Source organism: Ruegeria sp. CH6, from assembly GCF_056537005.1.
In genome coordinates this window covers 1-110759 of the sequence record NZ_JBQFQS010000007.1, presented here as the reverse complement: position 1 = coordinate 110759, position 110759 = coordinate 1, and the positions used below count along the sequence as shown (strand labels likewise).

General features: G+C 56.7%; 118 protein-coding genes (1 of these 118 running past the window's edge). 50 read left to right on the top strand and 68 right to left on the bottom strand.

The genetic code is table 11. From position 1 onward, the window contains the following. A protein-coding gene (locus tag ACR0CW_RS15350; protein ID WP_480743067.1) for an outer membrane protein crosses the window boundary here: on the top strand, positions 1-47 show its 3' portion. 643 nt of this gene lie to the left of the window's left edge; the window shows 47 of its 690 coding nt (coding positions 644-690); its start codon lies beyond the left edge, outside the window; its stop codon occupies positions 45-47. A 97-nt stretch (positions 48-144) separates the two neighbouring features. Here ACR0CW_RS15350 and ACR0CW_RS15345 read toward each other — a convergent pair whose 3' ends face one another. Further along, on the bottom strand, positions 145-795 hold the full coding sequence (locus ACR0CW_RS15345) for a peroxiredoxin (protein ID WP_155146372.1): 651 nt from the start codon (positions 793-795) through the stop codon (positions 145-147). Between the two features lie 219 nt (positions 796-1014). On the opposite strand from ACR0CW_RS15345, the gene ACR0CW_RS15340 reads away from it, so the two are divergent. Further along, positions 1015-2454, top strand: a complete 1440-nt coding sequence (locus tag ACR0CW_RS15340; RefSeq protein WP_480788461.1) for an aldehyde dehydrogenase family protein — start codon at positions 1015-1017, stop codon at positions 2452-2454. A gap of 58 nt (positions 2455-2512) precedes the next feature. Here ACR0CW_RS15340 and ACR0CW_RS15335 read toward each other — a convergent pair whose 3' ends face one another. The 3 genes from ACR0CW_RS15335 to ACR0CW_RS15325 all read right to left on the bottom strand — a co-directional run bounded on the left by ACR0CW_RS15335 (position 2513) and on the right by ACR0CW_RS15325 (position 4924). Continuing rightward, positions 2513-2947: a glyoxalase superfamily protein gene (locus ACR0CW_RS15335; protein WP_480788460.1), complete on the bottom strand. Its 435-nt coding sequence runs from the start codon at positions 2945-2947 to the stop codon at positions 2513-2515. Positions 2948-3120: 173 nt separating this feature from the next. Next, positions 3121-3996 (bottom strand): cation diffusion facilitator family transporter, encoded by an 876-nt coding sequence (locus ACR0CW_RS15330; protein ID WP_480788459.1) that lies wholly within the window; start codon positions 3994-3996, stop codon positions 3121-3123. A 76-nt stretch (positions 3997-4072) separates the two neighbouring features. Further along, a complete protein-coding gene (locus ACR0CW_RS15325; RefSeq protein WP_170336401.1) occupies positions 4073-4924 on the bottom strand; it encodes a methylated-DNA--[protein]-cysteine S-methyltransferase in 852 nt (283 codons plus the stop codon). 120 nt (positions 4925-5044) lie between these two features. Here ACR0CW_RS15325 and ACR0CW_RS15320 point away from each other — a divergent pair, with 120 nt between their 5' ends. The 4 genes from ACR0CW_RS15320 (at position 5045) to ACR0CW_RS15305 (ending at position 7868) form a co-directional block, all read left to right on the top strand. Continuing rightward, complete coding sequence (locus tag ACR0CW_RS15320) at positions 5045-5494, top strand: MarR family winged helix-turn-helix transcriptional regulator (protein WP_480788458.1); 450 nt, start codon at positions 5045-5047, stop codon at positions 5492-5494. A gap of 1 nt (position 5495) precedes the next feature. Then, entirely contained in the window at positions 5496-6140 is a 645-nt protein-coding gene (locus ACR0CW_RS15315; protein ID WP_480788457.1) for a cysteine hydrolase family protein, read from the top strand. Between the two features lie 97 nt (positions 6141-6237). After that, positions 6238-6882, top strand: coding sequence for an endonuclease III (gene nth, locus ACR0CW_RS15310; protein WP_480788456.1), 645 nt, complete (start codon positions 6238-6240; stop codon positions 6880-6882). Further along, positions 6879-7868 (top strand): adenosine kinase, encoded by a 990-nt coding sequence (locus tag ACR0CW_RS15305; protein WP_480788455.1) that lies wholly within the window; start codon positions 6879-6881, stop codon positions 7866-7868. The genes nth and ACR0CW_RS15305 overlap by 4 nt, the downstream gene beginning before the upstream one ends. An 8-nt stretch (positions 7869-7876) precedes the next feature. Here the strand turns inward: ACR0CW_RS15305 and ACR0CW_RS15300 are convergent, their stop codons facing one another. The 5 genes from ACR0CW_RS15300 to ACR0CW_RS15280 form a co-directional block, all read right to left on the bottom strand. Further along, positions 7877-8716, bottom strand: coding sequence for a DUF547 domain-containing protein (locus tag ACR0CW_RS15300; RefSeq protein ID WP_480788454.1), 840 nt, complete (start codon positions 8714-8716; stop codon positions 7877-7879). Beyond that, positions 8713-10086 (bottom strand): radical SAM protein, encoded by a 1374-nt coding sequence (locus ACR0CW_RS15295; protein ID WP_480788453.1) that lies wholly within the window; start codon positions 10084-10086, stop codon positions 8713-8715. The genes ACR0CW_RS15300 and ACR0CW_RS15295 overlap by 4 nt, the downstream gene beginning before the upstream one ends. Positions 10087-10158: 72 nt before the next feature. Beyond that, on the bottom strand, positions 10159-10869 hold the full coding sequence (locus tag ACR0CW_RS15290; protein WP_480788452.1) for a glutathione S-transferase family protein: 711 nt from the start codon (positions 10867-10869) through the stop codon (positions 10159-10161). A gap of 64 nt (positions 10870-10933) precedes the next feature. Next, complete coding sequence (gene sigZ, locus ACR0CW_RS15285) at positions 10934-11473, bottom strand: RNA polymerase sigma factor SigZ (RefSeq protein ID WP_480788451.1); 540 nt, start codon at positions 11471-11473, stop codon at positions 10934-10936. Between the two features lie 30 nt (positions 11474-11503). Then, positions 11504-11989, bottom strand: coding sequence for an RNA pyrophosphohydrolase (locus ACR0CW_RS15280; protein WP_480788450.1), 486 nt, complete (start codon positions 11987-11989; stop codon positions 11504-11506). Positions 11990-12125: 136 nt separating this feature from the next. Between ACR0CW_RS15280 and ACR0CW_RS15275 the strand changes: the two genes are divergently transcribed. From ACR0CW_RS15275 to ACR0CW_RS15265, 3 genes are all read left to right on the top strand, one after another. Then, positions 12126-14153, top strand: a complete 2028-nt coding sequence (locus tag ACR0CW_RS15275; protein ID WP_480788449.1) for a 2,4-dienoyl-CoA reductase FMN-binding domain-containing protein — start codon at positions 12126-12128, stop codon at positions 14151-14153. Between the two features lie 128 nt (positions 14154-14281). Continuing rightward, the gene (locus ACR0CW_RS15270) at positions 14282-14533 is read left to right on the top strand and encodes a hypothetical protein (protein ID WP_155146402.1); all 252 of its coding nucleotides are present in this window, start codon (positions 14282-14284) and stop codon (positions 14531-14533) included. Further along, positions 14530-14922, top strand: coding sequence for a hypothetical protein (locus ACR0CW_RS15265; protein ID WP_480788448.1), 393 nt, complete (start codon positions 14530-14532; stop codon positions 14920-14922). The genes ACR0CW_RS15270 and ACR0CW_RS15265 overlap by 4 nt, the downstream gene beginning before the upstream one ends. Here the strand turns inward: ACR0CW_RS15265 and ACR0CW_RS15260 are convergent. Continuing rightward, entirely contained in the window at positions 14905-15243 is a 339-nt protein-coding gene (locus ACR0CW_RS15260) for an antibiotic biosynthesis monooxygenase family protein (RefSeq protein WP_480743024.1), read from the bottom strand. The genes ACR0CW_RS15265 and ACR0CW_RS15260 overlap by 18 nt on opposite strands. After that, a complete protein-coding gene (locus tag ACR0CW_RS15255) occupies positions 15240-15563 on the bottom strand; it encodes an NIPSNAP family protein (protein WP_155146408.1) in 324 nt (107 codons plus the stop codon). The genes ACR0CW_RS15260 and ACR0CW_RS15255 overlap by 4 nt, the downstream gene beginning before the upstream one ends. 71 nt (positions 15564-15634) lie before the next feature. Between ACR0CW_RS15255 and ACR0CW_RS15250 the strand changes: the two genes are divergently transcribed. Continuing rightward, positions 15635-16315 carry an ArsR/SmtB family transcription factor gene (locus tag ACR0CW_RS15250; protein WP_480788447.1) on the top strand — a complete coding sequence of 227 codons (681 nt, stop codon included), beginning with the start codon at positions 15635-15637 and terminating at the stop codon, positions 16313-16315. A gap of 3 nt (positions 16316-16318) precedes the next feature. On the opposite strand, the gene ACR0CW_RS15245 is transcribed toward ACR0CW_RS15250, so the two are convergent. Continuing rightward, a complete protein-coding gene (locus tag ACR0CW_RS15245) occupies positions 16319-16759 on the bottom strand; it encodes a DUF4399 domain-containing protein (protein ID WP_170336371.1) in 441 nt (146 codons plus the stop codon). Positions 16760-16986: 227 nt separating this feature from the next. Between ACR0CW_RS15245 and ACR0CW_RS15240 the strand changes: the two genes are divergently transcribed. Beyond that, positions 16987-17892, top strand: a complete 906-nt coding sequence (locus ACR0CW_RS15240) for a LysR family transcriptional regulator (protein ID WP_155146414.1) — start codon at positions 16987-16989, stop codon at positions 17890-17892. A gap of 80 nt (positions 17893-17972) precedes the next feature. Here the strand turns inward: ACR0CW_RS15240 and ACR0CW_RS15235 are convergent, their stop codons facing one another. The 6 genes from ACR0CW_RS15235 to ACR0CW_RS15210 all read right to left on the bottom strand — a co-directional run bounded on the left by ACR0CW_RS15235 (position 17973) and on the right by ACR0CW_RS15210 (position 22310). Beyond that, the gene (locus ACR0CW_RS15235; protein WP_480788446.1) at positions 17973-18692 is read right to left on the bottom strand and encodes an SDR family NAD(P)-dependent oxidoreductase; all 720 of its coding nucleotides are present in this window, start codon (positions 18690-18692) and stop codon (positions 17973-17975) included. A gap of 65 nt (positions 18693-18757) precedes the next feature. Further along, positions 18758-19660, bottom strand: a complete 903-nt coding sequence (locus ACR0CW_RS15230; protein WP_480788445.1) for an OmpA family protein — start codon at positions 19658-19660, stop codon at positions 18758-18760. Then, on the bottom strand, positions 19657-20229 hold the full coding sequence (locus ACR0CW_RS15225; protein ID WP_480788444.1) for a peroxidase-related enzyme: 573 nt from the start codon (positions 20227-20229) through the stop codon (positions 19657-19659). The genes ACR0CW_RS15230 and ACR0CW_RS15225 overlap by 4 nt, the downstream gene beginning before the upstream one ends. A gap of 16 nt (positions 20230-20245) precedes the next feature. Next, positions 20246-20956: a GNAT family N-acetyltransferase gene (locus ACR0CW_RS15220; RefSeq protein ID WP_480788443.1), complete on the bottom strand. Its 711-nt coding sequence runs from the start codon at positions 20954-20956 to the stop codon at positions 20246-20248. Beyond that, entirely contained in the window at positions 20953-21675 is a 723-nt protein-coding gene (locus ACR0CW_RS15215; protein ID WP_480788442.1) for a competence/damage-inducible protein A, read from the bottom strand. The genes ACR0CW_RS15220 and ACR0CW_RS15215 overlap by 4 nt, the downstream gene beginning before the upstream one ends. A gap of 71 nt (positions 21676-21746) precedes the next feature. Continuing rightward, the gene (locus tag ACR0CW_RS15210) at positions 21747-22310 is read right to left on the bottom strand and encodes a TetR/AcrR family transcriptional regulator (RefSeq protein ID WP_480788441.1); all 564 of its coding nucleotides are present in this window, start codon (positions 22308-22310) and stop codon (positions 21747-21749) included. Between the two features lie 100 nt (positions 22311-22410). On the opposite strand from ACR0CW_RS15210, the gene ACR0CW_RS15205 reads away from it, so the two are divergent. The 4 genes from ACR0CW_RS15205 (at position 22411) to map (ending at position 25858) form a co-directional block, all read left to right on the top strand. After that, positions 22411-23166: an SDR family NAD(P)-dependent oxidoreductase gene (locus ACR0CW_RS15205; protein ID WP_480788440.1), complete on the top strand. Its 756-nt coding sequence runs from the start codon at positions 22411-22413 to the stop codon at positions 23164-23166. Between the two features lie 39 nt (positions 23167-23205). Then, positions 23206-23907: a DNA/RNA nuclease SfsA gene (gene sfsA, locus ACR0CW_RS15200; RefSeq protein WP_480788439.1), complete on the top strand. Its 702-nt coding sequence runs from the start codon at positions 23206-23208 to the stop codon at positions 23905-23907. A gap of 127 nt (positions 23908-24034) precedes the next feature. Next, the gene (locus ACR0CW_RS15195; RefSeq protein ID WP_480788438.1) at positions 24035-24874 is read left to right on the top strand and encodes a hypothetical protein; all 840 of its coding nucleotides are present in this window, start codon (positions 24035-24037) and stop codon (positions 24872-24874) included. Between the two features lie 171 nt (positions 24875-25045). Next, a complete protein-coding gene (gene map / locus ACR0CW_RS15190) occupies positions 25046-25858 on the top strand; it encodes a type I methionyl aminopeptidase (RefSeq protein ID WP_170336354.1) in 813 nt (270 codons plus the stop codon). Here the strand turns inward: map and ACR0CW_RS15185 are convergent. The 4 genes from ACR0CW_RS15185 to ACR0CW_RS15170 all read right to left on the bottom strand — a co-directional run bounded on the left by ACR0CW_RS15185 (position 25846) and on the right by ACR0CW_RS15170 (position 28542). Further along, on the bottom strand, positions 25846-26025 hold the full coding sequence (locus tag ACR0CW_RS15185; RefSeq protein ID WP_480788437.1) for a hypothetical protein: 180 nt from the start codon (positions 26023-26025) through the stop codon (positions 25846-25848). The two genes, map and ACR0CW_RS15185, sit on opposite strands and share 13 nt — an antisense overlap. Before the next feature lie 24 nt (positions 26026-26049). Then, positions 26050-26685, bottom strand: a complete 636-nt coding sequence (locus ACR0CW_RS15180; RefSeq protein WP_480788436.1) for an HAD family hydrolase — start codon at positions 26683-26685, stop codon at positions 26050-26052. Positions 26686-26773: 88 nt separating this feature from the next. Beyond that, on the bottom strand, positions 26774-27334 hold the full coding sequence (gene rsmD / locus ACR0CW_RS15175) for a 16S rRNA (guanine(966)-N(2))-methyltransferase RsmD (protein ID WP_170336350.1): 561 nt from the start codon (positions 27332-27334) through the stop codon (positions 26774-26776). Then, complete coding sequence (locus tag ACR0CW_RS15170) at positions 27331-28542, bottom strand: NAD(P)/FAD-dependent oxidoreductase (protein ID WP_480788435.1); 1212 nt, start codon at positions 28540-28542, stop codon at positions 27331-27333. The genes rsmD and ACR0CW_RS15170 overlap by 4 nt, the downstream gene beginning before the upstream one ends. Positions 28543-28641: 99 nt before the next feature. On the opposite strand from ACR0CW_RS15170, the gene ACR0CW_RS15165 reads away from it, so the two are divergent. The 4 genes from ACR0CW_RS15165 to ACR0CW_RS15150 all read left to right on the top strand — a co-directional run bounded on the left by ACR0CW_RS15165 (position 28642) and on the right by ACR0CW_RS15150 (position 30211). After that, positions 28642-29127, top strand: a complete 486-nt coding sequence (locus tag ACR0CW_RS15165) for a peroxiredoxin (RefSeq protein WP_155146440.1) — start codon at positions 28642-28644, stop codon at positions 29125-29127. Positions 29128-29229: 102 nt separating this feature from the next. Continuing rightward, the gene (locus tag ACR0CW_RS15160) at positions 29230-29475 is read left to right on the top strand and encodes a glycine zipper 2TM domain-containing protein (protein ID WP_155146442.1); all 246 of its coding nucleotides are present in this window, start codon (positions 29230-29232) and stop codon (positions 29473-29475) included. A gap of 11 nt (positions 29476-29486) precedes the next feature. Beyond that, on the top strand, positions 29487-29834 hold the full coding sequence (locus ACR0CW_RS15155; RefSeq protein ID WP_170336346.1) for an EF-hand domain-containing protein: 348 nt from the start codon (positions 29487-29489) through the stop codon (positions 29832-29834). Positions 29835-29905: 71 nt separating this feature from the next. Continuing rightward, the gene (locus tag ACR0CW_RS15150) at positions 29906-30211 is read left to right on the top strand and encodes a hypothetical protein (protein WP_170336344.1); all 306 of its coding nucleotides are present in this window, start codon (positions 29906-29908) and stop codon (positions 30209-30211) included. Here the strand turns inward: ACR0CW_RS15150 and ACR0CW_RS15145 are convergent. The 4 genes from ACR0CW_RS15145 to ACR0CW_RS15130 are packed head-to-tail and all read right to left on the bottom strand — an operon-like array spanning position 30208 to position 32953. Continuing rightward, positions 30208-30501, bottom strand: a complete 294-nt coding sequence (locus tag ACR0CW_RS15145) for a 4a-hydroxytetrahydrobiopterin dehydratase (RefSeq protein WP_155146448.1) — start codon at positions 30499-30501, stop codon at positions 30208-30210. The genes ACR0CW_RS15150 and ACR0CW_RS15145 overlap by 4 nt on opposite strands. Then, positions 30498-31685, bottom strand: coding sequence for a GNAT family N-acetyltransferase (locus ACR0CW_RS15140; protein WP_480788434.1), 1188 nt, complete (start codon positions 31683-31685; stop codon positions 30498-30500). Before ACR0CW_RS15140 ends, ACR0CW_RS15145 begins: the two co-directional genes overlap by 4 nt. A gap of 45 nt (positions 31686-31730) precedes the next feature. Next, on the bottom strand, positions 31731-32501 hold the full coding sequence (locus ACR0CW_RS15135; protein WP_480788433.1) for a glycerophosphodiester phosphodiesterase family protein: 771 nt from the start codon (positions 32499-32501) through the stop codon (positions 31731-31733). After that, positions 32498-32953 (bottom strand): RidA family protein, encoded by a 456-nt coding sequence (locus tag ACR0CW_RS15130; protein WP_170336338.1) that lies wholly within the window; start codon positions 32951-32953, stop codon positions 32498-32500. The genes ACR0CW_RS15135 and ACR0CW_RS15130 overlap by 4 nt, the downstream gene beginning before the upstream one ends. A gap of 339 nt (positions 32954-33292) precedes the next feature. Between ACR0CW_RS15130 and ACR0CW_RS15125 the strand changes: the two genes are divergently transcribed. Beyond that, positions 33293-34063 (top strand): MlaA family lipoprotein, encoded by a 771-nt coding sequence (locus ACR0CW_RS15125; protein ID WP_155146569.1) that lies wholly within the window; start codon positions 33293-33295, stop codon positions 34061-34063. Then, entirely contained in the window at positions 34053-34661 is a 609-nt protein-coding gene (locus ACR0CW_RS15120) for an MlaC/ttg2D family ABC transporter substrate-binding protein (RefSeq protein WP_480788432.1), read from the top strand. Before ACR0CW_RS15125 ends, ACR0CW_RS15120 begins: the two co-directional genes overlap by 11 nt. A 58-nt stretch (positions 34662-34719) precedes the next feature. On the opposite strand, the gene ACR0CW_RS15115 is transcribed toward ACR0CW_RS15120, so the two are convergent. Genes ACR0CW_RS15115 through ACR0CW_RS15100 form a run of 4 tightly spaced genes read right to left on the bottom strand, consistent with a single transcriptional unit; the run spans position 34720 to position 38881 of the window. After that, positions 34720-35817, bottom strand: a complete 1098-nt coding sequence (locus ACR0CW_RS15115; RefSeq protein WP_155146456.1) for an ABC transporter ATP-binding protein — start codon at positions 35815-35817, stop codon at positions 34720-34722. Positions 35818-35820: 3 nt separating this feature from the next. Further along, positions 35821-36714 (bottom strand): carbohydrate ABC transporter permease, encoded by an 894-nt coding sequence (locus ACR0CW_RS15110; protein ID WP_480788431.1) that lies wholly within the window; start codon positions 36712-36714, stop codon positions 35821-35823. After that, positions 36707-37579 (bottom strand): carbohydrate ABC transporter permease, encoded by an 873-nt coding sequence (locus ACR0CW_RS15105; RefSeq protein ID WP_170336332.1) that lies wholly within the window; start codon positions 37577-37579, stop codon positions 36707-36709. The genes ACR0CW_RS15110 and ACR0CW_RS15105 overlap by 8 nt, the downstream gene beginning before the upstream one ends. 57 nt (positions 37580-37636) lie before the next feature. Beyond that, the gene (locus tag ACR0CW_RS15100; protein WP_480788430.1) at positions 37637-38881 is read right to left on the bottom strand and encodes an ABC transporter substrate-binding protein; all 1245 of its coding nucleotides are present in this window, start codon (positions 38879-38881) and stop codon (positions 37637-37639) included. 216 nt (positions 38882-39097) lie between these two features. On the opposite strand from ACR0CW_RS15100, the gene ACR0CW_RS15095 reads away from it, so the two are divergent. Then, positions 39098-39835 carry a response regulator transcription factor gene (locus ACR0CW_RS15095; protein WP_480788429.1) on the top strand — a complete coding sequence of 246 codons (738 nt, stop codon included), beginning with the start codon at positions 39098-39100 and terminating at the stop codon, positions 39833-39835. Continuing rightward, positions 39832-41274: a sensor histidine kinase gene (locus tag ACR0CW_RS15090; protein ID WP_480788428.1), complete on the top strand. Its 1443-nt coding sequence runs from the start codon at positions 39832-39834 to the stop codon at positions 41272-41274. The genes ACR0CW_RS15095 and ACR0CW_RS15090 overlap by 4 nt, the downstream gene beginning before the upstream one ends. Positions 41275-41289: 15 nt before the next feature. On the opposite strand, the gene fliP is transcribed toward ACR0CW_RS15090, so the two are convergent. Genes fliP through fliF form a run of 4 tightly spaced genes read right to left on the bottom strand, consistent with a single transcriptional unit; the run spans position 41290 to position 44492 of the window. Further along, entirely contained in the window at positions 41290-42021 is a 732-nt protein-coding gene (gene fliP / locus ACR0CW_RS15085; protein WP_480788427.1) for a flagellar type III secretion system pore protein FliP, read from the bottom strand. After that, on the bottom strand, positions 42021-42305 hold the full coding sequence (locus ACR0CW_RS15080) for a FliM/FliN family flagellar motor switch protein (RefSeq protein WP_155146467.1): 285 nt from the start codon (positions 42303-42305) through the stop codon (positions 42021-42023). The genes fliP and ACR0CW_RS15080 overlap by 1 nt, the downstream gene beginning before the upstream one ends. Then, positions 42298-42894 carry an ABC transporter ATP-binding protein gene (locus tag ACR0CW_RS15075; RefSeq protein ID WP_480788426.1) on the bottom strand — a complete coding sequence of 199 codons (597 nt, stop codon included), beginning with the start codon at positions 42892-42894 and terminating at the stop codon, positions 42298-42300. The genes ACR0CW_RS15080 and ACR0CW_RS15075 overlap by 8 nt, the downstream gene beginning before the upstream one ends. Next, positions 42894-44492 carry a flagellar basal-body MS-ring/collar protein FliF gene (fliF, locus tag ACR0CW_RS15070; RefSeq protein ID WP_480788425.1) on the bottom strand — a complete coding sequence of 533 codons (1599 nt, stop codon included), beginning with the start codon at positions 44490-44492 and terminating at the stop codon, positions 42894-42896. Before fliF ends, ACR0CW_RS15075 begins: the two co-directional genes overlap by 1 nt. Before the next feature lie 119 nt (positions 44493-44611). Here fliF and ACR0CW_RS15065 point away from each other — a divergent pair, with 119 nt between their 5' ends. From ACR0CW_RS15065 to ACR0CW_RS15045, 5 genes are read left to right on the top strand one after another with little or no spacing between them, the layout of a single operon-like run. Next, a complete protein-coding gene (locus ACR0CW_RS15065) occupies positions 44612-45109 on the top strand; it encodes a flagellar basal body-associated FliL family protein (protein WP_480788511.1) in 498 nt (165 codons plus the stop codon). Between the two features lie 9 nt (positions 45110-45118). After that, positions 45119-45607 carry a hypothetical protein gene (locus ACR0CW_RS15060; RefSeq protein WP_480788424.1) on the top strand — a complete coding sequence of 163 codons (489 nt, stop codon included), beginning with the start codon at positions 45119-45121 and terminating at the stop codon, positions 45605-45607. Beyond that, complete coding sequence (locus ACR0CW_RS15055) at positions 45604-46194, top strand: MotE family protein (RefSeq protein ID WP_480788423.1); 591 nt, start codon at positions 45604-45606, stop codon at positions 46192-46194. The genes ACR0CW_RS15060 and ACR0CW_RS15055 overlap by 4 nt, the downstream gene beginning before the upstream one ends. A gap of 46 nt (positions 46195-46240) precedes the next feature. Continuing rightward, a complete protein-coding gene (gene motA / locus ACR0CW_RS15050; protein WP_480788422.1) occupies positions 46241-47110 on the top strand; it encodes a flagellar motor stator protein MotA in 870 nt (289 codons plus the stop codon). Next, entirely contained in the window at positions 47107-49248 is a 2142-nt protein-coding gene (locus tag ACR0CW_RS15045; protein WP_480788421.1) for a hypothetical protein, read from the top strand. Before motA ends, ACR0CW_RS15045 begins: the two co-directional genes overlap by 4 nt. A gap of 54 nt (positions 49249-49302) precedes the next feature. Here ACR0CW_RS15045 and betB read toward each other — a convergent pair whose 3' ends face one another. Next, entirely contained in the window at positions 49303-50757 is a 1455-nt protein-coding gene (gene betB / locus ACR0CW_RS15040) for a betaine-aldehyde dehydrogenase (protein WP_480788420.1), read from the bottom strand. 194 nt (positions 50758-50951) lie between these two features. Between betB and ACR0CW_RS15035 the strand changes: the two genes are divergently transcribed. After that, positions 50952-51281, top strand: a complete 330-nt coding sequence (locus ACR0CW_RS15035; protein WP_480742927.1) for a hypothetical protein — start codon at positions 50952-50954, stop codon at positions 51279-51281. Positions 51282-51305: 24 nt separating this feature from the next. On the opposite strand, the gene ACR0CW_RS15030 is transcribed toward ACR0CW_RS15035, so the two are convergent. Together ACR0CW_RS15030 and trhO are read right to left on the bottom strand one after the other, a co-directional pair. Beyond that, complete coding sequence (locus tag ACR0CW_RS15030) at positions 51306-51815, bottom strand: potassium channel family protein (protein ID WP_155146485.1); 510 nt, start codon at positions 51813-51815, stop codon at positions 51306-51308. Between the two features lie 77 nt (positions 51816-51892). Beyond that, positions 51893-52798, bottom strand: coding sequence for an oxygen-dependent tRNA uridine(34) hydroxylase TrhO (gene trhO, locus ACR0CW_RS15025; protein WP_480788419.1), 906 nt, complete (start codon positions 52796-52798; stop codon positions 51893-51895). A 96-nt stretch (positions 52799-52894) separates the two neighbouring features. Between trhO and pncA the strand changes: the two genes are divergently transcribed. Then, positions 52895-53488: a bifunctional nicotinamidase/pyrazinamidase gene (gene pncA / locus ACR0CW_RS15020; RefSeq protein ID WP_480788418.1), complete on the top strand. Its 594-nt coding sequence runs from the start codon at positions 52895-52897 to the stop codon at positions 53486-53488. Positions 53489-53491: 3 nt separating this feature from the next. On the opposite strand, the gene ACR0CW_RS15015 is transcribed toward pncA, so the two are convergent. After that, on the bottom strand, positions 53492-54025 hold the full coding sequence (locus tag ACR0CW_RS15015; RefSeq protein WP_480788417.1) for a hypothetical protein: 534 nt from the start codon (positions 54023-54025) through the stop codon (positions 53492-53494). A 165-nt stretch (positions 54026-54190) separates the two neighbouring features. Here ACR0CW_RS15015 and pncB point away from each other — a divergent pair, with 165 nt between their 5' ends. Beyond that, on the top strand, positions 54191-55483 hold the full coding sequence (gene pncB / locus ACR0CW_RS15010; RefSeq protein WP_480788416.1) for a nicotinate phosphoribosyltransferase: 1293 nt from the start codon (positions 54191-54193) through the stop codon (positions 55481-55483). On the opposite strand, the gene ACR0CW_RS15005 is transcribed toward pncB, so the two are convergent. From ACR0CW_RS15005 to ACR0CW_RS14985, 5 genes are read right to left on the bottom strand one after another with little or no spacing between them, the layout of a single operon-like run. Continuing rightward, positions 55480-55995, bottom strand: a complete 516-nt coding sequence (locus ACR0CW_RS15005) for a hypothetical protein (protein WP_480788415.1) — start codon at positions 55993-55995, stop codon at positions 55480-55482. The two genes, pncB and ACR0CW_RS15005, sit on opposite strands and share 4 nt — an antisense overlap. Further along, positions 55988-57439 (bottom strand): aldehyde dehydrogenase family protein, encoded by a 1452-nt coding sequence (locus ACR0CW_RS15000; protein WP_480788414.1) that lies wholly within the window; start codon positions 57437-57439, stop codon positions 55988-55990. Before ACR0CW_RS15000 ends, ACR0CW_RS15005 begins: the two co-directional genes overlap by 8 nt. Positions 57440-57475: 36 nt before the next feature. Beyond that, positions 57476-59074 carry an ABC transporter ATP-binding protein gene (locus ACR0CW_RS14995; protein WP_480788413.1) on the bottom strand — a complete coding sequence of 533 codons (1599 nt, stop codon included), beginning with the start codon at positions 59072-59074 and terminating at the stop codon, positions 57476-57478. Further along, positions 59071-59886, bottom strand: coding sequence for an ABC transporter permease (locus ACR0CW_RS14990; protein WP_480788412.1), 816 nt, complete (start codon positions 59884-59886; stop codon positions 59071-59073). Before ACR0CW_RS14990 ends, ACR0CW_RS14995 begins: the two co-directional genes overlap by 4 nt. Next, positions 59883-60830, bottom strand: a complete 948-nt coding sequence (locus tag ACR0CW_RS14985) for an ABC transporter permease (protein WP_480788510.1) — start codon at positions 60828-60830, stop codon at positions 59883-59885. The genes ACR0CW_RS14990 and ACR0CW_RS14985 overlap by 4 nt, the downstream gene beginning before the upstream one ends. Before the next feature lie 132 nt (positions 60831-60962). Between ACR0CW_RS14985 and ACR0CW_RS14980 the strand changes: the two genes are divergently transcribed. Then, the gene (locus ACR0CW_RS14980) at positions 60963-61289 is read left to right on the top strand and encodes an SH3 domain-containing protein (RefSeq protein ID WP_155146494.1); all 327 of its coding nucleotides are present in this window, start codon (positions 60963-60965) and stop codon (positions 61287-61289) included. Positions 61290-61329: 40 nt separating this feature from the next. Here ACR0CW_RS14980 and ACR0CW_RS14975 read toward each other — a convergent pair whose 3' ends face one another. After that, positions 61330-62817 carry an ABC transporter substrate-binding protein gene (locus ACR0CW_RS14975; RefSeq protein ID WP_480788411.1) on the bottom strand — a complete coding sequence of 496 codons (1488 nt, stop codon included), beginning with the start codon at positions 62815-62817 and terminating at the stop codon, positions 61330-61332. Between the two features lie 171 nt (positions 62818-62988). Here ACR0CW_RS14975 and panB point away from each other — a divergent pair, with 171 nt between their 5' ends. The 3 genes from panB to glpK all read left to right on the top strand — a co-directional run bounded on the left by panB (position 62989) and on the right by glpK (position 66223). Further along, positions 62989-63828: a 3-methyl-2-oxobutanoate hydroxymethyltransferase gene (gene panB, locus ACR0CW_RS14970; protein WP_480788410.1), complete on the top strand. Its 840-nt coding sequence runs from the start codon at positions 62989-62991 to the stop codon at positions 63826-63828. Next, entirely contained in the window at positions 63825-64676 is an 852-nt protein-coding gene (panC, locus tag ACR0CW_RS14965) for a pantoate--beta-alanine ligase (RefSeq protein WP_480788409.1), read from the top strand. Before panB ends, panC begins: the two co-directional genes overlap by 4 nt. 68 nt (positions 64677-64744) lie before the next feature. Further along, entirely contained in the window at positions 64745-66223 is a 1479-nt protein-coding gene (gene glpK, locus ACR0CW_RS14960; protein ID WP_480788408.1) for a glycerol kinase GlpK, read from the top strand. A 16-nt stretch (positions 66224-66239) separates the two neighbouring features. Here glpK and smpB read toward each other — a convergent pair whose 3' ends face one another. From smpB to ACR0CW_RS14910, 10 genes are all read right to left on the bottom strand, one after another. After that, on the bottom strand, positions 66240-66716 hold the full coding sequence (smpB, locus tag ACR0CW_RS14955) for an SsrA-binding protein SmpB (protein ID WP_155146499.1): 477 nt from the start codon (positions 66714-66716) through the stop codon (positions 66240-66242). A 58-nt stretch (positions 66717-66774) separates the two neighbouring features. Then, positions 66775-67317, bottom strand: a complete 543-nt coding sequence (gene idi / locus ACR0CW_RS14950) for an isopentenyl-diphosphate Delta-isomerase (RefSeq protein WP_155146500.1) — start codon at positions 67315-67317, stop codon at positions 66775-66777. A 215-nt stretch (positions 67318-67532) separates the two neighbouring features. After that, on the bottom strand, positions 67533-67946 hold the full coding sequence (locus tag ACR0CW_RS14945; RefSeq protein WP_155146501.1) for a c-type cytochrome: 414 nt from the start codon (positions 67944-67946) through the stop codon (positions 67533-67535). Between the two features lie 112 nt (positions 67947-68058). Beyond that, positions 68059-69075 carry a P1 family peptidase gene (locus ACR0CW_RS14940; protein WP_480788407.1) on the bottom strand — a complete coding sequence of 339 codons (1017 nt, stop codon included), beginning with the start codon at positions 69073-69075 and terminating at the stop codon, positions 68059-68061. 28 nt (positions 69076-69103) lie between these two features. Beyond that, positions 69104-69850 carry an SDR family oxidoreductase gene (locus tag ACR0CW_RS14935; RefSeq protein WP_480788406.1) on the bottom strand — a complete coding sequence of 249 codons (747 nt, stop codon included), beginning with the start codon at positions 69848-69850 and terminating at the stop codon, positions 69104-69106. A gap of 60 nt (positions 69851-69910) precedes the next feature. Continuing rightward, positions 69911-70330, bottom strand: coding sequence for an alternative ribosome rescue aminoacyl-tRNA hydrolase ArfB (gene arfB, locus ACR0CW_RS14930; protein WP_480742883.1), 420 nt, complete (start codon positions 70328-70330; stop codon positions 69911-69913). Between the two features lie 264 nt (positions 70331-70594). Further along, complete coding sequence (locus tag ACR0CW_RS14925) at positions 70595-71239, bottom strand: queuosine precursor transporter (protein WP_155146509.1); 645 nt, start codon at positions 71237-71239, stop codon at positions 70595-70597. A 96-nt stretch (positions 71240-71335) separates the two neighbouring features. Then, on the bottom strand, positions 71336-72220 hold the full coding sequence (locus ACR0CW_RS14920; protein WP_480788405.1) for an esterase-like activity of phytase family protein: 885 nt from the start codon (positions 72218-72220) through the stop codon (positions 71336-71338). After that, complete coding sequence (gene mepA, locus ACR0CW_RS14915; protein ID WP_155146513.1) at positions 72193-73056, bottom strand: penicillin-insensitive murein endopeptidase; 864 nt, start codon at positions 73054-73056, stop codon at positions 72193-72195. The genes ACR0CW_RS14920 and mepA overlap by 28 nt, the downstream gene beginning before the upstream one ends. Continuing rightward, positions 73053-74420, bottom strand: coding sequence for an MFS transporter (locus ACR0CW_RS14910; RefSeq protein ID WP_480788404.1), 1368 nt, complete (start codon positions 74418-74420; stop codon positions 73053-73055). Before ACR0CW_RS14910 ends, mepA begins: the two co-directional genes overlap by 4 nt. Positions 74421-74549: 129 nt before the next feature. On the opposite strand from ACR0CW_RS14910, the gene ACR0CW_RS14905 reads away from it, so the two are divergent. The 3 genes from ACR0CW_RS14905 (at position 74550) to yaaA (ending at position 77759) form a co-directional block, all read left to right on the top strand. Next, entirely contained in the window at positions 74550-74837 is a 288-nt protein-coding gene (locus ACR0CW_RS14905; RefSeq protein WP_155146517.1) for a YggT family protein, read from the top strand. Between the two features lie 78 nt (positions 74838-74915). Next, positions 74916-76955 carry a DNA helicase RecQ gene (gene recQ, locus ACR0CW_RS14900; protein ID WP_480788403.1) on the top strand — a complete coding sequence of 680 codons (2040 nt, stop codon included), beginning with the start codon at positions 74916-74918 and terminating at the stop codon, positions 76953-76955. Positions 76956-76988: 33 nt separating this feature from the next. Beyond that, entirely contained in the window at positions 76989-77759 is a 771-nt protein-coding gene (gene yaaA / locus ACR0CW_RS14895; RefSeq protein WP_480788402.1) for a peroxide stress protein YaaA, read from the top strand. On the opposite strand, the gene ACR0CW_RS14890 is transcribed toward yaaA, so the two are convergent. Both ACR0CW_RS14890 and ACR0CW_RS14885 read right to left on the bottom strand, forming a co-directional pair. Next, the gene (locus ACR0CW_RS14890) at positions 77750-78211 is read right to left on the bottom strand and encodes a VOC family protein (RefSeq protein WP_480788401.1); all 462 of its coding nucleotides are present in this window, start codon (positions 78209-78211) and stop codon (positions 77750-77752) included. The two genes, yaaA and ACR0CW_RS14890, sit on opposite strands and share 10 nt — an antisense overlap. A gap of 9 nt (positions 78212-78220) precedes the next feature. Further along, a complete protein-coding gene (locus ACR0CW_RS14885; RefSeq protein WP_480788400.1) occupies positions 78221-80434 on the bottom strand; it encodes a response regulator in 2214 nt (737 codons plus the stop codon). 115 nt (positions 80435-80549) lie between these two features. On the opposite strand from ACR0CW_RS14885, the gene ACR0CW_RS14880 reads away from it, so the two are divergent. Genes ACR0CW_RS14880 through ACR0CW_RS14865 form a run of 4 tightly spaced genes read left to right on the top strand, consistent with a single transcriptional unit; the run spans position 80550 to position 89418 of the window. Beyond that, complete coding sequence (locus ACR0CW_RS14880) at positions 80550-85976, top strand: alpha-2-macroglobulin family protein (RefSeq protein ID WP_480788399.1); 5427 nt, start codon at positions 80550-80552, stop codon at positions 85974-85976. Further along, positions 85973-86536: a putative glycolipid-binding domain-containing protein gene (locus ACR0CW_RS14875; RefSeq protein WP_480788398.1), complete on the top strand. Its 564-nt coding sequence runs from the start codon at positions 85973-85975 to the stop codon at positions 86534-86536. Before ACR0CW_RS14880 ends, ACR0CW_RS14875 begins: the two co-directional genes overlap by 4 nt. Next, positions 86529-88565: a penicillin-binding protein 1C gene (pbpC, locus tag ACR0CW_RS14870; RefSeq protein ID WP_480788397.1), complete on the top strand. Its 2037-nt coding sequence runs from the start codon at positions 86529-86531 to the stop codon at positions 88563-88565. The genes ACR0CW_RS14875 and pbpC overlap by 8 nt, the downstream gene beginning before the upstream one ends. Positions 88566-88578: 13 nt before the next feature. Continuing rightward, positions 88579-89418 (top strand): 2-keto-4-pentenoate hydratase, encoded by an 840-nt coding sequence (locus tag ACR0CW_RS14865; protein WP_480788396.1) that lies wholly within the window; start codon positions 88579-88581, stop codon positions 89416-89418. A gap of 1 nt (position 89419) precedes the next feature. Here the strand turns inward: ACR0CW_RS14865 and ACR0CW_RS14860 are convergent, their stop codons facing one another. From ACR0CW_RS14860 to ACR0CW_RS14845, 4 genes are read right to left on the bottom strand one after another with little or no spacing between them, the layout of a single operon-like run. After that, complete coding sequence (locus ACR0CW_RS14860) at positions 89420-91462, bottom strand: hypothetical protein (RefSeq protein ID WP_480788395.1); 2043 nt, start codon at positions 91460-91462, stop codon at positions 89420-89422. Further along, positions 91459-94221, bottom strand: a complete 2763-nt coding sequence (locus tag ACR0CW_RS14855) for a DUF4159 domain-containing protein (RefSeq protein WP_480788394.1) — start codon at positions 94219-94221, stop codon at positions 91459-91461. The genes ACR0CW_RS14860 and ACR0CW_RS14855 overlap by 4 nt, the downstream gene beginning before the upstream one ends. Further along, positions 94218-95093 (bottom strand): DUF58 domain-containing protein, encoded by an 876-nt coding sequence (locus ACR0CW_RS14850; RefSeq protein WP_480788393.1) that lies wholly within the window; start codon positions 95091-95093, stop codon positions 94218-94220. Before ACR0CW_RS14850 ends, ACR0CW_RS14855 begins: the two co-directional genes overlap by 4 nt. Then, positions 95090-96097, bottom strand: coding sequence for an AAA family ATPase (locus ACR0CW_RS14845; protein WP_480788392.1), 1008 nt, complete (start codon positions 96095-96097; stop codon positions 95090-95092). Before ACR0CW_RS14845 ends, ACR0CW_RS14850 begins: the two co-directional genes overlap by 4 nt. Before the next feature lie 64 nt (positions 96098-96161). Between ACR0CW_RS14845 and ACR0CW_RS14840 the strand changes: the two genes are divergently transcribed. After that, positions 96162-96743, top strand: a complete 582-nt coding sequence (locus ACR0CW_RS14840; RefSeq protein ID WP_480788509.1) for a DUF1285 domain-containing protein — start codon at positions 96162-96164, stop codon at positions 96741-96743. On the opposite strand, the gene ACR0CW_RS14835 is transcribed toward ACR0CW_RS14840, so the two are convergent. After that, a complete protein-coding gene (locus tag ACR0CW_RS14835) occupies positions 96740-97678 on the bottom strand; it encodes a DMT family transporter (RefSeq protein WP_480788391.1) in 939 nt (312 codons plus the stop codon). The two genes, ACR0CW_RS14840 and ACR0CW_RS14835, sit on opposite strands and share 4 nt — an antisense overlap. 179 nt (positions 97679-97857) lie before the next feature. Here ACR0CW_RS14835 and ACR0CW_RS14830 point away from each other — a divergent pair, with 179 nt between their 5' ends. Next, a complete protein-coding gene (locus tag ACR0CW_RS14830) occupies positions 97858-98613 on the top strand; it encodes a hydroxypyruvate isomerase family protein (protein WP_480788390.1) in 756 nt (251 codons plus the stop codon). A gap of 73 nt (positions 98614-98686) precedes the next feature. Beyond that, positions 98687-98917, top strand: coding sequence for a DUF2798 domain-containing protein (locus ACR0CW_RS14825; protein WP_480788389.1), 231 nt, complete (start codon positions 98687-98689; stop codon positions 98915-98917). A gap of 50 nt (positions 98918-98967) precedes the next feature. Here the strand turns inward: ACR0CW_RS14825 and polA are convergent, their stop codons facing one another. Continuing rightward, positions 98968-101772 (bottom strand): DNA polymerase I, encoded by a 2805-nt coding sequence (polA, locus tag ACR0CW_RS14820; RefSeq protein ID WP_480788388.1) that lies wholly within the window; start codon positions 101770-101772, stop codon positions 98968-98970. Between the two features lie 27 nt (positions 101773-101799). Here polA and ACR0CW_RS14815 point away from each other — a divergent pair, with 27 nt between their 5' ends. After that, complete coding sequence (locus ACR0CW_RS14815; protein ID WP_480788387.1) at positions 101800-102291, top strand: hypothetical protein; 492 nt, start codon at positions 101800-101802, stop codon at positions 102289-102291. A gap of 7 nt (positions 102292-102298) precedes the next feature. Here ACR0CW_RS14815 and ACR0CW_RS14810 read toward each other — a convergent pair whose 3' ends face one another. Next, complete coding sequence (locus ACR0CW_RS14810) at positions 102299-102475, bottom strand: zinc-finger domain-containing protein (RefSeq protein ID WP_480788386.1); 177 nt, start codon at positions 102473-102475, stop codon at positions 102299-102301. An 89-nt stretch (positions 102476-102564) separates the two neighbouring features. Here ACR0CW_RS14810 and ACR0CW_RS14805 point away from each other — a divergent pair, with 89 nt between their 5' ends. Continuing rightward, positions 102565-103557: an ABC transporter ATP-binding protein gene (locus tag ACR0CW_RS14805; RefSeq protein ID WP_480788385.1), complete on the top strand. Its 993-nt coding sequence runs from the start codon at positions 102565-102567 to the stop codon at positions 103555-103557. 3 nt (positions 103558-103560) lie between these two features. On the opposite strand, the gene ACR0CW_RS14800 is transcribed toward ACR0CW_RS14805, so the two are convergent. Continuing rightward, positions 103561-104028: a DUF1203 domain-containing protein gene (locus ACR0CW_RS14800; RefSeq protein WP_480788384.1), complete on the bottom strand. Its 468-nt coding sequence runs from the start codon at positions 104026-104028 to the stop codon at positions 103561-103563. Positions 104029-104190: 162 nt separating this feature from the next. On the opposite strand from ACR0CW_RS14800, the gene ACR0CW_RS14795 reads away from it, so the two are divergent. Further along, complete coding sequence (locus ACR0CW_RS14795; RefSeq protein ID WP_480788383.1) at positions 104191-104604, top strand: group III truncated hemoglobin; 414 nt, start codon at positions 104191-104193, stop codon at positions 104602-104604. A gap of 150 nt (positions 104605-104754) precedes the next feature. After that, positions 104755-105690 (top strand): DMT family transporter, encoded by a 936-nt coding sequence (locus tag ACR0CW_RS14790; RefSeq protein WP_480788382.1) that lies wholly within the window; start codon positions 104755-104757, stop codon positions 105688-105690. Between the two features lie 248 nt (positions 105691-105938). On the opposite strand, the gene ACR0CW_RS14785 is transcribed toward ACR0CW_RS14790, so the two are convergent. Both ACR0CW_RS14785 and ACR0CW_RS14780 read right to left on the bottom strand, forming a co-directional pair. Continuing rightward, positions 105939-107054: an RNA ligase gene (locus ACR0CW_RS14785; protein WP_480788381.1), complete on the bottom strand. Its 1116-nt coding sequence runs from the start codon at positions 107052-107054 to the stop codon at positions 105939-105941. Positions 107055-107560: 506 nt separating this feature from the next. Beyond that, the gene (locus tag ACR0CW_RS14780) at positions 107561-108178 is read right to left on the bottom strand and encodes a DUF4238 domain-containing protein (RefSeq protein WP_480788508.1); all 618 of its coding nucleotides are present in this window, start codon (positions 108176-108178) and stop codon (positions 107561-107563) included. 578 nt (positions 108179-108756) lie between these two features. Here ACR0CW_RS14780 and ACR0CW_RS14775 point away from each other — a divergent pair. Next, positions 108757-109668, top strand: coding sequence for a hypothetical protein (locus ACR0CW_RS14775; RefSeq protein ID WP_480788380.1), 912 nt, complete (start codon positions 108757-108759; stop codon positions 109666-109668). 77 nt (positions 109669-109745) lie between these two features. Here the strand turns inward: ACR0CW_RS14775 and tnpB are convergent, their stop codons facing one another. Continuing rightward, entirely contained in the window at positions 109746-110096 is a 351-nt protein-coding gene (gene tnpB, locus ACR0CW_RS14770) for an IS66 family insertion sequence element accessory protein TnpB (protein WP_480788379.1), read from the bottom strand. Further along, a complete protein-coding gene (locus tag ACR0CW_RS14765; RefSeq protein ID WP_480788378.1) occupies positions 110093-110530 on the bottom strand; it encodes a hypothetical protein in 438 nt (145 codons plus the stop codon). The genes tnpB and ACR0CW_RS14765 overlap by 4 nt, the downstream gene beginning before the upstream one ends. Between the last annotated feature and the right edge of the window lie 229 nt (positions 110531-110759).

Sequence of the window (110759 nt, the reverse complement as noted above, 5' to 3'; positions counted from 1 at the left end):
ATCTGGATACGTTCAGCGTTAACTTCGGTCTGCGCTACAGCTTCTGAACGCAGCACAGGGGAAACGTCTCGGTTCCGTTTCCCCTACCCGCGTGCCCGGTATCTGAAGGATCAGGGCACGCGGAATTTCAAACGGGTCTAACCCTTACTCAGGCGCTTTGGTCTTGCGCAGATATGGGAAGATTGTCTCGAACTCGCCAAATTTCTCTTTGGCGTCTTCGTTCGAGACGGTCGGCGGGATGATTACATCCTCACCCGGAACCCAGTTCGCCGGCGTCGCGACACCTTTGGCGCTCATCTGCAGACCATCCAGCGCGCGCAGGATTTCGGCAAAGTTCCGACCAACAGTCATTGGATAGGTCATCGACAGTTTCAGTTGCTTGTCCGGGCCAATGATAAAGACCGAGCGCACAGTGGCGCTGTCGGCAGGCGTACGGCCATCGGGCAGATAGGCTTCGGCCGGCAGCATGTCGAAGGCTTTCGACACGGCCAGACCATCATCAGCGATAATCGGGAAACCGGGGTTGGCCTTGCCGTATTCCTCGATGTCCTTTTTCCACTTCTTGTGGTCCTCGACACCATCGACCGACACACCGATGACCTTGGTGTTCCGCGCCGCCCATTCGTCGTTCAACTGTGCAACGGCCGAAAACTCGGTGGTGCAGACAGGGGTGAAGTCCTTGGGGTGCGAGAACAGGATGGCCCAGCTGTCGCCAATCCAGTCGTGGAACTGAACGGTGCCCTGATCCGTTTCAGCGGTGAAATTCGGGACGGTATCGTTGATGCGCAAACCCATTGGGAATCTCCTTTCCTGTGAAAAACTCCGAGTCGGTTGATGCCAACCTAATCACTTTGCGCAGAGGTTAAACCATTCATGTTGCTCTGTCAGAAGATTTGGCAGATACATAATTTGATCAAATTATGATTTCCCACTTGCCCCGCATCGGGTCGGGTGACAGAGTGCCCTAGAAAACCGACCGATCGGTCGATTGATTTCTGCTCCGGAGGATGAGCCATGATCGAAAAACGCGATTTCTATATCAACGGCAAATGGGTCGCCCCCTCGGCGGCAAATGATTTCCAGGTAACCAACCCGTCGACCGAAGAGCCCTGTGCCGTGATTTCTCTGGGGGCCGAAGCTGATACGAATGCTGCGGTCGCCGCCGCCAAGGCAGCGCTGCCCGGCTGGATGGAAACGCCAGTGGAAGAGCGTATCGCGCTGGTGGAAAAGCTGATCGAAATCTACCAGACCCGCGCCGAAGATCTAGCGCAGGCCATGTCTCTGGAAATGGGCGCGCCGATCGACATGTCGCGTACACAGCAGGTTGGTGCCGGGACCTGGCATCTGAAAAACTTCATCCGCGCAGCCAAGGCGTTTCAGTTCGATCGCCCGCTGGGGGATCATGCCCCCAACGACCGCATTATTTATGAGGCCGTAGGTGTTGCCGCGCTGATCACGCCATGGAACTGGCCGATGAATCAGGTCACGCTCAAGGTCGGTGCAGCAGCCATCGCAGGCTGTACGATGGTGCTGAAACCATCCGAGCAGAGCCCGCTGAACGCGATGATCTTTGCCGAGATGATGGATGAGGCAGGCTTCCCCGCCGGTGTCTTCAATCTAGTGAACGGGGACGGTGTCGGCGTTGGTTCGCAGCTTTCGGGGCACCCGGATGTGGATATGGTCAGCTTCACCGGTTCGACCCGCGCCGGAACCGCGATTTCCAAGAATGCAGCCGATACGCTGAAGAAGGTGCATCTGGAATTGGGTGGCAAAGGTGCGAATGTCGTCTTTGCCGATGCCGATGAAAAGGCGATCAAGCGGGGTGTTCTGCACATGATGAACAACACCGGCCAGAGCTGTAATGCACCCAGCCGTATGCTGGTGCAGCGCCCGATCTACGATCATGCTGTTGAGACTGCGGCAGAGGTAGCAAACAAGGTTGCTGTTGGCCCCGCTCAGGACGAAGGTCGCCATATCGGTCCCGTCGTGAACGAGGTGCAGTGGGGCAAGATTCAGGACCTGATCCAAAAGGGCATCGATGAAGGTGCGCGTCTGGTTGCAGGTGGCACCGGACGCCCCGAAGGTCTCAACAAGGGCTACTATGTACGCCCGACCGTCTTTGCCGATGCGAACAACCAGATGACCATCGCGCGCGAAGAGATCTTTGGCCCGGTTCTGACCATGATCCCCTTCGACACCGAAGAGGAAGCCATCGAGATTGCCAATGACACCCCTTACGGCCTGACCAACTATGTCCAGACACAGGATGGCGCACGCGCCAATCGGATGGCACGGCATCTGCGCTCGGGCATGGTCGAGATGAATGGCCAGTCCCGTGCGGCTGGCTCACCCTTTGGTGGTATGAAACAGTCAGGCAACGGGCGCGAAGGCGGCCTCTGGGGTCTGGAAGACTTCCTTGAGGTCAAAGCGGTTGGCGGCTGGGCTGCAGAGTAAACATTCCGCTTGCTGATGATTTAAGGCGAGGCACGGTTTCGTGCCTCGCTTTTTTCTGTCAGGCAGGTCGCACGATCAACTGTGGCTCTCCGTTCGATGTATGCCGGGTGGATCGGCCGTCCCAGCCAATTTCGCCCGTAACACGCTGACGAAACGCCGAGAAACTGTCGAATTGAACCACGTCTACCGGCGTATCAAAATGCAGGGTTATGCGTCGATGAGAGCCGTCGCCCATCATGGTTAAACCCCGGATTTCTGCCGAGAAAGACTGCCCGAGATAGCGGCCCTCGACCCGGTCGCCGACCCGAAGCCGCATCCGGTTACCCGCCATTGCATGCAGCGTATTCCAATCCTTTACACCATGCTGATGCGCAACTGTTTCCAGCGCCTCGCTGTGGGACAGCTTAACACCAGCGCCGCGCAGTCGTTCACGCAGCCGCCTCGCCTGCGTCTTCAATTCTTCAATCGAAGCGATGTTTTCCGTATTTGCCATTCTTTGCCTCGTTTCCTTTAACGGGCGCGAAGTCTGGACGGTGTCCGCATTGCCATCCGCGCGCCAGAAATGGGGCATCAGATGTTGGTTCAATCGGGTTTCACCATGGCCAACGACCGCGAACGGCAGGGTTCCCGAACCTGCGCAATTCCTGACATCGGTCACACGAACTGTCAATTGGCCACCGCTGACTTCAGCTCAGAATCCGGCTCGAGATGGATTACAAATACCGACCCCGGGTACTTTTTTAGTAGCGCCTCTTCGATATCGTCGCAGATGTCATGAGCAGCAGCCACTGACATATCGCCGGCTACGACAAGGTGGAACTCGACGAAAATGACGCTTGCTGACCTGCGGCCCCTCAGATCGTGATACTCCAGCGCGGGTCCGAGATTGGCCTCGATCGCTGTGCGCACGGTTTGCAGATCCTGTTCGGACAAGGAGGCATCCATGAGCCCGTCAACAGAGGAACGAATGACTTTCCAGCCTTCCCAAAGGATGTTCAGAGCGACCAGAATGGCGATAATCGGATCAAGGATCAGCCAGCCCGTAGCCAGCGCAAACAGAAGACCCACAACAACCCCGACAGAGGTCATGACATCGGTGAAAATGTGCTTTGAGCTGGCCTCCAGTGCGGGCGATTTCTCGTTTCTTCCAACGCGCAGCAGAATGACAGCCCAAGCGCCGTTGATGCAGGTCGCGACGGCGTTGACAGCTATTCCGATCATCGGAGCATGATCCAAATGCGGAGATGGCAGCGCCGAGACAGCCTCGCGAATGATCAATAACGCCGCCAGAACGATCAACGTCCCTTCAGCAACGGCCGAGAGATACTCGGCTTTTTTGTGCCCAAAAGGGTGTTTCTCATCCGGTGGTCGGCCCGAAATCTGAACCGCAAAATAGGCCAGAAGTGCGGCCGCAACATTCACAATAGACTCGAGCGCATCCGAAAGCAGCGCGACCGAGCCTGTCAGCCACCAGGCCAACAGCTTCAGCAGCAACACGGCAAGGGACACCGGAATGGACCAGGCAGCAAACTTCTGAGACATCAGCCTAATTTCTTGCGTCATCCCCTATCGTCTACCACAAGGGTCAGGCTTGGGGGCGGCTTTTTTCAGCCGACGCCTATGCGTCGGCCTGCGCTGCCTCATAGGCCAGCATCGCACGCTTGACGGGCAGCCCCCAGTGATAGCCACCCAAGCCACCGGATTTGCGCAAGGCGCGATGGCAGGGGATCAGCCAGCTGACCGGATTGCGTCCGACCGCCGTTCCCACCGCGCGAACGGCTTGTGGCGATCCCACTCGCTGGGCGATCTCGGAATATGTCGTGACCTGGCCCGATGGTATTTGCATCAACGCCTCCCACACTTTGATCTGCAGCGGTGAGCCGATCAGAAAGAGCGGCGTAGGCTCTAACCTTTCACTTTCCGCCCCGAATGCACTAAGCACCCATGGTCGCAGAAGCATCGGGTCTTCGACAAATCTGGCCTTGGGCCAGCGAGAGAGCATGTCTTCCATCGCTTCTTCCTCGCCAGTTTCCGCACCAAAAGCCATGCCGCAGATACCCTTGTCGGTGCCCATGACCAACGCAGGGCCGAACGGGCTCTCGAACCAACCCCAATAGATGGTCAGGCCTTCGCCCTTACGGGCGTATTCGCCGGGACTCATTGCTTCCCACTTGAGGAACAGGTCGTGCAGACGTCCGCTACCGGAGAGACCCACATTGTGGGCGGTTTCCAAAGTCGTGAACCGTTCCCGCAACAGCGCCTTGGCATGCCCAAGGGTCAGGTATTGCTGATATCGCTTTGGCGAAACTCCGGTCCAGCGTGAGAACAGCCGCTGAAAATGCGCGGGGCTCATATCCATCTGACGTGCCAGTTCATCAAGGCTGAGCGTTTCACCGCCCTGATCGATCAACTCGATCGCGCGCCGCATGACGTTGTAGTGATAGCCGGTTTCTGGGTTCTGTACGTTCATGTTGCACCTCTTCGCTTACATAAACATTACATCGCCCTGACCAATGCCGCGACCCGGAACCTGCGCATATATTTGTCAACTGAGTTGACGAATCGCTTTGCACCTATCTAGATTGGGGGCATGGAACATTCATTGGATCAGCTCTATCAGGCAGTTCAGGCCACGCGGCCCCTGCTGCGCAACATTACCGCCGCGGTTGAACGCGGCAGCAATCGTGAAGGCGTAACTGTAGGACAACGTGCTATCCTAGAGGGGCTATCCCTTTTCCCCGGAGCGACAGCCCCACAATTATGCACCGAGTTGCAGCTGAAACGGCAATACGTCGCGCGCATCCTGCAGGAAGTGATGAAGGCCGGTCTGGTCGACAGTCGCGCCAATCCCAAGCGCGCGCGTTCTTACTGCTATCGGCTGACACCCACGGGCCAGGACATCATCACCGCGATCCGGACAGATGAGATGTCAAAACTGGCCAGTTTTTCCAAAGACTTCTCTCTCGAAGAGCTTGCGACTTACCATAAGGTACAACTGGCGCTCACACGGTTTTTTGCCGATCTGGCTGAGGAGGTATGAGATGTCGGTTCTTTGGATCATCCTCGCCGGAATTGTGATCGCGGTTCTCTATATTCTAAATGAAATTCGCAGGATTGGCACGCCAACAACCGGTCCGGCAATTGATCTGGCTACACGTCCGGCAACGGCGCTGGTGGTGATCGACATGCAGACTGATTTCACCTCGTCACCCGGATGGGATGCCGCTGAGTTGGATGCTGCCATTTCGAACATAAGAGACTCCGTCAAGCAGGCCCGCGAGGACAGGATGCCCGTGATCGCCATTCGGCATGTTTTCAAGGGCAAGCTGGCGAACCTGCTGAACGGCTGGTTCAATCAGGGGCGCGGCAATGAAGGGTCGGCCGGGATTGAGACCGATCCGCGCCTCGGGCTGAATGCGGATGCGGAGTTTGTAAAAACCGTAGGCGATGCCTTTTCCTCGACCGCGTTTGAGCAGTTTTTGGAAGACAACCAGATCGGAACCCTGATCCTGACCGGACTTGATGGATGCCATTGCGTCAACAAGACAGCGCAGGGGGCGCTAAACCGGGGCTATCGGGTACACATCGATCCGACAGCTGTTCTGGCAGCCAATCCAGAACATTGGGCGAAGGTTAGAGAGAAACTGGAGGTAGAGGGGGCGGAACTTCGAGGGCTATCGGCGTGATATTCCTATAGCAGCCACCCAACACTCAGCCATTCGTGTTGCCAATTCCCGGCCTTTTCAATTGCGAGCAGCGATCCGGCAGGGCATACCGTGCTGGATGGCTAAACAACTCGACTACCACACGATCCGCGAGATCTTTACACGCTTTCAACAGGCCGACCCGGAACCCAAGGGCGAGCTTGATCATGTGAACGTCTACACCCTGGTCGTGGCAGTGGCGCTGTCAGCGCAAGCGACCGATGCGGGTGTCAACAAGGCGACACGCGAACTGTTCAAAATCGCTGACACGCCGCAGAAGATGCTGGATCTGGGCGAAGAGGGTCTGATCGAGCATATCAAAACCATCGGCCTGTTCCGTCAGAAAGCCAAAAATGTCATCAAACTGAGTCGCATTCTGGTCGAAGACTACGGCGGCGAAATCCCCAATTCTCGTGCCGCCCTGCAGTCCTTGCCCGGCGTCGGGCGAAAAACCGCCAATGTGGTTCTGAATATGTGGTGGCATTATCCGGCGCAGGCAGTAGACACGCATATCTTTCGGGTCGGCAACCGCACAGGTATCTGTCCCGGTAAAAACGTCGACGTTGTTGAACGGGCTATCGAGGACAACATACCAACCGATTTTCAGCTGCATGCGCATCATTGGCTGATCCTGCATGGCCGCTATCACTGCAAGGCACGCAAACCGATGTGCCCCACCTGTATCATCCGCGATCTTTGCGAATTTGAGGATAAAAACCTATGAAAACTTACCAGCTGACGGGCATAGGGAATGCCGTTGTGGACGTGATTTCCCAAGCCGACGACAGTTTCCTGGAGCTGATGGGCATTGAAAAAGGCATCATGCAATTGATCGAGCAGGAACGCGGCGAAGTGCTGTATGCCTCGATGGAATCACGGGTGCAGACGCCCGGCGGCTCGGTTGCCAACACGATTGCGGGTGCCGGTGCTCTGGGACTGGATGCAGCCTTTATTGGCCGCGTGCATGACGATGCGCTGGGTCGGTTCTATGCGGATGCAATGAATGAAGACGGTGTTGATTTTGTGAACCCACCGGTGCCGGGCGGCGAGCTACCAACCTCACGTTCGATGATCTTTGTTTCGCCCGATGGTGAACGGTCGATGAACACCTACCTGGGGATTTCCTCGGAATTGTCATCCGAGGACGTGTCCGGGGATGTGGCTGGCAACAGCCAGATCATGTTCCTGGAAGGCTATCTGTTCGACAAGGAAAAAGGCAAAGCCGCGTTTCTTGAGGCAGCGCGCAACTGCCACAAGGGCGGAGGCAAGGCTGGCATCGCGATTTCCGATCCGTTCTGCGTCGAACGCCACCGGGTCGATTTCCTGCTGCTGATCGAGAACGAGCTGGATTTCGTCATCGGTAACGAAGCGGAAATCAAATCGTTGTTCGAAACCGATGATCTGGAGGACGCACTGGCCAAAACCGGAGAGATCTGCCCGCTGGTTGTTTGCACACGTTCCGGTGACGGGGTGACCGTTCTGAACGAAGGCAAGCGCATCGACGTGGCGGTAGAAAAGGTTGTACCGGTGGATGCAACCGGCGCAGGCGATCAGTTCGCTGCCGGCTTCCTGTTCGGAATGGCCACAGGCCGCGACTATGAAACCTGTGCCCGTATCGGCAATGTCTGTGCCCGTGAAGTGATCAGCCACATCGGCCCGCGGCCCGAAGCAAACATGCTGGAGCTGCTGCGCGAAGAAGGGCTGCTGTAAGCGGTCTTTCAGAATCCAGCGGCGGCATCATTCAGCGCCCAGTCATACTCATATCCGCTGATGCGGGAGGTTTGAGACAGACGGGCGCTGAGAGCCGGATCCGCCGCAGTTGCAAGATACGCAAGAACTGCCCGGTCGTTTGGTCCGAAATCCTCTCGGAACCAGATGTAGATCTTTGACAGGATCAGCCGCCCGCGTGTGTCAAACCTGACGCCACGCGGGTCGTTAACGTAGGCATTTTCGGCCGCCGAGAAGTCACGTTCGAGCGTCTCAGCCTGCCACGCCCGATCCATCAGGTTCGGGCACCCCACCGCAGCGCAGTTCAGTGCGTAATGAATTCGTGGTTCGTTGAATGTGGGTCGAATGATGCGGTGCTCAATATCATTCAGCGTCAGGACCTGACCCGCCACCTGCGCTAGGGGCCGGTCCCACGGCCCAAAGGAAAACGCACCATCTGTAATGTCGCGGATCGAAGCGACGGGATAGTTTTCAAGGATCAGGTCCACGGTCAGTGCGTTATAGAGATTGATCCAATAGGCCAGTTGCTGATCCCGGGTCAGACGGGCAGGATCAACCGATTGAAGATCACTCAGGTACTGCTCCAATCGAGCTTGATCAGCCTGCGTGACCTGCGCATAGGCGACTCTGTTCACTCCTTGTGTGTCGGTAGCGACGTAGCGCGCGAGAAAGCTGCTCCAATCGCGATGATCGACACGATCACCGGGCGGTTGCGCCGCGCGGGTCAGATTGGTGTCGGCAAACGGCACAGCACTGGGCAGCGCCAGACGTTCGACACTGGCGCAAGCCGCCAGAAGAGGCAGAAGCAGGATGAGCCACAAAGCTTTCATGATTTTCCCTTCCGGTTCTGACGCCGCGCACGCAGCTGACCTTTGAGCTTCTTGATCGGGGCCTGTTCAGGACTATCCAGACCCGGCAACTCAGGGTGACTAGACAGATCCCGCATGGCAGAGTTCCACCAATAGGTCCCCATTGGACCGTCAACTTTGTCAGGCATGGCAAGATGCAGGTCACGCTGGGCGTTGTGAACACACATGGACAACGGGCCGTTGCCCGTGGCGACCATGAAGACACAGGACGCACAGCGATCTTCCTCCAGCGCGTCAGCGGCCATGAAGTTATGGATGAATACCGCCTGTCGCCTGACCCGACCACGCAACAGACCCGTCCCTAATCGAAGGACACAACTCGCAAGATGCGCAGCGGCCCGCAAGGCAAGGCCCGGCCTCCGAAGAACCAACCGCCGAACGCTGTCGCGCGTGTCGAGATATGCATCCGCTGATCTGTCCATCTGCTCCAATGCGGCGATTACCTGTTGCACCAGACGCTGATGCGACAGGACGGAAATCGCCCGCCCACCGGCCGTCAGGACAGAAGCGTATCGATTACATCCGGCATGCCCGACCGCCGCCGCATCGAAATGCAGTGGGGTGCCATACCCCTGCTCCACCGCCCGCATGACACTGCTCTGTGTGATTGAATCCGGTCGCTCACGCAGAACACCCCTGCCGGTGTCGGCCTGCATCTGGAAGGAGACAAAAGCGATCTCGGGCTGGTCCCGCATGAACCGCGCCAATGCGGGGAGATCGGACAAATTGCCTTCAAACACAGTTGTGTTGAATAAAATGCGCAAACCAAGTCCGCGCGCTGCGACTATGTAGTTGCGACGTACGGTGTTCAGCTCAATCTCGTTGTCAAACCCTTTGCGCTCTTGGGTCATGTCCACGTGAAACGCCACATCGTCCAAACCTGCCGCTGCCAGTCGGGACAAGAACGCACGACTCGCGCGGATACCGTTGGTCATCAAACACGACCGCATTCCAAGGCGGCGAATTTCACGGCAAAGCGCTTCAAGATCCTCGACTTTGCGAAGGGTTGGGTCACCTCCGGTGAGTTGCACCGAAACACCCGGGCCATAATGGCTGTGGATCGTGGCCAGCCGCGCAAAGAGAACCGACAAAGGCGGATCATAGGTCATCTCCGCCCGATCCGAGAGGTAGCAGAGCGTACAATCAAGATTGCATCGCTGGGTCACCTCAAGCGCAACACAGGCGATCGGATAAAAGCGGCCCGCGGTTTGAGAATGTCCGTATTCGCCACATCCTTGCAAACCTTCCCGCAAAGTCGCACGACGGTCGGAGCCGCGAAATACTCGCCCTGCGGGAACGACATTGGAATGGCCTGGCGCGATATCTTTCATACGCGCCAAGCTAAAGCTGCAGTTTGCGACGGGCCACGCCCCCTCACGGCAACGTGCTGGGCGGTGATCATATCAGCCGCAGCAACCACCTGACGTTTTGGCAGCCGGTACGGTCTGTGCTTCATCCGTGTTCGCACCACGACCCAGCCATGTGCGTTCCGCCAGATAGAAGTCAGTAAACAGGCCGAGAAAATCCTCAGAGACTGATTTCTGCGGAAGTCCTGTGTCCAGCAATGACTGCTGCCATGCCTTCACCTTTGGATAGGCGGCAAGCATGTCATGGCCGCTGTGGTCTGACACAATCACTGCACGATGCAGAAGTGGCAACCAGGCCATATCCACATTGCCAAGCGTCGCCCCCGAGAAATAGGGGCCTTCACCAAGCTGGCTTTCGGCCTTCTCGAAGGACTTGCCCAGCTTTTCCATACGCTCATCAAAGATAGCTTTGTCCGCGCTTTGCATGGTGCTGCATTGTACGAGATAGTGTTTGCTGGCTTGATAGCTCCATGCCCGGTTGAGCGCACGCTGCTCGGGCGTCAGATCTGCCTGCAGAGGGGCGGTGATTTCATCGATATATTCGACAATCGCATCGGATTCGAACAGAGACACGCCACCCTCGGTGACCAGAACCGGAACCTGCCCTGTCGGGGACAGCTCAAGAAACCAATCCGGCTTGTCGCTGAGGCTGATATAGTCGATCTGATAGGGTACCTGCTTGGCTTCGAGCATGGCGGTCACACGCTGAACGAAGGGGCAGATTTTGAAGCTTATGATACGGATCATTTGTCTTTCCTTTTGGTGGTTTCATCTGTCAGACGAAGCCCACGCCAAAAAGACGACGTTCAGATCAACAATTTTTGCAACTGGCCGGTTTTTCCTGAACGTCCGAGATGTTTCCCCGCACGTCCATCGAGATATTGCAGCATGCCTCAAATGCCTTGCGCAATTCCACCCGCCCCTTTTGAACGCGTGATTTCAGGGTCGAGTAGGACAGACCGTGTTGCTCAGCATAATCTCGCTGCGACATGCCATGTATATCAATGGCCATCAGCATCTCTGCAGTTTCTTCAGGCAGGCCGAGAATGAAGGGTTCGACACAGCCCTCGAGATCCTGACGCGTTTCCGGATCGTCCCGGTGATACCAAAGATCATCCGGATGCGCGGCGGCCCGGCCGGATTTACGGTAGAAATCAATGATGGTTCGGTCGGCGGTCTGAAACAACCAAGGCTGCAGCCTAGCTGGATCCTGCAGACCGGGCAGACCGGTGAACACCTTGATCGAGATATCCTGCAACAAGTCATCCACATCCGCAGGGTTTGAGACCCGCGAATGAAGAAACGCCTTCAGGCGGGCGCGGTACTTGGGCCAGATATCATCAATACGCATGTCACGACTCTGCGGCTGTTTCAGCCCGGATTATGACAGGTGAGCATCGAAAGCAGCAACCACCTGCTCATACACTGCACGTTTAAAGGGAACGATTTCCTCAATCAGACGATTGGGCTCCTGCCATTTCCAGTGCGTGAATTCGGGATGTTCCGTCTGGATATCGATCTGGTCGTCACGACCGGTGAACCGCATCAGGAACCATTTCTGCTCCTGCCCGCGGTAGCGGCCTTTCCAGATTTTCGGCACGATGTCGTGGGGCAGGTCATAAGGCAGCCAACCGTCTGTCTCGGCGATAATCTCAACCAGATCAGCCGTCACACCGGTTTCTTCCCAAAGTTCGCGCAGGGCTGCATCGCGGGGGTTTTCACCCTTGTCTACGCCGCCCTGGGGCATTTGCCAGGCGTCCTTGTGGCGGTCATTGCGCTGGCCCACGAAAATCTTGCCGTCGGCATTCATCAGCATCAGGCCAACGCAGGGGCGATAGGGCAGTTTGGCAATGTCTTCAGGGGTCATGCGCGGCCTCATGGGTTTGTTCTGCCCACCTCTAACAAGCGTCGCCACGGCAGCAAAGGGGGTGACGTTAGGTTTCGCGTGACAAAGGTTACGTGCACGTCAATTTAGTTGTGCACTGCAGGCAGGGAGAGTTGCGATGACTGCGTACCCAAACATGCTGGCCCCGCTGGATCTGGGCTTTACCACGTTGAAGAACCGCGTCCTGATGGGTTCGATGCATACCGGGTTGGAAGAGACTGGTGACTGGAACCGTGTTGCCGAGTTTTATGCCGACCGGGCGCGTGGCGGTGTGGCGCTGATGGTGACCGGCGGAATCGGTCCCAATCTGGAAGGATCGGTGCTGCCCGGTGCTGCGATGATGACGACCGACAAAGACGTCGCCAATCATTCCATCGTGACAGATCGCGTACACGAGGCGGGTGGCAAGATCGCCATGCAAATCCTGCATGCCGGGCGTTATTCCTATGGGCCTAAATGTGTGGCGCCGAGCCCGGTGAAATCCCCGATCTCACCTTTCCCGCCGAACGAACTAGACGAAGACGGGATCGAGAAGCAGATCAGCGACATCGTCAACGCCGCCGTGCTTGCTCAGAAAGCCGGATATGACGGGGTCGAGATCATGGGGTCGGAAGGGTATTTCCTCAACCAGTTCCTTGTGACCCATACCAACAAGCGCGAAGACCGCTGGGGTGGTTCTTATGAGAACCGTATGCGCCTGCCCATCGAGGTAATGCGCCGCACACGCGAGGCGGTGGGAACAGATTTCATCATCATATACCGCCTGTCGATGATCGATCTGGTGCCCAATGGCTCGACCCATGATGAGGTCGTTCAATTGGCGCAAGAGATCGAGAAGGCCGGAGCCACCATCATCAACACCGGTATCGGCTGGCACGAGGCGCGCATTCCGACGATTGCAACCTCTGTACCCCGGGCAGCATTTGCCTGGGTGACCAAAAAGCTGATGGGCAAGGTATCGATCCCGATAATCACCTCGAACCGGATCAACACACCGGAAGTGGCCGAAGAGGTGCTGTCGACCGGTTGCGCCGATATGGTCTCACTGGCTCGTCCGATGCTGGCGGATGCGGATTTCGTCAACAAGGCGATTGCGGGAGATGGGGCAAAGATAGCCCCCTGCATCGCCTGCAATCAGGCCTGTCTGGATCACACCTTCGGCGGCAAACTGACATCATGTCTGGTGAACCCGCGTGCGTGCCATGAAACAGAGCTGGTGATCGGCAAAACCGATGCTACGAAAAAGGTCGCCATCGTAGGCGCAGGACCGGCGGGTTTGTCCACAGCGATGACCGCTGCCCAGCGCGGCCATGACGTCACCCTGTTTGACCGGGCCGACGAGATCGGCGGACAACTGAACATGGCCAAGCAGGTTCCCGGCAAAGAGGAATTCTGGGGGCTGGTCGACTGGTATCGGACCATGATTGCTGATCTGGGCGTCACAGTTGAACTGGGTCGCGAAGTTAGCGCAGACGATCTGAGTGGATTTGACGAAGTGATCATTGCCACTGGCGTCACCCCGCGCGACCCGCAGATACCCGGTCAGGATCGTGACAATGTCCTGAGTTACATCGACGTCCTGCGCGGCAAGGCTCCGGTCGGAGGGTCCGTCGCGGTGATCGGGGCCGGTGGCATCGGTTTTGATGTCTCGGAGTTCCTGCTGGAGGACGGCCACAGCCCAACCACCGATCTGCCGCTGTGGATGAAGGAATGGGGCGTGACCGACCCCGCCGAACATCGGTCTGGGTTAGCACCCGAAGGCCCGCAACCCGAAGCACCCGCACGTGAGATCACGCTATTGCAGCGCAAGAAACAGGCCCATGGCAAAGGGCTGGGTAAAACAACCGGATGGATTCACCGGGCGACGTTGAAGATGAAAAACGTTAGTTTTGTCGGCGGGGTGAATTACGAACGTATCGATGATGAAGGCCTGCATGTCAGCTTTGGAGAGGAGCGGGCGGACCCGACCGTAATCGCGGCAGATACCATTGTGTTGTGCGCTGGTCAGGTCTCAGACCGTAGTTTGGCGGATGATCTGATCGAACGCGGGATCACAACTCATGTGATCGGCGGCGCGGATGTGGCGGCTGAACTGGATGCCAAACGAGCGATTAATCAGGGTACGCGACTGGCGGCAGCACTCTGATTTTCAGAGTCGTGGCAACACGCATCCGCTGAATCACGTTGATTAGACACTAAAAGGCCGCTTCTGCAGAGGCGGCCTTTTTCTATTTAAGTGTTGACTCTTATGTTACCTTGGTACATTGGTAACTCATGAGTGAGAGAATTGAACGTACCCAGACCGGAATTCGAATCGAAAAGCGATTGCTGAAAGTCCTGAAGGGGCTGGCAGAATCGCTGGATATGTCCGTTGGCGACCTGATTGAGGGCATCGCCTTGCACAGTTTTGAAAACAAACCGCCATTCTCGCCTGAGACGCTCAAAAAGATCAGCCAGTTGAAAGAGGTTTACGAGCTGGACTGGACCGCCGAGCACAGCCACAAATTCAAGGAGACCGGAGAATGACCGAAGCAGTTCAGGTATCTGAGATCACCCGCGCGTTCGAAGCACATGCCATCGACAATACGACTTTCGCTCATGCCGAGCATGTACAGGTGGCCTTTGACCTGTTGAGGAAATATGACTTCATCGATGCGGCTGCGATCTATGCCAAGGGCATTCGCACACTGGCCACAAACGCCGGTGCGCCCGATAAGTTCAACCTGACAATCACCTATGCGTTCATGAGCCTGATTGCCGAGCGTATGGCTCGCAATTCAGATCAGAATTTCAGCGAGTTTGTCACCGAAAACCCTGATCTGATGTCGAAGAATGTCCTTGGCAAATGGTACGGGAATGACAGGTTAAACTCGGATCTTGCCCGCGGTGTTTTCCTGCTACCCGATGCGGCCTGAGGTCGGCGCCTGTTCACGATCGGTCAACCCATAGTCGCGCATGACCGCGGCTACACGCAGCCGATATCCCTTGAACAGACCCGATTTCCCCCGCGATTGTGCTGTGCGGTGCTCATTCATGCGACGCCACTCGGCAACCGCATCCTCATCGCGCCAGAATGAAAGCGACAGATATCTACCGGGCGTTACCAGACTTTCAAACCGCTCAACGGAAATGAACCCGTCGATATCATCCAGCAGGGGACGAAGATCGGCTGCAATGTCGAGATAGGTCTGCGTTTCACCCTCGGCAGGCTCCACTTCAAAGATGACAGCAATCATGATTGTCCTCCGTGCGGGGTCGAGGCGAGCTTGAGCCAGGTCCGGTCTTCGCGCAGAATGAATCGCTCTTTCTGGGCAAAGGCATAGTTCTCCTGCCCCAAAGGATCCGCAGCCAGGCGCGTGCGATAGGCTTCGTAGTCGGCGAGGCTTTCGACATTATAGATACCATAGGCCAGGGTCGATGACCCCTCATGCGGGGCGAAATAGCCAATCAGATCCGCCCCACAGCGCGGTATCGCCTGCCCCCAGTTTTGAGCATAGGTATTGAACTGTTGTTTTTTGGTCGGGTCGATCTGATAGCGGATGATACAGGTCAGCATTAAAGGCTCCTTTGTTTGCCACCATAGATTACACGCTCGACTGACGTGCATGTTTCGACTATGATCGAACTATGAAAGACGGACCGGATATCGCCCAGATCGCCGCGTTGATCGGAGACCCCGCGCGCGCAAACATGCTGACCGCACTCATGTCGGGAAAGGCCCTGACCGCCGGGGAACTGGCGCGAGAGGCCGGAATCAGCCCGCAAACCGCCAGCTCACACCTGAAAAAGCTGCTGGATGGCGGGTTGCTGCGGGTTAAGGGACAGGGTCGGCACAAGTATTACGGCCTGTCAGGCGAGGATGTGGCGCATACGCTGGAAAACCTGATGGGTCTGGCAGCCGGTCACGGTCATTTGCGGACACGTACCGGACCCAATGATCTGGAAATGCGCGAGGCGCGGGTTTGCTATAACCATCTCGCGGGCAGCAGGGGGGTTCAGTTGTTCACCTCAATGCGGACGCGGGGTTTCCTTGATGTTTCGGATGATCTGGTGTCGCTGACCGAAACCGGCGCGCGTTTCTGTACAGATTTCGGAATCGATCTGGATGATCTGAACAAAAGTCGCGCACCGCTCTGCCGTCCTTGTCTGGATTGGAGCGAACGCGAAACCCATTTGGCTGGCAAGCTGGGGCGCGCGATGTTGTCCCGAATGGAAGAGTTGGGGTGGCTGTCCCGGAAACCGGGCAGCCGTATCATTCAGTTTGCACGCAGCGGGTCCGCTAAGTTCTCAGAGCAGTTCGGGACCTGAGCGTTACTCGACAGTGATCGTTATGACTTCAGACACAATCGGGGTCGCATGCGGCACATGCCCGGCATCGCCCAGCACCAGTTGAAGGGTGTGGGGGCCCGGCGCCAGGTCCAGAGTCACCTCGGTCTGGCCACCACCGAAGTGCAGGTGGTTGTCGTCAGCGGGCAAGCCGTAGGCCAGTTCATCCGCGCCATCTTCGCCTTCGCCAATCGGCGGACGGTCAATCAGCAGATGGTGATGACCTGTGTTTTCCTTTTCAACACCTGATGGGGCGACACCCATACCACTCAGGCCAAAAACAACGGTCACAGGCGACTGAACTGTGTCGCCATCCGCGAGATTTACAAAATAGACTTTCGCATCCGGGTTCGACGGTGTTTCCCCTCCGGCCCATGCGATGGACGCTGAAAGGGTGAATAAAGTGGCTGCAATAATGGCTTTCATGATCTCCTCCCTCGTCACAAAAATGCCATTCTCAGGATAGCATGATTTAAGAAATTTCCAGAAAACCCGCCCAATAAGGGTCTGGAGCGATACTGGAAACCACTGTTTCCGCGTTTCCGAAGTGCAAACGATCCGATTCAAATCCCTGATATTATCCCATGTCTGCCGCGTTCTTGCCCAGATTTGACGCGAAGGTACCTCAACGAACAAAGACCTGGGGAACGAGAATGGATCGACTGACCGAAATGGAGGCCTTTGCCAATGTGGTGGACCAGGGTGGCTTCACCGATGCGGCCAAAAAGATGGGCATATCCAAATCGGCAGTGTCAAAGCACGTGTCGAGCCTTGAAGCACGACTCGGCGCTCGCCTGCTGAACCGGACCACACGCCGTGTATCTCCGACCGAGATCGGACTGGCCTATTATGACCGCGCGCGCCGCGTATTGAATGATGCAGGCGAGGCGGATGCGCTGGTAACCTCGATGCAGTCAGCGCCTTCGGGCCTGCTGCGCATCAGCGTCGCAACCGATTTCGGCGTTAATCACCTGTCACCTGTATTGTCCGGGTTCCTGTCTGCCTACCCCGACATCACTGTGAACATGGTGCTGAACAACCGCTATGTTGAGCTGATTTCCGAAGGATTCGATGTTGCGGTGCGCATCGGTGAACTGGAAGACAGCACTCTGCGTGCGCGTAAACTCACAGAAACTGTCAAACGCATGGTAGCTGCCCCCAGCTACATCGAAAAGTTCGGGCGGCCGCAGAAGATTGACGATCTGAACGAGCACAAGCTGCTGCATTACTCCAGCCAGTCATCCGGCAATGTCTGGAAGCTGACTGCGCCTTCGGGCGAAAAGAGGCAGGTTCGTACAGCTGGCTGGCTGAGCGTCAATGACGGCCAGTCGCTGCTGAATGCAGCGATTTCAGGTCTGGGGATCGCCTATCTGCCCAGCTACCTCTATGCGGAGGCTTTGAAAACAGGACAGGTGGTGGATGCAATGCCATCCCTGCCGGATGAGGTTCAGGGCGTTTACGCAGTGTACCCGCCCGGCCGCTTTACCCAGCCTAAAGTGCGGGCATTCATAGATTTTCTTGTCGAATCCTTTGCGGAAAAGGGTCCGATGGACTGGTAATTTCTCCCGGTGAAACTTGCACAGCCCGCGCGAACTTTGCGCGGGTTTTTTTTGTGTAATCCGGTGTAACCAGCAGAGGCTTAGAATGTTTCAACCCAAGGCCGAAGCGTCAGTTCATTGCTGCAGGCCGAGCGATCCTGCTGGATCAGGTGCATATATTCCTGCGCGATTGCATCCGGGTTCAGAAAGCTGTCGGGATTGTCGGCACTGTCACTGTATCCTGCATGTGCCGGGTTCCGTATGGCCCCGTCAATGTTGACCCAAGCGACATGTATGCCTTTGGGATGAAGCTCGCGCGCCATGGATTGCGCCAGCCCGCGTTGTGCAAACTTTCCCATCGCAAAGGGTGCAGACAGGGGAAACCCTTTTACCCCGGCCGAGGCACCGGTGAACAGGATTGTCCCGCGCCGATTGTCCCGTAGATCCTGCTCAAGCATTCGACGCGCCGCAGCCTGCCCCAACAGGAACGCCCCATAAGCCGTCACTTCGACAGCTTTGCGAACTGTTTCAGGATCAAGTTCAGTGATCGGACCACGCTGGCGGGCCGAAGGATTATAGCAGGCAACGCGCAGTTCGCCCGGCAAGCCTGCAACCAGCGATGCCATCCCGTCAGTGTCGGTTCCGTCAAGCTGGTGGAGCTCTGCACCTGTTTCTGCCGCTAAAGGCTCAAGATCGTCGATGTTGCGGGCAGTCAGATGCAGACCATACCCAGCCTTTGCCAAAGCGCGCGCAAATGATGCTGAAAGCCCCGCCCCTGCGCCGACAATCAACGCTTTTGGAAGTAGTTCATGATCTGACATGACAGCTCCTTTTGCCTCAGGTTAGAGACTGTTTGGGAATTATCAAATCAACTAAGCCTGATCGTTCAGTTGACCAGCAGCACCGCCTCAACCCGCCGGTTCAGATCGCGCCCTTCCGCTGTCGCGTTCGAAGTGATTGGGGCCAGATAGCCGACACCCTGCGCCTCGATCCGGTCTGCCGCTACGCCATGAGCATCGATCAGACGCTGACGCACGGCCTGTGCGCGCTTGGTGCTGACGGCAGTATTGGCCTGAAGGTTACCAGTGTCATCAGTGTGCCCGACCAGCGCGAGCCGGGTGTCCGGGTTGTCCTGCAAATAACCGGCCAGCAAAGACAAAGACGCGAAAGGCCCTGCGCCCAGCGCAACTTCGCCGGTCTGGAAATGTAGATCGTCCAGAATAACGTGGCCTTCCTGCTGCAACTCGGTCAGCAGGCCACCTGATCCCTGCACCGTTTCCTCAATCACCAGTGGTGGAGGCGTGGTTGCCCCGGCCGGTGTGACACGGATTAGCTGTACGTAACCATCAGGTGGATTGCGACTGATCAGCAAGCTCAGAACATCCCCGCCGCGCGAGGCCGAAAGGAATCGGTAGTCGTTGATCGCCACATACATATCCGGCGTTGGCACGACCTCGGTGTTGAACCGAAAGTCAAAACCTCCGCAGTTGCGGGCCTCACATTCGAACAGAATGTCATAGCCCTGCGCCACGATCTGTTCGCGTAGCGGGGCCAATATCTGCAACGTCGTGCTGGAGCCTGCCTGCAAACGCCAAGTATACCGTTCCACCCGCCCTTCGACATTGCGAGAGGGCACTTTGCCATCCGCAAAGGCCCCGATCGGCAATTCATAACTGTCCAGAGCGCTGATACGCTCACTGACCTGCCGCGCACTGGACGGAAAGGTCAGGTTCTGAGCCGCTACCGGTGCGGCCAGCAAACAAAGACAGAGGGCGAGAAATCGGTTCATCTGAATTGCGCGTGGTATTCGTCGTTCGGGACCATAGCCGTGGCGCTGGCCACGCGGTTGGACATGTTGAAGAAACCGGTGACGTTGGCGATGTCCCAGATATCACGATCCGAGAACCCCAAATCCCGCAGATGCTGGCGGTCCTGCTCTTCGATTTCGGCACTGGCCGTAGTCATCTTGGCCGCGAAATCCAGCATTGCGCGCTGACGACTATCCAGCGGAGCCACGCGATAGTTCATCACCAGCATTTCACCCAACTGAGGGTTACCCGACAATTGTCGCACCGCGGCCCCATGCGCGACGAGACAATAAAAGCACTTGTTGATCGATGAGACGACAACGGCAATCATCTCACGCTCGAGCTTGGACAAGCCACTGTCTGCCAGCATGAGGTCATTATACATGCCGGTGAACGCGTTCAGCTTGTTGATATCAAACGCATTCGCCTTGAGAACATTCGGCACCATGCCCAGCTTTTCGACGCATATATCAAAGTACTTTTGCGTCTCGGGCGGCAACGGATCCACCATCGGCAAATCCAGCGCATTGGGCATCTTTTGATCAGTCACGATTGTCTTTCTCCCCTCAGACAAGCTGGCGGTAATGATACTCTCCCACGATCTGCATCCCGAGAGAATGGTAGAGGCCATTCGCCCCTTCATTCGCCTTCGTGCAGATCACGCTAAGGGTATGGGCGCCGTTGTCCAGCGCCCAAAAGGCCGCGGCACGCATGGCCCACTGTCCCAGACCCTGACGACGGTGACTTGGCAGAATCTCAAGCGCATGCACCATGGCAATTCCATCATGGATCGCGACAAAACCCACGCCACCGGGCTGATCCTTTTGACGCATCAGCAGGCCAGTCTTCGGACCGTTGGCCCGATCCATGACTGCCAGACGTTCCGGCCCGATGCCGCTCTGCGCCCAGATTTCGCGCATGATGGCCAATGGCTCCCAGATGGTGAAAACCGTGACACGTGGAATTGGAACATCCGTCAGCTGCGTAACCGGGCAATCATAAATGTTGACCGGATCAAGAACCTCATAGCCGCGGGCAGCCAGTTGGGTGTCCAGCCCCTCATCCCCTGGTCGCAGGCAGAATATGCGTTTCTGTCCCATCGCCAGCATCGCCTGCTCGGCATTGTCCAGATCAGCGTCGGTCACATCCCCAATCCTGCTCGCAGCAGACACGCGCGAGCCACCGCCCTGCCCTTCACGCAGTTGGAATGGACCTTGCTTTTCATACCGCGCTGCAGGCCAGGTGCCGTCGACCACGTCAGCCCAGTTGACGCTCAAAGCTCCAGCTCCCTGGCCAGCCGGGTAATTGCCGCATCGATACGTCCGCCATCGGTGCCGCGCACCACCACATTCGCACCAAACACACCGTTGACCTGAAACCCGTAACTGCCGATTGCCAGATCACTGAAATCATCGGCCAACACAGACAGGGTTGCAGCGATGTCACCTTCACCCCGGTTTACACGCAAAGTCTGCGACAGCAACGGCTCACCCCCGGTCAGAGTGGGTAAAACGCTTGCCACCATTGCCTGAAACACCGAAGGCACCCCGGCCATCACATGCACATTCCCGATAGTAAAACCCGGTGCGGTAGAAACCGGATTTTCGATCAATGCGGCACCATCCGGAATGCGTGCCATGCGCAGCCGGGCCGTGTTCAGCTCAAGCCCGGATTTCTCGTAATGTGCCTCAAGCAAGGCTCGGGCATCATCCCGCACATCAATGTGTGCACCAAACGCGCGAGCGATACAGTCCGCGGTGATGTCGTCATGCGTGGGGCCGATACCACCGCTGGTAAAGACGTGTTCGAAACTGTCGGACAATGCCCTGACCGCGTTTTCGATTGCATCCGCATCATCACTGACGACGCGCACCTCTTTCAGATCGATGCCATGCTTGGTCAGTTCCTGTGCCAGAAAGTTCGTGTTGGTATCCTTGGTGCGACCGGACAGGATTTCATCCCCGATCACCAGCATCGCTGCGGTTGGGTTTGGCATGGCCTGTCCTTTCTTGCTGCGGGAGGTGTTTGCAAAATATCCGTCCTGACCCGCCCCGCAAGACCTGTTTGTCACGAGCGCAGGGATTCTGCCGGTAAGTCCCCCGTAACACGCTGGAACAGATCCATGTCGCCCATTGCACGGGCAAGGATCATCGCACCTTCCAGCCTAGCAATAACTTCGCCGGATCTTTTGCGTGGGTCTTGCACACCGGCGGCTTTGAAAACGGTATCAAGCCATTCGAGGTTACGTTCGAAGAAGGCTCGGGTGCGCTCTGAAACCGGCGCGGGCAATTTGGCTATTTCCGCGCCAAACATGCCACAGAGGCACATCAACTGCTGCTCAATCAGCGCTACCCGGTAGATCGACACATAGCGCGATAGCATTTCGATTGGTTCAGCATCGTCAGCTGCACCCAAAGCGTCCAGAAAACGGTTGGTGTATCGCTCGACCAGCGCCTCTCCCAAGTCCTCTTTGGTTGGGAAATGGTAGTGAATGCTGGCGGATTTGATGCCGATCTCACGTGCGATATCCCGGAAGCTGAACGCATTATAGCCGCCTTGCCGCGCCATACGCTCGGCCACATCCAGAATTTGGATCGCCGTGTCGGACAGTGCTTTGTCAGGTTTTTTCATCAATCATCCGCCCAGAAATTTTACCTATCGTTAGATAGGGGGTTGATTTTGAAATTGCCACTTCAATATATCTACCTATCAGTAGATAGGGAATCAGATCATGACTGACACAACAACACTCATCATCGGCGGATCCAGTGGAATGGGGCTGGCAGCAGCGCAACAAATCGTGGCCAAGGGGGGGCATGTAACGCTTGTCGGCTCTTCAGCTGACAAACTGAATGCCGCCAGGGCCGGGCTGGGTGCTTTGGCAGATATCCATCAGGTAGACTTGCGCGACGCGGGCCAAGTTGATGGCTTGATTGAACACATCAAGGAGAACAATCGCCATATTCAGGGTCTGATCAATGCTGCAGGTACATTCTCACCTAAACCATTTCTGGAACACACCTCCGAAGACTACGAAAGCTATATGGACCTCAATCGCGCAACGTTTTTTATCACGCAGGCAGTTGCCGAAAACATGAAAGCCAATGGTGATGGCAGCATCGTCAACATAGGCTCTATGTGGGCAAAACAGGCCGTTCGTGCGACACCGTCATCGGCTTATTCAATGGCCAAGGCCGGGCTTCATTCACTGACTCAGCATCTGGCGTTGGAGCTTGCACCGCATGGTATTCGGGTGAACGCTGTATCGCCCGCAGTTGTTGTCACTCCGATTTATGGGGCCTTCATTGAACCGGACAAGATCGAAGAAACACTGACTGGTGGGTTCGATGCGTTCCATCCGATCGGCCGCGTGGGCCGGCCCGAAGATGTGGCCAGCACGATTACGCATCTGCTGTCCGAGGACGCTTCGTGGGTTACCGGCGCGGTCTGGGATGTTGACGGGGGTGTCATGGCCGGTCTGGTCTGACACTTCCCTTGCAGGCAGGCGCGGGGTAAGTCGGTAGGCATGAAATTTGCCACACCGCTTGTCCCCGCCCGCCTTATCCGCCGCTACAAACGCTTTCTGGCCGATTGCCGGTTGGAGGACGGGCGCGAGATTACCGCGCATTGTGCCAATCCCGGTTCAATGATGGGGCTGGCCGAACCAGGTGAGAAAATCTGGCTGGAGCCAAATGACGATCCGAAAAAGAAGCTGAAATACGGCTGGCGGCTGGTTGATCACGAAAATGGGCACCTCACGGGTGTCGACACTTCGGTGCCAAACAAGGCTCTACGTAGGGCGTTGGAAGACCAACAGATCCCCGAATTTGCCTCCTATGAAACTGTCCGACCCGAGGTGAAATACGGGGAAAACAGCCGCATCGACTTTCTTCTGACCCAACCGGGGCTGCCGGACGCCTATGTCGAGGTCAAAAGCGTGACCCTGTCCCGTGAACCCGGTCTGGCAGAGTTTCCCGACAGCGTCACCGCGCGCGGCACCAAGCATCTGGGAGAACTGGCCACGATGGTGGCTCAGGGACATCGCGCGATCATGTTGTATCTGGTGCAGCGCACAGATTGTGACCGGTTTGCTTTGGCAGCGGATATCGACCCGGCCTATGCGGCTGCATTTGAAGAAGCGCAGGCAAAAGGCGTGGAGCGATTGATCTATGGGACACGGATATCACCGGAAGGGGTTTGGGTTAGCCAGCAGAAATTTTCGACTTAACTTCCTCCAAATCCAAGTGATTTTTATCTCCAAATCGGTGCGCAAGATCATGAAATCGCCTCAATGTCCCTGATAAAATTATACGGCGGCTGCGCGTGTAAGTGTTACCAATGGGTGAGGCAGAGAAATGAGAATACTAGCTGGGGTTGTCTTCACGCTTGGGGCCATATTGATGATTGGTGCCGCATTGATGGCATTCGACACATACATGACGGATGATCGCCGTACGGCAGCCCGCGACGCTCTGAACGCTCAGTTGGATGAGGGCGCAGCCGAATATGAGAAAAGTCGCGAGGATGGGTGCAGACGCCGGTGCGGAGGCCTTGGGTCCCTCTCGCATCTCATCGTCAATATACGAGATGGTATATTCCTGTCCCTGCCCTTTGATCCGTCAGAAGTTTTTCCGGCAACTCAACCAGGCTGGACGGTGACTGGATTCAGTATCGAAGCACTCGAACCAATGCTGGGCCAGCCGAAGACAAACGGTAGAATTGGAACAACGAGCGAACACGATCTGTGGTCAGATCTGAACCGGGTCACCAAACAGGCCAAGTCGGGTGCCGTCCGTGTCTATCGCCAAGGCGACAAGACCATTGCACTTGCTATCAAGATCTACCGAGAGGGGCTGCATGCCGCCAGAGATGGCGAAAAGTTCCGTCTGAGAAAGACAACTAAGCCCTTTGCTGAAATCGACGGGGTTCTTGTCCGCAAGCATCCGCAATTCTCATACAGTTTGGTGACACGAGACTATACGCCGACCGACTACCAACTCCTGTCAATTTACATGGATGGGCAGGTGGAGATTACGGTTGTATCTGACGCATCAAACGAAGAGCTTGAGACATTTTTTTCAGCATTTGATCTGACCCCAATCGTTGAAAACCTGCCCAAAGCCCCTTCCAACTATGCGCCCGGCAAGGGAGTGATCATCTATGAGAGCAGTGCAGAAGGTGAAAGCGATTCCTGACCAGTAGTTCGGTAGCTGCCGCCAACGTCTCTGACCACCTCTTGGAAATTCACTTGAACAATTGTGTTTCGACGCCATTTGTTCGATCTCAAGAACTCGCACACCCTCTGGTACTTTCTGCACAAGCAGCGTAAAAGAAGTGCTGCGCGCAACATTTGGAGCTTAGCGTCGATGAAAGAACATCGTGGCCGCCTGACCAAGGACGGCATCCGCATCTATGAACAGGGTGACTTTGCCGGCATGCACGCGGCAGGGGCCTTGGCCGCGCGGATACTCGACGATATCGCAGACCATGTCTTTCCCGGCCAGACCACGGGCGCGATTGACGGGCTCATCACGCAGATGGTTGAGGACGCAGGCGCGACCTCGGCGACCATTGGCTACAAGGGTTATCAGCACGCCAGCTGCATCAGTGTGAATCACGTGGTCTGCCACGGCATTCCCGGCGACAAGCGGCTGAAGGATGGCGATATCCTTAACATCGATGTCACCGTCATCGTTGATGGCTGGTTCGGCGACACCTCGCGCATGTATGTTGCCGGCAAACTGCCGCGCAAAGCCGAGCGCTTGATTCAGGTGACTCACGATGCACTGTTCAAAGGCATCGAAACGGTCAAGCCGGGCAACACGTTCGGTGATATCGGCCACGCCATTCAGGCTTATGTCGAAGCACACCGGATGAGTGTTGTCCGCGATTTCTGCGGTCACGGTCTGGGTCGCGTGTTCCACGCACCGCCGAATGTGCTGCATTATGGCCGCCCCGGTACTGGTGCGGTTCTGGAAGAAGGCATGTTCTTTACCATCGAACCAATGGTGAATCTGGGCCGCCCGGAAACCAAAACTCTGGCCGATGACTGGACCGCCGTGACCCGCGACAAATCGCTGTCGGCACAGTTCGAACACTCGGTAGGTGTGACGGCAGATGGGGTTGAGATATTTACGCTCTCACCCGGCGGCAAGTTCCATCCGACCTATTCTTCCTGATCGGCAGACTGCTCGCGCCAGAGCTTCAGCAACATCGTCTCAGCCCCCCACGGTGTCACCGCATCGTGGATGAACACCGGCGCGCGCATGGGCTTCGGCGGTGGGCCGGTGGCTGTGTCCGTATCCTGAGCGAAAGCCCAGTATGATGGGGTTATGGCACGATCCATGAGCCGGATAGTAACATGTCCCGGTCATATTCCCAAAAGCGCTGGCGCCTCAGCCATATCACTAAAAACTTCAGCACCCAGGACCGCGAGGCGCGCACCATCATCATGGGCGGCAAATCCGAGGCATCGCATGTGGGCCCGGATAGCTGCGGTGACACCATTCTCGCTGTCTTCGATGACAACCGGGCGGGCTGATCCAAAGTGTTCGGCTGCCTTCAGAAACATCGCTGGGTCAGGTTTGCCAGTCCCTAATACATGCGCGGAATACATCACGTCCTTGAACCGGTCCCATAAACCGTTCTGCCCCAGAGTGATCTGCATTTTATCCGGACTGCCGTTCGAAGCGACACAATAAGGAATATCCTGCTGATCAAGACGGTCGAGAAGCTGAGCCACCCCGGCGACCAGCGGCACGCCCAATCGCAACCGATCATAGGTTTCGGCATATACTTCGTCGATCCAGTTATCCGGCAATGCAGCTCCCAAATCCCGCGCCTTGTCCCGGACCCCAACCATGGTGCCTCCGACAAACAAAGACATGCATTCCTGTAGCGTCAGGTTCAGACCATACCGGGCCAGATTGCTGACCAGAACCTGGTTCGAGACAACTTCGCTGTCTACCAGAACGCCATCGCAATCAAAGATGACCAGATCGTGCATGTGAACCTCCGCCCGTTTACGGATCCGGCGTAGCCGGGACGTGGAACACATGCAAATCGGCATTCGGCATTAACCTGCCTCGCCTGTTTCAGCCTGAAACACTGCGCCACATCAAAGAGATATGGGTATCGCCGTATTTTCGTGCGTCCTGCAGTTCAAACCCGTCCGGAGCCGCCATCGGAGCGTTTTCCTCCCACACCAGAAGGGCGCCTTCGGCCAACCAGCCCCCGGCGATTGCCGCTGCTATCGCCTTTTGCCCAAGCGACTTGCCATAGGGCGGATCCAGAAAGATCAGGTCATAAGCCGCGTTTGGGTTTTGCCCCAGACGCGTTGCATCCCGGCGGACTAGATCTGTACTGTCCGCACTTCGGGTCAGTTCGATGTTCTTGCGGATAAGTCCCTGCGCCACGCGACCATCATCCACAAATGTGACATGCGCCGCACCGCGCGACAGCGCCTCAAGCCCCAGTGCGCCGGTTCCGGCAAACAGGTCAAGTACACGCAGATCGCCAAAGTCGATCTGATGGCTCAAGACATTGAACAGACTCTCGCGAACCCGGTCGGTGGTCGGGCGCAGATGTGCGCCCGCATCCCCTTTGCCGACCGAGGCCAAAGCACGGCCCCGGAAATCTCCGGCGATGATCCTCACGCCTTGAGAAGCGGCTTCAGATCCGCGCTCGGGTCGGCAACAACAGCCGGATCAGCGGTTTTACCCGAGTCGATCAGACGCTTTCCAACCATGTAGGCGCGCGGGTCGTTCATTGCATCGACCGCAATCAACTGATCACCCTTATAGTACCAGAAGGAGACCGTCTGACCTTCGCCTTGACGGGTCACAACGCGGTCATAACCGGTATTGAGGCCTGCAATCTGCAGTTTGACATCATACTGATCCGACCAGAACCATGGCGTCGCAACATAATCCTTGGCAGCGCCCAGCATGTTCTGCGCCACGATCTCGGACTGGTCGATTGCGTTTGGCACACTTTCCAGCCGGATACGCTCGCCCTGATGCAGGAACGACGCGCAATCGCCCGCCGCCCAGATCGATGGGTCTGAGGTGCGGCCATGGGCATCCGTCTTGATGCCGTTGTCCAGCTCAAGCCCTGCCATCTCAGCCAGTTCGGTCGACGGCGCGATGCCGACACCCACGATGACGAAATCAACGTCCAGCTCAGCCCCGTCCGTCAGAATTGCCCCGGTAACCTTGCCGTTCTCGCCCACCAGACGGTCCAGCCCGACACCTTCTCGGATATCAGCGCCGTATTCGTTGTGCAGTGCCCGGAAATAGTCGCTGGTTTCAGGGGCCGCTACGCGCTGCAGGATACGGTCTGCCATCTCAACCAGAGTAACCTTGACGCCGCGTTTGGCGCAAACCGCTGCCGCCTCAAGCCCAATGTAACCGCCGCCCACAATCAGTGCCTTGGAACCTTCGGTCACCCATGGCCCCATATCGTCAACATGTGCGAGATCACGCACGACATGAACACCTTTGAGATCGCCACCAATCGCTGCAGGAAGACGACGCGGATCAGAACCTGTGGTCAATGCAAGCTCGTCATACGAGATAACTTCGTCACCCAGGGTCACTGTTTTGGCCTGAGGATCGATACCTGTAACCCGCTGACCTAGACGCAGCGTGATGTTGTTTTCGGAATAAAAGCTTTCGGGCCGCAGAAACAGTCGCTCAAGCTCCATTTCTCCCAAAAGGTAAGCTTTGGACAATGGCGGTCGCTGATAGGGCAGATGCGGCTCAGCACCGATCAAAGTGATGTCCCCTTCAAACCCGTCCTTGCGAAGCCTGGCAACAAGCGAAGAACCCGCTTGTCCGGCACCAATTACGACAATATGGCTCATGTTTCTCCCGCCCTGTCGAATTCCCGTGGTTTCATCCACCTGCACCCCTATATTGCGCTTAGGACTGACTCTGCAAATCCAATCGACAGGAGTAATAAGATGATTTCAGCCGGTGATACTTTGCCAGATGCGACATTGACACAGATAGGTGCCGAAGGGCCTGAGGAGGTACGTATCTCCAGCAAGCTCAATGGGCGCAAGGTGGTGATCTTTGCCGTTCCGGGCGCGTTTACGCCAACCTGTCATTCCGCGCATGTACCTAGCTTCATGCGCACCAAAGATCAGTTCGACGCCAAGGGTGTGGACGAGATCATCTGCGTCTCGGTCAATGACCCGTTTGTCATGAAAGCCTGGGGCGAGGCAACCGGTGCAACCGACGCGGGCCTGACCATGCTTGCCGACGCAGCATCTGAATTCACCAAGGCCATCGGCATGGATTTCGATGCGCCGCCAGCCGGGCTGATAGCACGATCAAAACGGTATGCGATGCTGGTTGATGACGGCAAAGTTGTCGCGCTGAACCTTGAGGAAAATCCCGGTGCCTGCGAAATCTCGGCGGGGGAAGGATTGCTGGAAGCAATCTGATTTCATTGGCCCCGGCAGCCCCGGGGCCAACCAATCGTATTTAACTTGGCCTGCAACGCCCCGATGTGCAAATACTTGAGCATACAACTGGGGAGTTCATTGATGAAACTTAAATTAATCACTCTTGCCTTGGGCACTGCCGGTGCATTGGCCGCTTGTGGCCCGGCCCCAACCCCGCAACAGCAGGCGGCAAGACAGCACGAGATTGCCTGCCTGGGCGGTACGCTGGGTGGTGCCTTGATCGGCGGCGTGATCGGCAACCAATTTGGGGGCGGTTCGGGCAAAACCATTCTGACTGCGGCAGGTGCCGCTGCAGGTGGATTCGAAGGTCAGAGATACTCATGCTGAGGAGAGCCGGAATGAAACGTGGAATTTTCGTAATTGCGGCTGTGATGATGGCCAGTGCAGCCTCAGCCGAAAGCGTCGCTGAACTGAATGAAAAGGAATTGAACGCGATCGACTCGAACAATGACGGTTTTCTGTCAAAGGACGAGTTCAACGCCTTCTCCGATTATGCCTTTCAGGAAATGGATGAAGACAAGAACGGCACGCTGGGGCTGGACGAAGCCAAGCCGTTTCTTGACATCAAGCAATTTCAAAAGGTCGACCGGGACGAGGATAACGCTATATCCCGAGCCGAGTACGATACGCAGATGAACGAAGACTTTATCAATGCCGATCAGGACGGAAACGGCCTGCTGGACTGAACATCAGCGGATTAGATTAACGCTCTGCCCCGGAATGTACCGGGCAGAGCATCGCAAAACAGGAGCGTGCAATGAACAAATGGGTTTATCTGGGCGTTCTGAGCCTGCTTGCCGCATGTGATGTTCCGCAAGCGCCCGTCGTAACCGGGGCAGACGGTCAGGCGCGTATTCAGATCAATACCAGCGGTTTGACCTGCTACAACACCCGGTGCCTGGATATCAATCCGGCCGCACGCAGTGTTCGATCAGTTGGTAATCGGACAACAAGGATCCCGGGCAATATTGATGTCAGCAGCGGAACCGTCACACCTGCTGAATTCGAGCAGATGGGTGTCGCCGCCTCTCTGGCAGGTGGTGTGGGATCGGGTAATCGTTAACAGAGACTGTCCATCTTGCGCGCCAGCTTGGCATCCAGCGAGGACAGGCCACCCACGTCATGTGTCGACAACACAACTTCGACCGTACGATAGACATTCGACCATTCGGGGTGGTGGTTCCACTTTTCCGCGAAAATCGCCACCTGTGTCATCCAGCCGAAGGCATGGACGAAATCTTCGAAAATGAAGGTCTTGGTGATGGCGTCCCGGTCTTCAACCATGGTCCAGCCGTTTTTGAATAGCGGATCCAGCAGCGGGCCGCGGGTCTCGGTCGACAAAAGTTCCGTCATTGCTGTTCCTCCGGGTTCGACTTTCTGAACGGGCCATAATCCGTCAGAATCTCGATCTCTTCTCCCACTGCACGGCCCTCGGCATCAAGATATTTCGACACCGCGTCGGCAAAACCCGGATCACCGATCCAATGCAGGCTATGCGTACGCACAGGAAGATACCCTCGCGCAAGCTTGTGCTCGCCCTGCGCACCGGCCTCGACCCGGGCCAGGCCATGGGCAATGGCAAAATCGATCGCCCTATAGTAGCACAATTCGAAATGCAGACAGGGATGGTGTTCGGTGCAGCCCCAATAGCGACCATAGAGCGTTTCGCGCCCGATGAAGTTCAGCGCACCGGCCACCGCATAGCCGTCGCGCTCCGCAAGCACTAAGGCCATGTCATCAGCCATGGTTTCATGCGCAATATCAAAGAACTGACGCGTCAGATAAGGTGACCCCCATTTGCGCGCGCCGGTATCCTGATAGAACTGCCAGAAGGTATCCCAATGTTCGGGTTGAATATCAGACCCGGTCAGGGTGCGGATTTCCCCACCAAAATCACACGCCTGTGCACGTTCTTTGCGAATATTCTTGCGCTTGCGCGAAGACAGAGCGGCCAGAAAGTCATCGAAATCCGAATAGGTATCGTTGAGCCAGTGAAACTGCTGTGAACTGCGGGTCAGCAGCCCCATTTCGGCCCCCGCGAGGGCCTCGGCCTCGGTACAGAATGTAGCGTGCAGCGAAGATACCCGGTTGTCAGCGGCCAGTTGGACAGCGCCCTGAACCAAAGCGGACATGCCGATCGCCTCATAGCCGGGGCGAACCAGAAAACGTCTGCCCGTGGCTGGGGTAAACGGAACAGCAATCTGCAATTTGGGATAATACCGCCCGCCAGCGCTCTCGTAAGCATGCGCCCAGTTGTGGTCAAAGATGTATTCACCCTGACTGTGTGACTTGGCATAGAGCGGTGCCGCAGCGATCAGCAGACCGTCCAGATACGCCGTCAGATATTGCGGCTGCCACCCTGTTCCCCGACCAACCGATCCGCTTTCCTCAAGCGCCAGCAGGAACCGATGCGTGGTGAACGGGTCAAGCGGGCGACCGCCATCAGCTGTTTCCGGGCAGGCACAACTATCCCAGTCCGCAGCAGAAATCTGCGAGAGCGATCCGAGTACCTGAACTTCAATTTGTGCCTGATCCATGTACCCTCCGCGCTTCACCATTATCTGTGACAGCGAAGGGCAGGTTCAACCCGAATGCGCGGCCAAATATCCTTCGAAGGTCACATTGTCGGCAACCTTGCGCGCTTCGGCCTCTTGTTCTGCCGAGCGGACGGTCCAGCACAGGATGGGCACACCTTGCGCCTTCAGTTCGGCAACGCGGGGCCGGTCCAGGTCATGCACTTCATGGCTGATGAAGCTTGCGCCAACACGGTCGAAATCTGGAATATCCCGCAGTTGGTCGCAGATATCCGCAGTCAGCAACCACTCCTTCGGGTCATAGGAACTGGTGACGATACCCCGGGGCACATGCGGTGCCAAACGCGCCAATTCAGCTACGCTGTTGGGATTGAATGACATCAACGCCAATGGGCCATCATAACCTTCAAGCGCACGGATCGCGTCCTGTTCCAACGGCCCGATGCCTTTGCCCATCGCCCCGTCCTGATCCTTGAATTCGATCAACAAGGGCACTTTGCCATCAATCAGTTCCAGCACGTCCTGCAACGACGGAATGCCTTCATCATCGGAATGCAGCAGCGTCACAGCCGCGGCCTCGTCCGACGAGATCTGCCGGATCGGTCCTGCTTTTCCGGTCAAACGGGTCATATCGTAATCGTGGAACACCATCGCTCGGCCATCAGAGGTGAGCTGCAGATCAATCTCGACCCCATACCCGGCATCCATCGCCGCTTGTACGGCTGCGAGGCTGTTCTCCGGGCGTTTGTCCGCTTTGTCATGCAACGCCCGATGCGCGATCGGGCGTTGCATGAATTCTTTTGGCAGGCTCGGCGTCATTGGACTTCGAAGATACCTTCGATCTCAACCGCAACACCCAGAGGTAGAGATGCTGCGCTGACGGCAGAGCGTGAATGGCGGCCTGCATCGCCCAGCGCCTCGACGAGGAAATCGGAGGCACCGTTGATCACCTGCGGCTGCGCCGTGAAGTCAGCGGTCGAGTTCACGAAACCGGTCAGCTTGATCACGCGCACCAGCTTTTCGATGTCACCGCCGCAAGCGGCCTTAACCTGAGCAAGCAGGTTGATCGCGCAGACTTTCGCCGCCGCTGCGCCCGCGTCGACATCCATGTCATCACCCAGTTTTCCGGTGATCAGATCGTCTGCCTTGGAAATCTGGCCAGATACGTAGACGATATTGCCCACACGAACAAAAGGCACATAGTTCGCTGCTGGCGCAGGTGCGTCCGGCAGGCTGACGCCGAGGCTTTCCAGTTTTGCTGCGATGCTCATTTGATGGTCCTCACCTTAAAATCGACTCGCGCGGACGCTAACCGGGAAGCCCGACTTGGGAAAGCCGGAAACGGCAATTTTACAAATGTACAAGATCTGGGCGTAACTTCTCTTATTCCGGAGTGTTGATCCTGTGTCACTTTACCTCGGTCGGGCATGCGGGTTAAACGCTAGTTGTTTCAATTAGTGTTTGAAACTTCTATGTGACAGCCACTTGAACCCTTGAAGTCCGACCGCAACAGTATTGATTGAAAGCCAGATCATTCACCTCTGGCACCTTGGAGTACAAATATCGTGTCGAGCAGACTCCGTTTGAAGCACCTTTTCATTCTGTCCGTTATGACGGTGCTGAGCGCCTGTGCATCGCAACCTGCGGATCAGGCAGCCCGCGGCGAAGTGTTTGACCCGTACGAAAATGCCAATCGCGGAATTCATAAGTTCAATCTGGGTGTCGACCGGTTCCTGTTCCGCCCTGCCTCGAAAGGCTATGTGAAGATCGTCCCCGACCCAATGGTGACAAGCTTCAACCATTTCGCTGAAAACATCTCGCTGCCCGGTCAGGCTGTGGATTACCTGCTGCAGGGCAATCCCAAGCAAATGGGTAATGCGCTGTTGCGGTTCGTCATCAACATGACTGTCGGTGGCATTGGCCTGTCTGATCCGGCCAGTGAGCTGAACCTGCCGCCCGTGGATACGGATTTCGGCGAAACCCTGCATGTCTGGGGTTTTGGCGAAGGTGCCTATGTTGAACTGCCGTTTTATGGCCCCTCAACTACCCGAGATGCCGTTGGAGTTGTGGTCAACCTGTTTTCGAATCCGATCAACTTTACCCCGACACGGCCAGCCGACAACCTGGGTGTTTATGCCGAAGTTGTCCGCCGAATGGGGGATCGTGGCCGATTCTCGGATACGGTGGACTCGATCCTGTATGAAAGCGCGGACAGCTATGCTCAGGCACGGACCATCTACCTGCAAAACCGTCGCTTTGAACTGGCAAGGGATGATGAGGACGCCTATCTGGGTCTGTATGATGACCCCTATGCCGAAACCGGGACCGACCCTGTCAGGGACCCCTACCTAGACCCCTACGAGGACCCCTATGCCGAGTAACCATTTGAACCGTCGTGGTTTTGTCGCCACTGGCTTTGCCGGTCTGGCGCTTACAGCCCTTCCCCTGCCCGCCTTTGCTCAGACCGAAGCTGAGGCCAAGGCGCTTGTCGTCAGCGTCGTTGATGACATCAATCGGGTAATTGCCTCGGGCAAATCCGAGAAGGCGATGATCCGAGATTTCGAAAAAATCTTCGTGCAATACGCCGATGTGCCGATCATGGCTCGCTATGTGCTGGGGGCTGATGCCCGTTCGGCCAGCCCGTCGCAGCTGAAGCAGTTCACCAATGCGTTTCAGGGTTATATCGCGAACAAATATGGCCGCCGGTTCCGCGAGTTCATCGGCGGTCAGGTCACTGTCCGAAATGCACGCAAGATCAAGGCGGGCTACGAGGTGCGTACCTCAGTCAAGCTTCAGGGCTCGTCCCCGTTTGAGGTGACCTTCCTTGTCTCGGACAAATCGGGGCGTGACAAATTCTTCAACATGTTCATCGAAGGCGTGAATATGCTGCTGACCGAGCGGACCGAGGTTGGCGCCATGCTGGATGCGCGCGGCGGCGATCTGAACCGTCTGATCAAAGATATGAAGAGGGCCAGCTGAACAAAGCTGCGTCTCTTGGAAACCGCCGCACGGTGATCCCGCGCGGCGGTTTCTTTATTTAGTTCAACCGTTCACCAGTTTCCTTGGCAAAGTACGAAACCTTGCTCATGTCAAAGGCGAGGTTCAGCATCTCACCAGCCTGTGCGCTGGTCTCGGCGTGCAGTCGTGCGGTGACCTGTTTTCCGCCAAGTTCAGAGACCACGTAAGTGTCTGCCCCGGCCGGTTCGACCATATCAACAAGGCACTCTGCCTCCTGCACCCCTGCACCTGCCCGGAAGCCTGCCTCGGCAATGTCTTCGGGGCGCAGGCCCAGAATGACATCCTGAGGCAGATTCAGATCGCGCGAATCCGTCAGAGTGATTGGTGATCCGGAATCGCGGGCGATTGAGATATGCGTACCGGTCCCATTCCGCTCGGTTCTGGCCGGAATCAGGTTCATCGCAGGTGAGCCCATGAAATCCGCCACGAACAGGTTGGCCGGGTTGTTATAGATCTCGGCCGGGCTGCCGATCTGCTGCACGATGCCGCCTTTTAGCACCACGATCTTAGTGGCCAGCGTCATCGCCTCGATCTGGTCGTGGGTCACGTAGACGATGGAGGCATCCAGCGTCTGGTGCAGTTTCTTGATTTCGGTCCGCATCTCGACCCGTAGTTTGGCGTCGAGGTTTGATAGCGGTTCATCAAACAGGAACAGCTTGGGATCGCGGACCAGCGCTCGGCCCATCGCCACACGCTGCCGCTGTCCACCAGACAATTGGCTTGGGCGCCGGTTCAGCAACTGCTCGATCTGCAGCAGGGATGAGACCTCTTTGAGCTTGGCCTCCTGCGTTGCTGCATCCACGCCGCGCACCTTCATGCCAAAGGTGATATTCTTGGCGACCGACATCGTCGGGTACAAAGCGTAAGACTGGAACACCATGGCGATGTCGCGGTCCTTGGGGCTGACATGGGTCATGTCCTTGCCGCCAATGGCCAGTGTCCCACCGGTGATCGGCTCAAGCCCTGCGATGCAGTTCAGTAGAGTGGATTTACCGCAACCCGAGGGGCCGACCAGCACCAGAAAATCGCCCGGTTCGATCGAGATGTTGATGTCCTTCAGAATCTCGGTCGCGCCGTAATTCTTATAGAGATTGTTGATATCGAGGATGGGAGCCATGGGTTATCCCTTCACGGAACCAGCGGTCAGACCGCGGATGAAATACTTACCGGCAACGACATAGACGAGCAGCGTCGGCAGCCCCGCGATTATCGCAGCGGCCATGTCGACGTTGTATTCTTTGACGCCGGTGGTGGAGTTTACGATGTTGTTGAGCGCAACGGTCACGGGCTGCGTACCCGCCTGACTGAAGGACACACCGAACAGGAAGTCATTCCAGATCTGTGTGAATTGCCAGATGACGGTCACCACGATGATGGGCAGCGACAGCGGCAGGAAGATCGACCAGAAAATCCGCAGGAACCCGGCCCCATCAACGCGAGCCGCCTTGGTTAACTCGGCCGGAATGGTGACGTAGTAGTTGCGGAAGAACAGCGTGGTGAAACCAAGACCATAGATCACGTGGACAAAGATCAGGCCCGGAATGGTCCCGGCAATCCCCATGATCCCCAGCAGACGCGCCATCGGCAGCAGAACAACCTGAAACGGGATGAAGCAGCCAAACAGCATCAGCGAGAAGATGATGTTCGCCCCTTTGAACCGCCACTGCGCCACGACATAGCCGTTCAGCGCACCCAGCAGGGTCGAGATCGCCACCGCAGGCACCGCGATCAGGACAGAATTCCAGAAATAGGGCCGCAGACCTTCGCACTGGATTCCGGTACAGGCCCCGGACCACGCGGTTTTCCAGGCGTCCAGGCTGACCTCGCGGGGCAGCGACATCAGGCTTCCGGTCCGGATCTCCTCAAGGCTTTTTAGTGAAGTGGTCAACATCACAAAAAGCGGCATGAGGTAATAGAGCGCAAAGAGGCCCAGAAGGACATAGAGCAGCCAGCGCAGGGCGATCTTGCCCGTGGCGCTTTGGGTGCGGGTTTGGGGCATCGACAGATCAGTCATTTTTCGCCCTCAGTTCTGAATAGAGATATGGAACCACGATGGCAAAGACGACCAGCATCATGATCATCGCGGACGAAGCTGCCTGACCGATATCGCCGCGCGAAAAGGCCATGGCGTACATGTAGGTTGCAGGCATGTCTGTGGCATAGCCCGGGCCGCCGCCGGTCAACGCGATGACCAGATCAAAGCTCTTGATTGCAAGGTGGGCCAGTACGATGAAGGCGGACAAGAAGATCGGGGCCATTGAGGGGATGATGATCGCCGTATAGATGCGCCATGTTGGAATACCATCAACCTGCGCGGCCTTGATGATTTCACCATCGACCGAGCGCAGCCCGGCAAGGAACAGCGCCATGACAAATCCCGAACTTTGCCAGATCGCAGCCAGAACAATGGTGTAGATGGCGTAGTCCGGGTTCACCAGCCAATCGAACTCGAAATTCGGAAATCCCCAGCCCTGCACCATCGCCTCGATACCCAGACCCGGGTTGAGGATCCATTTCCATGCGGTGCCGGTCACGATCATCGACAGCGCCATAGGGTACAGATAGATCGTGCGAATGGCCCCTTCGACGCGGATCTTCTGATCCAGCAGGATGGCCAGCAACAGGCCCAGCACCATCGCGATTACGATGAACAACGCGCCAAAGATATACAGGTTGTTGATCGCCGTATCCCAACGGGGCGAGTCAAACAGGCGTTCATACTGGATGAATCCTTTGATCTCGTATTTCGGCAGTAGTTTCGATCGGGTCAGCGACACCCACGCGGTCCATCCGATAAATCCGTAGACAAAGATCAATACGGCGATGAACGACGGTGCCAGCACCACCTTGGGCAGGTGGTTTTCCAGCCATTCGGACATTTTTTCCTCCGGGGAAAGATGCTCTGCCCCTCAGTATAGGGGGCAGAGCGTATTGGATCAGTAGCTGTTTGCCACTGCGTCCGCCAATTGCTGAACCGCGTCAGCCGAGGACATATCCGAGTTGAAATGCGCGGTCACAACGTCGGTGATCGCACCAGCCTGCGCACCGCGCAGAGCCATTCCATGCGCGTAGGACGGCAGCAGCGAACCGCCTGCCGAGGTCGAGCCCATGTCTTCGGCCGAGATTTGCGCGCAGATGTCGAACGCATCCAGTGCAACGTCGGTCCGGGCCGGGATCGAGCCTTTGTTCAGGTTGAACACTTCCTGGAAGTTCGGCGCAACGATCAGCTTGGCCAGCAGTTCCTGACCGGCGCGCTTGTCGTCACCTTCCACGTCGAACATGGCAAAGCTGTCGACGTTGTACAGATAACCGTCGCCGGGGGTCGAGGCGCACAGGAAGTCTTCGCCGGGCTTCTTGCCAGCCGCCAGGAATTCACCCTTGGCCCAGTCACCCATGATCTGGAAGGCTGCTTCGCCATTCATCACCATGGCAGTGGCCAGGTTCCAGTCACGGCCCGAGAAATTCTCGTCCACGTGACCACGCAGGGTGCGCATCTGGTCAAAAACCTGAACCATCGTGTCCGAAGTCAGGGTATCAGGGTCAAGGTCGACAAAAGCCTTCTGGTAGAACTCTGGTCCACCCAAACCCAGCGCAACCGCTTCGAACACGGTGGCGTCCTGCCACGCCTGACCGCCATGGGCCAACGGGATCACACCAGCGGCCTGCAGTTTTTCGGCTGCGGCATTGAACTCTTCCCAGGTGGTCGGCATTTCGATGCCGTTTGCAGCCAGCACGTCGGCGTTTGCCCAGATCCAGTCGATGCGGTGGACGTTCACAGGAGCGGCGCACCATGTGCCTTCGCACATCATGTGACCGGCGATCGATGCGGGCAATACATCTGCCCAACCTTCAGCCTCAGCCACATTCGAAATGTCAGCCAGAACGCCTTCTTCGTACCATTCCTGAATGGCAGGGCCTTTCAACTGAACCGCGGTTGGTGCGTTGCCGGCCAGAACGCGGGCACGCAGCGCGGTCATTGCCGCATCACCACCACCACCCGCAACGGGCATATCGGTCCAGGTTCCGCCATTCGAGGCAAACTCTTCCTGCAGAACGGCGACCGACTTGGCCTCGCCACCTGATGTCCACCAGTGCAGAACTTCGGCCTGCGGCTCGGCAATAACCGAGGTGCCTGCCACCACGGCCAGTGTCGAAACTGCAGACAGTGCAAAACGTTTCATTTGGTATCCTCCCAGAAACTTCAGTGCCGCCGATCCGGCAGCGATGCGCGATATTACGGGTTGTCGGATACGGTCTGGCAACGCGTAATCTGGGGCAAGACCCAAAGAAGGTGGAAATATTCACTCCTTTTGTTACAGCGTGTTACGTTGACCTTGAATCTGTTGCCGTTCGTTACAATTGACGGCAACGGTTGAGGGGGAACCGGGGAGGATAAGGTGACCATTCCGCGTCTATTGGTGGTGGATGACGACCCGGACATGCGGTCGATGATGACCCAGTTTTTTCAACAAAACGGTTTCATCGCGCTGCCTGCCGCGACTGAAAAAGATGTGCTGACCCATTTGCGCGCGGGCCGGATCGATCTGATCCTGCTGGACGTCATGCTGGGTGACGAAAACGGGGTCGAGATCTGCGCCCGCCTGCGCAACGAACAGGATGTGCCGATTATCTTCGTGTCAGCGCTGTCTGCAGATCATCAGCGTATGGCTGGCTACGAAGTGGGCGCTGACGACTATATTGCCAAACCCTTCAACCCCCAACTTTTGCTGGCACGGGTTCGAGCGGTGATGCAGCGCGCAAGACGGACACCGTCGCTGGCCTATCGTCGGCGCACCAAAACATTCCTCTTTGACGGCTGGGTTTTCGATGGCAAGCGGGATGAGGTACATTCACCTGATGGCTATCTCGTATCCCTGTCCCAGCGTGAGACCGCACTGCTCAAGGTGCTGCTGGCAAATCCCCATATCCCGCTGAAGCGCGATGAAATCGCGGCAGCACTCGACGTTACCGGTAGCGATGACAAACCCGAAGCTCAGGGTCGCGCGATCGACATGCTGGTGGGTCGTCTGCGATCCAAGATTGAAACCAACCCGAAGGAACCCAGAATGCTGCGCACCGAACGCGGTGTCGGTTACATCTTTTCCGCCGAGGTGACCGTGGAAGAAGATGCATGACCCTGCCACTGCGCCGCCTTGGCTGGATCTGGACACTGGCCGCCTTTGCTGCGGGCCTTTTGTCCGGAGGGCTTTGGTTTACCTCGGCGCAGTCCTGGGATCGGTATCTTACGCAGTCCTTTGTGGCCGGTTTTGCCGTGTACGAAGAATTGCGAACCGGAATGGCTTCGCCACAGGATGTTTCGATTGCGCCATTATCGCCGGACGCCGCAGCCTTGGCCGAAGACGGCAAATTTGAACAAATTCCGGGCTTTTCGGGCCGCCGTTTCGTAACCAACCTGTCGATACTGACGGACAGTTCTTCGCCGCTCAGCGGGCGTGAACTGACGCTGGCGGTGATGTCCGACCGGCTGGTCTATCCGGTTTCTGATATCGTTTCGGGCAGCGATCAGACTGGGCCGCAAAAGATGGGAAACCTGACCCGATTGCTGGCGACCTATTGCAGTGAACCGATCCTGATCGCCAGATTCGGGCGGGGTGACTGGCAGAGTGTTGATGGAACTGCCGTCTGGGGTTGCAAGGCGGCACCAACCGATCTGCGCCTGCCCGCTATTCTGATCGCTGTAATCGCGCTTGCTGTCATCCTGACGTCAGTGGGCAACGTGACCGACACCTTTGCCCGGTTCGCTCAGGCACTGCGGTATCGCAGACGCAGGGGTGGGCCGGACAGCTATGACGCGGACGGCCCCGAGGAGTTGCGCGAAATCGTTTCCGCCGTGAATGACCATCTAGACGATGAACGTGCCCAGCTTGAGAAACGAGCGATTGTCCTGTCGGGCGTCAGCCACGATCTCGGCACACCCGCCACCCGGGTACGTCTGCGCGCGGCGTTGATCCCGGATGATGAGTTGCGCGAAAAGCTTGAGGCCGATGTGGATCAGATGACCGGCATGATCGAAAGCGTCCTGACCTATACCCGGTCCGAACTTAGCGTCGAAGACCCACGCCAGATTTCATTGACCGCTTTGGTCGAATCTCTGGTCGCCGACTATCAGGATATGGACCTTCCGGTTTCGCTGAAACAAGTTGCCCCCGTGGTAGTTGAGGGTGCCCAATCAGTCTTTGCATCCCGGCGCGGGCAGGGATCGCTGCCTGAAACCCGGCGCATTCTGGTCATTGGCCGGCCGATTTCCCTCAAACGCGCACTCAGCAACCTTATCGACAATGCGTTGAAATATGGCCGCCATGCCGAAGTTGCATTGGAAACCGATGCGCAGACCGCGACAATCGTCGTCGAAGACAAGGGGACCGATCTGTCTGTCGAGGATGTCGAGGCCCTGATGGCGCCGTTCCAACGCGGCTCTAACACAGGCTCTTCGGATGGGTTTGGACTGGGCCTGACGATTGCTGCCACCGTAGCCGAACAACATGGCGGGACGCTCAGCTTTGAGGCAGGAGATCAGGGTCTACAGGCACGGCTTCGAATTACGCGCCAATAGATCGTCCCCTCAGCGCTATGGCACGTAGCTGCGCACCAGCGCTCCGGCGATCAGGGCCCAACCGTCAGCTATGACAAAGAAAGCCAGTTTGAACGGAAGAGACACCGTTGCAGGCGGCACCATCATCATGCCCATCGACATAAGCACCGCTGCAACCACGAGATCTATGATCAGAAACGGTAGAAAAATCAGGAAACCAATTTGAAAGGCGCGCGCAATCTCGGACAGCATAAAGGATGGCATCAGCACCGAAATTGGCGCTTCGGGTGACAGCTGCATCGCCTCACCACCCGGGCGCAGCGCTGCCATCGAATAAAAAGTGTCGGCATCCAATCGGGCGGCCATGAATTCACGAAACGGAACCAGCGCCCGTTCCAAAGCAGGCTCTACATCAAGCGATTCTTCGACCATTGGACGAATGCCCGTGTCCCAAGCTTCGGTAAAGACCGGCTCCATTATGAAATAGGTCAGGAACAAAGCGAGGCTGACAATCAGCATGTTAGGTGGTGATTGCTGCAGGCCAATACCCTGTCTCAGAATGGCGAGAACCGTGATAAGAAAAGGAAAGCAGGTGATCATGATTGCCAGACCCGGGGCCAGGCTGAGCACCGTGATCAGCAGGATCAGCTGTATTGTTCTGGCCGAGATAGAACCGCCATCACCCAAAGACAAAGACAGTTCTTGCGCGTTTGCAAAAGAAGGCATCAACAGTAGGCCTGCGAGACCCAGCCAGAACAATTGGCGCATCATCCAATACCGTTCTGCAGGTCAGATATCTCGGTTAAGCGTACGGCGAGCCGGCCTGACTGATCCCCCTCAAGCTCCTCCAACAAGCCGCGCGCGACCAGTTGATCGCCAACATATAGATCCACCGGATCTTCTATGCGTTTGTCCAGCGTGAGCACGGCATTCTCACCCATGTTCAGCAGATCGCGGATCAGAGGACGGGCACGGCCAACGGACACGGTGACTTCGATCGGCACAGCTTCGAACGGGTTCTTTTCAGTTTTTGGTGTCTGAGGATCACTCATTTGACAAAGCCTCTTTTGCTTCATGGAGATATGCATCGAATGCCTGCGCGATGGTGGACAGCAACGCGCTGTTATCGACCGCGCGCCGCGCCGTACCAACCTGCAGCCGCGCCTGCCCCGGCTGCAACGAAGGGTCTTCGATCACCTGTGGGGATGGAGAAAGCGCGTCGGGCACCAGGTTCTGCACCGCTTCTGATGAACCTTCAGGCACCACAAGCTGCATGGGTTGGCCAATCTGATCCTGTGTCATTTGGCATAACTGCTCGACGATCTGTGTTGCAAAGCTTCGATCGACCATTTCTGGCAAAATCATACTTATTAGACTCTGAAACATCGGCTCCAGAGACAACGCCATTCGTGTCATTGCCTCGTGATAGGTAAAGGATACATCCTCGAGTGATCTTGCCAGCTCATCCGTGAGGCGCCCGCTCTGCTGTTCCTGCGCCTTAACGGCGTCTTCCCATCCGGCTCCGTAACCATTTTCAAAAGCGGCCAGACGCTGTTCTTCTAGCGCGTCTTCATCCATCAGATGAACTGCCGCACCGTCGGACTGGGCCGTGAAATCTTCAAGGAGATGAGCGATGGACATCACACTTTCTCCTCGCTTTCCTCGAGCCAACTGCGCAGGATCTCAACCGTTTCTTCCTGCTTGTCACCGATCATCGCACGCAAGCGATCCACGGCATCCTCGCCTTTGGCTGACGGAAGTGCGGGTACGCTTGCCTCTGCCTGCGCCTGACCCGGCAACGGAGCGAATTCTGATGATTCATCTGCTGCAATCTCACCCGTCAGATAGGGCGCGGCCTCACCATCGGGTGCGCCGCCAGCAGATAGCAATGCAGGCACGACAGCTTGCTTGGATAGAATCGGACGGATCACAAACAGTGCCAGAACCAAGGTGACCAGCGCCAGAACCGCCATTTGAATCAAAGACATGACGTCGAGGTGAACTCGGCTCAACAGTGAAGACGATGCCAATGTGCCCTGTGGTTCAACCGCCGGAAGGTCGAGGGATTTGAGCGTAATCACATCGCCCCTTTCGGCATCGAAACCAACGGCAGAGGCGACGAGTTCACCCAAGGCATCCAGTTCGACCTGAGGCATAGGAACGAATGTCTCAACACCTGCGGCATCAATGGTTCGTTCCCCATTGACCAATACCGCTACGGTCAACCTCTTGATCGCACCCGGGGCACGATGCACTTCGAGCTCGGTTTCGGAGATTTCATAATTCACCCGTTCACGCGTTTGGGTGGCGTTCGAATTCGATTCATCCCCTCCGGCTCCATCGCCATCCGGCAAATTCGACGCAACGGTGACATCAGAGGATTGGTTGCGAGCGCTGTCCGACCTTTCCTCAACATCTGTACTGATCGCTACTCGACCTTTTGGATCAATGCGTCGTTCGCGAATGGATTCGGTTTCGGTCACAGTATCTACACTGACTTCGACAACCGCATTCCCGGCGCCAACACGCGCTTCGACTAGGCGCATCACCCTTTCTCGCAGCTGGCGCGCCTTGTCATCGGCAGTATCGGCGGCAACTGCGGTCTCCTGAGGTCCGATCACTGTGCCATTCGAGTCGATCACCGAGACGTTTTCCGGGGCCAAACCGCTAACTGCCGAAGAAACCAGAAACCGGATTGCCTTGGCCTGATCTCCTGTGATCTGGCCACCTGAAGGCACTAAATATACCGACGCCGTTGGTGATACGCTGCGCTGAAACGGATTGGCTGATCCGTTTGCAATGTGAACGCGCGCCTGGCTGACATAGGAACTGCCCACGATGGTGCGCGCCAGCTCGCCTTCCTTTGCGCGCCAGTAGGCAGCGTCGAACATCTGCGACGTGGTGCCAAATCCGCTGAGGGAATCGAGCAGTTCGTAGCCTCGATTTCCGTTGGCGGGCAGGCCCTCGCTCGCCAGCGTCATACGCAACTCATCACGCTGCGCCCCGGGCACATAGATTGAGCCGCCTCTGATTTCGTAAGTAACCCCGCGCTGATCAAGCGCACGTACGATATCGCCGGCGGCGCCGCTTTCGAGCCCGGCGTATAGCAGTGTCATCGACGGCGCGGTCACCAGACGCGACATGCCGAGGATACCAAGAAACACCAGCGCTACGGCGCCAGCGACGATAATTTGTTTGCGCCTGTCCAAACTTGCCCAGACAGTTCCGATCTGCTGCACGCTCACCTCCGACTCGCCGACATTCTGTGCGGCTCTGCCTCTGTTTGGACGATTGCCCTTAACAATCGGTTAGTCCCTGCGGGGTTATGACAGTTGCCGAACAGATCGATGAGGACGTCATGAGTGACGCAGCTATGGATGAGGCGGAAGCCTCCGAAAAATCAGGGAAAAAAGGGCTTATCGCAGGCGTTCTCCTGGCCTTGGCCGGGGCTGCGGGCGGATACTTCCTGACCACGTCGGGTGTATTGCCAATTGGCAGGAAAGCAGATGTTCAGGCGGCCAATGAGAATGCCGATAGCACGCCTGCAAAGGCCTTACCTGCTGTCGGTTTCGTCGATCTTCCACCGGTGATTGTCTCGGTAAATGCCGGTGATTCCCGTCATCTGAAATTCCACGCTCAGTTGGAGGTGAATGCCAAGTACATCGCCGACGTGGAAAAGATGCAGCCCCGAATCATGGATGTGCTGAACGGGTATCTTCGCGCGCTCGAGATCTCGGATCTTGAGGATTCGCTGGCCCTGATCCGCATCCGCGGACATCTGCTGCGGCGCATCGCCATCGTCACCGGCGAAGGTCGCGTGCGCGATGTTTTGGTTATGGAATTCGTACTGAACTAGGAGACGAAGTTGGAACTTATCGCGGACATTCTGCTGGTAGCAGGCGCGCTTGGGGCGGGTCTGTACTGCTTTGTTCTGGCCCGGCGCCTGAAACGATTTACTGATTTGGAAAAGGGCGTGGGCGGAGCTGTATCGGTTCTGTCAGCACAGGCTGAGGAGTTGAAAAATTCGCTCGAATCGGCCCGACATGCATCGGATCAGTCCGGTCTGAAACTGCAGGATCTGACGCAGCGGGCGGAATCCGTTGCGCAGCGCCTGGAACTGATGATGGCATCGATGCACGATGTGATTCCTGAAGATTCCATAGATGAAAATACGCCCTCGGCTGAGGCTGAACCGGCGGATGAGTCGGAAGAAGAATCTTCTAAAACAGAGACCAACATTGGAGATTTCAGAGAGAATCAGGAGCCTGAGACCCCTGCCAAAGAGGCCACAAAGCCTCCCGAAGGGCTAATGTTCTTTCGCCACGCACCGCAGCTGGACGAGGCCAGCAGATGAGGTTGAACAGAAAGGGCAAATCAGGCCGTCAGCGCAGCGGCGTTCTGACGTTGATATCGGCCCTGATGATCGGCTCCGCCGTTATTCGGTTGAGCCTGGAGGCTGGACCCGCACTGGCGCGCAGCGATCGGCCGGAGTTGGCATCACAGCCCCAATCCAAACAATCGGGGTTTGAAGAACAGGAACTACAAGTCGTGCTGATCGAATTGCTGCGGCGTGAAGAGGCAATCGAGAGGCGTGAAAAGATCGTTCAGGATCGTGAGAAGGCTTTGGAAATAGCTGATCTGGCCATTGCGAGCCGGTTGATCACGCTACGCGAGGCGGAAGATACGCTTCGCGCAACTGTGGCAGTCGCCGATAACGCCGCCGAGGCAGATCTGACCCGACTTACTGATGTCTATCAGAACATGAAGCCGAAAGACGCCGCAGCGTTGTTTGAGACGATGGATCCGATTTTCGCGGCCGGTTTCCTGTCTCGTATGCCGCCCGATACAGCCGCTGGTGTCATGGCCGGTCTAAACCCCGAAGCCGCCTATACCATCAGTGTTGTAATGGCCGGGCGCAACGCGCTGGCTCCGCAGGAGTGACGCCTGTGTCTTCCAAACCCTCAGTTCGCGCCGTTGGAGATCATATATGCTTGGGATCGTAGGTATTGTCGTCATTTTCGTGATGGTGTTCGGCGGATATCTGGCTGCTGGCGGCAAGATGGCCATCATCATGAAGTCGCTTCCCTTTGAAATGATGATGATTGGAGGCGCCGCAGTCGGCGCATTCATGATCAGTAATGATTTTGGCGGGGTCAAACATACCGCCAAGGACATCGGAAAAGTGTTCAAGGGGCCGAAATGGAAACCCGAAGACTATCGAGATCTGTTGTGCCTTTTGTTTTCACTGATCCGCATCGCGCGGGCAAATCCAGTCGAGTTAGAGCAACATATCGAAGATCCTGAGAGCTCTTCGCTGTTTTCCACGTACCCAAAAATTCAGGCCGATCGCGAAGCTATTGACCTGATCTGCGACACGATGCGCTCAGCCTCGATGAATTACGACGATCCCCATCAGGTTGAGGAGGTTTTGGAAAAGCGGATGGAAGCCAACTTCCATCACGCAATGCACTCCAGCCATGCGCTGCAGACCGTGGCAGACGGCCTGCCAGCGTTGGGTATCGTTGCTGCTGTTCTTGGTGTGATCAAGACGATGGGATCAATCGACCAGCCCCCGGAAGTTCTGGGCAAGCTGATCGGTGGTGCTCTTGTCGGCACATTTTTGGGTGTATTCTTGGCCTACGGGCTGGTGGGGCCGTTCGCGGGAAAGGTGAAGGCCGTCGTTGAAGAGGATAACCACTTCTACCAACTGATCAAAGAAGTTCTCGTAGCCAACCTGCACAACCACAACACTGCGATGTGTATCGAAGTTGGACGCCAGAATACTCCGACTCATAACCGACCCGGATTTACCGAGCTCGAAGATGCGCTGAAAGAACTGAAACAGGCGGCAGCATGATCCAAAAATGTGTCCTCTCTTTTATCCTGGTCGCTGCCGCAACCTATGCAAATGCACAGGAAGTTCGAGTGCGCTCGGGTGAGCATGACGGCTTTACAAGGCTGGTCCTTCAGATACCGCCCAAGACAGGCTGGACGCTGACTCACGAAAAAGATGGTGCCCGGATAGATGTTGAGCTTGATGGCGTCACGTACAATACCAACTCGGTGTTTTCACGGCTGTCCGAGAACCGCCTAAAATCGCTGTCGCAAGAGGAACCGGGTACAGCTCTTGAAATGGAGTTTGGGTGTGCCTGCGCCGCATCGGCCTTTTTGTTCAGGGATAACATGATCGTCGTTGATATCGCGCCCGGTGAGCCCTCGCTGTCCGTGACGCAAGACCTCCCTACGCTGGTTTTTCTGCCTGATCTGCAGTTAGCCGATGAATCAGAGATCGAAGAAACACCTGACACCGTACCATCGCTGCACTTGAATGGCCGAGCGTTAGAGGATCAACTGATGTCGCGAATGCTACAGGGAGCTGATCGTGAGATCGTCGATCTGCAGCTTTCCGATATTGGTCCAAGATCAACAGAAAAGGTCGCGCCAGGCAATATTCTGGAAGACTTGCCAGCAAACGTAATGGTCTCATCCGTTCTGGATGAGCTTCGCGGGCTCGAAGGGCTGTCTTTGCCTCAGATTGAAACGCAGCCCACCTGTATTTCGGATACTGATCTGGGGTTTGTTTCGTGGTCTGATGGACGCCCGTTTCCGGAACAGGTTGCAGAGCTGCGTACCGGTTTATTTCTGGAGTTCGATCGCATCGATGCAGAACGGGTCGAGAAGCTGGCCCAGCTTTACGCCTATCATGGCTATGGCGCTGAAGCGGTTCAAACGCTCGAACTACTTGAGGGCGCCTCTTCAAACCGCGCGTGGATCATTGCGATTTCCAATTTGGTAGACGGTCGACCCCAGTTAGAGCCGAACCCGTTTCAAAGCCTCCAGAGGTGCGAGGGTGACGCGGCTTTGTGGGCGCTGTTAACCGAGGGGGATTTGCATCCCCATGCGCAGCTTTCTTCGATCGAACAATCCTTTGCGAGGCTGCCGGATCATTTGAGGCGTTCGTTGGGGCCAGAGCTTTCCGAGATTCTGGTCAACGCCGAGGAATTGGAAGCAGCCCGCCGTGTCTTACGTTCAGTCGATCGTATCGATGCAGACTCGCAGCCAAAGTTTAACTTGGCCAAAGCAGACGTTGCAGAAGCTGCCGGTGACAAAGCTGAAAGCGAGGCATTGCTGTCCGAAGTCATTCAGGCCTCAGAGTCGGATTTGGAAACCCCCTTGGCTTTGGCGCGTTTGGTGGAAAAGCGCTGGTCGGATCGTGGCGCCATAACCTCTGAAGAACTTGAACTGGTGGCTGGATTTGCCATCCAGCTCAGACGATCAGAAATAGGCTCTGTTATGGCGCAAAGTCATGCAGTCGCTCTTGGTTTGAATCAGGAGTTTGGCCCCGCCATGGAACTGATCCGGGCACATCCGGAAGACAAAGATTGGGCTGGGGCTACAAACCGCGTGCTGCGTTTGTTGTCCGAACGCGCGGATGACGTGACATTCTTGCGCTACGCTCTGAACCTTCGTTCGGTGTCGGGTGACACGTTGGAAACCGAAACAGCAATAGCGCTGTCAGAGCGTCTTGCCGAGCTTGGTTTTGCCTCTCAGGCCTATGCGCTTGCGAACCGGCAACAGGATCGGATCAAACGGAAAGACAGAGCCAGACTTCGCGCCCGCGCCGCATTGTTGCAGGGGCAACCGCATCGGGCATTACTGGAGATTGCCGAGGATGACTCTGATAAGGCGCAGCTCCTGCGCGCCCGGGCCCTTGCAGATACGGCAGACCTCTCTGCTGCAGCTACGCTGCTTCGCGCGACTGGTGAGAATGATGAAGCGGACCGTCTGTTCTGGCTCGCAGGACAGACAGAAGATATCAACGGCACCTCTTCGAGCAAGTTTGGAACTTTGAGTGAACTGGATCAGGCCCTGGCCCAGCCGGTTTCGCGCTCACCGGACACTCCACTCTCTGATGCGAAAACTCTGCTGGCAGACAGTGAATTGGCCCGTAAGCGGATCGAGGAGCTGCTTACGATCGCGGCCGCCGGGCAATGAACAAGGGGCGCAACTGGCCGGAACAGGTGTCTTTCCGGCCAGTCCTCATCTCAATCAGTAAGGCGCTTCCACGTCATTCATCGAGACGTAGACGGTTTTCATTTCGCTGAAATGGTTGATCGCCAGTTTCGAGTTTTCACGACCCACACCCGACATTTTCGACCCACCAAATGGCGCTTCGACCGGGGCAAGGTTGTAGGTGTTGATGTAGCAGGTTCCCGCCTCGAAACCGGCCACGATGCGGTGCGCACGCGTCACATCATTGGTGAACACACCAGCCGCCAATCCAAACTCGGTGTCATTGGCCCTGGCCAGGACCTCTTCTTCGGTTTCGAAATCCAGCACTGACATCACGGGGCCAAAGATCTCTTCGCGGGCGATGGCCATATCGTCGGTGACGTCTGCAAACACAGTTGGTTGCATATAGAAGCCATCGCCTTCGATGCGTTCGCCACCGTAAACAAGGCGCGCGCCCTCTGACTTGCCCTTTTCGACATAACCCAAAGCGATGTTCATCTGATTTTCGCTGACCATCGGACCGAAATTGACTTCTTCATCCAACGGATCGCCGATTTTCGCTTTCGCTAGACGCTCTGACAGGCGCTTCAGGAAGGCTTCCTTGATCCCTTTCTGAACAAACACGCGCGTGCCGTTCGAGCAAACCTGCCCAGAAGAATAGAAATTGCCCAAGATCGCGCCCGAAACAGCGTTTTCGATGTCAGCGTCGTCGAACACGATCATCGGGGATTTGCCGCCCAGTTCCATGGTGACATGCTTCATACCGTTTGCTGCGGCTGCATAGACCTTGCGGCCAGTCGGGACAGATCCGGTGAGCGAGACCTTCGCAACGCGCACATCGGTCACCAGCGAAGCACCGACATCGCCGTAACCCTGAATAACGTTATAGACACCTTTGGGAGCGCCAGCTTCGATCAGGATCTCGGCAACCTGCAATGCAGACAATGGCGTAGTCTCAGACGGCTTGAACACCATTGTGTTTCCACAAGCCAGGGCCGGGGCACCTTTCCAGCAGGCGATCTGGGTCGGATAGTTCCACGCGCCGATCCCGACGCAGACGCCCAGCGCCTCACGGATTGTGTAGACGAAGTCTCCGCCACCCAGCGGGATGTGCTCACCGGTTAACGAGGCGGCCATTCCGCCAAAATACTCCAACGCATCCGCGCCGGAGGTAGCATCCGCCACCAGCGTCTCTTGCAGGGGTTTGCCGGTATCATGGGTTTCGATAATGGATAGCTCGCGGTTGCGTTCCCGCATGATATCAGCGGCCCGGCGCAGAACACGGCCGCGCTCGGTTCCGGACATCGCAGCCCATTCAGCCTGTGCTGCTTTTGCACTGTTTAGAGCCTGATCCACGATTGCGGGGGTTGCCGAGTGCAACCTCGCAATCACCTCGCCCGTAGCGGGATAGATTACATCGATGGGTGCGCCGCTGGTGTCCTCAACGTATTCGCCGTTGATGAAATGGCTGGCCTTGGGCTGAAACTTCATGCCGCGTCCTTTTCTTTGCAAACGCGCCCGATCCATTGGGGCGACAGTAACAGTTGAATTCGCAGGTAATGGTTATTGATTGGTCAGTCAATAAAACACTACGACCGGCGAGAACTTGCCTGTAAAATAGGCCCCCCTCTTGAAATGAATGGTTAATGTTCCATTTATGTTCTACATAGTCAGAGGATAAACCGATGGCCCAAGCAACACGCAAATTGGCCCCGAACGGGCCTACGAACGACTACCATCTTCTTCCGGTCACCGACCGCCAGATGCGCTATGCCCGCGCCATCGCAGAACAGACGGCTTTGGAGATCCCGGTTGAAGCGCAGCGTGACCGCAGATCAATGTCGGATTGGATTTCGGCGAACAAGCCTCATGACCCTTCGCCGTTTGCGAGCTATCCAACCGGCAAACAAGTTGCGTTTGCTGAACGCATCTCGCGCTCGAAGCGTCGGCCGATTCCGTCGGAGTGTTTTCGCGACAAGCAACTCATGTCGCAGTGGATTGACCGCAACAAATAGGTTTCTTGAGCTATTTTCTCTGAATTAGTGCCTGTGATGGCCGTGAGATCGGCCATACAGACCCACTGCGGCGGCAACAAACAATCCCAACAATATGTAGCCGGTTATTGCCTCGGCCACGGCCAGTGCCCGGCACATTCCGACAGGTCGCAGATCGCCAAAGCCCACCGTGGTGAATGTGACATACGAGAAATAGAGAACATCTGCCGGACCATTGGCTCCGGTCACACACACATCATCGTAGCCGAACGAGCCGTAAACAGCGGCAAACAGGAACGGCACGACCTGGATGAATGAGATTCCCATCAGCATCAGCTGCCGCTTGGGCGATCTGACAAGGCTGATATGATACCAGGCCTGAGAAATGAGCCAGACAATGAGGCCAAGCGTGGCTATGCCCCCAACAGTATCACCAGCCGTGGTTTCATTCAGGTGAGACAGAGCATACCAGGCGACAAAGCTGACCAGAACCAGCACGGATGCCGCGATAATCGTCGGCTTCCAATCCTGTAGTGTCGATGGATCCTGCGGCATGATCTTTCCCTAACGATGCGTACCGCGGATCATCATTCTATGGCTGCGCTAAGACCGCAACCCTTTAAGACCATTGATTAATGACTGCCCAGATGTTCCTGACCACGGCTGCGCGCCAGAACGATCTGTTTCTGCCGTTCACGGAACCGCACCTTGTCCTGCTCGGACGTTTCGTCAATGCACCGATGGCAGGACACGCCATGTTCGTATTCCGGACGCTTCACATCTTCGGGCAGGATAGGACGGCGGCAACCATGGCACAATTTGTGTGGCCCTTCGACCAAACCGTGCCCGACAGAGACACGATTATCGAACACAAAGCAGTCGCCCTGCCATGTACTGTCTTCTTCAGGCATTTCTTCGAGATAACGCAGAATTCCACCTTTGAGGTGATAGACATCCTCGACCCCCTGCCCCAGCAGGTAATTGGTGGATTTCTCGCACCGGATGCCACCGGTACAGAACATGGCCACCCGCTTGTTATGAAAGCGATCCTTGTTTTCTTCCCACCAGGCCGGAAAATCACGGAAACTGGCTGTTTCAGGGTCTATTGCACCCTCAAACGTACCGATCGCAACCTCGTAATCATTGCGCGTATCGATCACAACCACGTCGTCCGAACGGATCAGATCGTTCCAGTCCTCGGGCTCGACGTAATGGCCGACGCTGGCGCGTGGATCAACATCCGGCTGCCCCATCGTCACAATCTCTTTCTTCAGGCGCACCTTCATCTTGCCAAAAGGCGGGTGATCCGATGTTGCCTCTTTCCACTCAAAATCAGCGCATCCCGGCAGGCTACGGATATGAGCCAGAACGGCGTCAATCCCTGCACGGGGGCCTGCAATCGTTCCGTTGATCCCCTCTTTCGCCAAAAGAAGGGTCCCTTTGACGGATTGTGCGCGGCACAGCTCTTGCAGAGCGGGGCGCAGCGCATCGGGGTCAGGAAAGCGCGTGAAATGATATAAGGCAGCAATTGTGTACATGTGGGCGATCTAATCCCCTTACCCAAAGGACGCAAGGGATCGCATTGACGCCTTTGGTTCCGCCCCCTACCGATAGGGCAACCAGAGGAGACCCAGATGACTCATGCCTTGATCGTAATTGACGTCCAGAATGATTTCTGCCCCGGTGGCGCGCTTGCCGTGTCCGGGGGGGATGAGATCGTGGCGCCGATCAATTCCCTGATGGATGAGTTTGATGCGGTGATCCTGACACAAGACTGGCATCCGACGGGCCATTCGTCATTCGCAAGCTCGCACCCGGGCAAGAATCCCTTGGACATGACCCAGATGCCTTACGGCCCACAGGTTCTTTGGCCGGATCATTGCGTTCAAGGTACCCAAGGCGCAGCGTTTCATACCGATCTTCGCACAGATGCTGATTTGATTCTGCGCAAAGGCTTTCGCAGCAGCATCGACAGCTACTCCGCTTTTTTCGAGAACGACCAGAAAACACCAACCGGTTTGAAAGGCTATCTTGAGACGCGAGGGATCGAAAAGCTGACATTGGTCGGCCTCGCCACGGATTTCTGCGTGCATTTTTCGGCGGTAGATGCGGCAAAGCTGGGATTTGATGTCACTGTCCGGCAAGACGCGTGCCGTGCCATCGATCTGGACGGATCATTGGATACAGCTATTCAGGCGATGCGCGATGCGGGAGTAACCTTGGCCTGATCGTCAGGGTGCTGCACCTGCGGCAGCCAGATACTTAAGCAATACAAACAGGATAACCGCCAGCCCAAGGGCAAATCCAATACGACCGGGAACAGTACGACGATCTGGTTTTACCGGCGCGGCGGGTTGTGGTTTGCTCTGCTGGATGGGCTCTTTGCGCACGATCCCGATTTCGGGTTGTGCGGTGCGGATGTGGCGCAGAAAATCACTGAAATCAAACTCACCACTATATTCGCCCTTCAAACCCTGGCTCTTGATGTTTGCAAACAGGTTACGAAGAATACGGTCCCGATCCGCCGCATGCTGAGGTGAGTAGTATCCCATCGGCACGCCGCAGTTTCGGGTTTCCAGCCCAAATCCTGCATCCTCGAACATCTTTCTGATCTTCGGCGAAGCACCGCGCAGCGCATCCGCTGTTTTCACATCCCGAAACAGCGCACGTACCCGGGCGCCTTCCGGTTGCTCGGAATTCACCGTTTCAGACTCCAGTTCATCTGGTGCAATCGTAACAATGTCAAAGTCGTACTCGAGACCCATCCACCAAATTCAACCTTTTCGATCCATCCCCCACACTCACTAAATGGTGAAACGAACTCACAATATGCCCGCAATGTGACCTGACCTAGGCATTGTCACCATTTTAGCGACTCTTGCCATTCACCGCATCGATTGATCTAACAACGGAAATCGCAGGAGTTCCACATGGTCGACATCGCAACGCGGGTCTACAATCATAAATGGAAGATTGACCCCATTGTCCGGTCTTTGATCGACACAGATTTCTACAAACTGCTGATGTGCCAGTCAGTGTTTCGAAATAAGCCCCAAACGGATGTTGCATTTTCGCTGATCAACCGGTCGAATCATGTCCCTTTGGCGCGATTGATCGATGAAGGGGAACTACGCGAACAGCTGGATCACATCCGCTCACTCAGCCTCAGCCGCGGTGAAAGCACCTGGCTGCGCGGGAATACATTCTATGGCAAACGCCAGATGTTCCGCTCGGATTTCATGGAGTGGTTCGAGAATCTGCGCCTGCCAGCATATCATCTTGAACGCAAAGGGGATCAGTACGAGCTGACCTTTGAGGGGAAATGGCACGAAGTCATGCTATGGGAAATCCCTGCGCTGGCCGTGCTGATGGAACTGCGCTCCCGCGCCGTGTTGAATGATATGCGCCGGTTTGAACTGCAGGTACTCTATGCAAGGGCAATGACCCGCGTTTGGGAAAAGATTGATCAACTGCGCACGATTAAGGGCTTGGGGATCGCAGATTTCGGCACAAGGCGGCGGCATTCCTTCCTGTGGCAGGACTGGTGTGTTCAGGCGATGATCGAAGGGCTGGGCGGCGCCTTCACCGGAACCTCGAACTGCCTGATCGCCATGCGGCGCGAGGTCGAGGCCATCGGGACCAATGCCCACGAGCTGCCCATGGTGTATTCCGCTCTGGCCGAGGACGATGCCGCGCTGGCGCAAGCCCCTTATGATGTTCTGAGCGATTGGCACGAAGAGCATGACGGCAACCTGCGGATCATCCTGCCTGATACTTATGGGACCCAGGGCTTTCTGGATCGCGCGCCGGACTGGTTGGCGGGCTGGACCGGTATCCGTATCGACAGCGGTGACCCGGCAACCGGGGCCGAGACCGCCATCGCGTGGTGGAAATCCCGTGGCGAAGATCCATTGGAAAAGCGGGTCATATTCTCGGACGGGCTGGATGTGGAGAAGATTCGTGAGCTTCACAGCCAGTTTGCGCACCGCACCAAGGTTTCCTTTGGTTGGGGCACGCTGCTGACCAACGATTTCCGCGGCCTTGTACCTGATGACGCTTTGGCGCCGTTCTCCCTGGTCTGCAAGGCAGTGTCAGCCAATGGTCGACCGACAGTCAAACTGTCGGACAACCCCGAAAAGGCGATGGGTCCTGCAGAACAGATCGAACGCTATAAGCGGGTTTTTGGCGTCGGTGCTCAGCAAGCGATCGAGGTGATCGTCTAGGGCCTGCTGGCCCGAAAGATCACCCAGATCGCGGCAAATACACCGACAAACCCACCAATATAGCTGGCGTCATGCATGGCCCCAGCGCGCAAAAAGCCGACGGGGTTCCGGATCGTCTCAGGCAGAGCGATTTGAGCAGCGACCTCCTGATCCACAGCTATAAGACCAAAGGCAAATCCGATCCCCGATGCGAGCGCAGTGATCAGGAACACTACAAAAATCGCCCGCAGCCCTGCAGACCAGAGCTTTCCAGCCGGTGACAATAGCAGCAACCCAAGCAGGAAGGGCGGCAGACCAACGATCAACCCCATCCACCAGCTCGCGCGCCACCCCACGATGGCCGCCCCAATCCGGGGCGGGACCTCGGACGGAATCGCAAATTGCCGGAATTTGAATTGGTGAAAATAATCCGGGCCAACGGTGTAACTAACCTGATTGTGCAGGGCGCCAAACAATCCAGCCGCCAACATTGCGACGGCCAGCAACATCAAAAACACGCCCAGTTTAGCCATGATAGGCTGCGACCGTTTTCAGTTGCGAGAAACCATAGAGCGCCTCGAAACCCTTTTCGCGACCGTGGCCGGATTTTCCAACACCGCCGAACGGCAGCTCCACGCCTCCACCAGCTCCGTAGTTGTTTATGAAAACCTGTCCCGACCTAAGCTGCTTTGCCAGCCGCATCTGCCTTGCGCCATCTCTGGTCCAGATGCTTGCGACAAGCCCATAATCGGTACTATTTGCTATATTTAGAGCCTGTTCCTCGGTATCGAATGGGATCAGAACCTGCACCGGACCGAAAATTTCATCCCGGGCAAGCGTGTGATCGGCTGGCACATCCGCAAACAATGTAGGTCGCACATAGGCGCCTGTATCCGGGGCAGTTGCCACCACTTCTCCCTGGGCGGCGATACTCAGGTCAGATCCCTTATCAAGAAAGCCAGTCACAATCTGTTTCTGGCGCTCGGATATCAGCGGGCCGAGGCGCAGATCATCCCTGGCCGGCCCCACGGTCAGTTCTGCGTAAGCCTGGGCCATCCTCGACCTGACTTCATCATAGACCCCACGCTGCACAAGGATACGCGAAGATGCAGAGCAGGTCTGACCTGCGTTCTGGATGCCCGCATTCACCAGAAACGGCAGTGCCGCATCCAGATTGGCGTCATCAAAGACCAACTGCGGTGATTTTCCGCCAAGCTCGAGCGTAACCGGAACTACATTGCGCCCCGCGGCCTGCTGAACAAGTGCACCGGTCGCAACCGAACCGGTGAACGAGATATGATCGACATCCGGATGAGAAGACAGCGCGGCGCCCGCCTCGGCACCTAACCCCGGTACTACATTCAGCGCCCCGGCCGGCAATCCGGCATCGATCGCCAGATGGGCAAAGGCCAGAGCGGTCAGGCAGGCTTCTTCCGCAGGTTTCAAAACACAGGCGTTGCCCATGGCCAGCGCGGCACCAACAGATCGGCCAATGATCTGCATCGGATAGTTCCAAGGCACGATATGGCCCGTAACCCCATGTGGTTCGCGCAGGGTATAGACCGTATAGCCGTCCAGATATGGAATGGTATCGCCCATCACCTTATCCGCCGCACCACCGTAGAACTCGCAATACCGCGCCAGAGCCACAGCATCAGCCCGTGCCTGTGTCAAAGGTTTGCCGACATCCATCGCCTCAAGCACGGCAAGGTCGTCAACACGTTCCAATACCAGCTGTCCGAGGCGTGTCAGAATACGCCCGCGTTCCAGCGCCGTCATTCGCCCCCATTCGCTATCTGAAGCAACGCGCGCCGCTTTGACCGCCGTATTGATTTCCTGTTCGCCACCACGTGCGATCTGGTAGAGTTCCGATCCATCAGAAGGGTTGATCAGTGGGAGAGTCTCACCAGATGTTGCAGGTTTCCAATTGCCTCCAATCAGGCAAAGACTCGGGTCGAACCAAAGCGGGCTGTTCATCAGTTCATTCTCCAATAGGCTCTAACAAAGATGTTTTCATGCTGCGCCTCGACCTATTTCCGGCAATCTGGGCGCTGCCGCGATTAGCTTCCGAGTGTAGGAATGCTGTGGATCCGTAAAAACCTGTTCAGTTTCACCCTGTTCAACAATCTTCCCCGCCTGCATCACCATCACACGGTCCGTAATTGTCCGGACTACACTCAGATCATGGCTGATGAAGAGATAGGTCAGGTTATAGGCCTCGCAAAGCTCAGCCAGCAAATCCAGAATCTGAGCCCGGACAGACACATCGAGCGCCGAGACCGCTTCATCAAACAGGATCAGTTCAGGGCGGGTAATCAGCGCGCGCGCGATTGCGATGCGCTGACGCTGGCCACCAGAAAATTCGTGAATGTACTTGTTCGCATCATCCGCGCTGAGACCAACAGCGCCGAGCATTTCGGCGATGCGATCTTGCCGATCCGAGCCGCGTGGCGGATCTTCCAGCAGATAAAACGGCTCGGTAATCAGACGTGAAACGCGATGCCGGGGATTGAAGCTGCCGAATGGATCCTGAAACACCACCTGCATTTTTCTGCGGACCACAAGATTAGGTTTGTGGCCAGAGAATACCGGCTGGTCATCCAACAGGATTTGCCCGCTCTGAACCTCTTCCAGCCCTAAAATAGCCCGTGTTAGTGTCGATTTTCCGCAACCGGACTCTCCTACAAGCCCCAGACGCTCACCTCGGTTCAACACGAAACTCACCTGATCAACGGCACGGTGCGTACCGGGGGTCTGGAACAACTGTTTTCGAGGCAGACGGTAGTCGCGCACAACGCCAGTCACCTGCAGCAGGGGTTTGGTTTCATAAGACTCAGGCAGGTTAACCTGGTGCTCCGATGCCTCGAACAGCATGCGGGTGTACGGATGTTGCATGTTGCGCAGCAAATGATCGGTTGCGCCACTTTCAACAACTTCGCCATGGCGCATTACCACGATCTGATCAGTCATGTCCGAGACAACGGCCAGATCATGAGTGATCATCAACAGGCCCATATCGTATTCCGTGACCAACCCTTTCAGAAGATCAAGAATTTGGGCCTGCGTCGTCACATCCAGTGCTGTGGTCGGTTCATCCGCAATCAGTAGTTTTGGTCGCAAAGCAATAGCCATAGCAATCACGACCCGCTGGCGTTGTCCCCCTGATAACTCGTGCGGGTACCGGGACATTGGAAACTTGTCAGGCGGCAGCCCCACGCGGATCAGAACCTCCTGTGCCCGCTCTCGGGCCTTGTCGGCAGGCATTGCCTTATGGATCAGGATGGTTTCCATCACCTGATCTCCGATTGTCTTGACCGGGTTGAGTGCGGTCATCGGTTCCTGAAAAACCATCCCGATGGAAGCTCCGCGCAGGGCGCACATCTCAGCCTCGAGGCGGTCCAGCAGTTCCTGTCCATTGAGCTTAATAGAACCTTTGCCCACCGCTCCGTCTGGCAGCAACTGCATGACGGCCAATGCGGTCATGGATTTGCCCGACCCGCTTTCGCCCGTCACTGCCACGATCTCACCCGGGGCAATCGACAGGCTAACCTGTTTTAGGATTTCAGCCTCGTGAATCGATAGAGACAGGTTTTCGATCAGCAACAAGCTCATGCGCGCGCCACCCTGATGCGGGGATCCAGAAAGTCGCGCAAACCGTCTCCCAACAGGTTCAACCCCAGCACGGTCATAATGATCGCCCCACCCGGAATCAGAGCCAAATGCGGGGCAAAACTGACCATTGTCTGCGCATCTGCCAGCATTCGACCCCAGCTGGGCGTCGGAGGTTGCGCACCCAAACCAACATAAGAAAGGCCCGCCTCGGCCAGAATTCCCAGTGAGAACTGAATAGTCCCCTGAACGATCAGCAGATTGGCCACGTTGGGCAGGATATGTTCGGCAGATATTCGGGCCGCACCCTTACCGGCGACGCGGGCGGCAAGGATAAATTCACGTTCCCACAGGGACAGGGCCGCTCCCCGCGTGATCCGCGCAAAAACAGGTATGTTGAAAATGCCGATGGCGATGATCGCGTTGATCGCACCAGCACCGAATACGGCCGTGATCAGGATGGCGATAACCAGCGATGGGAAGGCAAAGACCAGATCATTGCCGCGCATGATCAACTCATCCAGCCACGAGCCTTTGCGCGCCGCAGCGGTTAACCCCAGCGGCACACCCAACGCCATGCCAATACCAACAGCCACCAAAGCAACAGCAATCGACGTCCGTGCGCCCACCATGATCATCGAGAACATATCGCGCCCGAAATGGTCCGTACCGAACCAGTGCTGGGCGCTGGGTAGCTGCAGCTTGTCAGGGATATTCATCGCCGCATAGTCATAGGGCGTCCAGATAAACGAGATCAGCGCTGCAAGCAGGACCAGCGACGATAGAGCCGCGCCAAGGATCAGATTGCGGCTCATGTTCTGTTCCTCAGCCGGGGATCAACAGCCGCATAGGCCAGATCGACCAGAAAATTCACCATGATGACTGCGAAAACCAGCAACATGACCACAGATTCAACCACGATCAGATCGCGGGCCGAGATTGCCTGGAAAACCAATCGACCCAAACCGGGCAGATAGAACACCTGCTCGATAATGATCGATCCCGCCAACAGAAAGGAAAACTGCAACCCGATGATGGTCAGAACCGGGATCAGCGCGTTGCGAACCCCATGCCGCCACAATGCCTGCCGACGTGACAGACCCTTGGCCCTGGCTGTACGCATGAAATCCTCGCCCAGAATATCGAGTAAGGCTGAACGCATCACCCGCGCCAAAATGGCCGCCTGCGGCAGGGCAAGCGCTATAGCGGGCAATGTCAGCGAGTGAAGGCCTGTCCATATCCCCTTGTCCCAACCGACAAAGCCACCGGCGTTGAACCAGCGCAGGTTGATGGCAAAGATCAGAACCAGCATCATGGCAAACCAGAAATTCGGAACCGCGATCCCTAGCTGTGTGGCCCCCATCACCGTCAGGTCACCGGGCTTGCCCCGTCGCGCTGCAGCATAGATACCGGCCGGAAAGGCGATCAGCGTGGACAAGGTCAGCGCATACAGTGCCAAAGGCAGCGACACCCACATACGATCTGCAATCATCTGAGAGACGGGCGTGCGATAGGTATATGATGTCCCAAAATCCCCGGTCAGCATTCCCCCGACCCAGTTGAAGTACCTCTGGGTCTGGGAGACATCCAGTCCAAGTTCTGATCTGAGGGCGGCCAATGTCTCGGGCTGAGCATTTACGCCCAGCATGAAGGATGCCGGATCGCCCGGTGCCACCTCGATCACGGCGAAGATAACCACTGAGGCGACAGCAAGGCTGACGATGAGGGAAATCAAACGTTTAAGCGCATAGCGAAGCATCAGCGTCACGTTAGGGCGGGATTTCCTGCTGGTCCAGCGCCACATTGAGGGATCGAACTTTGGTCGCACGATCCTTGTTCGGGCAAATTCCCTGAATTAGACTCTAAATATTGTCTCAGAAAGGAATTTGCGATGAAGACACCAACATTAGTCGGCATTTTGTGCCTATTGGCAGGTCCTGTGATCGCGCAGCAGCTGGATGTAGATTTTTCCATAGTCGAGGACGGGCAAGCCGCTGGCTGCGCAGGCAGCATTGTATCTGGCCTCGACCCCAACGGTGACGGCTTTCTGGCGGTACGTACCGGACCGGGATCAGATTTTCGCAAGATTGATGAGCTGCACAACGGCAATCAGGTCCGCACCTGCGCCCGGAATGGGAAATGGGTAGGGGTGTATTATGGCCAGCCGCGCCAGAAGGGCTGGGTTCACAGCAACTGGCTGATAGACGGCGCCGGATAAGTTAAAGACCGGGATCACATAGTGATCCCGGTTTTGTCTGTTACTCTGACCAGCTGATTTCGGTCAGATCAATCGCTGCAGTGGGGGCGTTTTTCCACAAACCCTGCACACCGGCTTTTGCCACACCCAGCTTGGCCAGCTGGAACAGGTACCCGTTGACATAATCCTCAGCGATCAGGCGCTGCGCCTCGCCAAGCAGTTTCGCTCGCTCCTCGGGGTCCGTTGTCGAGTTCAGCGTGTCCATCACGGTCTGGAAATCCAGGCTGTCATACTGGAAGTAATAGTCAGGCCGCGCGTAGATGCCGATATCCATCGGTTCGGTGTGGCTGACGATGGTCAGGCCAAAATCCTTGCCCTTGAACACACTTTCCAACCATTGCGCCCATTCAACATTGATGATCTCGGCGTTGATACCGACATCTGCCAATTGGGCTGCAACGATCTCTCCTCCGCGCCGCGCATATGATGGTGGAGGCAGATGCAGTGTGGTTTCAAATCCATCGGCAAAACCTGCCTCGGCCAGCAACGCCTTGGCCTTTTCAGGATCGTAAGCCGAGTTTCCCGTCAAATCGACATAGGCCGGATTGTGCGGCGCAAAATGTGTGCCGATGGGCGTGCCATATCCGAACATTGCGCCATCGATGATGGCCTGCCGGTCAATGGCATGGGCAACCGCCTCACGCACCCTGATATCATCAAAGGGAGGTTGCTTGTTGTTGGTGGACAGGATCGTCTCACCCTCGGTCGATCCGACCAAAACCTGAAACCGGGGGTCGGCCTCGAACTGCGGAAGGTTTTCAGGTGCCGGGAAATTGTCGAACGCATCGATGTCTTCGGCCATCATTGCGGCAAAGGCAGCGGTCGGGTCCGAGATGAACTTGAATGTCGCGCTTTCAAGTGCCGGCTGATCGCCCCAATAATCCGGATTTCGGTTCAGCGTGATGCTGTCCCCCTGCACCCATTCGCCGAATGTGAAAGCGCCAGTTCCAACCGGATTGGTCTTGATGTCGTCAATGCTGTCGGGAGAAACGATAACTGCATCACCCCAGGCCATGTTGAACAGGAAGTTGCCGTTCGGCTCGGACAACGTGACTTTCACTGTCAGCGGGTCAACGATTTCGACACTTTCAATTCCAGCAAACAGGGCTTTCTGTGCATTGGCGCTGTCTTCGCCCAAAGCCCGGTCGAGGCTGAATTTGACATCCTCGGCATCCATGACAGACCCGTCATGGAAGGTGACTCCGTCATGCAGCCTGAACGTATATTCCTTGCCGTCATCAGAAATCTCCCAGCTTTCGGCGAGTCCGGGAACGACTGAACCATCGCCTTTGAAACGGGTCAGGCCCTCAAAGATATTGGTGTAGACAACCGAATCGATGGCTTGTGCGGCGGCACTGGTCGGGTCCAGGTGTGGTGGCTCCAGCTGCATCGCGATGGTGATATCCGATTTCGCCAAGCCCTGGGTTGCAATCAGGCTGGCCCCAACGGCCAAGGCCGATGCAAATGATCGTAACATCTGCTGAGTCATAAAAATCTCTCCCCATAAATTTTGTTCAGCCCACGCATCAAAAGGGCCTTACTGGAAACAATGTCCCTTTAAACCTTGGGTCATTCAAGGAAATGTTCGCGCAACCGGGGTTTCTCTGCCCCTGCACGATCTGCTATGCCGCGCTGCAACATGAACACCGCAGGAGCGAGCATGAGCGCCACCGCCCGCAAGAAAGCCCGGAACGCCGAGGATATTCGCGCCCGCAAAGGCAGCGAACCACTGGTCAGCCTGACCGCCTACACCACGCCTATGGCGCGGCTGATGGACGACCATTGTGACTTTGTTCTGGTCGGCGACAGTGTTGGTATGGTGCTGCACGGTCTGACCTCGACCCTTGGCGTGACCATGGAGATGATGATCATGCATGGCCAGGCTGTCGCGCGCGGTCTGGAAAAGGCGATGATGGTCATCGACATGCCCTTTGCCAGCTACGAACACGACCCAGCGCAAGCCTTCCGCAATGCAGCCCGGCTGATGTCGGAAACCGGTGCAGGCGCGGTCAAGCTGGAAGGTGGGGTTGAAATGGCCGAGACCATTCGCTTTCTGGTCAAGCGCGGTATCCCTGTGATGGCGCATATCGGTCTGACGCCACAATCGATCAATACGCTGGGCGGCTACAAAGTGCAGGGCAGGGATGAGCAGGCCGAGGCCGTGCTGGCAGACGCCCGCGCGGTGGCCGAAGCAGGTGCATTTTCTGTCGTGTTAGAGAAAGTTCCGCAGGGGTTGGCTGACCGTATCACCGCCGAGATCGCGATCCCGACCATCGGCATTGGTGCATCCGCGGGGTGTGACGGACAGATTCTGGTCGTTGACGACATGCTGGGCTTTTTCACTGCGTTCAAGCCGAAATTCGTCAAACGCTATGTTGATCTTGGCCCACAGGCCGAGGCGGCAATCGCGGAATATGCAGCCGATGTACGCGCACGCGCATTCCCTGCTGATGAACACGTATTTGCCGATCAGGCTCCGGCCAAAGGATCCAAGGCATGACCGCGCCGATCCTGCGCCGACTGGCAGAACTGCGCACTCAGACCAATGCTTGGAAGCGCGATGGTGAGACCATTGGTGTTGTTCCCACGATGGGGGCGCTGCATCAGGGTCACCTGTCGCTGGTCGAAGCTGCCAAGGCAGACTGTGATCGGGTGATCGTCACGATCTTTGTAAACCCCAAGCAGTTCAACAACCCCGAAGACCTGGCCAAATATCCACGTACCGAAAACGAAGATGCAGAGAAGCTGGCCCCCTATGGCGTTGATGCGATCTACGTACCGGAACCTGAAGAGATCTATCCCGCAGGTTTCGCCACCACCGTTTCGGTAGCAGGTCTGACGGATGTGATGGAGGGTACCTTCCGTCCCGGGCATTTTGATGGGGTCGCCACTGTCGTGGCCAAGCTGTTCCTGCAAACGCAGGCTGATCGAGCCTATTTCGGGGAAAAAGACTATCAGCAGCTAATGATCGTACGGCGCATGGCCCGGGATCTGGACATTCCCATCGACGTGATTGGCTGCCCGACCGTGCGCGAGCCTTCGGGTCTGGCGATGTCCTCCCGCAATCTGCGTCTGTCGCCCGAGGGTCTGACGATTGCGGCCCGAAAGAACACCATCATGCGTGAGCTTGCAGAACGGCTGCCCCGGGGCGAACCTTTTGGCGAACTGGCCAAAGAAGCAGAGGCCGCGTTGCTGAATGCCGGGTTCACCGAGGTCGAGTATATCGATCTGCGCTGCGCCGAGACCTTGGAGGCCTTGCCCCATGCCAACCGCCCTGCCCGTCTCTTTGTCACCGCATGGGCAGACGGTGTGCGTCTGATCGACAATATCGCTGTTCCGAACAGCTGATTTCCGCTCTGGCACGACCGCAACTGTTTGCGCTAAAGTCCCGCAAAACCAAACGGGGGAGAGCAGGCATGACCTATATTCTGGCGATTGATCAGGGCACGACGTCCTCGCGCGCGATTCTGTTTGACGCGCAGATGCAGCGTGTCGGGACATCACAGCGTGAGTTCACACAGCATTTCCCGCAGGAAGGCTGGGTTGAACATGATGCGGAAGAGATTTGGGACAGCGTTCTGACCGTTTGCCGCGAAGTTATGGCCGACGCAGGTGTCACCGCCCAGCAGATTGCCGGGATCGGGATCACGAACCAGCGGGAAACCACAGTGGTCTGGGACCGGACAACCGGAGAACCTATTCATAACGCCATCGTCTGGCAGGACCGGCGAACCGCCGAGATCTGCGAGCGTTTTCGTCAGGCGGGTTGCGAAGATGATGTGACCGCACAGACAGGGCTTCTGCTGGACCCGTATTTCTCGGGGACCAAGGTTAAATGGCTGCTGGACACAGTCCCGGGTGCGCGAGATCGCGCCACGGCCGGAGAATTGCTGTTTGGCACGATCGACAGTTTCCTGATCTGGCGCCTGACCGAAGGCCGTGTTCACGCGACCGATGCAACAAACGCTGCACGTACCCTTTTGTTTGATATCCACAAAGGGGTCTGGAGCGAAGAAATCTGTGATCTGCTGGACGTTCCGATGGCGATGCTGCCAGAGGTAAAGGATTGCGCTGCGGATTTCGGAACCACGACCCTGTTCGGAGGTGAAGTTCCGATATTGGGCGTTGCAGGAGATCAGCAAGCCGCCACCATTGGCCAGGCATGTTTCCAGCCTGGAATGATGAAATCCACCTATGGCACCGGCTGTTTTGCACTGTTGAACACCGGGACCGAGCCGGTGGAGTCAAAGAACCGTCTGCTCACCACCATTGCCTATCAACTGGATGGTCAGCGCACCTATGCGCTGGAAGGGTCGATCTTTATCGCGGGTGCTGCCGTCCAGTGGTTGCGCGATGCGCTGCAGATCATCGAATCGGCACCGCAAAGCGGTGAACTGGCCGCACAGGCCGATCCGAACCAGCATGTGGTGCTGGTTCCAGCCTTTACCGGACTTGGCGCCCCTTATTGGCAACCGGATTGCCGGGGCGCTGTATTTGGCCTGACACGAAACTCAGGCCGCGCCGAATTGGCCCGCGCCACGCTGGAAAGCATCGCGTTCCAGACCCGCGACCTGTGGCACGCGATGCAGGGCGACTGGGGCGCAGATACCGATGTCACGTTACGGGTTGATGGAGGCGCAAGCGCATCTGACTGGGCCATGCAGGGTCTGTCGGATTTCCTTGGAGCACCCGTAGATCGCCCGGTTATGCAGGAAACCACTGCACTGGGCGCAGCATGGCTGGCGGGAATGCGTGCCGGTGTCTATCCGGATCAGGCGGGGTTTGCACAAACCTGGGCGCTGGATCGGAAATTCGAACCGGAACTGTCCGCTGAAGATCGCGATGCTGCATATGACCGCTGGAAACGCGCGGTTTCGGCAGCAATGGCATTCTAGAACTTAAGATGAAGGATCAGCTGTGATCCTTCATCAGCCGCTGTTTCTGGCGTGACCAGTCACGTTTGGCCTGAGTTTCGCGTTTGTCGTGGGTTTTCTTACCCTTGGCGATGCCGATCTTAATCTTGGCCCGGCCTTTGTGGTTGAAATACAGAACCAGCGGCACCAGCGTCATGCCTTTGCGTTGTGTCGCGTTCCAAAGATCAGACATCTGCTTGCGGGAAACCAGCAGTTTGCGGCGGCGACGCTCTTCGTGTTTGAAAACCTTCGCCTGTTCGTAGGGCGCGATATAGCTGTTGACCAGCCACAGCTCACCGTCATCGACCGATGCATAGCTGTCAGCAATGTTCGAACCACCCGCACGCAGGGATTTGACCTCGGATCCCTCCAGTACAATGCCGCACTCAAGATCGTCTTCGATTGCGTAGTCGAAGCGCGCACGCCGGTTTTCGGCAATTACCTTGTAATTCGGGTCTGTCTTTTGCTTGGCCATGACGCGTTGATTTAGGCGGCTTGGGCGTCCCTTGCAAGGCAGGGTTTAACTTTGACCGTCAGGAATGCGCTGACATGATCAGATCGGGGCCAAAAATCGTATCCGCGTGATTGTGCAGATAGATTTTGAGCCATGGCGTGAAACGCTCGGGGTGGCGTTGCACTTCGGCCAGAAGATCATGGTAGTCGACCCACCGGATATCCATGACTTCGTCTGGATTAGGCTCGATTTTCAGCGGACCTCGCGAATGGGCAAGGAATACATCGACAACTTCGTTCTCGACCATGCCATTACCAACATCCGCATGATATTCCAGCCTGTGACGATATTCGGGATAGAGCCCCGCGATACCCAGTTCTTCACGAAGGCGGCGTACCGCACAGATGGATGCGCTTTCATCCCAGTCGGGATGCGTACAACAGGTATTCGCCCACAAACCGGGTGTGTGATACTTGCCCAGCGCCCGGCGTTGCATCAGAATCTCTGTGCCTCTGACGACAAACACCGACACAGCCTTGTGCTTGAGGCCCTTTTCATGCGCCTCCAGCTTGTCCACGGGCGTCAGTTCGCCCTCAACCCAGGCCGGGATCATGATTCCCATTTTAACGTCTCCTGCTGCCTGACCGCTTTTTGGGCGGCAATGGCGGGTGTGGCTGTGGCCAGGTCGGCTTGGCGTTTCATTGCAAAGTACGGGCGTGGGTAGCACCACAATCCGCGTATCCCCAAGGTGGCGCTGATCCTGCTTATGATCAAGCGCACGAAAGGCCGCAGGTGCTGCGGCCTCTCAGAACTTTGTAAACGATTTAGGACCAGGCGTTATTCGCCCGAAACGCTGACGATATAGGCGTATACGTCCTCTGCACCCTTCTTCAGCTTGAAGGTCATTTTTGATTTGGCAGAAGTTTCACCCAAGTAGTCTTTCAGGAACGCTTTGGGATCCTGCGCATATTCGACAAAGTTTGCCTCATCCCAGACCAGTCCGTTTTCCCCGGCTTCTACGATGCTGTCACCGTATTTGAAACCCTCGACGGTACCCGCGGTGCGTCCTGCGATACCATACAGGTTCGGCCCGGTTTTACCGCCCTTGACGATCACCTCACCGTCAGGATCAGCGATCATGTGGCAGGATTTGCATTTGTTGAAGGTTTTCTTGCCAGCCTCTGCATCGCCTTCGGCATAGGCGGGTACGGCCAAAAGGCCCACAAGTGCTGTTGCGAGGATGCGATTCATAGCTTTGCTCCGATACGTATTGGCTGACCTGAATGGAGCGCTGGCACGGGGGAGAGTCAACGCGCAGATTGCCGCGCGATGGCAGAGTGTCGCTGCGGCATATACGCCAAGGTCAATCGATGTCGTGCAATTCCGACCAACAGGGCAGCAGGTCCCCTTCTGCGGGCGTCGCAAGATAGATTGCCCGTGCAATGGCCCGGGCCAGACACAGCGATGCGATATGACCCAGAAGGCCAAGTTCTGCATCGGTTTCCAAAGTGCGCGCTCCCGTGCTGACCCCGAACACGAGATCCCCATCGCCCGGAGTATGTGCCGGGACAATGGCCCGCGCGATCCCGTCATGCGCAGCCACCGATAGGCGATGGCACTGCGGCTTGGTGAGGGCAGCATCGGTTGCCACAATTGCAATTGTTGTATTGGTTTGCTCTGGCGCGGCGGGGCGCATTGCTTCGGCCTTGCGGCTGAACGGGTGACGCCCCAGCCCCGATGACGGATCCGGGCCAAGCCCGCCGAACTCGTCTCCGATCTCGAATGGTGCAGCCCAGAAATGGCTATCCCCCGGTGTGGCAACACTGCCTAGCGGATTGGCCGCAACCAACGCACCCACCGTGATGCCGTTATCCATTCGCATCGAGGCTGAACCAAGCCCACCCTTGTGCATGGCAGCCAATGCTCCGGTTCCCGCCCCAACGGTTCCAAGGGCGAAATCCTGCGCAGCGCATTCAAATGCTGCCTGCCCGAGCGCACGATAGGGATTGTCCCCCCAATTCTTGTCCCCACCGTTGAGCAGATCGAACAAAATCGCGCCGGGAACAATTGGTACGATTGCGTTGCCGACAGGAAATCCACGCTTTCGGCGCCGCAATGCATCCGAGACACCTGAACAGGCGTCGAGGCCAAAGGCTGACCCACCGGACAAGGCAATCGCATCCACGCGAGACACCGTTTTATCCGGCGCCAGAAGATCGGTTTCCCGTGTTCCCGGTGCACCGCCCATTACATGAACCGACGCAGCAAATGGTTCTTCCGCGGTCAGAACAGTTGTCCCGGATTTCAGGTTCGCGTCCTGGGCGTTGCCGACCAACAAGCCGGGCACATCAGTAATCAGGTTTCTGGGTCCGGGGGTCATCACGTTACCTCCACTAAGCAGTTTGAGGTCAGATGCACCGCCCGCCATCCACTTCCAGCGCGGCTCCGGTAATCATGCTGGCCTCGTCCGAACACAGGAAACAAGCGGCGTTGGCCATATCCTCTGGCGTCGAGAATCGACCCAATGGAATCGTCGACAGGAATTTGGCGCGGATTTCGGGCGTGTCTTGCCCCATGAATGATTTCAGCAAGGGAGTCTCACCCGCCACCGGACAGATTGCATTCACGCGCACGCCAGCGGGCGCAAGTTCGACGGCCATGGTCTTGGTGGCGGTGATCATCCAGCCTTTGGAGGCATTATACCAATTGAGATTTGGGCGCGGAGACAATCCAGCGGTTGAAGCGACGTTCAGAACCGCGCCAACCCTTCGTGACTTCATATGTGGCATCAGGGCACGCGCGGTCAGATACACCGATTTCATGTTCACGTTGTAAACGCGGTCGAAATCCTCTTCGCTGACATCTTCCAGCGGGGTTGGCAGATGTGTGACGCCGGCATTGTTCACCAGAATGTCGAGATGCCCAAACCCTGCAAGCGCAGCTTCCGCCATGTCCTGTACTGACGCGCCATTTGCAACATCGACCTGCTGCGAAACAGCCTGAGGCCCGAGCCGATGTGCCAGTTCAACAGCCGCCTCACCATTGATATCCGCAATCATCACACGGGCACCTTCGGCCAGGAATTTCTCGACAATTCCGGCACCAAACCCCGAGGCGCCACCGGTCACGATTGCGGTTTTTCCCTCTAACCTCATGATCTTGCCCTCTGATCCCTGTTGTGGGTCAGACTAGCAATGCCTCAAAAAGATACCAGTTCATTCTTCAGAGACTTTTCCACGCATCGCCTTCACATCCGATCGTGCCTTTTTGGCTGCCAATCGGCGTTTGACCGATCCATAGGTGGGTTTGGTAGCAATCCGCCGCTTGGGCTTGACCAGAGCACGGGCGATCAACTCTGCCAGACGTGTCCGGGCGATCTCACGGTTGCGTGCCTGCGATCGGGTTTCCTCACACTGGATGATAATCGCCCCCTCTTTGGTCCAGCGCCGACCGGCCAACCGCTTGAGCCGCGTTTTGACCGGATCCGGCAGAGAGGGTGAGCGCGCGGCCTCGAACCGCAATTCAACAGCGGTCGAGACCTTGTTCACGTTCTGCCCGCCGGGGCCCGATGAGCGTACAAAGCTCTCGGTCATTTCCCAGTCCTGCAGGGTGATATCGTCTGAAACGCGTAACATGGCGCAATATTAAGATCCGGTTGCGGGAACGAAAAGGGCCGCCCCAATGGAACGGCCCTTCGAAAGCATAGGAGGTGGGGTCGGTTAGATCAATCGACCAGCCGGAGCGAGCGCTCCGCCAAGGGCTGCCTCAGCAGGTTTTCCCCCCGGTTGTTCCGACACCTCTCTCCAATCTCTTTCTCGACACTGGATCACCTCCTTTTCTATCTGTTGCGGTTAACAATGAGCGTGACACAAGTTGTGCCATTCTCAAAGCACTTTTTTTTACGCAGCCTGCGCAGTCAGCCGCGCAACGATCACCTTGAACGGGATCAGCGCGATCAGAGCCAGCGACAGTTTCACCAGCCAGTCTGCAAAGGCCAGTGTCACCCAAAGCGGCGCCATCGGGCCGGACAGCATGAATGGAACAGGTTCCCACGCCCAGCTAATCGCAGCATCCGCATCAGCGCCGAATACTGTGACCGAAGCAGAGAAGGCGATGGTAAAGAACAGCGTGGTATCCAGCGCCGATCCGACCAGCGTCGACGCCAGCGGAGCACGCCACCAACGCCCGCCGCGCAGCGAGTTGAATACGGTGATGTCGGCCAACTGAGCGATCAGGAAAGCCGTTCCCGATGCAACGGCGACCCGCAATGGTACAGCAGCATAGGTAAAGCCGTCGCCCTGAAGCATGATCTGTGTACCGATCAGCGAGCAGACGACACCGGTCAGAAAGCCGGCAAACACGACCTTGCGGGCCGGGCCAACGCCGTAGACGCGGTTCATGATGTCATTGACCAGAAAGGCCAGCGGATACGTAAATGCGCCCCAGGTCAACAGACCATCGAGCAGCAGAAACTGAACCAGAATGTTCGAGGCCACAACAATGGCGGCCATGGCAATAATGCCGGGTATATAAGCGCGTTGCATTTTCAGATGCCCGTTTTGACAAGGTAGCGGCGACTTGGCCAAGGGTTCATCCCAAGGCAAGCCGCGCTTTTAGACTCTGGGATTGTGTTTGGCAAGTCAGTCCGGCAGCAGATACTCAACCAACTCCGTACGCTGTAAAACCAGAAAGTTGTCATCCGATATCATCGTGGCACGTAACCGCCCCTGAGGGTCGCGCCAAACCGACAATCCCTCAAGATTGTCATGTGTCCCGGTACCGGTCTCGATCAGGATCTCTTCGGATTTGGGCATGTCCTCCTCGACCTGCCAGCGGCGCAAGCGCGAACGAAAGCCGGTCAGGGAGACCGAACGTTCCAACACGTAGAACCGCCCATCCGGACCGAAATCGGCGGCCACGGGCAGGAACCCACCTCGCTGAGGCAAGACAAACGGCGTTGACCAGGCCTGCCCGTTCCAGCGATAAACAGGAATATCTCCCTCAGCCGTCCTGCTCTTTTCGGTCAGGGTGTAAAGACGGCCCCGGTCATCAATCGCCAGCCCCTCGAAAGACCCGTTGCGATCGAGAGTTTCAAAAGCCTTGGGCCGCGGCAACACGCGCGCCCGGGCGCCGGGCGCTGCATAATGTGCAACCCGGTGGACGCCTTCGAATGAAATGTAAAACGACCCGTCCGGAGCGATCGCAATCCCTTCGGAATCCCCGGCCCAGCCCAACATGATACGGCCCTTGCTCGAGAGCACAGGCCAGTGGCCCAATATCTCGATCCCGGCGATCTTGTCCCCATCACGCTCAATCTGTGCAGTCACAAGGGTTGCTCGGTCGCTGAGTGCGATCATGTGGCGTCCATCGTCCGAGATATGGATGGCGGAGAAACCGCCAAACCAATCGGCATTGTGACGCCAGGCATAGCTGTCGAGCGGGGTGGCTGTTTTAACTTCAACCGCCCAAACCGAACCCGCCAGCAGCAGCGCTGCAATCAGTTGGATTGCAGAACCGATGTACATTGCTGCGGCAAATCGGCCAGAACGTATTCGCGTCGTTTCTTAGGCGCTGGAGCGTTGGGGTCCGGTGGCGGTGGGTTCAGGATGTTACGCACCCATTGCTGCGCCTCGGCACAACCATCTCCTTTGGGTGGTGCGTCCTGATTGACACAGCCCTTGGACCCTCGGGGACACTTCAGTCGAACATGGAAATGATAATGATGTCCCCACCAGGGGCGTATCTTACGCAGATATGCCCGGTTGCCCTTTTCATCGTTACACATCTGCACCTTGGCCCCTGGAAAGACAAAGATGCGCGCTACGCGCTTGTCTTTGGCAGCCTCACGCAGCACGGCGTGGTGCTGTTTGGTCCAGTTGCCGTTCACATATGCCCCGTTGGCGCGGCGCAGCGAGATCGATGAGATGTTTTCGCGTGCCTTGCGGCTGAGACGCATGTTGTCCCCAGGAAGCATCCATATATCGATATCCAATCCCAGCTGATGGCTGCGGTGTCCGGATGTCATCGGCCCGCCACGCGGCTGGCTGATATCCCCGATATAGAGACCGTTCCAGCCCGGTTGTTTGGCCGCGAATTTGCTGAGGTCCTGCACATAGTCGATCGCATCGGGGTGCCCCCAATTGCGATTGCGCGACAGGCGCATGGCCTGCCATGTCGGTCCGGTCTCGGCCAGTTGCACCGATCCGGCAGCACATCCGCGCGAATAACTGCCGAAGGCAGCCGGTTTCTGCTGTGAACTTTGCTTTTGTGCCCCGAACAGTTGCTTAGCGAGGGGCTGCGCCCCTGCGGTGCCTGCCAAAGCGATTGTTGCCAGTATTGCCAAAAATCGTAGTAAAATCATCTGCTCTGATCCCCTTCCGGTCTTACCCAGCGCATCAGGAATAGCCCCAGAATAAACAACAGAACGATAGGTGACACCCCCAGTCTTGCGCTACCGGTCACGGTTGTTGCAATCCCGATAAGCATCGGCGCGGCAAAGGCAGTGGCACGGCCTGAAAGACCATAGAGCCCAAAGCTCTCGACCGGGGCCTTGGGGTCGGTATGACGCACCATCATCGAACGGCTGGCAGATTGCAGTATGCCGCCCATCCCGCCGATCAGAACGCCGCAGCCAAAGAAAACCATGTCGGGCAGGCCGGACCCCTCGGGCAAAGCGATCCCGAAAATCTGGGTCCGGTCCATCGAGACGATGGTTGTGCAAACAAAGATCAGAACCCAGATGGCCACCAAAATCACTGGTTTAGGGCCGTATTTTTTGTCCAGTTTCCCCCCGACCCATGAAAAGGCAGCGGCCGCCAGAACGCTGACGATGCCAAAGACCCCGATCTTGATCAGGTCCCACTCCAGAACCAGCCGCGCATAGACGCCACCAAAAGTATAAAGCCCGTTCAGAGCATCCCGATAAAACATGGATGAACCCAGGTAGCTGGCCAGGCTGATCCGGTGCCGCAAGTTCGAGATGGATTTGGCCAAAATGCTTAGCGCCTCACCCACGCTGCCTTTTTGGTCTTTTGGCGCATCATCCCGGACCCAAAGGAAGTAAGGCACCATGAACAGGATGAACCAGCCAGCAGTGAAGGGCCCTACAAAACGCGTGCCCTGCTGCGTCGAAGCGTCGAGACCAAACACCGGGTCTATTCCGATCAATGTCTTGCCATTGGCCTGTTCGACAAAAAGCGCCAGCATGATTGCCAGTGAGATCAGGCCGCCGAAATAGCCGAAGGCAAAGCCAGATCCCGAAATCTCACCCACTTCGTTGTCATCCCCCAGATCAGGCAGCTGAGAGTTGATAAAGATCAGTGCATATTCCGCGCCAATAAAGCCCACCCCGAAAGCCGAGAGCATCAGCCACATGTTCGAGCCGTCGGGCATTGTGTACCACAGCGCCGCCGACCCCACTGCATACATGACCGAAAAAGCGAATATCCAAGGAATACGCCGCCCCGATACATCGGCCATGGCCCCCATCAACGGGGCGCCGAAAGCGATGATCAGACCGATGATGGTCATGCAATTGGCCCAAACCGTCTGCGCCCGTGCGTCAGCGGCATCGCCGTCCAGACCAGCTGTCAGATAGTACTCTGCTGCCACCCCGGCGAAATAGGGACCGAATACAAAAGTCACCAACAGCGTGTGATACGGCTGACTGGCCCAGTCAAAAAACCACCAGCCCCAAATGCGCTTGCGCTTGGATATTTCTGCCATCACTGCCCCACAACGTCTTTGTTCTTATAAGACGGGCCTTTGGATCATTTCGCAAGCGTTCTGTTGGGACAGCCTTGCTCTTTGTCGCGGGTGCGCTTACCTCTCATCAAATGTGAAAACGGAGTTCCCATGCTGTCGCTGATCCAAATCCTGTTGCTGATCCTGGACATTGTCTGGTTCATCATTCTTGCCCATGTGATCATGAGCTGGCTGATCAACTTTCAGGTGCTCAACCTGCACCAACAGCTGGTAGCGCAGATATGGTACGGCCTGAACCGTATTCTGGAGCCCGTTTACGGGCCGATCCGGCGAATTCTGCCCAATATGGGTGGGTTGGATCTGACACCGTTGGTGGTGTTGATCGGTGTCTACGCGCTGCGGATCATTCTCATAAACAATGCGGTCTATTTCTACTGACCTCTTGTTCACAGATTCTTAGTATGTGATGGTTCTGTCTTAAGAGCAGATAAACCTTAAAACAGGGCCACCCCGCGCATGTTCGACGCCGCACCTATGCTGCGAGATGTCTTTGGATTCGACGACTTCCGCCCCGGGCAGGAAGAGATCGTCGATGCCGTAACCGCAGGCGAAAATGTGCTGGCGATCATGCCGACGGGCGGCGGCAAATCCTTGTGTTATCAACTACCTGCCTTGATGCGGGACGGCGTCACAGTGGTAATCTCACCGCTGATAGCCCTGATGCGCGACCAAGTGCGCGGGTTGCAGGAGGCCGGGGTCGAGGCCGGAGCGCTGACCTCGGGCAACACGCCGGAAGAAACTGATGCGGTGTGGGAGGCGTTGGAGGCCGGGCGGCTGAAACTGCTTTACATGGCGCCGGAACGCCTCGCGGCCGGGTCGGCTTTAGGCATGCTCCGCCGGATCAACGTGAACCTCATCGCCGTGGACGAGGCGCATTGCGTCAGCCAGTGGGGCCATGACTTTCGCCCCGATTACCTGCGGATCGGAGAGCTGCGCCGCGCATTAAATGTGCCCTTGGCGGCTTTCACAGCAACAGCGGATGCCGAAACGCAGGACGAGATCGTCGAAAAGCTGTTCGACGGCGCTGCACCCAACAAATTTCTGCGCGGGTTCGATCGCCCTAACATCCACCTGGCTTTCGCCGCCAAAGATGGCCCCCGCAAACAGATCCTCGATTTCGCCGAGGCCCGCAAAGGCCAATCCGGCATTGTCTATTGCGGGACCCGCAACAAGACCGAAGTTCTGGCGCAGGCCCTGCGTGCCGAGGGGCATTCGGCCTGCCATTATCACGGCGGCATGGAGGCCGAAGATCGCCGCATCGTCGAAACCCGCTTTGCCCGCGAAGACGGCCTGATCGTGGTCGCCACGGTGGCCTTCGGCATGGGGATCGACAAACCTGATATCCGTTGGGTCGCCCATGCCGACCTGCCCAAATCCATCGAGGCTTACTATCAGGAAATCGGCCGTGCCGGACGTGATGGCGGACCTGCCGAGACCCTGACCCTGTTCGGGCCCGATGATATCCGCCTTCGCCGCTCGCAAATCGACGAAGGGCTGGCCCCGCCGGAACGACGTATGGCAGATCATGCGCGGCTGAACGCCCTGCTGGGATTGGCCGAAGCGCTGGAATGCCGCCGCCAGACCTTGCTGGGATATTTTGGCGAACAGGCTGCGCCCTGCGGTAAATGCGATCTATGCGACAGCCCGCCCGAGGTGTTTGACGGCACCACCCCGGTTCGTATGGCCTTGTCCGCGATTTTGCGTACCGAGGAATGGTTTGGTTCGGGCCATTTAATCGACATCCTGCTGGCCAATGAAACCGACAAGATCCGCGCGCGGCGCCATGATGAGCTTTCGACCTATGGGATCGGCAAGGAATGGTCGCGCCCGCAATGGCAGGCTATTTTCCGACAGATGATGGGTCACGATCTGGTGCGTCCTGATCCGGAACGCCACGGCGCGCTACGCATGACCGAAGCGGCCAAACCGATCCTGAAAGGCGAGGCACAGATCAACCTGCGCAAGGACACCCTCCGCAAAGCCGGACGCCGCCCTGCCGTCAAGATGATGGTTTCCGAAGAAGACGCACCGCTGCTGTCTGCGCTCAAGGCCAAACGGCGCGCACTGGCGGAATCCGCACGGGTCCCGGCCTATGTCATTTTTCCCGACCGCACACTGATAGAAATGGCTGAGAAACGCCCCGTGACGCTGGACGACATGGCCCGGATTGGTGGTGTTGGAGCGAAAAAGCTGGAGCGCTACGGAGATACGTTCCTTGAGGTGGTCGCAGGAGCGATCGAGGCCGTTCATCCATCGCGACGCAAGCTGGCTGGACGCGATCAGGGCGAGATCTATGATCGGTTGCTTGAAGTGCAGTCGCAGTTGTCACGAGGTCCGGACGGGATCGACAAGCCATTGACCTGTTCCGCTTCGCAGCTGGCCAAGATTGCGCAAATGCGCAGCGGCGACGCCCGCGCTTTGGAGCAGCTGTTGGGCGAACGTCGTGCAGAACGTTTTGGCGCAGCGTTTCTGGACGTGCTGCAGATGGCAAGCTAGATACACTCCGAACAGGCGAGAACGAGGGCGGATATGCTGGTAGTGATTTCCCCGGCCAAGCGGCTGGACTGGGCTGAACGTGATGTCGAGGCGACGCAACCCGCCTTTCAGGATGATGCCATTCGCCTTTCAAAAACAGCTCGTAACCTGACCCTCGGTGACCTGAAAAAGCTGATGGATCTGAGCGACGATCTGGCCCGCCTGAATCGCGACAGGTATCGCGCGTTTTCGGATACCCCCGAAGCAAGTATCACAAGACCCGCTGCACTGGCGTTTGCCGGTGACACCTATCAGGGTTTGGAGGCTGCTTCGCTGGATGCTGATGAAATGGCGTGGGCGCAAGATCATCTGCGCATTCTATCCGGGCTTTATGGCGTGCTGCGCCCGCTGGATGCGATTCAGGCGTATCGACTGGAAATGGGCAGTAAGCTGAAAACCCGGCGCGGTAAGAACCTGTATGAGTACTGGCGCGATCAGCTAAGCAAAGCGCTGAACACGCAAGGCGCAGAGATCGGATCGGATGTATTGGTGAACTGCGCCAGCCAGGAATATTTCGGTGCAGTAGACCCCAAAGCGCTGAAATTGAGGGTCATCACACCTGTATTCATGGAAGACAAAGGCGGCACCCCCAAGATTGTAAGTTTCTTTGCCAAGAAAGCACGCGGAGCGATGGCGCGCTATGTCATTCAACACCGTTTGACCGATACCAAAGGCTTGTTGGATTTCGACACCGGAGGCTATGAATATCGCCCCGAGTTGTCACAAGAAGACAAACCGGTCTTTGTGCGCCCTTATCAGGCCTGATCCAGCATCGACGGGTCATAGGCAACCAGTTCGACTGTGTTGCCTTCTGGATCTTCGGTAAATATTCCCCGCCAACCGATCCAGCCGAATTCCTCTACGCGATAAGGCTGCTCGATTTCGTCATACCAGCGCATCACCACATCCTGCTCATGAAACGGCAGCGACAATGCGATGTGATGCAGAGCAGATGCACCTCCGGTCACCGGCCGATCCGCCCCGGTCGGATGCAGCCCCGGTCGCGGTGCTGCAGTATGGTGAAACAGGGCCAGAACCTGGGTATGCCCACCGAACCCTTCGGCAATTCGAAAGAAGGTGATGGCGCTGTTGTGATCTCCGCTCAAACGCTCGAGTCCGATCACATGCTCGTAGAATTTCACCATCGCGCCCATGTCGGCGCAACGTATTGCAATCTCACCTAATGCACGGGGGCGGAAACTTCGATCGTCATTCATTCAGTGAACCTATTCATCCCCCACAGGATCGACAAGGACGGGCCTGGCGTCTGCCGGGCAATGGCTTGAGATCATGTCACAGATCAGCTTCTTATGCAGCGGTTTGGTAAGATAGTGATCAAGACCTGCAGCAAGAATGCCCTGATCATCGCCGGCCATCGCATGAGCCGTTAGCGCAACGATAGGAACGTGCCGCCCCGTCCCAATCTCTTGCCGTCGAATTTCACCTGTCGCTTGCTTGCCATCCATTCCAGGCATCGAGATGTCCATGAATATCAGATCGGGGTCAAAATCACCGAAAGCATCAACTGCTTCCAGCCCGTTAGATACGAATTTCAGGTCGATGTTCAGATCCTTGGTCATCTTTTTGAGAATCAACTGATTGGTACGGTTGTCCTCGGCCGCCAGCACACGCATCAATCTCTGCGCTTCTGATGTGCGTGGTGACAAAGCCACCTCTGTTTCTAGAATGTTGAGTTCAGTCGGTTCAAATGTCGATGTCCCAAGAGCCATCAGGCGCGTGTAAAGCTCGGCCCGGGGAATGGGCTTTTGCAACACACCTTCAATCAGGCGATGCGCAGGATCGGCGTGTATCATGCCCGGATTGGCTGACATCACAACGATAGGAAGGTCGACCCAGCCACGATCGCTTAAGGTTGCAGCAAGCTCCAGCCCATCCATGTCTGGCAGATCATGGTCGCACAAAAGCAGGTCGACCGTGTCATCCACACGCGCTAGCGCCTCAGCCCCGGTTTCACAAACCGTCACCCTGGACCCCAGCCTGCGCAGCTGCTTGCTGAGGATGGCCCGATTGGCGGCAAGATCTTCGACCACCAGGACATGTTTCAAACGATCCGCCAGATCAGGTGGTGCGGGTTGAGGCCCCTCGGCTGTGGGCAGGGTTACCCGGAAGCCAAAACATGATCCCTCACCCAAATCACTTTCGACCCAGACCGTTCCGCCCATCATCGTGATCAGGCGTTTGGTGATGGCCAGCCCAAGTCCGGTGCCTTCGAATTCGCGGTTCTTTTCATTTTCTACCTGATTGAACTCGCCAAAAATGTGGCTGATCTTTTCTGCCTCAATGCCGATCCCGGTATCTTCGATCGCGATGTGAATGTCGCAGGTCTGCGCCTCAGCGTTGGGAACACCAGTCACACGGATCAGGACATGCCCGTGCGAGGTAAACTTGACCGCATTGCCCACCAGATTGGTCAATATCTGTCGAACCCTGCCCGGATCGCCGACAAACAAAGTGGGCAGAAACAGATCGTAATCGACCAGCAGCGTCAGCCCTTTGTCCCGAACGCTGGGCTGAAGCAACATCGCCACTTCAAGAATACAACGCTCCAGATCAAACTGTTCGGGATGCAGGGTCAGCTTGTCCGCTTCGATCTTGGAGTAATCAAGAACATCATTGATAATGACCAGCAATGCCTCACCCGAGTTTCGGATCGTGTTGACATAGAGGCGCTGCTCCTCACCCAGAGGTGTTTCGGTCAGCAACTCTGTCATCCCGACGATCCCGTTCATCGGTGTCCGGATTTCGTGGCTCATGTTGGCCAGAAAAGCTGACTTTGCCCGGTTGGCGGCCTCAGCCCGTTCGCGCGCGGCGTTCAACTCGGCCTCATGCCGGACCGAAGATGTGATGTTCAGGGCAAGGCTCACTACATCGCCGCCCTGCCCGCGCTGATCGATCAACTTGATGTATTGACCGTTCCACAGTTGAATAACGATGGGTGGCGGGTTTGTCCGCGCCCAGCGCGCCAGCATTCTGGTCTGCCATTCCTCAACTGGTTCCGAGCCGATATCAACAATGCCCTCACGCGTCATAAGTTCAAGCATTCGAGTATAGGCGATACCAGGCGCGACCTCTTCCAACCCCTCGAACACGCTCAGATATGCGGTGTTGGCGCCAATCAACCGGCTATCGCCGTCAAAAAAGGCAAACCCGTCCTGTATGGTCTGAATCGAATGCCACAATCGGCGCTCGGCGACTTCGATCTTGGCGTTTGCAACTGTCAGGTCGGATTTGACCTTTTCGTTTTCATCCCGAACGGTTGCCACTTCGGCCTGCGTTTCGCCTATTTGCCGTGTCAGTGCCATGGCGTGACGGCCCAGTTTGCGATTTGCTGCAGACAATTCTGCCTGCTTGAGGTCAAGCAATCGCTCTGCCGCCAATCTGGCGCGCCGTTCTTTTGCAAGTTTGTCTGCAAGACTCATCTGTCTTATCCCGGGTCAGTCTGAAGACAGCATTCCGGCAGAGCGTGAAAAAGTGTTTAAGCCGTTGCAATGGAAAGGGCGCTCATGCGACGATCTTGCCAAATAGGAGGTCGTGATGCGCCGCTTTGTTTTGACTTCAATTGCTTCTTTTCTATCAATTTTTCTGCAAACTGCTCTGGTTCAGGCCCAGTCTTCGGCGCCAGAGTTCCGCTATATCACCACACGGGATGCGGACTTTTATGGCTCGGATCTGGATGCGCTGTTCGATACCGATTTGAAATCGTGCATTCAGGCCTGTTCGGCCAACGCAAACTGTACTGCATTTACCTACAATACCCGTTCAGATGCCTGTTTCCCCAAGAGCGGAGTAAACCGTCAGGAACCTTACGAAGGCGCGTTGTCCGCCCAAAAGATCTCGACGTCAGAACAGACCCTAACATTGGCGAGAACGCGCGCCGAAGCTCTTGGGTTTCTGCGCCCATCCGATCTTGAAAGCGCTGGCCAACAATCCCGGGATCTGGGTTTTCTTCACACCGCAGGTGGACAAGATCTGAATGCTGTACTGGATGCCGCAAGAAGTGCCGGCAATGCAACACAGGCGATGCAATGGACCGGTATTGCAGTTTCGCTTAGCGATGCGCCCGATCTCTGGGTCGAATACGCCCGATTGCTATTGGCCATTTCACCGTCTGGCTGGAATGAAAAGCGAGACATGAGGAAGCGTGCGCTGAACGCGTCGATCAACGGGTACCTGCGTGCCGAAAACCCCGGAACACAGATCGCCGCGCTTATGATGATGGCAAATGCGCTTGAAGAAAGCGAACGCGGGCGGGATATGATCCCTGCCCTGAGGCTGGCCGAACAGGTCCAGCCGCGCGAGGATGTGCTGGCGGCGCTGACCGATGCGATCGGGAAATACGGGTTCCGCGTTGTCGACAGCAGTGTCGAAAGCAACGCTGCTGCACCCCGCATCTGTGTCGAGTTTTCAGAAAAACTGATCAAAGCGGGCGTTGACTACGACCCCTTCGTACAACGCAATGATGACGGGTTGGTGGTACAAGCCGATGGGTCTCAGCTCTGTGTTGACGGCGTTGAACACGGCAAGCGCTATCGCATGACCCTCCGACAAGGTCTGCCTTCTGCATCCGGCGAAACCCTGAACCGCGATGTGGAGCTGACGCATTATGTACGCGATCGTGCGCCGTCGGTCCGGTTTCCGGGTCGCAGCTATGTGCTGCCAAAATCCGCAGACGCCGCTTTGCCGGTCGAGACAGTGAACACCACAACATTGGATCTGACATTGCGCCGGGTCAGCGACCGTAATCTGCTGCGTTCCGTGCAACAGGATTTCTTTGGCCGCCCGCTTAGCCAATGGGAAGAAGAGGAGTTCTCGGACGAAATCGCCGAAGAGATCTGGACTGGTAGTGCGCAGGTCGCTTCAGAGCTGAACCAGGACATGACCGCCCGCCTGCCTATGGCCGAGGCGATCGCAGAGCAGCCGGCAGGCATATATTCTCTGACTGCTCGGGTTCCGGGGGCGGATCCATATGATGATCCGGGGGCGACCCAGTGGTTTGTTCTGTCCGATCTGGGAATCAGCACAGCGCTTGGCACCGATGGTCTGCATGTCACCGTTCGCGGGCTTCATAATGCAGAGCCACGTGAGGGTATCGACGTATCGCTTGTGTCCAACGCCAACGCAGTGATCGCAACCGCCCAGACAGATGCCCAAGGGTATGCGCGTTTTGATCCCGGTCTGACCCGCGGAACCGGGGCGAGCGCGCCTGCGTTGGTCATGGCAACGGATGGTGATGCAGATTTCAGCTTTTTGTCCCTGACCGATCCCGCCTTTGATTTATCGGATCGTGGCGTCGAGGGACGTGCGCCCGCCGGTCCGGTGGATGTTTTCCTGACCACCGATCGCGGCGCTTATCGCGCAGGTGAGACAATCCATGTCACAGCCCTGTCGCGCGATGGTACGGCACAAGCGATTGAAGGTCTGCCGCTGACCGCGATCCTGCATCGACCTGACGGGGTTGAATATCGACGCGTCGTCTCGGATGGCGGCGTGGCTGGGGGGCATGTCTTTGCGCTGACCGTTGCAGCGGATGTTCCGCGTGGTGCATGGCGGATCGAGATTAAGTCGGACCCAAAGGGTGAGGCGCTAGCGCGTGAAACCGTTCTGGTCGAAGATTTTCTGCCTGAACGCATCGACTTTGAACTTACCCTGCAAAATGCACCCCTACGTCCGGGCGACTCGCCGCCGCTGAATATTGATGCCCGTTATCTGTTTGGTGCGCCGGGTTCCAACCTGACCATCGACGGACAGGTGATTGCGCGCCCTGCTGAAACCGTTCCCGGCTATGATGGATACCGTTTTGGTCGCTATGATGCCGAGATTTCAACCAAAAGCAGTTACTTCGGAGATGCACGTACTGATGCTGCAGGCCTCGCCACGATTCCGATTGAAATCCCCGATTTAGAGACTGAAGGAAAACCAATAGAGGCAACGGTTGTTGCCCGTTTGGCGGATGGATCAGGCCGCCCGGTCGAACGTCGCCTCACTGCGCCCGTCCTGCCGCCCCAATCGGTAATTGGCATCAAACCCATGTTTGATGGCGTGATCGCTGAGGGCACAGAGGCATCCTTCGAGATCGTCGGGTTGTCCCCTGATCTTTCACCCAATCCAATGCGACTGCGCTGGACACTGAACCGGGTCGAAACACGCTATCAATGGTATCAGCTCTATGGAAACTGGAATTGGGAACCAACCACCCGACGTACCCGCGTGGCGACGGGTGAGGTTGATTTCACGTCTGAGCCATTGACGCTGAACCAGCCGGTCGACTGGGGTCGATACGAACTGGTCGTACAGCGCGTGGATGGCACTTATGCAGAATCGGCTGTCGATTTTTATGCGGGCTGGTACCAGGCCGTAGATGCTTCGACCTCACCAGATCGGCTGGAAATGTCGCTGGATCGCGACAGCTATCGCCCGGGGGAAACGGCACAATTGCGGATCGTACCGCGCATGGCAGGCATCGCACAGATCGAGGTCCTGTCAAACCGGCTGATACACCGCCGGATGATAAACGTCCCAGAGGGTGAAAGCGTGATCCCACTGGAGATCACCGAAGATTGGGGCACTGGCGCCTACGTCACGGCGACGGTCATCCGCCCCATGGATGTCACCGCCGGGCAAAATCCAGCCCGCTCGATGGGTGTGGCACATGCCACCATCGATCCGGGAGTTCGCAAGCTGAATGTCAGTATCGACGTGCCCGAGGTCAGCGCGCCCCGACACACGCAAGAAGCCCACGTCAAAGTCGAAAACTACACCAAAGGTGATCCTGTCTGGCTGACAGTCGCAGCGGTAGATGTCGGCATCCTGAACCTCACCGGTTTCAAGAGCCCTAACCCGCAGGGATACTATTTCGGGCAACGCCGTTTGGGTGTCGAACTGCGTGACGTATACGGCCGCCTGATTGATGGCATGAACGGCGCAATGGGAACCATTCGATCGGGTGGTGACAACGATGCCGGGATGCGGCGCCAATCACCTCCTCCGACGCAGGATCTGATGGCAGTTTTCAGCGGACCGGTTCAGGTGAACGCAAACGGTGAAGCCGTGATCGATATCCCGTTACCCGCCTTCAATGGTACCGTACGGCTGATGGCAGTTGCCTGGTCCAAATCTGCGGTGGGGCAGGCTGAGGCCGAGATGATTGTTCGCGACCCGGTCGTTGTCACTGCCAGCCTGCCGCGTTTCCTCGCCCCCGGCGATCAAAGCCGGATGTTGCTGGAAATCATACATGCAGATGGTCCTGCCGGTGAAATGGCGCTGGGTCTGGCAGCTTCAAACGGACTTGAACTTGGAACTGCGCCCGGCACCTTCACACTGGATACCGGTGGCAAAGCCGTTTTTGAGGTCCCGATCCGCGCGAACGCGGTCGGCGACCCTGAAATCAGCGTTTCGATCACCACTCCGGATGGTCGGGATTTGTCGCAGACCTTGCGGATGCCTGTTCGTGCGAATGACCCGGTTGTGGCTCTGACACGGCGGTTTTCGCTTGGATCCGGGGAAAGCTTTCTGTTCTCGCAAGATGTGTTCGAAGGGTTTCAACCAGGTACGGCCGGGGCCATACTATCCGCCGGTCCTCTGGCCAAGTTCGACACTCCGGGCCTGCTGGATCAATTAAACCGATATCCATATGGCTGCACCGAACAGATCACCAGTAAGGCGCTGCCACTGCTGTATCTGTCTTCGGTCGCACAGGCCTCAGGGCTGGGTAATGGGCCTCAGGTCGACAAACGCATCAACGACTCGATCCGCAGCGTCATGACGCGTCAGGCCTCCAACGGTGCGTTCGGATTGTGGCGGGCTGAAAGCGGTGATTTTTGGCTGGATGCCTATGTCACCGACTTCCTGTCGCGCGCGCGTGCGCAGGGTCATGAGGTTCCGGACCGGGCCTTTGCACAGGCAATGGATAACCTGCGCAATCGCATCAACTATGCCCCTGATTTCGATGAAGGCGGTCAGGATATCGCCTATGCGCTGATGGTGTTGGCGCGGGCAGGTGCGGCCTCGATGGGCGATCTGCGCTATTACGCGGACGTCAAGGGCGACGCATTTGATACCCCACTGGCCGCTGCACAGCTTGGATCGGCACTGGCCTCGTACGGGGATCAGACCCGGGCGGATGCGATGTTCAGCCGGGCAGCACAGATGCTGGCCCAGCGCCCAGCACAAAACCAATATACTTGGCGGGCTGACTACGGCACAAACCTGCGGGATGCGGCGGGTCTGCTGACACTCGCGGTTGATGCCGGCAGTGAGGTCATCGACCGGGATGCCCTGATCCAGCGGGTCAGCGCCGGGCGGACTTACCGTTCGACGCAAGAGGCGGCTTGGTCCCTGCTTGCCGCGCATGCACTGATCTCAACCCCCGAGCAATCCGGGCTGCGAGTCAACGGTTCAGCCGTTGATGGGCCGTTCGTTCAGGTTCTTGAAACCGGATCGGATGATGTTCTGAACATCACCGCAGCAGATGGTGAAACAACCGACATCACGATGACGGTATCAGGTATCCCTGAAATCGCGCCCGAAGCTGGCGGGACGGGCTATGCCATCGACCGTCAATATTACTCGATGGAAGGCGAGCCGCTGAATGCGGGTGAGTTTGTGGTCGGCGATCGGTTTGTCACTGTCCTGACTGTCACATCGTTTGAAAATGGCGGTGCACGGCTGATGATTGATGATCCACTGGCCGCAGGCATCGAGATCGACAACCCCAACCTGTTGCGCTCGGGCGATGTGCGTTCACTGGACTGGCTGAACCTGTCCGAGGCGACGCATACCGAGTTCCGTTCAGACAGGTTCCTTGCCGCTGTTGACGCCTTTGGCCGCCAGCCCGTGACATTGGCCTATATTGCGCGAGCGGTCACCCCGGGTGAGTTCCATCATCCCGCCGCATCGGTTGAGGATATGTATCGGCCCCAGAACCGTGCCCGGACGGATACAGGCCGGGTCGAAGTGAAATGACAGGCCGGGCAGCCATCGCCACAGCCCATTGGCGGCGGCTGGATCAGCAGGGCACGGACCGCTGCACCCTGTCTCAGCTGGACAGTGGCTGGATTCTGGTCGGGCAGGCAATCTGGCACGATGGCAGCATCGATCATTGCCTGACCTATGATGTACGCTGCGATCCTGACTGGCATAGCCTGTCTGCGGATGTTGGGGGTGAGTTTGGTGGCCGCGATATCGCCTTGCGTCTTCATCGAACTGCCGAGGGCTGGTTTCTGAATGATAAACTGCAGGAAAACACCGCCGACTGCATCGATCTTGACCTGAGCTTCACGCCAGCCACCAATCTCTTGCCACTGCGTCGGCTGGGTCTGAGGAATACTGCGAGCGCGCCCGTTAAGGCAGCCTGGCTGAAGCCTGATCTCGCTTCGATCGCTCAGCTTGACCAGATTTACAGTTGCCGTTCGCAAGAACTGGTCCGGTATTCTTCGACGAATTTTGAGGCTGATCTGCAGGTTCATTCGTCCGGCTTCGTAACTCACTATCCCCAACTCTGGGAAGGATGGGTCGATGCCTAAGGCAACCAGATTACTGCTGTGTCTCGCGGGGCTGCTCTACTTGACTGCCTTTACCCGAGATCGGCTGAGCGATTGGGTGAACGCGACCATATTGCCGCCGATCCTCGCAGAAAGTTCGGTTGAGATGCGCGACCGGAATGGCAACCTGCTTCGGGCCTTTCCGGTCGAGGACGGCATCTGGCGCCTGCACCCCGGATCAGTGGATCGCGATTTTGTCGATATGCTGGTTCGGTACGAGGACAAAAGGTTCTGGACCCATTCAGGCGTCGATCCTTTGGCGATGTTGCGTGCAACCGGGCAAGCGCTGTGGAACGGCCGTACTGTTTCGGGCGGATCAACGTTGACCATGCAGGTTGCACGATTGCTCGAGGATGGCACAACTGGACGCTGGCGTGGCAAAATCCGCCAGATTAGAGTCGCATTGGCCTTGGAGCAGCGTCTGAACAAAGAGCAGATTCTGACCCTCTATCTGACCCACGCCCCCTATGGTGGCAACCTCGAAGGGATTCGCGCGGGATCGCGCGCCTGGTTCGGCAAAGATCCTGTCCGTCTCACACCCGCGCAGGCTGCTTTGCTGGTGGCGCTGCCACAATCACCCGAGGCACGCAGACCAGATCGAAAACCAGAAACCGCCCGAGCATCGCGTGACCGGGTTCTGCATCGCATGGAAAGACAAGGTGTTCTGAACCGATCTGAGGCGCAGGCGGCGTCATCCGAGCCAGTTCCCCAGCGGATGCGTCCGTTTCCACAACTGGCAGCACATCTGACGGATCGAGTTCGTCGTCAAAACCCCGAGGTGACGGCCCATGACCTGACCTTGGATGCAGCGCTGCAAGCTCAGCTGGAACCGCTTGTTGCACGAACGGCAGCAGGTGCGGGGCCACGTGTTTCAGGCGCGCTGATTGTGGCGGACCATTACAGCGGTGAAATCCTCGCCTCGGTCGGCTCGGCAGGGTATGCGGATGCCCGTCAGGGATTTGTCGACATGACCCAAGCGCTGCGTTCGCCGGGATCAACCTTGAAACCTCTGGTCTACGGCCTTGCCTTCGATCAGGGGCTTGCGCATCCCGAGACCCTGATCAGCGACAGCCCGGTCATGTTCGGGCGCTACGCCCCGCGCAATTTTGACGGTGTGTTCCGGGGTGAGATACGTATACGCGAGGCGCTGCAGCTGTCTCTGAACATCCCCGTCATCCGCTTGACACACGAGTTGGGTCCGGCCCGCGTCATGGATGCTCTGCGGAAAGCCAGAACCACGCCAAAACTACCGGGCGGGACACCGGGCCTTGCCATTTCTCTGGGCGGCATTGGCCTCAGCCTTCAAGATCTTGTTCAACTCTACGCGGCAATGGCGGCAGGAGGGGAAGGCCCCGTTCTGTATCATCTGGAATTGAGCGAGCAATTACAGACCCACCGGATTCTGACAGAACCAGCCGCCTGGCAGATCGGGAACATCCTGTCGGGCCTAAACCCGCCTCCCGGGGCTCCTCCTGGCGTGCTGGCTTACAAAACCGGCACCTCTTACGGACATCGGGATGCTTGGGCCATTGGATATGACGGGCGACATGTCGTTGGTGTCTGGCTGGGACGGGCGGATGGCACGCCGGTGCCCGGAGCCTTTGGTGGTGAACTGGCCGCGCCATTGCTGTTCGAGGCTTTTGGGCGCCTTAAACCGGATTTTGAACCGCTCGCGCCTCCACCCCCTTCGACCTTGATTGTGGGCGCCGCTGAATTGCCCACTCCGCTGCAGAGATTCCGGCCGCGCTCGGCTGCTTTTGCTGATAATGCAGCCGCACCACAGGTGTTGTTTCCCCCTGATGGTGCCGTATTAGAGACACATAGTGACACGCTTACCATCAAACTGCGCGGTGGCTCGCGTCCATTTTCAGTCCTTGCTGACGGGATGCCGATCCTGACGGGACAACGCCAGCGAGAGTTTGAAATCCCCAACCCCGGTCGCGGCTTCGCTTCGCTGGTTGTTGTTGATGCGCAAGGACAATCCGACCGGGTTTCGATTCAAATTGAGTGAAAGGGTGCCTTAAATGCGCTGTTCATCATTGTTACTCGCTGCAGTCCTGGCATCGCAGGCCTCAGCAGATTGTGCATCAAATGCCGAGATCGCAGGCTTTGTGCAGGACTATCTCTCCAACACCGCAACTTCGGCGCTTGTTCCCGATGGAACCATGGACGACGCGCTTTGTACTCAGGCCAAACTGGTCACCGCGATGGAGCCGCATCTTGGCCCGGTCGTCGGGTACAAGGCCGGGCTGACGAGCAAACCTGCGCAAGAACGGTTTGGGGCGTCAGAGCCGGTACAGGGCGTTCTGTTTCGTGACATGATGTTGGAGGACGGCGCAACCGTCCCAATCCAATGGGGCGCGCGCGCCGTATTCGAAGCCGATCTGATCCTCGTCGTTGGTGATGCAGCCATCAATAAAGCAGACACACCCGAAGAGGTGATGGCCCATATTAGTTCGGTCCGCCCCTTCATCGAATTGCCCGATCTGACGTTGGCCGAGGGTGAACCGATCACGCCAGTCACGCTGACCGCGATCGGCGTAGCGCCAAAATTGGGCATATTAGGGTCTGATATTCCGGTTTCCGATCCGGCGGCGATGTCACAGGCACTTCAGAACATGACTGTGACACTCAGTGCGGCAGATGGTGAAGTTCTGGCGCAGGCCCCAGGCGCAGCGGTCATGGGCCATCCGGCGAACGCCGCCCTTTGGCTGATGTCAAAAGGTATCGAGTTCAAACCTGGTGACCTGATTTCGGTCGGATCATTCGGGCCATTGTTTCCGCCAGCCAAAGCCAATGGCGGCGCATCGGTGACCTATGACGGTCTGCCCGGCAACCCCACAGTAAGCGTGAGTTTCGAATAGCCTATCGGCGACCCTCGCGCAGCCAACCGGCCAGAAGGAAACCGCCAGCCAGCAACAGAACCAGCCATGGTGGCAGCAGACCGGCCTGCGTCACATCACGGGTTTCATATGCATTGCGTGGTGTCAGACCAATCCAGCCCCGACCTGCAGCAGGACGTCCGGCGCGTACATTGCGGATCGAGGGTAATCCTTCCTCAAGGCGGATAACGCCACCCCGCATCTGCGCTAAAGCAGGTTCCAGAATCTCTCCTGTCGCGATTGTACGCTCGAACTCTTTCGGAGCTGCGGGGCCGAGACCGATAACCGCGGAATGTTCCCCTTCCTGCAGGCGGTAGAGGCCGATTTCGGGGCCAAAGTACTGCGCCTCAAACCGTCCCGGGGATATCTCCTCAAGCGTGATCTCAAGCGTATCGCCAATTGGCCGGGTCACGGTAACCGGACCGACCTCAACATTCAGCGTCTGGCGGATGATGCGCATGGATTGGCCATTTGCCTCAGCCCACAGCGCCTCTTCTTCAAGCTCGGGCTCCTTCATCATCCAATGAGCCAGCCTGCGCAGCAATTCCAGCTGCGGCCCACCACCCTCGAAACCCCGGCTCCAGAGCCAGGCATGATCCGATGCAAGCATGGCCACACGCCCCTCGCCCACACGATCCAGCACAAGCAATGGGCGATCATCCAGTCCGGTCATCAGCAACTCGCCCGAACGGTGTTTCACATCGATCTGCCGCAACCATGCCCCCCATTCGTCAGGGTTGCCGAGGTTGGAGGTGACGGGATGACGTTCCCCCAGTTCAGTCACCATCGGGACATAACGCTCTTCAATCACCCGCGCCGTGGGCTGGGCGGGCAGGATAGGCGCCAGAGGAGATCGGAAGATACTGTCGGCGGTTGCGAAATCCGGCCCGGCGGCGATCAAAACCGCACCACCTTCGTTGATATAATTGGTGACATTATCCAGATAGATTGCCGGCAGGATGCCCCGCCGCTTGTAGCGATCAAAGATGATCAGGTCGAAATCGTTGATCTTTTCAAGAAACAGCTCACGCGTTGGGAAGGCGATCAGCGAAAGCTCATCGACCGGCACACCATCCTGCTTTTCCGGTGGCCGCAAAATGGTGAAATGTACAAGGTCGACCGAGCTGTCCGATTTCAGCAGGTTACGCCATGTGCGGCCACCCGGATGCGGCTCACCCGAGACCAGCAGAACGCGCAACCGATCACGCACGCCATTCATTTGAATCAGGGCGGTGTTGTTGCGCTCGGTCAGCTCACCTTCTGCCTCGGGAACCGTGAACTGAATGACATTGCGCCCTCCGTGGGGCAGTGTGATTGGCAATTCAACGTCGACGCCGATGGGAATATTGAATTGCTCGGGCGCGCCGCCATCCACCGAGATCTCAAGGGGGGCGGTCGTCGCACCAGCGGGTGATGCACCACTGTCTTCAACCCGAAGGGTCAGGGTGACAGGTTCGCCGATAATCGCGAAAGCAGGTGCATTGCGCACGATCAGGCGGCGATCCCAATCCGTATCACGACCTGTCTGCAAAAGATGCATCGGTGCGGGAAGATCAGGGGCCTGATCAGCGTCATGCACGATACCATCTGAAACCACCAGAACCCCTGCAACACGGGCACGTGGTTCTTCGGCCAGCGCTTCGTTCAGCGCCGCCATCACCTGCGTTCCTTCATCCCCATCGCTGTCGCCCACGCGGATGCGGCGCAGCTCCGTGTTTTCGCGAGATTCGATTTCGGCGGCCAGTTCCTCGGCAGCCTGTGCAGTCTGGTCTGCCCGATCCGAGAGGGTTTGGCTGGCGCTTTCATCCTCGATCATCAGAACGATATCGGTCAGCGGTGCGCGGTCTTCGATCTGATAGACCGGCCCGGATAGCGCCGCGATCACGACCAGAGTCGCTAGCCCGCGCAATGCCCAACCCGACAGACCACGCCATAGGGCTAGAATGACGCCGGAGACAGCAATCGCAGCGACGATGGCCAGAACCGGCCAGGGGATCAGCGGGTCGAATATAACTGTTCCGGTCATTGTCCCAACCTGTCCAGAAGGGCGGGCACGTGCACCTGATCGGATTTGTAGTTCCCGGTCAGCACATGCATCACCAGATTGACACCAAAGCGATTTGCAAGTTCTCGCTGTCTTTCACCCGCATACCCGCGACCCACCGGCAACAGGGACTGGCCATTACGATCCACAGCCCAAGCGCTGGCCCAGTCGTTGCCGCCAATAACGATCGGAGTGACATTGTCGTTGAGATTGCGGAAAGGCATCCCCTCGATCTGCTCAGCGTCCAGAGGAGCCGCCTCGACCCAGACCTCGGTGCCGGAATAACGCCCCGGAAAGTCCTGCAACAGGTAGAATGCACGGGTCAGCACGTGGTCACGCGGAACAGGCTCTAATGCTGGGATATTCAAGGGTGCAGCCAGCTGTTGCAGTTTACGACCGTTCGGGCTTGAGGCACCAAATCCGGCAATATCAGCATCACGCGTATCAAACAGGATCATCCCACCCGACCGCAGGTAATTGTTGAGCTTAGCATAAGCCTCGGCCGAAGGTTGCGGCTGGTCAGGCGTGATCGGCCAGTAGAGTAGCGGAAAGAAGGCAAGCTCATCCTGCTCAAGATCCACACCGATTGGTTGGGCAGGCTCGACAGATGTGCGGTAGTACAAAGTCTGCGCAAGCCCGCGCATTCCCGCTTGTGCAACATCATCCACTTGCGTGTTTCCGGTCAGAACATGCGCCAGCACCAATTCCTGTGTGGACTCAACTGCGAACGCGTTCTCCTGAGCTGTTTGTGCATATGCTTCGGGCACGAGGAAAAGTGCGCCCAGCGCAACAGCGGCGGCGCGTGCCAATCCCAAACGGCCCGACAGAGCAAGCGAGGCAATCACGTCTACTGTCAGTAATAGCAATGCGAGGCTCAGTAAGATGCCTCCGACCGGGGTTTCGGTACTGATTTCCTGTCCTTTGATCGGGACATCTGAGGGCCAGACAATCGGTTCCAGAACATCCTCTTCAGACAGAACATTCAGCGCGAGCTTCTGTTTACCGCTTTCATATAGCCCCGGGCGCAGATCAGGCCCAATTTTTCCGGACACCAGTTCAACCCCGTCGACGCCACTAAGGTTGCCTGCATCTGACAGGCTGCCGAACCCATCAAGGATTTGGATTGGCTCCCATGTCGTGCCCTGCAGCTGCGTCTCCTGCCGCGATTTGGCGGCTGAGGCGACGGCAAGACGGTCGAGCATTTCGACAAACAATCCCGACAGAGGCAAGCTTGACCATTCGGCGTCTGCTGTGACGTGGAACAGGACTACCTGACCCAATCCCAACGCTTTGCGTGTCACCAATGGCGTTCCGTCAGACAGCGAAGCGATGACGCGATCCGCCAGATTAGGGTCTGGTTGCGCCATAACCTGCGTCGTGACAGACACATCTTCCGGAATCTGCAAACCGTAGAACGGAGAGCCCTCGGTAAAGGGTGCCAGTCCCTTGGCTTCTCCCCAACTCATCGCGCCACCGACTGATCGGCCACCGCTGCGCAGGCGCACCGGCAACAGCGTATCCTCTTCGTCTCGGCCCAGATCGCTTGCGGCCATACGCGGCCCGGCGAAACGCAGAAGCAATCCGCCTTGCTCAACCCATTCAACCAATCCGCTCTCTTCGGCGTCGGACAGTTTGGCCACATCCGCCAGCACAATCACGTCCGGATTGGCAGGCAGAACCTCCAACAGCCCGCCCTCGACAAAATCAGCAGTCGGGATCAGGACCTGTGTCAGATAATGCAGCGGAGACAACAGCTCGAGCCCTTCGCGGTTCAAAGACCCTACAATCAGGGCTACCTCGCGCCGGCGCAGACTATCATCCGTCAGCGTGACGGTACCTGCAGACCTCTGTCCCTGAATCTCAAACCGGGTAATCCGAGCGCGCAGCTCCGATGGAAGGGCCAGATCGACCTGAGCCAGCGTTGCGCCGCTTTCAAACTCAACTTCGGTTGATTGAAGAACACGCATGGCACCTGCAGGGTCGCGCCCCTGGGCCAGCACAGTGACATTGCTTGCCGGACCAAGCTCTGACCGCTGCACAGTCAGCTGGATCACACCGTCCTGATAGGTTGCGGGTAAAACAGCCATAACTGGAGACTGGGACTGATATACCGTGACGTCTCCACGCGATTGCAGAGCTGCCAGAACCTGATCATGTGTTGTGTAGGACAGTCGATCACTGAACCAATGCGTATCAAATCCACCTTCGACCTGTTCAAGCATTTCAATGGCTTGGCCAAGTTGCTCTTCCGTGGGTTGCCACGGCATCGGGATCAGCCCCGGCAAACGTCCACGCCAGGACTCGGCGGCCTGAAACACGGGTGGCTCGGGTTCGGTCAGGCTTAGGATCGATACGGGCCGGCCCGCGCGACCAGCCTCGGTCAGTTGTGCGTCGATCTGATCGAGTGTTGCAGACCAGCGTGTGGCCCCGGCCCAGCTGGCATCCAGCACCAGCAGCAAAGGCCCAGATCCGGTTTCATCGCGCGATGGGTTCAGGACAGGCCCTGCCAAGCCGATGATGATTGCTGCAGCGGCCAGCATGCGCAGAAGCAACAGCCACCACGGGGTACGGTCGGAAACGCTTTCGTCGTCTTTCAGACCCAACAGAAGCGTAACCGCCGGGAACAGCCGACGGATTGGTGCAGGCGGGACTGCACGCAGGATGAGCCACAGGATAGGTAGGGTCAGAAGACCCAGCAAAATCCACGGCGCCGTAAAGCCGATCCCTGCAAGAACCGTCATCGCGCACCCCCGTCCAGGGCCCGATAGAGCCATAACAGAGCCGCTTGCGCACTATCTCCGGTATGATGCTGACCCAATTGCCAGCCTGTCGCCCGGCACAGTTTGGTCAGCGCGTCCTTTCGCTCGGCCAGACGGTCGAGATAACGTTCACGCAAATCACCTGCCTTCAGGGTTTCGTGTCTGACGGACCCCCCAACGCTTTCAAAAATCGTACGTCCAAGATAGGGAAAGGTCTCCTCTCCCGGATCAAGAACCTGAAGCAGAGCTCCACGCACGCCACGATCGGCAGATTTGGTCAGTGCAAGCTCAACTTCATCAAGCGGACCCAGAAAATCCGAGATGAATACCGCCCGCGCATGCGGGATCATCGCGCGGTGTTCCGGCGAGGAATAGTCGCTTTCGGCATCCTGCGACCAGGCCTGCGCCAACCGTATGATCTGCGCATTGCCGCGCCTGGGGGGAAGGGTGGTTCCGGTCAGGCCAACCCGCTCTCCACCGCGTACCAACAGGATCGCCGTCGCCAAACCCAACAGCCGCGCACGATCCGCCTTGGTCGGCAAGTTTTTATCCGAGGTGAAACGCATGGATGCGCCCTGATCGACCCACAGCATGATCGACTGGGCGATCTGCCACTCACGTTCGCGGACGAACTGCTGATCCCCCCGGGCCGATCTACGGTGGTCGATCATTCGGCGGCTATCCCCGATTTGTGCGGGGCGGTATTGCCAGAAATCATCGCCCAAACCAGCGCGCCGCCGACCGTGATCGCCCAGCAGAACGGTGCCAGCCAGATGTTCGGCCCGCGCCAAAAGCGGTGGCAGCCGGGACGCCTCGGCCTCAGATCTTTCGCGAAGGGTCAGCGCGGCATTCACGCCGCAGCCTCAGTCCGGATCAGTCCGGCTGCGGTGGTTGCGATCAGGTCAGCAAGGCTGTCGCCACGCGCACGCGCAGCAAAGTTCAGCGCCATCCGGTGACTGAGCACCGGACGCGCCATGTCCAGGACATCCTCGGTATTCGGAGCCAGACGCCCCTGCAGCATTGCACGTGCCCGTACCGTCATCATCAGCGCTTGCGCCGCACGCGGGCCGGGGCCCCAGGCGACGGTTTCGGCAACACGTTCGGAAACACCCGGCTCTTCGGGCCGGAAAGCCCGAACCAGATCGAGGATCAGCTCGACCACGGATTCCCCAACGGGCATTCGCCGCAACAGGACCTGAGCGGCCAGCAGCTCTTCTTTCGTGAAAATCTGGCTCGCCTCATCTTCCTCAACCCCCGTCGTGGCCAACAGAATGTCGCGTTCGGTCTGGCGATCCGGATATTCGACGTCGATCTGAACAAGGAACCGGTCCAGCTGCGCCTCGGGCAGCGGATAGGTACCCTCCTGTTCAATCGGGTTCTGCGTCGCCAGCACATGGAAGGGCACACCCAATGAGCGGTCTTCACCAGCCACGGTAACTGTGCGTTCCTGCATCGCCTGCAGCAGGGCCGACTGGGTCCGCGGGCTTGCACGGTTAATCTCATCCGCCATCAGCAATTCACAGAAAATCGGTCCCGGAATGAAACGAAAATGGCGGCTGCCATCCTCTGCGGTATCCAGAACTTCGGACCCAAGGATGTCTGCAGGCATCAAATCAGGCGTAAACTGGATGCGATTTCCGTGCAGGCCCATCACGGTCGACAGGGTCTCGACCAGTCGCGTCTTGCCAAGACCCGGCAGACCGATCAACAAAGCGTGACCTCCACACAAAAGAGAGGTCAGGGTCAGGTCAACAACCCTCTCCTGCCCGATGAAGCGTCGGGTAATCGAGGACTTTGCCTCCTGTAGCTTGTTTTCCAGCGCTTCGATCTCGACTACGAGGTCGGCAGGTTCGGTCATGACTTTCCCTTCCGTGGACTAATATGATTGAAGTGTATCGCGCTGAGAGGAAATGGCAAAAGCAATGAGCGGACAAAAACCTGTGACCCCTTCACCTGATGGTCTGGCAGCCTCAGTCAATGCGGCCAAAACCAAGGGTTTACCCCCTGTTCACCTGTGGAATCCTCCGTTTTGCGGCGATCTCGACATGCAGATTAAAAAAGATGGTACCTGGACTTACATGGGGTCACCGATCAATCGGTTCGAGTTGGTAAAGCTATTTTCTTCAATTCTTAAGAAAGAAGACGGCAAATACTATCTGGTTACCCCTGTCGAGAAGGTGGGAATCACCGTCGAGGATGCTCCTTTCGTCGCAGTAGACTTTGACCGTTCCGGCGACGGTGAAGCGCAGAACCTAAACTTTACGACCCATGTTGGCGACACCGCCATTGCTGGTGCAGAGCATCCTATTCGCATCGTCATCGATCCGGAAACAGATGAGCCTTCTCCATACATATTGGTTCGTTCAAACCTTGAGGCGCGGATTGATCGCAAGAGCTTTTATCGGCTTGTGGACATCGGGGCGCATCACGATGATTGGTTCGGCGTCTGGTCCGGGGGACAGTTCTTCCCGCTAATCCCATCGGCCGAGCTAGATTCCGTTTAGACCGTTTGCGTGGCCTTCCGATCCTGAGCCAGCACCACGGCCAGCGCAACAATTCCTGCCCCAAGCGCGCGTGTCCAGTTCCATTCTTCACCCAGCATCACCAGAATCACCATCACATAAAATGGGGCGATGTTGATGTGGAATGAACTCAGCGCCACGCCAAGCTTGCTGATGGACGAGACAAACAGAACCTGACTGAGACCAAGGGCAACAAGCGCATAGATCGCCAGCATGCCTGCTTGCTGCATATCAAACGGGGCAGATGGCACGATCTCGGTACCCATCTGCCCTGCCCCGATCAGTAGAACAGAGGTCACCAGAAGCCCTCCAACAAGGGTGATCGAACTGCGCCCGACCTGACTCAACTCGGGAAAGTCTCGCGCGGTTGCCATGCCGCCCCAGCAAAACAGAACAGTCGACAAGATCGCGCAGGCAGCACCCAGCCCCAATTGTTCGGGAACTGCAGCGCTGGTTGCTATCAATCCACCAATGATCGAAGCCACCAAACCAAAGGCAAAATTCCACCTCAGGCGACGCGCTCCGGTGCGTATTTCCAGCAAGGTCGCAATCAAAGGCGCGGAAGAGGCAATAATCGCCACCGTAACCGGGTCAGTCAGCTTCTGAGCAAGAAGCAAAAGAAACATGGCCAGGCCGAAACCCAAGCCACCAACCCACATCGCGCGCACCCAACGGGCACGCCGGACGCGGGATGGCCCGTCAACCAGCAGCCAGATCGGCACCATGACCGCCACGGCCAGCGCCAGACGGGCGACAATCAAAGCAATGGGCGGCCAGCTTTGCAACAATATCTCGGCCGCAGGAAAACCGGCAGCCCAAGTCAGCATTGACCCAACAGCCAATGAATTGCCCGACAGCGCTGTACGCCGATCGCCAGACGCAATCAGGGTGTTCCCGCGAACGGGTTCCGGGCTCATAGCCATTTATCCAGACCTTCCACTGACACGGCGCCGATAAAATGATTCGCCGCGATGGCCCGAATGTCCCTGATTTGAAATCGGTGATCTGGCTAATTTTCGACACTCTGTCGTTTTCAGGCTCTTTCCCGAAAAACACCTGGCCGCTAAGGTCCGCCCATCGATACCCGAGACGATACATGCCCAAATTTGCTGCCAATATCTCGTTGCTCTTCAAAGAGCTTCCTTACCTTGACCGGTTTCAGGCCGCCGCAAGTGCCGGGTTCAAGGCTGTTGAGATTCTGTTCCCGTACGATCTGGCAGCCAAGGAAACGCGCCGCGCTCTCCTGGCGAATGGATTGGAGTTGGTGCTGATCAATGCACCACCGCCGAACTACGCCGGAGGCGAACCCGGATATGCGGCTGTCCCCGGCGGAGAGGCCCGGTTTCAATCGGACATACGCCGCGTTCTGCGCTACGCCGATGTGCTACACCCGGGGTTGATCCACGTGATGTCAGGATACGCCGAGGGTTCTGAGGCATTTGATTGCTTTGTAAAAAACCTCCAATGGGCCGCAGATTTCGCACCGCATCAGCAATTCACCATCGAACCTCTTAATCGCATTTCGCAGCCGGACTACTTTCTGTGCGACTACGACCTGGCAGAACAGGTGTTGGATCAGGTCAATCGTCCCAATGTTGGCCTGCAATACGACAGTTTTCACGCGCATATGATCCACGGCAACGCTTTGTCGATCTGGGAGCGGTTTCAACATCGCATCGTTCACGCACAGATCGGCGCAGCCCCGAACCGGTCGGAACCGATACTGTACAGCCCGGGATTCCCGGCGCTGTTTGATGCAATGGACCAGAGCGGCTACGAGGGATGGGTCAGTGCAGAGTACATTCCTTCGGCCAAACGAACCGAAGACACTCTGCACTGGTTGCGCGGGTAATGTGCACAGACGCACTGGATTTCCGCCATCTGATCACTGCAAATAGGGCGTCGTCTGACCAAGGACCAATCAAATGATACCCGCCCGATTTGCCCACGCCGTATTTGGATTGATCATGTCCGGCCTGATGTCCTGTATCGTCACCGGCATTGCAACGCTGAAAGCGATCGGTTTCGGCCCCTCAACACTCGGCGATTGGATGGCATCCTGGGCATTTTGCTGGCCCATTGCGTTCACAGTCATCCTGTTGCTTGGCCCCACCGTAAAACGGCTTGTAGGGCGCATGGTCAGGCCTGAGGCCTGACCATGCGCAAAGAGAGCCCATCGGGCTTGATGAACGGCGCTGCCGAGGTATCAGTGCGCCTCGGCCCAGTTTGCGCCTTGTCCGGCGTCCACGCTTAGCTTCACATCCAGCTTCACTGCTGGGTCAGAGGCACCTTCCATCACATCGCGCGCAACGTCGATCACCTGAGCCACTGAATCCTCGGCAACTTCGAACAGCAATTCGTCGTGCACCTGTAACAGCATCTTTGCAGGCAACCCGTTGATGGCATCCGGCATCCGAACCATCGCGCGCCGGATCACGTCCGCCGCCGTGCCCTGTATCGGCGCGTTGATCGCAGCCCGGCGCGAGAACCCCGCATGCGGTCCCTTGGCGTTGATTTCAGGCGTATGGATTTTGCGACCGAACAGGGTCTGCACATAGCCATGCTCCTTGGCGAACGCGACCGTGTCGTCCATGTATTTCCGAATGCCCGGGAAGCGTTCGAAATAGCGATCAATGAACCCCTGCGCCTCGGCCCGCGGAATGCGCAGGTTACGCGCCAGACCAAAACCCGAAATGCCATAGATCACACCAAAGTTGATCGCTTTGGCCTGACGACGAATATCCGGTGTCATCTCATCCAGTGGCACATCGAACATCTCGGACGCCGTCATCGCATGAATGTCCAACCCATCGGCAAACGCCTGTTTCAAGGCCGGAATATCCGCAATATGGGCCAGAATACGAAGTTCGATCTGGCTGTAGTCAAGGCTGACCAGCACATTCCCCGGCTCGGCAATAAACGCCTCACGAATGCGCCGCCCTTCTTCGGTGCGAACAGGAATGTTCTGCAGGTTGGGGTCGGTCGAGGCAAGACGCCCCGTGTTGGCCCCGGTAATCGAATAAGACGTATGCACCCGCCCCGTATCCGGGTTGATATGGGTTTGCAGCGCGTCCGTGTAGGTCGATTTCAGCTTGGACAGCTGACGCCAATCCAGCACCCGACGCGGCAATTCATGTTCGGTCGCCAGATCCTCGAGAACGTCCGCGCCGGTTGAATACTTCCCAGTCTTGCCCTTTTTGCCGCCTTCCAGCCCCATCTTGTCGAACAGGATTTCACCCAACTGCGCGGGCGAGCCGACGTTGAAGTTCTCACCTGCCAATTCGTGGATTTCAGCCTCTAACCCGGCCATTTTCTGCGCAAAGGCATTCGACATACGGCTCAGGACATCGCGGTCAACCTTGATGCCATACATTTCCATCTGGGCCAGAACCGGCACCAGTGGGCGTTCGAGCGTCTCGTAAACCGTTGTCACCTGTACTTGATGCAATTGAGGTTTGAACAGCTTCCACAGGCGCAGGGTGATGTCGGCATCTTCGGCCGCATAGGCAGTCGCCTCGTCAATCGGCACCTTGTCAAAGGTGATCGCGGATTTGCCTGTTCCCAGCAGCGGTTTGATCGGGATCGGCGTATGGCTCAGATGCCGCTCGGACAGCGTGTCCATACCGTGGCCATGCTCACCACCATGCATCGCGTAAGACATCAGCATCGTGTCGTCGATCGGCGCGACGGATACCCCATAACGCTTAAAGATCTTGGCGTCATACTTCATGTTCTGCCCGATCTTCAGGATCGATGGATCCTCGAACATCGGTTTCAGCAGCGTTAGCGCCTCATCCAACGGCATCTGCCCTTCGGCCAGTGCATCCGATCCGAACAGGTCGTCGCTTGCGCCGTCGCGATGGGTCAGAGGGATATAGCAGGCTTCACCCGGCTCAACGGACAGCGAAATGCCCACCAGATCGGCAATCATTTCGTTCAATCCGGTGGTTTCTGTATCAACCGCCACCCAGCCGCGCTCATAGGCCTGATCGATCCACTTCTGCAGCGCAGCCGCATCCCGCACGCATTCATATTTGGATGCGTCGAAGGGGATGGCTTCGGCCTCGACCACTTCGGCGACAGGCGCAGGTGCATCAGCAATCACCGGCGCCTCGGCCCCCAGCTTGTCGGCGATGCGCTTGGTCAGCGTGCGGAATTCCATTTCCGCCAGAAAACCCAGCAGCGTATCCGGCTCGGGGTCTTTCACCTCAAGATCGTCCAGCGTGAAATCCAGCGGCGTGTTCTCGTCCAGCTGCACTAGTTTCTTGGACAGCTCGATCTGATCGCGCTTTTCAATCAGAGTCTGACGACGCTTGGGTTGTTTGATCTTTTCAGCATTGTCCAACAGCGTTTCCAGATCACCATATTCGTTGATCAACAAGGCCGCGGTCTTGACCCCGATCCCCGGCGCACCGGGCACGTTATCCACGCTGTCCCCGGCCAGCGCCTGAACGTCCACAACCCGTTCCGGCCCGACACCAAACTTCTCGAACACCCCATCCCGGTCGATGCGCTTGTTCTTCATCGCGTCCAGCATCTCGACCCCGTCACCGACGAGCTGCATCAGGTCCTTGTCCGAACTGACGATGGTGACACGCCCACCCGCCTCACGCGCCTGAACGGCGAGGGTCGCGATGATGTCGTCCGCCTCATATCCCTCCAGTTCTTTGCAGGCGATATTGAACGCTTTGGTCGCCTCGCGGGTCAGCGGCATCTGCGGGCGCAGATCCTCGGGCATCGCCTCGCGATTGGCTTTGTAGAGGTCGTAAAGGTCGTTGCGGAAGGTATGCGAACCCTTGTCAAAGATCACCGCCACATGGGTCGGTGCATCCGGGCCGGCGTTCCCTTCGACATATTTCTGCAGCATATTGCAGAAGCCCGAAACAGCACCGATCGGCAGCCCGTCCGACTTCCGCGTCAGCGGTGGCAGAGCGTGATAAGCCCGAAAGATAAAGGCCGATCCGTCGATCAAATGCAGGTGACAGCCTTTTCCGAATTCGCTCTTGCTCATGCTGGTGCGCCTCATAAGATCATGGTCATGTACAGTCTGCACGTTTTATCGGCCATCGCGTCCTCAACCGCAATCACTCTCGTGGCCACATCGGTATTGGCAGGCCCGAAACTGCCTTCCGACTGCGTTGCCACAGTTAACAGCACCTCCAACTGCGCGCCAATTCTGGCATGTCTGGGGGATAGCGGTATCTACTTCACAGGTCGCGCCATTGGCTGGGGAAGCGGCACCCACGCCGGGCGCACCAGTGCTGATTTCGGGTGCCATGGCGAGTGGACGGCAAACGGAAGTTTCGGTTTTGGAGAAGCCACGCTTGAATGCGACAATGGGCTGACCGGGCGCGCCTTTTTCACCTACCAGCATCCGGAAACCGGTACCGCCAGCGGTCTGGGCATGCTTAGCAATGGTGAATCATTTCACGTTTGGTCCGGCACCAATGTTGATCAGTTTCTGGTCAACAAATATGGCGATATAGACACTGACGCGCTGTGTCAGAGTTTTGCCAAACCTGGGGTCTGACAAGCAATCAAGCCTGTTCCCTGCCCTTCAGCACATATTTGCAGTCGCAATAGGGACATTCGACCCAGCCTGTGTCTTCGGGAATTTGCAACCAGATGCGCGGATGGCCCAAAGCCCCTTCGCCACCGTCACAGGCGATCCGGCTTTTATCGACGATCTTGGTTTCCGGCGCTTCGATAGTCATCGCTGGCGATCCTTCACTGGTTGTCGGCCTCGCGGGCATGCATTAGGTGCGTTTATGAGCGATGAGCAAACCGGGGGCAAGGGCCACAGATGACCGACGCGGCGATCAGTATCAAAGGGTTGCGCAAAACCTATCGCGGCGGCAAAGGCCAGCCGGAAAAACACGCGCTCAAAGGCATCGACCTGACCGTTCCCCGAGGGTCTGTCTTTGGTTTGCTGGGACCAAACGGCGCCGGGAAATCCACACTCATCAACATTTTGGCCGGGCTGGTTGTTAAGACGTCGGGTCAGGTCTCGATCTGGGGTCTTGATCAGGATCAGAACCCCCGCCAATCACGGGCTGCCATTGGTGTGATGCCACAGGAACTGAATCTTGATCCGTTCTTTACGCCGCGTGGAGCATTGGAAGTTCAGGCCGGCCTATACGGGGTGCCCAAGTCTGAGCGGCGCAGCGACGAGATCCTCGAGCTGGTGGGATTGAGCGACAAGGCCGAGGCCTATGCCCGAACCCTTTCGGGTGGGATGCGCCGGCGGTTGCTGCTGGCAAAGGCACTGGTTCATCACCCCAAAGTGCTGGTTCTGGATGAACCAACTGCTGGTGTGGATATCGAGCTGCGTCAAATGCTTTGGACCAATGTGCGTAAGCTGAACGAACAAGGCATGACGATCATTCTCACCACTCACTACCTGGAAGAAGCACAGGAAATGTGTGACGAGATCGCCATCATCAATCACGGTGAAAAAGTCGCGCAGGACAGTACCGCAAATCTGCTGGGACAGATGGACCGCCGGACTATCGTGATCGTCCCCGACGCCCCAATTGCTGAACTCCCAGATTCTGAAGGCGTAAAGGCCACTCTGCGCGAAGATGGCAGTCTTGCGTTGCATTACCAAAGTAACGCGACAAGCGCCGAGCAAGTGTTGGAGTCCGTACGGCAGGCTGACATCCGCATTCGGGACGTGCGAACCGAAGAAGCTGATCTCGAGGATGTGTTTCTCGCACTCACATCCAACCGATCGGATGATCCCCCGGCCGACGATCAATCGAAGCCACGCCGGGGAATGCACCGCGTCAAACTGTGATCGTCACGCCCGGTCGATCCGCGCCTGATAACAATTGTTCCGCGCCGAACGCACATGGATGTAGGCCACATCCGAACGGGTGAATATCTCGGAGATAGCTGATCCCATCTGGTTTGTCGGTGCAATGACCCCGGTCCCATAGACGATCCGGTCATCATGCCCGTACCCCTTGATCAGATAGTCGGGGGAGGAGGTCAGCACTTCAGGCATGCCTTCGCTTTCTGAATGCCGCTGACATGGTTGGGCGCAAAGAAAGATCGGACCGGTTTCCGCATAAGGATGTGTCTCTGAAAAAGGCCGATGTGCCAGAATCAACATCTCTTCACCCTCAGGAATATGCTGGAGGCAATGGCGACAAGGGTTGCCATTTCCATTCGATATCGCCCGCTCTGGGGCAGTTCCATATGCATCAGGTGCACCTTTCTGATAGGCGCGGACATCATCGGTCGGCAGGGCAGTTATCTTGTACATCACAGATCTCCTTCGTTACTGCGAAGGTGCCTATGAAGCGGGTTCCAAGCGACCCGTTTCCTGCGCATAGAGGGAAGACCCGCGACAATGCTGCCTCTGTGAGATCGTGCCCGGAATAGCTATCGAAGCGTTATATCCACATCTCAGGGCAAAACCTCGAAAATGACCAATCCTGTCAGACCTCCCCGCTTTCCAGCGACACCTGAGCAAATCGCGTCTCAGGTAGAGGCGTTTTATACACGTGTCCGGCAAGACGAGTCACTTGGGCCCGTTTTTGGCAATCATGTCCGGAACTGGCCAGAACACGAAGAAAAGATCGCCGCGTTTTGGCGCAATGCGATCCTGTTCGAACGTTGTTACGACGGAAACCCCCAGCGCGTTCATATCGAACGTTCCGACGTCTCTCCTGAACTCTTTGAACGCTGGCTTGATCTGTTTGAAACTGTGGCCACACAAACGCTGCCACCTGAAACCGCGATTCCGTGGATCGCTCTTGCCCGCCGCATTGGTGTCGGCATGAAAGCCGGTGTCACTGCCGCGCGGCAACCTGCCGGAGCTCCTCCAATTCTGCGCTGAACGGGGCTAAGTTATCATAGATTGCGCATGTTAGCGATAAAGTTTGGGCTGTCAGACTCTGTTGATAGGGTTTAAGCAGCATATGGCGACATTGGTTCCCGCCGTGTCTGCCACCTAGCACGCCGCCACAGATTGCCCGAGGCCGATCAGATGAACAGTCCAAATGCCACCCTTCAGGGCCTTGGTTATGCCTTTCTGGGATTTGCGGTTTTCGCGACACACGACGCGCTGATCAAGTATCTTGGAGCAACCTATTCGGTGTTGCAGATCATTTTCTTCGCAACACTGTTTTCATTTGTTCCAATGGCCGTGACCATACTGGCAGACCGAACAAGTGATAACTTCAGGCCGCGTCACCCCTGGCTGGTCCTTCTGAGGTCGGCCTTAATGGTCGCCTCCATGTCCTGCGCATTCTATTCGTTCTCAGTCCTGCCTCTGGCCGAGGTCTATTCACTCTTGTTTTCGTTCCCACTCATCGTGACGGTATTATCCATTCCAATCCTTGGGGAAGTTGTCCGTACGCAGCGCTGGGCTGCGGTAGGTGTCGGATTGATCGGTGTTTTAATTGTCCTTCGCCCGGGGGCTACCGAAATCACTCTGGGGCATGTCGCAGCACTGACAGCCGCGTTCTGCAGCGCTTTTGCATCGGTTCTGGTAAGAAAGATCGGAAACGAAGAGCGCTCAGCCGTTCTGATCCTGTATCCTCTGCTCCTGGCCATCATCATCATGAGCCTGGCCCAGCCTGCCGTTTATCAACCTCCCTCTCTGACACATCTGGGCATGATGGCGTTGGTCGGAGTTTTCTCGGTGATCGCGCAACACCTGATCATTCTGGCGTATAGGGCCGCCCCTGCCGGTGCTGTGGCGCCGAGTCAGTATACTCAGATAATCTGGGCAACGATCTTTGGAGCGGTCTTCTTTGGTGAACGGCCAGATGCCTGGGTTGCCGTCGGGGCGAGTATCATCATTGCCTCGGGTGTATTTGTTGTGTGGCGGGAAAGCCGTACAAACGTGTCACCCAATAAACCAGTGCTGCGCATTCGGTCACCGCGGGCCGATACAGGCGCGTCTCGGCCGGGTAAATAATACCGTTGCTACCGGGAAGTTTTGCCAAATGCCCCGTCGCATTTGGCAAATGGCCATATGTCTCGTTTCATCTTGTTGTTCGGGGTTAAGTCTTCAATCGCCCCCCGCGAAAATCATCGTCTTGAATTCGGCCAAAGTATGTCGATCTCCAATCGCGTGGTGTGGGTTTATTTGGCGCACGCGATACCAATAAAGATTCTTGCAACCTAAAGGGTCGGCGCAGGCAGATATCTCTGTCTGCGCCATTTTCACTCTGGTGTGCTGATCGGCTGCCATTGCATACCGAAGAGCGGCCGGATTGCCTCAACTTTGTTCTCCGAGCCTGCGGCCCGTTCCAGAATGTCCAGCAGGCTCTTACTCGGCGGCGTACCGTCCAACGCCCGGAAGGCGACAGATTGCAACCGCGGGTCAAGCTTTGCCTTAGCCTTCAGAGCGAACTCTTTCCGAGCCAATTCCCGGTGCTCACACACGAAAGCGTCAATCTCGCCAGCCTGCACATCGACCGCCCTCATGACATCGTCATGGTAGGATTGGACTTGTGCAGCAGCCTCGGGTGCCAGCAACGGCAAGACATCGTCTAACGCGCCTTTAGCAACCCAGGCCAGCAGGTTCTTTTCGTGTGCCAGTCCAGCCAGCGCCTTGTGCCGCAGGACATATGCATCTGCTTTGATCTTCAGCCTGTGGCCGTCCTCAAACGCGACAACGTAGCCTTCGACACCCTCCAATGCCCGAGCATCCGACCAGAACCGATGAACGTCCTCGACGTTGTCGAACTGTGCGACGATCGGAATATCGTGCCGGGAGGCGACAGACTCCAGCTCCGCATGAGGCATGTAGGTCCCGGTCCGCATATGCCGGATTGCCAGCAGGGTCAGCTGCGGAACGTCATAGGCCAGAACAACCCGGTTTTCGGGCGAGGTGAACTCGAAGACCGGCGTGAACCCTGCCGCGATCAAGTCGGTGCAAAGTGCTTTGACCTCAGGTCCCGCTACAGCCCAAGCTGCCCGGGACTGGGCAGAAATGCCCATCCGGGTCATAAACACCATCTCACCCCCGACAATCGCCGGGTGGATCATTGAGCCGTCCAGCTTATCTAGCACAGCATGGGCCGTATCCCACGGCTCCTCCTGAACAGGGCGCTTTTCGCCCATGTTGAAGAACTTGTGGAACGGTCGTGCGATCAGCTTGCCGTTGGGGTCAAATTTCAACCCCCGGCATTCCCGTGCCAGCGCGCAGTCGAATGTGTTGTCCAGCGTGTAGAGGTAGTTGATCACCGAGTATCCATCATGGTCGAAATGAAAGATCCCGGTGTCGGGGGCAATGTGCGGGAGGACGTCCTCCAGCGTTTCGATGATATGATCCATGTCTATGCTCCAGAAAAAGAAAAAGCCGCCTCGGGAAGAGACGGCTTGGTTCGAACAATATGGGTAGAGTTAGATCACTCGGGTCTTAGTCCACCTGTCGAAGAGAAGCCGCCACAAAGCACTGCGTCGCGATTATCCGCGCACAGTTCTTGTGGTATGTATGAGCTTACAAAGGTCATCTCAACTTCTCCTGCCCGATCTCTATCGGCTAGGTGTTGATCTGGTCAAGAAATTTTGTAGATCTTCGGCGGTTGCCGAAACTGCGGTGAGCTTTTGGACCTGCCACGAACTGTCGTCAGCGCTCCTCAGTCGCTTAGATTTAGCCCATTTTAATTTCCGCAAACCGAGCGCTCTCCAAAAGCCCCCTGGCTGGAAGGGCCACTGAGCCGCCGTTCGCTGGCTTCGCAGCATCGAGCAACACGGATGGCAGCAATTCACAGATAGCGGAACTTGCAATTAACTTAGGCTTGGAATCGACCTCAATTCGGTTACATCAACGTTCGCTTTCAGTCCGCAAACAATCGCTTAATACCGGAGCGGTCTGGGCCGACACAAAACCGGCTTTGTGCGACAGACAGTCTATTGATCTCGTCGACAAGCTCACCAGAGATGTTAACCAGGCTGTCTTTTTCCTCGAAGGCGATTTCAAGACACAACTTCCGCGTGATCGGAAACAAGGTCCCGAGTTCAAAATAGGTGGTCATGTCGTTAGGTTTCCAAACAACTGGCCTACTTCCGATCACAAACTGGTTTTCTGAATTATTCGGTACCAGCCAAGAGAAAGAGCATCCGCTTAGGGCCTCGAAGATGTTAGGATTTTGTTGTGTTAAGGCGAGCGTGGTAGCATTCTTTATCATTTTTTTACGAAACGCTAGATCATCGAATTTTTCTTTGATTTCATCGTATCTTGTAGACTTAGCTACTTCACTATTCAGTATATCATTCAGAACTAATTCTGGGTTTTGGTGCAACGAAGAATTACGATGAACTTCCGGCACACGAATGTGGGAATTGTAAACAAATTGGGAAAATGCGTTGCGTGTGCTCTCATCCATCTCTGGCAGTTGTACATTGTCGATAATCTCGATGATTTCGTCACAAATTGACTTCCATTGCCCATCCAGTTTTGCAAAAAACCGGATGCTAAGCGACTGTCATAAACATTACTCTACCCCTCACGTGGGTCTTGAAGCAGGCTAGAGTACAGTTCAGATTCTTGCATCGTACTGTAGGGGGTTGTGGGGATGATTTTCCCGCTCTCCTTGATTCCGAGAAAAAGCTGTCCGCCATCGCTCTTGAAGCGCTCTAGTTGGTTCTGCGGAATGTAGTGATGGGACTTTGATCGGTTCATGCGCAGCTCTCAAAAGTCTTCTTTTGGACTAGACTGGCAGAGTAGACGAACGATTGGTAGGGCTCTTCCTGTTCCCACGCCGCGCGATCCTAATAGAAAGATATAAAGGTAACTGCTGCAAGTCGGCTTGGGATCCTAAGTGACGCTTCAACATTGAACTAGCTGACCCTTTTTTCATGATTTCACAAAGTCGGCTTTCCGCGCGTCGCTGTCGCTGCTCCAGAACAAAATCGGCGGCAGTGCCTCCAAAATATTGAATGCTGCGCTCAACGTAGACTGCGGATATACGTAGATAAGGGGCGTTGCATAGCGGAGCCCAAAAACCGCGGATACAATGCTAAAGCAAACAAGATGTTGGAGCCGCTGGTGCACCAAGAACGGATTTTTTCAGCACAAGTTCCGAACTATTTTGTTCACGGCGATGTAAGAACCGACTATCCCGACGAAAGTTGGTCGTTGAATGTGCTTGAATTGAAGCTTGGGCGCTACAAGGTGCGTTTAACACAAGGTCGAGAAGTAGTTGCGAACAAGGTCAAACCACAGGGGCTGATTTACACGACTGATCTGGAGATTTTGGGAACAAAGAAATACACTGAGGGCGAAACTGCTACAAACGACATATGCAGGTTGCTGTCACTCGCGTCGTTTTCCCAAGTTACCCCATTGGAATATAACTTCGACGGTTACGGTCGCCGTCTGCTGCATCTTACCGATCAGGCAATGTACTTTCGACCACTAATAAACATAAAGTGCGGAGACGAAGCGCGAGCATTTCTTGAGAAAACCTGGCCCTCTTTCCGAAAGTACAAAAGGAGCCGGAAACTCAGTGAAGTAATTGAGATGTTAATAATTGCGGAGCTGCCAGTTCAGCCGCTGGAAGTAAAGCTGGCGCAGATATTTATCGTGATGGAGAACCTAAAAGGGACTTATGCGAAGGCGAGCGGAATCCCGTTTTCTAAGGGGGCGTTCAGAAATGTTAACGATCCAACAAAGCCGCTCCATAAGCAACGGCCCCTAGGCTTCGAGGCATTGCTGAAGTCCATGTTTGGGGAAGTTGGCATGCGCCCAAGTCTGAAAAGGGTTACCCGACTTAGGAATGAAATCATACATTTTGGCCTGTCACGCAAACCATACACGTCCCTACGAAAAGACTACGACTTTTGCCATGACATTGTCAGAGAGTACCTGTTGCGCCTTCTAAATTATGACGGGAAGTATCGGCTATATAGCCATGCCTCAAGAACCGTGAAAAAGTTAAACTAGGTGCCTATGGGATCGTAGGGGAAATTGCAGAGGTCGTGGACAGCGGTAGTTGGACCATTGCCAGCAATAAAAGAATATCATGCGGCCACGGGGCGTTGGCTGTATCGCGGTGTAACGCGTTTCCGATCAAGCCCTTCAAATAGAGCTTCAAACTGCGATTTGTTGATGCTGATAACGCCATCCCGCATTTGCGGCCATTCAAATCCCCTGCCTTCTATTCGCTTGTAGGTCATCACAAGACCAGTTCCATCCCAGACAATGAGTTTGGGTCGATCCGACCGCTTGGAACGAAAAATGAAGATAGCGCCACTGAATGGGTCGAGGTCAAATTCGTTCATAACAATGGATGCCAAACCGTCCATACCCTTCCTGAAGTCGACCGGCCTAGTTGCAACGTAGAATTTGAAGTTCCCTGCTGGCGCGATCATGTGTTGCCCTCAAACGACTTGATCAATGCAGCGAGCTGATTGAGTGGGTAATTTGAAGGAAGCAGGACCTCACAGGTGCCGCGCTTGAAGATGATGTGCCCTTGTGCCTCTGGCACCGGCTCTTCGACCGCATCGACCTTAATCTCTGCAAAGACAGGTTGCGATTTTACCTTCAGAGTAGAATGCGGTCCTGACGCTTTCCGCTCGGCGTCTTTTTTCCATTCGGAGGCGGTACCACTTGAGATGCCGCATGTCTTTGCGACATCGCGTGTTGATAGACGTCCGGTTCTCATGCGTTGACCCACTTCATTTTTGAATTTTCTGGGCCGCAGTCGACGGCCGTCCTTCCCGACTGGAATTGAGTAGCCATAGGCATGGAAGACTTTTTCGATTTTCTGGTCACTTGCGAGTTGACCCAAAGCTTGAGAATTCATGATGCCTGTATCCTTTTGGAGGCATCATAGACTTCTAGGTCCTAGTTGATCAGGTGCTATCTAGGGGGTCGGATGCAACACTTACGTTTTTTTGAGGTTATTCGACCTGGTTTCGGGAGTAGGGTTTGAAGCTACGACCTTCAGGTTATGAGCCTGACGATGTGAAGCCGTCAAGCAATTGATCCAGTGGATCAATTGTAGTCTGAACGGGCTGTACGGAGATTTTCTG

Excerpts from the sequence above, each read along its gene's own strand:
- ACR0CW_RS15345 (WP_155146372.1), bottom strand. The coding sequence starts at position 795 with ATGGGTTTGCGCATCAACGATACCGTCCCGAATTTCACCGCTGAAACG.
- ACR0CW_RS15340 (WP_480788461.1), top strand. The coding sequence starts at position 1,015 with ATGATCGAAAAACGCGATTTCTATATCAACGGCAAATGGGTCGCCCCC.
- ACR0CW_RS15335 (WP_480788460.1), bottom strand. The coding sequence starts at position 2,947 with ATGGCAAATACGGAAAACATCGCTTCGATTGAAGAATTGAAGACGCAG.
- ACR0CW_RS15330 (WP_480788459.1), bottom strand. The coding sequence starts at position 3,996 with ATGTCTCAGAAGTTTGCTGCCTGGTCCATTCCGGTGTCCCTTGCCGTG.
- ACR0CW_RS15325 (WP_170336401.1), bottom strand. The coding sequence starts at position 4,924 with ATGAACGTACAGAACCCAGAAACCGGCTATCACTACAACGTCATGCGG.
- ACR0CW_RS15320 (WP_480788458.1), top strand. The coding sequence starts at position 5,045 with ATGGAACATTCATTGGATCAGCTCTATCAGGCAGTTCAGGCCACGCGG.
- ACR0CW_RS15315 (WP_480788457.1), top strand. The coding sequence starts at position 5,496 with ATGTCGGTTCTTTGGATCATCCTCGCCGGAATTGTGATCGCGGTTCTC.
- nth (WP_480788456.1), top strand. The coding sequence starts at position 6,238 with ATGGCTAAACAACTCGACTACCACACGATCCGCGAGATCTTTACACGC.
- ACR0CW_RS15305 (WP_480788455.1), top strand. The coding sequence starts at position 6,879 with ATGAAAACTTACCAGCTGACGGGCATAGGGAATGCCGTTGTGGACGTG.
- ACR0CW_RS15300 (WP_480788454.1), bottom strand. The coding sequence starts at position 8,716 with ATGAAAGCTTTGTGGCTCATCCTGCTTCTGCCTCTTCTGGCGGCTTGC.
- ACR0CW_RS15295 (WP_480788453.1), bottom strand. The coding sequence starts at position 10,086 with ATGAAAGATATCGCGCCAGGCCATTCCAATGTCGTTCCCGCAGGGCGA.
- ACR0CW_RS15290 (WP_480788452.1), bottom strand. The coding sequence starts at position 10,869 with ATGATCCGTATCATAAGCTTCAAAATCTGCCCCTTCGTTCAGCGTGTG.
- sigZ (WP_480788451.1), bottom strand. The coding sequence starts at position 11,473 with ATGCGTATTGATGATATCTGGCCCAAGTACCGCGCCCGCCTGAAGGCG.
- ACR0CW_RS15280 (WP_480788450.1), bottom strand. The coding sequence starts at position 11,989 with ATGACCCCTGAAGACATTGCCAAACTGCCCTATCGCCCCTGCGTTGGC.
- ACR0CW_RS15275 (WP_480788449.1), top strand. The coding sequence starts at position 12,126 with ATGACTGCGTACCCAAACATGCTGGCCCCGCTGGATCTGGGCTTTACC.
- ACR0CW_RS15270 (WP_155146402.1), top strand. The coding sequence starts at position 14,282 with ATGAGTGAGAGAATTGAACGTACCCAGACCGGAATTCGAATCGAAAAG.
- ACR0CW_RS15265 (WP_480788448.1), top strand. The coding sequence starts at position 14,530 with ATGACCGAAGCAGTTCAGGTATCTGAGATCACCCGCGCGTTCGAAGCA.
- ACR0CW_RS15260 (WP_480743024.1), bottom strand. The coding sequence starts at position 15,243 with ATGATTGCTGTCATCTTTGAAGTGGAGCCTGCCGAGGGTGAAACGCAG.
- ACR0CW_RS15255 (WP_155146408.1), bottom strand. The coding sequence starts at position 15,563 with ATGCTGACCTGTATCATCCGCTATCAGATCGACCCGACCAAAAAACAA.
- ACR0CW_RS15250 (WP_480788447.1), top strand. The coding sequence starts at position 15,635 with ATGAAAGACGGACCGGATATCGCCCAGATCGCCGCGTTGATCGGAGAC.
- ACR0CW_RS15245 (WP_170336371.1), bottom strand. The coding sequence starts at position 16,759 with ATGAAAGCCATTATTGCAGCCACTTTATTCACCCTTTCAGCGTCCATC.
- ACR0CW_RS15240 (WP_155146414.1), top strand. The coding sequence starts at position 16,987 with ATGGATCGACTGACCGAAATGGAGGCCTTTGCCAATGTGGTGGACCAG.
- ACR0CW_RS15235 (WP_480788446.1), bottom strand. The coding sequence starts at position 18,692 with ATGTCAGATCATGAACTACTTCCAAAAGCGTTGATTGTCGGCGCAGGG.
- ACR0CW_RS15230 (WP_480788445.1), bottom strand. The coding sequence starts at position 19,660 with ATGAACCGATTTCTCGCCCTCTGTCTTTGTTTGCTGGCCGCACCGGTA.
- ACR0CW_RS15215 (WP_480788442.1), bottom strand. The coding sequence starts at position 21,675 with ATGCCAAACCCAACCGCAGCGATGCTGGTGATCGGGGATGAAATCCTG.
- ACR0CW_RS15210 (WP_480788441.1), bottom strand. The coding sequence starts at position 22,310 with ATGAAAAAACCTGACAAAGCACTGTCCGACACGGCGATCCAAATTCTG.
- ACR0CW_RS15205 (WP_480788440.1), top strand. The coding sequence starts at position 22,411 with ATGACTGACACAACAACACTCATCATCGGCGGATCCAGTGGAATGGGG.
- sfsA (WP_480788439.1), top strand. The coding sequence starts at position 23,206 with ATGAAATTTGCCACACCGCTTGTCCCCGCCCGCCTTATCCGCCGCTAC.
- ACR0CW_RS15195 (WP_480788438.1), top strand. The coding sequence starts at position 24,035 with ATGAGAATACTAGCTGGGGTTGTCTTCACGCTTGGGGCCATATTGATG.
- map (WP_170336354.1), top strand. The coding sequence starts at position 25,046 with ATGAAAGAACATCGTGGCCGCCTGACCAAGGACGGCATCCGCATCTAT.
- ACR0CW_RS15185 (WP_480788437.1), bottom strand. The coding sequence starts at position 26,025 with ATGGATCGTGCCATAACCCCATCATACTGGGCTTTCGCTCAGGATACG.
- ACR0CW_RS15180 (WP_480788436.1), bottom strand. The coding sequence starts at position 26,685 with ATGCACGATCTGGTCATCTTTGATTGCGATGGCGTTCTGGTAGACAGC.
- ACR0CW_RS15170 (WP_480788435.1), bottom strand. The coding sequence starts at position 28,542 with ATGAGCCATATTGTCGTAATTGGTGCCGGACAAGCGGGTTCTTCGCTT.
- ACR0CW_RS15165 (WP_155146440.1), top strand. The coding sequence starts at position 28,642 with ATGATTTCAGCCGGTGATACTTTGCCAGATGCGACATTGACACAGATA.
- ACR0CW_RS15160 (WP_155146442.1), top strand. The coding sequence starts at position 29,230 with ATGAAACTTAAATTAATCACTCTTGCCTTGGGCACTGCCGGTGCATTG.
- ACR0CW_RS15155 (WP_170336346.1), top strand. The coding sequence starts at position 29,487 with ATGAAACGTGGAATTTTCGTAATTGCGGCTGTGATGATGGCCAGTGCA.
- ACR0CW_RS15150 (WP_170336344.1), top strand. The coding sequence starts at position 29,906 with ATGAACAAATGGGTTTATCTGGGCGTTCTGAGCCTGCTTGCCGCATGT.
- ACR0CW_RS15145 (WP_155146448.1), bottom strand. The coding sequence starts at position 30,501 with ATGACGGAACTTTTGTCGACCGAGACCCGCGGCCCGCTGCTGGATCCG.
- ACR0CW_RS15140 (WP_480788434.1), bottom strand. The coding sequence starts at position 31,685 with ATGGATCAGGCACAAATTGAAGTTCAGGTACTCGGATCGCTCTCGCAG.
- ACR0CW_RS15135 (WP_480788433.1), bottom strand. The coding sequence starts at position 32,501 with ATGACGCCGAGCCTGCCAAAAGAATTCATGCAACGCCCGATCGCGCAT.
- ACR0CW_RS15130 (WP_170336338.1), bottom strand. The coding sequence starts at position 32,953 with ATGAGCATCGCAGCAAAACTGGAAAGCCTCGGCGTCAGCCTGCCGGAC.
- ACR0CW_RS15125 (WP_155146569.1), top strand. The coding sequence starts at position 33,293 with ATGACGGTGCTGAGCGCCTGTGCATCGCAACCTGCGGATCAGGCAGCC.
- ACR0CW_RS15120 (WP_480788432.1), top strand. The coding sequence starts at position 34,053 with ATGCCGAGTAACCATTTGAACCGTCGTGGTTTTGTCGCCACTGGCTTT.
- ACR0CW_RS15115 (WP_155146456.1), bottom strand. The coding sequence starts at position 35,817 with ATGGCTCCCATCCTCGATATCAACAATCTCTATAAGAATTACGGCGCG.
- ACR0CW_RS15110 (WP_480788431.1), bottom strand. The coding sequence starts at position 36,714 with ATGACTGATCTGTCGATGCCCCAAACCCGCACCCAAAGCGCCACGGGC.
- ACR0CW_RS15105 (WP_170336332.1), bottom strand. The coding sequence starts at position 37,579 with ATGTCCGAATGGCTGGAAAACCACCTGCCCAAGGTGGTGCTGGCACCG.
- ACR0CW_RS15100 (WP_480788430.1), bottom strand. The coding sequence starts at position 38,881 with ATGAAACGTTTTGCACTGTCTGCAGTTTCGACACTGGCCGTGGTGGCA.
- ACR0CW_RS15090 (WP_480788428.1), top strand. The coding sequence starts at position 39,832 with ATGACCCTGCCACTGCGCCGCCTTGGCTGGATCTGGACACTGGCCGCC.
- fliP (WP_480788427.1), bottom strand. The coding sequence starts at position 42,021 with ATGCGCCAATTGTTCTGGCTGGGTCTCGCAGGCCTACTGTTGATGCCT.
- ACR0CW_RS15080 (WP_155146467.1), bottom strand. The coding sequence starts at position 42,305 with ATGAGTGATCCTCAGACACCAAAAACTGAAAAGAACCCGTTCGAAGCT.
- ACR0CW_RS15075 (WP_480788426.1), bottom strand. The coding sequence starts at position 42,894 with ATGTCCATCGCTCATCTCCTTGAAGATTTCACGGCCCAGTCCGACGGT.
- ACR0CW_RS15065 (WP_480788511.1), top strand. The coding sequence starts at position 44,612 with ATGAGTGACGCAGCTATGGATGAGGCGGAAGCCTCCGAAAAATCAGGG.
- ACR0CW_RS15055 (WP_480788423.1), top strand. The coding sequence starts at position 45,604 with ATGAGGTTGAACAGAAAGGGCAAATCAGGCCGTCAGCGCAGCGGCGTT.
- motA (WP_480788422.1), top strand. The coding sequence starts at position 46,241 with ATGCTTGGGATCGTAGGTATTGTCGTCATTTTCGTGATGGTGTTCGGC.
- ACR0CW_RS15045 (WP_480788421.1), top strand. The coding sequence starts at position 47,107 with ATGATCCAAAAATGTGTCCTCTCTTTTATCCTGGTCGCTGCCGCAACC.
- betB (WP_480788420.1), bottom strand. The coding sequence starts at position 50,757 with ATGAAGTTTCAGCCCAAGGCCAGCCATTTCATCAACGGCGAATACGTT.
- ACR0CW_RS15035 (WP_480742927.1), top strand. The coding sequence starts at position 50,952 with ATGGCCCAAGCAACACGCAAATTGGCCCCGAACGGGCCTACGAACGAC.
- ACR0CW_RS15030 (WP_155146485.1), bottom strand. The coding sequence starts at position 51,815 with ATGCCGCAGGATCCATCGACACTACAGGATTGGAAGCCGACGATTATC.
- trhO (WP_480788419.1), bottom strand. The coding sequence starts at position 52,798 with ATGTACACAATTGCTGCCTTATATCATTTCACGCGCTTTCCTGACCCC.
- pncA (WP_480788418.1), top strand. The coding sequence starts at position 52,895 with ATGACTCATGCCTTGATCGTAATTGACGTCCAGAATGATTTCTGCCCC.
- ACR0CW_RS15015 (WP_480788417.1), bottom strand. The coding sequence starts at position 54,025 with ATGGGTCTCGAGTACGACTTTGACATTGTTACGATTGCACCAGATGAA.
- pncB (WP_480788416.1), top strand. The coding sequence starts at position 54,191 with ATGGTCGACATCGCAACGCGGGTCTACAATCATAAATGGAAGATTGAC.
- ACR0CW_RS15005 (WP_480788415.1), bottom strand. The coding sequence starts at position 55,995 with ATGGCTAAACTGGGCGTGTTTTTGATGTTGCTGGCCGTCGCAATGTTG.
- ACR0CW_RS15000 (WP_480788414.1), bottom strand. The coding sequence starts at position 57,439 with ATGAACAGCCCGCTTTGGTTCGACCCGAGTCTTTGCCTGATTGGAGGC.
- ACR0CW_RS14995 (WP_480788413.1), bottom strand. The coding sequence starts at position 59,074 with ATGAGCTTGTTGCTGATCGAAAACCTGTCTCTATCGATTCACGAGGCT.
- ACR0CW_RS14990 (WP_480788412.1), bottom strand. The coding sequence starts at position 59,886 with ATGAGCCGCAATCTGATCCTTGGCGCGGCTCTATCGTCGCTGGTCCTG.
- ACR0CW_RS14985 (WP_480788510.1), bottom strand. The coding sequence starts at position 60,830 with ATGCTTCGCTATGCGCTTAAACGTTTGATTTCCCTCATCGTCAGCCTT.
- ACR0CW_RS14980 (WP_155146494.1), top strand. The coding sequence starts at position 60,963 with ATGAAGACACCAACATTAGTCGGCATTTTGTGCCTATTGGCAGGTCCT.
- ACR0CW_RS14975 (WP_480788411.1), bottom strand. The coding sequence starts at position 62,817 with ATGACTCAGCAGATGTTACGATCATTTGCATCGGCCTTGGCCGTTGGG.
- panB (WP_480788410.1), top strand. The coding sequence starts at position 62,989 with ATGAGCGCCACCGCCCGCAAGAAAGCCCGGAACGCCGAGGATATTCGC.
- panC (WP_480788409.1), top strand. The coding sequence starts at position 63,825 with ATGACCGCGCCGATCCTGCGCCGACTGGCAGAACTGCGCACTCAGACC.
- glpK (WP_480788408.1), top strand. The coding sequence starts at position 64,745 with ATGACCTATATTCTGGCGATTGATCAGGGCACGACGTCCTCGCGCGCG.
- smpB (WP_155146499.1), bottom strand. The coding sequence starts at position 66,716 with ATGGCCAAGCAAAAGACAGACCCGAATTACAAGGTAATTGCCGAAAAC.
- idi (WP_155146500.1), bottom strand. The coding sequence starts at position 67,317 with ATGGGAATCATGATCCCGGCCTGGGTTGAGGGCGAACTGACGCCCGTG.
- ACR0CW_RS14945 (WP_155146501.1), bottom strand. The coding sequence starts at position 67,946 with ATGAATCGCATCCTCGCAACAGCACTTGTGGGCCTTTTGGCCGTACCC.
- ACR0CW_RS14940 (WP_480788407.1), bottom strand. The coding sequence starts at position 69,075 with ATGACCCCCGGACCCAGAAACCTGATTACTGATGTGCCCGGCTTGTTG.
- ACR0CW_RS14935 (WP_480788406.1), bottom strand. The coding sequence starts at position 69,850 with ATGAGGTTAGAGGGAAAAACCGCAATCGTGACCGGTGGCGCCTCGGGG.
- arfB (WP_480742883.1), bottom strand. The coding sequence starts at position 70,330 with ATGTTACGCGTTTCAGACGATATCACCCTGCAGGACTGGGAAATGACC.
- ACR0CW_RS14925 (WP_155146509.1), bottom strand. The coding sequence starts at position 71,239 with ATGCAACGCGCTTATATACCCGGCATTATTGCCATGGCCGCCATTGTT.
- ACR0CW_RS14920 (WP_480788405.1), bottom strand. The coding sequence starts at position 72,220 with ATGTACATCGGTTCTGCAATCCAACTGATTGCAGCGCTGCTGCTGGCG.
- mepA (WP_155146513.1), bottom strand. The coding sequence starts at position 73,056 with ATGATTTTACTACGATTTTTGGCAATACTGGCAACAATCGCTTTGGCA.
- ACR0CW_RS14910 (WP_480788404.1), bottom strand. The coding sequence starts at position 74,420 with ATGGCAGAAATATCCAAGCGCAAGCGCATTTGGGGCTGGTGGTTTTTT.
- ACR0CW_RS14905 (WP_155146517.1), top strand. The coding sequence starts at position 74,550 with ATGCTGTCGCTGATCCAAATCCTGTTGCTGATCCTGGACATTGTCTGG.
- recQ (WP_480788403.1), top strand. The coding sequence starts at position 74,916 with ATGTTCGACGCCGCACCTATGCTGCGAGATGTCTTTGGATTCGACGAC.
- yaaA (WP_480788402.1), top strand. The coding sequence starts at position 76,989 with ATGCTGGTAGTGATTTCCCCGGCCAAGCGGCTGGACTGGGCTGAACGT.
- ACR0CW_RS14890 (WP_480788401.1), bottom strand. The coding sequence starts at position 78,211 with ATGAATGACGATCGAAGTTTCCGCCCCCGTGCATTAGGTGAGATTGCA.
- ACR0CW_RS14885 (WP_480788400.1), bottom strand. The coding sequence starts at position 80,434 with ATGAGTCTTGCAGACAAACTTGCAAAAGAACGGCGCGCCAGATTGGCG.
- ACR0CW_RS14880 (WP_480788399.1), top strand. The coding sequence starts at position 80,550 with ATGCGCCGCTTTGTTTTGACTTCAATTGCTTCTTTTCTATCAATTTTT.
- ACR0CW_RS14875 (WP_480788398.1), top strand. The coding sequence starts at position 85,973 with ATGACAGGCCGGGCAGCCATCGCCACAGCCCATTGGCGGCGGCTGGAT.
- pbpC (WP_480788397.1), top strand. The coding sequence starts at position 86,529 with ATGCCTAAGGCAACCAGATTACTGCTGTGTCTCGCGGGGCTGCTCTAC.
- ACR0CW_RS14865 (WP_480788396.1), top strand. The coding sequence starts at position 88,579 with ATGCGCTGTTCATCATTGTTACTCGCTGCAGTCCTGGCATCGCAGGCC.
- ACR0CW_RS14860 (WP_480788395.1), bottom strand. The coding sequence starts at position 91,462 with ATGACCGGAACAGTTATATTCGACCCGCTGATCCCCTGGCCGGTTCTG.
- ACR0CW_RS14855 (WP_480788394.1), bottom strand. The coding sequence starts at position 94,221 with ATGACGGTTCTTGCAGGGATCGGCTTTACGGCGCCGTGGATTTTGCTG.
- ACR0CW_RS14845 (WP_480788392.1), bottom strand. The coding sequence starts at position 96,097 with ATGACCGAACCTGCCGACCTCGTAGTCGAGATCGAAGCGCTGGAAAAC.
- ACR0CW_RS14840 (WP_480788509.1), top strand. The coding sequence starts at position 96,162 with ATGAGCGGACAAAAACCTGTGACCCCTTCACCTGATGGTCTGGCAGCC.
- ACR0CW_RS14835 (WP_480788391.1), bottom strand. The coding sequence starts at position 97,678 with ATGAGCCCGGAACCCGTTCGCGGGAACACCCTGATTGCGTCTGGCGAT.
- ACR0CW_RS14830 (WP_480788390.1), top strand. The coding sequence starts at position 97,858 with ATGCCCAAATTTGCTGCCAATATCTCGTTGCTCTTCAAAGAGCTTCCT.
- ACR0CW_RS14825 (WP_480788389.1), top strand. The coding sequence starts at position 98,687 with ATGATACCCGCCCGATTTGCCCACGCCGTATTTGGATTGATCATGTCC.
- polA (WP_480788388.1), bottom strand. The coding sequence starts at position 101,772 with ATGAGCAAGAGCGAATTCGGAAAAGGCTGTCACCTGCATTTGATCGAC.
- ACR0CW_RS14815 (WP_480788387.1), top strand. The coding sequence starts at position 101,800 with ATGTACAGTCTGCACGTTTTATCGGCCATCGCGTCCTCAACCGCAATC.
- ACR0CW_RS14810 (WP_480788386.1), bottom strand. The coding sequence starts at position 102,475 with ATGACTATCGAAGCGCCGGAAACCAAGATCGTCGATAAAAGCCGGATC.
- ACR0CW_RS14805 (WP_480788385.1), top strand. The coding sequence starts at position 102,565 with ATGACCGACGCGGCGATCAGTATCAAAGGGTTGCGCAAAACCTATCGC.
- ACR0CW_RS14800 (WP_480788384.1), bottom strand. The coding sequence starts at position 104,028 with ATGTACAAGATAACTGCCCTGCCGACCGATGATGTCCGCGCCTATCAG.
- ACR0CW_RS14795 (WP_480788383.1), top strand. The coding sequence starts at position 104,191 with ATGACCAATCCTGTCAGACCTCCCCGCTTTCCAGCGACACCTGAGCAA.
- ACR0CW_RS14790 (WP_480788382.1), top strand. The coding sequence starts at position 104,755 with ATGAACAGTCCAAATGCCACCCTTCAGGGCCTTGGTTATGCCTTTCTG.
- ACR0CW_RS14785 (WP_480788381.1), bottom strand. The coding sequence starts at position 107,054 with ATGGATCATATCATCGAAACGCTGGAGGACGTCCTCCCGCACATTGCC.
- ACR0CW_RS14775 (WP_480788380.1), top strand. The coding sequence starts at position 108,757 with ATGTTGGAGCCGCTGGTGCACCAAGAACGGATTTTTTCAGCACAAGTT.
- tnpB (WP_480788379.1), bottom strand. The coding sequence starts at position 110,096 with ATGATCGCGCCAGCAGGGAACTTCAAATTCTACGTTGCAACTAGGCCG.
- ACR0CW_RS14765 (WP_480788378.1), bottom strand. The coding sequence starts at position 110,530 with ATGAATTCTCAAGCTTTGGGTCAACTCGCAAGTGACCAGAAAATCGAA.